Raw genomic sequence first — 92,313 nt, forward strand, 5'->3', positions numbered from 1 at the left:
TCACCTTTTATTGCTGTTTATCTATAAATACCGCCTAGAAAACAGGCATTAAAAAAGCCCGCATTGCTGCGGGCTCTATGTTGGAAGGCTAGTGCTGATTTTTTGTCTTAACCGAAGTTTGCGACTCAATTAGCTGTCATTGATCCGTCCAACTCATAGTAGCGTCTTTTGTTTTACGACCTACTGTAGTATCAATATAGCACTGTATTTTCTGCTGGCAAGAGGCTTTTACACTTCGGCACAATCACTCAAAATAAATACAATTGAAATTCTGAAGTATAAGGCGGATAATACATTCGCATTAATATTGCTTCGCACCAATCACCTTAAACAGCTGATTTTTCAATGTAAAAAAGCTGCTCAAAATATTCAAACCCTTAACCAGGGAAAATTCCTCTCTCTTTACGCGCTTTTAAAATGCGTTCGCACGCCAAAATATAAGCTGCGGTACGCAATGTGCAGCCATTGCTATTTGCGCACGTCCAAACATCTTCAACGGCCTGAACCATCAGCTTGTCTAAACGGTCATTAATTTCCGCCTCACTCCAGAAATAGCTCGCCATATCCTGCACCCATTCGAAATAGCTGACCGTCACACCGCCTGCATTGCAAATCACATCAGGGACAATCATGATGCCGCGTTCATTCAGGATGTCGTCGGCCTCAGGATAAGTCGGCCCATTTGCGCCTTCCAAAACCATTTTGGCTTTTAGACGGTGCGCGCGCGCTACTGTAATCTGCCCTTCTAAAGCAGCGGGGATAATAATATCTGTTTCCACATCCCAAAATGCTTCATTGTCAATTCGCTCTGCGCCTTCAAAACCGGCAACACCTTGATACTGCTCTATATAGGCATGCAGCGCATTCAGCTCAATGCCGCTTGCGTTAAAAATCGTTCCGGTATGGTCTTGAATGCATACAATCTTGGCATTGGACAAATAGAATAAATTGGCCGCTTCACTGCCCACATTGCCAAAGCCTTGAATGCTAACTTTGGCATTTTCAATATTCAGGCTGAGCTTTTCGGCAACTTGGCAGCCGGTAATGTAAACGCCTCGCCCTGTTGCTTTTACGCGCCCTAAAGAACCGCCCAAATGCACGGGCTTGCCAGTGACTACACCAGTGACTGTGTAGCCCTGTCCAGATGAATAAGTATCCATCATCCAGCCCATAACATTGGGGTTGGTGCCGACATCCGGTGCAGGAATGTCTTTTTGCGGGCCAATAATGTGCGCGATTTCACTGGTAAAACGGCGTGTTAAACGTTCGAGCTCACGTGCAGACAATTTGCGCGGATCTACACGCACACCGCCCTTTGCGCCCCCAAAAGGCAAATTTAATACGGCTGTTTTGATGGTCATCCAAGCCGCCAGCGCCATGACTTCATTTAACTCGACATCTGGATGGTAGCGGATACCGCCTTTGCCCGGCCCGCGTGAAAGGTTGTGCTGCACACGGTAACCTTCAAAATGCTGAATTGAACCGTCATCCATAATGATCGGAACATCCACAATCAGCGCGCGTTTCGGACGTTTCAAAGTATCGACATAGTCTGCCAGGTCTTCACTGAGATACGGCGCAACGCGGTCGACTTGCGCCAAAAACGTTTGCCATGCACCGTTGCCGCCATTGGCATAAGAGAGATTAGACATTTTAGGTCCTCTGATTATTGATTATTCTTTGGATAAAACATGTATTGATAGGCAATGAAAGCCGCCAGCCGCGCGGTAATATTGTCCTGATCAAAGTGAGGATTGCATTCAGCAATATCCAGCAGTTTGATCTTTCCGCTGTCGTGTATATGTTTCATTAAATGTTCAAAAATACGCAGATCAATGCCTTTGACTGCAGGCGCACTGACACCCGGCGCAATCGATGCTGCAAATACATCTAAATCAACCGTGACATACAGCACATCTACAGCATCAATAAAATGATCTAATTTATTTTTTAAAACCGCTAAATGGCCCATTTCTATTTCATCATCAAAAATATAATGGCAGCCCAGGCGGTCAGCAGTCTGAAACAGTTTTTGCGTATTCGAGTGTTTTGCTACGCCAATACATAGATAATGAAAGGCTTTGCCATGCTGCTCAGACAGTTTCGCTGCCTGTAGAAATGGTGTTCCTGAAGTGGCTTGCTCAGCTTCACGCAAATCGAAATGCGCATCAAAATTGATGATGCCAATTTTCTGACCAGGCTGGGTATTTTGCACATACTGAAAAATACCGCTGAAGCTGCCGAAAGCAATTTCATGGCCGCCGCCCAATACAATCGGCTGCATGCCCTGCTGCAAGGCCAATTCCACTTGATCCGCCAATTCAGCTTGCGCCTTTTCCAGCCCGCTGTCCACGCAGACCACTGTACCCATATCCTGAATGCGGATCGGCACATGTATAGGCAAATTTGCCAGCTGCTGACGGATTAGATTCGGCGCATTTGCCGCGCCAGTCCGGCCTCGGTTTCGGCGCACGCCTTCGTCAGAGCTGAAGCCCAGTATCGCAAAATCGGCACTATCAGACTGATTGACCAGATGAAAGATGCGCATATGTTCTGCGCCATCGCCATCATGCCTGCCCTGCCATTGAAATGACTGATCCATAATTCATCCTGTTATTCTTCAAACTCAATTTTTTGAAGAAAAAATTTAAAATTGAATTAATTTGCCTTTTTGAATGACTTGCTTCTTTAAATCACCGCCCAGCCAATAGGTAATTTCAGACGGATGCTGTATGTCCCAAGCTACAAAATCGGCAAATTTGCCGACGTCTAAGCTGCCATGCGTATCCTGCAGCCCCAAAGCCTGGGCAGCATGAATGGTCACGCCTGCCAATACCTGTTCAGGAGTTAAACGGAACAAGGTACTGCCCATATTCATCATTAAACGCAGGGATAAAACTGGTGACGTTCCGGGATTTAAATCGGTCGATAGGGCAATTTTTACCCCATGTGCAACTAAGCTTTCTATAGGCGGATACTGTGTTTCCCGCAGTAAATAAAACGCACCCGGTAAAAGCACCGCAACCGTATCCGATGCAGCCATGGCTTTTACGTCATCTTCAGTCATATATTCCAAGTGATCTGCCGATAAAGCCTGATACTTGGCCGCCAGGCTTGAACCGCCCAAGGCAGACAGCTGTTCTGCATGCAGCTTCACAGGCAAATTCAGCGACTGCGCCGTTTGGAAAACCCGCTCCACCTGGCTTGGAGAGAAAGCCAAATGCTCACAAAAGGCATCTACCGCATCGACTAAGTTTTCTGCATGCAGCTGCGGCAGCATTTCTGTGCAGATATAATCAATATAGTCATCACTGGCATCTTTAAACTCAGGCGGCAAAGCATGGGCAGCCAAGCAGGTACTGCGCACCGTCATTGGCAAAGCATCACCTAACTGCCGAATTACTTGCAGCATTTTGCGTTCAGTGACTAAATCCAGTCCATAACCCGATTTAATTTCAATCGTGGTTACACCGTCCTTAAGTAAGTTTAAAATTCGCTGCTGAGCTGAATGGAATAATTCTGCATGACTGGCTTCACGGGTTGCACGAACGGTACTGGCAATGCCGCCGCCATTTTTAGCAATTTCGGCATAGCTCACACCTTGCAGGCGCTGCTCAAATTCAACACTGCGGTTGCCGCCGAAAACGCTGTGCGTATGACAGTCAATCAAGCCCGGCGTCACCCAAGCCCCATGCAGATCGATTTGTTCAGTCAACGCTACAGCTGGACATTCAGCTTGCGGACCAATCCAGTGAATCCTTTCACCGTCTGTCAGCATCGCAGCATGTTCTATTATGCTGTATTGACCATGTTGCATAGTCGCAATATGACAATTCAACCAAAGCTTCATCGTTGTATTTCCTGTTCCGCCTCAGCACATGCCTTGGCGGAAACATTTAAGTATTAAGAATTAGATTCAAATTGTTGTGCTGTATTGCTGTTCGCATGATTCAAGTTCATCTTTGGGCGCACTTTCACAATATAGGCAATCCATAAAATCACCAGCCATGCAGCACCGACATAGATCGCAGGGCGAGAGTCTGGGAAATACGCAATGATGCCCAAAATAAACAGCATGAATGCCACAGCGAATGCAGGTGCATACGGCCAGCCCACGACTGGGAAATCCAAAGCTTTAATTTCAGCGGCAGACAGTTTACGGCGCATGCCAATCTGTGAAAGTAAAATCATCAGCCAGACCCATACCGTTGCAAAAGTTGCAATTGAGGCAATGATGATGAAAATATTTTTGGGAATCAGATAGTTCAGCACGACACCAATCAGCAATACACCCGCCATCACCACAACCGTCATCCAAGGCACACCATTTTTAGACAGCTTGGTGAACACTTTTGGCGCTTGGCCATCTTGCGCCATGCCGTAAAGCATGCGTCCTGCGCCAAACACATCACTGTTAATGGCAGAAACCGCCGCTGAAATCACCACGATATTTAAAATCGTAGCTGCTGAACCAATACCCAGATTTTCAAAAATCTGCACAAATGGGCTGCCTTGTGTACCAATCTGATTCCAAGGGAAAATCGCCATGAGGACAAAAATGGTCAAGACATAAAACAGTAAAATACGTACAGGTACTGCATTGATGGCTTTAGGAATCGACTTTTTCGGTTCTGCGGTTTCGCCAGCAGTAATGCCAATAATTTCAATACCGCCAAAAGCAAACACCACCACAGACAAACATGCAATCAATCCGCCAATACCATTTGGCATAAAACCGTCATGAATCCATAGGTTTTGCAAGCCCGCAGCAGCGGTACCGTGATCTGCATGGAAGCCGTACAGCATGAGGCCAAAACCGCCGACAATCATGGCAATAATAGCGGTCACTTTAATAATCGATAGCCAAAATTCCAGCTCGCCAAAGACTTTGACATGGATTAAATTGATGCCGCCGAGGAACATGATCAGCGAGAGAATCCAGATCCAGCGCGGCACATCAGGGTACCAAAAGCCCATGTAAATACCAAAAGCCGTGACATCCGCCAGCGCCACAATGATCATTTCAAAGACGTAGGTCCACCCTGTCGTAAAGCCTGCAAATGGACTAATGTACTGGCTGGCATAATGGCTGAATGAGCCGGAAACTGGGTTATGTACAGACATTTCGCCGAGGGCGCGCATAACGATATAAATCGCAATACCCGCAACAATATAGGCGATTAAAACGGATGGCCCTGCCATCTGAATGGCCGTTGCCGAACCGTAAAACAGGCCTGTGCCAATGGCTGAACCTAAAGCTAAAAACCGGATATGGCGGGTATTGAGTCCCCGCTGTAAAGTGGAACTTTGTGATGCTTCTTGTGACATTTCGATCTCCAATCCATGAGGAAATTTTTATTTGATCGAGCCGCATCATGCGGCCCTATTCTCAATCACAAACTTATTTTAGGCTTGGCAGCAAACCATCAAGGATCAACGCGTTTAAGCAGCCGCTGGCCAATAATTCACTCGCCTGTTCGATATCCGGCGCGAAGAAACGGTCTTCACTGTAATAAGGAACATGATCACGCAGCGCTTTACGCGCGCGTTCCAATTTCACAGAGCTTTTTAAGCCTTTACGGAAATCCAGGCCTTGGCATGCGCCCAGCCATTCAATCGCTAAAATGCCGCGTACATTGTCCGCCATATACCATAAGCGCTTGCCGGCATTTGGCGCCATCGACACATGGTCTTCCTGATTTGCCGATGTCGGCAGACTGTCCACACTTGCAGGATGCGCCAGCGCTTTGTTATCGCTTGCCAGTGCAGCCGCAGTCACCTGTGCAATCATAAAGCCCGAATTGACGCCGCCATTTTCCACCAAGAACGGCGGAAGCTGCGACATGTGGCGGTCCATCATCATCGAGATACGGCGTTCAGACAATGAGCCAACTTCCGCAATCGCCAAGGCAAGATTATCCGCAGCCATAGCGACAGGTTCTGCATGGAAATTGCCGCCCGAAATTACATCGCCTTCTTTGGCAAAGACCAATGGGTTATCTGAAACCGCATTGGCTTCAATTTCAAGGACTTCAGCAGCCTGACGGATTTGCGTTAAGCATGCGCCCATCACCTGCGGCTGACAGCGCAGTGAATATGGATCCTGCACTTTTTCACAGTCTTCGTGTGAATGACCGATTTCACTTTCTTCAGTTAATAAGTCACGGTATGCCGCTGCCACATCAATTTGACCGCGCTGGCCGCGCACTTCATGCACGCGCGCATCGAATGGAGAACGAGAACCGAGCATTGCTTCAACACTTAAGCCGCCGCAAACGGTCGCTGCAGCGAATAAATCTTCTGCTTCAAATAACCCGCGCAATGCATAAGCCGTTGATACTTGCGTACCATTCAACAGTGCTAGGCCTTCTTTGGCAGCCAAAGCAATCGGCTCTAAACCTGCAATTTTCAGCGCCTCAACGGCTGGCAGCCATTCACCTTTATAGCGCGCTTTGCTTTCACCCAGCAGCACCAAAGACATATGCGCCAGCGGCGCTAAATCGCCTGAGGCACCGACTGAACCTTTCAATGGAATATGCGGATAAACTTCAGCATTAATTAACGCCAACAGCGCTTCAATCACTTTTAAGCGGATGCCGGAAAAGCCGCGCGCCAAGCTGTTGGCCTTCAGCAGCATAATCAGGCGAACCATTGAATCATCTAACGCTTCGCCCACGCCAGCAGCGTGAGACAGCACCAGCGAGCGCTGCAATTGTTCTAAGTCTTCTTGCGCAATTTTAGTTGAGGCCAATAAGCCAAAACCTGTATTGATGCCGTATGCGGTACGGCCCTCACGGATAATCTGTTCTACACAATCTACACTGGCCTGAATCGCAGGAATCGCCTGCTCATCCAGTTTTACTTTGATTGGCTTTAAAAAGGCTTCGCGTAAATCTGCGAGATTCAGTTTGCCTGGTTGAATTAAAAGTTCCATGTATACAGCCCTATATCCTATTCTTTTATATGCTGCGGATTCATCATGAATGAGAGATGAAGATAAATCCGCAGCATTCCTTGCTTAGCTCAGCCTTAACCGGTAATCATCGGTAAATTTAAGCCTTGTTCCTTCGCGCAATCAATTGCAATATCATAACCCGCATCTGCATGGCGCATTACACCTGTCGCAGGGTCATTGGTCAATACTCGGGCAATACGCTCTGCAGCTTCATCTGTACCGTCACATACAATCACCACGCCCGAGTGCTGTGAAAAGCCCATGCCAACACCGCCGCCATGATGCAAAGACACCCATGTTGCGCCGCCCGCAGTATTCAGCAAAGCATTTAATAATGGCCAATCCGATACCGCATCTGAACCATCCTGCATCGATTCTGTTTCACGGTTTGGACTGGATACAGAGCCGGAATCCAAATGGTCACGGCCAATCACAACCGGCGCAGACAATTCACCCGAGCGCACCATTTCGTTGAATGCCAAGCCCAATTTTGCACGCAGGCCTAAACCTACCCAGCAAATACGCGCTGGCAAGCCTTGGAATGCAATGCGTTCACGCGCCATATCCAGCCAGTGATGCAAATGCTCATCATCAGGGATCAGCTCTTTCACTTTTGCATCAGTTTTGTAAATATCTTCAGGATCCCCCGAAAGCGCTGCCCAGCGGAATGGCCCAATGCCGCGGCAGAATAATGGGCGGATATATGCAGGTACAAAGCCCGGGAAGTCAAAAGCGTTTTCTACGCCTTCTTCTTTGGCCATTTGACGGATATTGTTGCCATAGTCAAAAGTCGGCACACCCATTTCCTGGAAGTCCAGCATCGCCTGTACATGCTGCGCCATCGACTGCTTGGCCGCTTTTACCACAGCGTCAGGTTCTGTTTGCGCGCGCTCACGGTATTCTTCCCAAGTCCATCCAACTGGCAAATAGCCATTCAATGGATCATGCGCACTCGTTTGGTCTGTCACCATATCTGGACGGATACCGCGGCGAACCAGCTCAGGTAAAATCTCTGCCGCATTGCCATGCAATGCAATAGAAATGGCTTTGCCCTCTTTGGTATAGCGGTCAATACGCGCAAGCGCATCATCCAAATCAGCCGCTTGCTCATCGACATAGCGGGTACGTAAACGGAAATCGATGCTGGCCTGCTGGCATTCAATATTTAAAGAGCAGGCGCCGGCTAAAGTTGCAGCCAATGGCTGTGCGCCACCCATGCCGCCTAAGCCCGCAGTCAGTACCCAGCGGCCTGTTAAATCGCCGTTATAGTGCTGACGGCCTGCTTCCACAAAAGTTTCGTATGTGCCTTGCACGATGCCTTGACTGCCAATGTAAATCCATGAGCCCGCTGTCATTTGGCCATACATTGCCAAACCTTTGGCATCCATTTCATTGAAATGCTTCCAGTTTGCCCAATGCGGCACAAGATTGGAATTTGCAATTAATACTCGCGGCGCATCTTTATGCGTTTTGAATACACCTACTGGCTTGCCTGATTGCACCAATAGCGTTTCGTAGTCTTCTAAATCTTTCAGCGTTTCAACAATTTTGTCATAGCATTCCCAGTTGCGCGCTGCACGGCCAATACCGCCGTACACCACTAACTCTTTCGGATTTTCTGCAACATCAGGATCTAAATTATTCATCAGCATGCGTAAAGGCGCTTCAGTCAGCCAGCTTTTTGCATTGAGGGTTGTACCGCGCGGCGCGCGGATTTCTACATCACGAAATTTAGTCATGGTCACAGTCGGACTCCTTCCTTTGAACTTACTGTAATTGTATTCTTTGCATCCAGTCAGCATTGATATAAACATGTGCTTACTTGTATATACATGTACATATAATATGCATGACTTTTAATCTTTGAAAAGACCCTTTTCTTTAAAAAGATGAAATTAGTAAATAAGCAAATGTTTTAATTGGTTTTAAAGTTTTTTAACTTTAGTTGTAGTGGGAATTTTTGTGCGATTTATTTGGCATTTTATCTTGAGCTGGAACATTCAAACAGCTCAATCAAACAGCAATCCTTGGCTGAATTTTGCAGCAACTGCAGCGTCAGCGCTTCATCCTGATTGGATATTTTCAGGCAATCAAAAGCCTCTAATGTATAACTTTGCGCTGCGACAGAAACTTGCATCACGTCTGCCATATTAAAAATAAGCATGTCCTGCGCCGCAGACAGGATGGTTTGACTATGGCTTCCTGTCAGCCACTGCATGCGCGGGAAAACTTTATCCGCACGATAAATCAAGTTTAAGTCGCGGATTGGCCCATTCAGCAACCGGCAATACACAGGCTGCTCACCATCAAAAGCAAATAAATTTCGAGAGCAAATATCAACATGCGGCTGATCTGCAATACTGAGCTGCATCCCTATGCCGCTCAGTGTGGAAATAATGCGCTTTTTACCTGAAAAATAAGAAAATTCACCATCATTTTTCACATCGGCCATAGACACACGCCAGTCAAAATCATCCGTTTCAGCTGACGGCTTTCGAGCAATCTCGAAGGTAAATCCTAGACCATTTTTCCACGGCATTTTTTGGAAATCATGCAGTTTGAGCAGATGAATCATTGCACAAATTTCCCTTCCAGATAGTAGCGGCTGCCCGGATAAGTCAACCGCGCGCTGGAAATCAAATGCTTATTTGACCATGTGCGGCGGCGGATGAGCAGGCAGGGTTCCTGTTTGGTAATTTTCAGCCATTTGCATTCTTGAGTATTCGCCAGTACCGCTTCTACGATATGTTCACCTTCGGTGACCGGAGCCTGCGCCATTAAATAAGCATTGGGGGTAATCTTGCTGAAATCCTGCTTTAAATAATCAGGAATGAGCGCCGCATTGACCAAACGGTCTTCAATTTGCACCGGCACTTCATTTTCATAATGAATAATAATGGAATGAAAAAGCGGCTCGCCTTCTTTCGTTTGCATAAATAAAGCTTGCTGCACATCCGCTTTAATTTTATCTAGCTTTATCACTTCTGCGCGGTGACTGTGATTGCGCGCCAGAATTTCATCCGCAATATTATTAATTTGAAATAATGCGGAATGGCCTTGCCCTTCAGCCACAAATGATCCCACCCCTTGTACGCGCACCAGCATTTTATCCGCAGTCAATTCGCGCAGCGCGCGGTTCACCGTCATCCGGCTGCAGCCTAAGAGTTTGACCAATTCACTTTCAGAAGGAATCTTGTCATTCACTTTCCATTCGCCGCTGTATATTTTGCTCTGAATAAACTGTTTCACCTGCGCATATAAAGGCGAAGGCGCTTCTAATCCTAAGGGTGTTTTATTTTCTTCTGTTGAAGTGCTGATGGGCATTTTTCATCTCTGCAAAGAACCGCTTTAAAATGGGATACCGATCTTCTAATGCCTGCACACAACGCGGCAAACCGGCAAGATCAATATCTGAATTTGATTATACTCAATTCGCCAAACTTGTATATACAAGTTGTATTTTTTAGCGGCTGTCAGAGATGAGCTGTATGGTCATCGAATTTTATAAAGATAAGCTAATGTAAATTAAATAAAAAAATCAAAGAAAACTGTCCATTTTGAAGATTCCAGCCAGCACTGCGGCTCCGATCCTATGCCACGCTTCATCAAAGGATGATGTGTCATTCTGACCATTATGCCTTCGAAGCACGCCAAGGAACCATTGAATCAGATGAAAATTGCTTCACTGGAATTCGTAAAGGAAAACAAAATCAAGGTGCAGCCGCAAAGATGATTTTTGGGCTGCTCAAATGCTATCGCACGGTTTATACAGTCAGCGCGTGAGCCCAGTTAAGCGCCGAATGGACTGCAACTGAATTCCAGATTTTTCTTTTAAATAGTGAGCTTAATTTAATGCATCCCATAAAAAACGCTGCAGAAATGTTCCTGCAGCGTTTCTATCTATGCATAATCCCTGATCAAGGCTTCAGCATAAATCTTTTTCAGCACTCTTTAATGCATTAAATATGATGCTGAACTACAGCTTAAAGCTGTCCATTAAGAAGCTTCACGTTCTTCAATTGATACCACTTTACGCAACTCAGGACCAGTATAATCCGCACTCGGACGGATAATGCGGTTGTCTGCACGCTGCTCCATCACATGTGCCGCCCAGCCGGTTACCCGGCTCATCACGAAGATGGGCGTGAACAGTTTGGTCGCAATGTCCATGAAGTGGTAAGCCGATGCATGGAAGAAGTCTGCATTGCAGAACAGTTTCTTCTCGCGCCACATCACTTCTTCACAGCGCACGGATACTGGATAAAGCACCGTATCGCCCACATCTTTGGCTAAGCGCTCTGACCAGATTTTGATGATGCCGTTGCGCGGATCATTGTCTTTATAGATCGCATGGCCAAAGCCCATGATCTTTTCTTTACGTTCCAGCTTGCCCAGCATTTCACGTTCTGCTTCTTCAGGCGACGTCCAGTTTTCAATCATTTCCATCGCCGCTTCATTCGCGCCGCCATGCAATGGACCGCGCAGTGAACCAATTGCACCGGTGATGCATGAATGCATATCGGATAAGGTGGATGCGCATACACGTGCGGTGAAGGTCGATGCGTTGAATTCATGCTCTGCATATAGAATCAGCGATACATTCATCACCTGCTCATGCAATTCATTTGGTTTTTCACCGCGTAGCAAATGCAGGAATTGCGCGCCGATAGAGTCATCATCGGTATTTTCTTCAATGCGCACGCCGTCATGGCTGAAGCGGTACCAGTAGCAGATGATCGCTGGCAGCGTTGCCAAAATGCGGTCTGCTGCGTCCTGCTGTTCTGCAAAGGATTGTTCTGTTTCTATGTTGCCGAGCATGGAAACGCCTGTGCGCATCACATCCATCGGGTGTGAATCCGCAGGAATGCGCTCTAACACTTCTTTGAGCGCTTGCGGCAATTGGCGCAGTGATTTCAGTTTTGCTTTATATGCAGCCAGCTGTTCTGCGGTTGGCAATTCACCAAAGAAAATCAGGTAAGCCACTTCTTCAAACTGGCAGTTCTCAGCCAAGTCTTGAACGTCATAGCCGCGGTACGTGAGGCCTGCACCGCTTTTGCCTACAGTTGAAAGTGCGGTTTTTCCTGCCACTTGTCCGCGCAGGCCAGCGCCTGTGAGTACTTTTCCTTCAGCCATTTTTCAATTCTCCTTTTTGAATGATTTATTTGAACAGTTTATCCAGCGTATTTTCAAAGGTGTGGTAATCGAGAAATTCATACAATTCTTTGCGCGGCTGCATTTTGTCCAGCACATTCACTTGCGTGCCGTCTTTGCGGATCGAATGCATCACTTCCAGCGCAGCTTTCTGCATGGCGCGTGTCGCAGAGAGCGGATACAGCACCATTGAAATGCCCTGTTCGCCCAGTTCATCTACCGTGTAATAAGGCGTGTCGCCAAACTCTGTGATGTTGGCCAAAACAGGCACGCCTACCGCATCGCAGACGGTTTTGTACATGGTGATGTCGGTCATGGCTTCAGCAAAAATGGCATCGGCGCCCGCTTCTACGCAGGCGCAGGCGCGGTCAATCACTGCCTGCAAGCCTTCTTTTTGCAGCGCATCGGTACGCGCCATCACCACAAAGTCTGAATCGGTTTTCGCATCTACCGCGGCTTTAATGCGGTCGACCATTTCCTGCTGCGTGACAATTTCTTTGTTGGGACGGTGGCCGCAGCGTTTCTGCGCCACTTGGTCTTCGATATGCACTGCCGCCGCGCCTGCAGCGATCATTTGCTTGACGCTGCGCGCGATATTGAATGCGCCGCCCCAGCCTGTATCGATATCAACTAAAAGCGGCGTGTCTACACGTTCGGTAATGCGGCGGACGTCTTCAAGCACATTGTCCAAACTGGTCATGCCAAGGTCAGGCAAGCCATAAGAATAGTTCGCAACACCGGCGCCCGAAACATAAATCGCCTTGTAGCCGGCCTGTTTGGCCATCATGGCTGCATAAGCGTTGACTGTGCCGATAATTTGTAATGGTTTTTCCACTTCCAGTGCTTGTCTAAATCTTAAGCCTGCAGACGTTTGTTGTGTCATATTCCTTTCCATGAATATCCGAGGTGAATGAAATAAAAAGTTAAGCAGGAACAGCAGCCAATAAAATTGAACCGTACGCTTCACGCAAATCTTTTTTCAGAATTTTTCCTGTACCGCCGACAGGAATTGCATCAACAAAAACCACTTTGTCTGGAATTTGCCATTTCGCAATTTTATTTGCATAGAAGTCTAAGATTTCGGCTTCGGATAAGCTGCTTGCAGCAGATTTTTTAGCAATCAGAATAGGTCTTTCATCCCATTTGGGATGTGTCGCAGCTATCACAGCAACCATATCCAGTTCTGGATGGGCAATGGCAATATTTTCCAGCTCAACCGATGAAATCCACTCACCGCCTGATTTGATCAGGTCTTTAGATCGGTCGCTGATTTGCATATAGCCGTCCTGATCTAAGGTTGCAATATCCCCCGTATCAAACCAGCCATCTTGCGTTAAAGCATGATTAAACTGATCAAAATAGGATTCAACAATCCAATGGCCTTTAATTTGTAAATGGCCCGGCAACTGTCCGTCACGCGCAGATTCAGCTGTGCCTTTTTCGTCTTGGCAGACACGCAGGCTGACGCCATAAGGCGGACGGCCCTGTGCAAATCGGAGTTTAAATTTTTCTGAATCATCCAGCGCGGCATGCTTTGCTTTCAGCTGATTGACTGCGCCTAAAGGACTGGTTTCGGTCATGCCCCACGCATGGATGGTTTCGCATTGAAAATCGTCTTTAAACGCTTTCAGCATATTCGGCGGACACGCTGCACCGCCCACCACGTTGCGGACTAAACTTTCAAGTTTGCTGCCGCATTGATAGGCTGCGTTTAATAAACCTTGCCAGATGGTCGGCACCCCCAATGCATTGGTGACTTCATACTCATCAATCAGCTGCACTAAACTTTCGCCATCCAGCATTGGCCCTGGCAGCACCATGCTGCAGCCGACCATTGCAGCGGAATACGGCGTTCCCCACGCATTGACATGAAACATGGGAACGACTGGCAATATGCGGTCTTGAGCTGAAAAATGGAATGAGTCCGGCAGACTGGCTGCATAGCTATGCAGTACCGTCGAGCGATGGCTGTATAAAACGCCTTTTGGATTCCCCGTTGTGCCCGAGGTGTAGCAGAGTGAGCTAGCCTTAGTCTCATCCAATTCAGGCCATTCAAAATGCTCACTGTGCTGCGCGATTAGGTCGTCATAGAACAGGACTTCAGGAAATGCCTGCAAAATGTCTTCATCATAGGCATCAAGGCAAATGAAATGCTCAACATACGGAATCGCCTCTTTAATAGACAGCACTAAATTCAAAAATGTTTTATCGAAAATCAGAACTTTGTCATTGGCATCATTCACCATATATTTATGCTGTTCAGGGAAAAGCCTTGGATTAATGGTATGACAGACTAAGCCGCTGCCTGAGATGCCATACCAGCTTTCTAAATGACGATGGTTATTCCACGCAATCGTAGCAACCCGGTCACTCACAGTTAAACCAAAAGACTGCAAAACATTGGCAAAACGCTTAGAATTTTGAGCAATTTGTCCCCAAGCCGTTTCGGTCATGGAGCCATCTGTATTTTTAGAGATAATCGCTGTATCTGCATGATACAGCGCAGCATGCTCAATAAGGCTGCTGATCAGCAGCGGCTGAAACATCATATTTCCGATCATCTGAAACATCCCTATTCACATTATTTAGACTAATTTATTCATATCCATCGACTGCTCTTCAGCTGTCATTTATTCTTAAATTACCCACTTTTATTTTTCTGTTTTTGTCATTTAGAGGATATTTTTTGTCATTTCGTCACATAAGGATGAAAAACTTTCACCAATTATCAATTTATTGTTTTTATTGATTTAATTAAAAAAATAACTCATTCGTATTTTATATTCCCCATAAAATGCGATTTAAAAACACAAAAATATAGAGTGATTTGACCGCAGATGTATTGAAATAAAAGCACGGCGCAAAAGCGGAAATATAAAATACCAGTCAATTTATGCCGCGATATAGGCGCGGCGCCAGCGTCCCGGAGTGATGCCATACCAGCGTTTAAAAGCTCGGGTAAAATTGGCTTGGTCGTCATAGCCGACTTGATTGGCCACATCAATAATCATCAGATTTTTATTTTTAAGCAGCTCCGCTGCAATTTTCTTACGCGTAGCTTCAAGCAAGGCGTCGAAACTGGTCTGATGTTTATTTAAATAACGGTACAAAGTAAAACGGTGAATTGAAAAATATTCAGCCACACGTTCGACATTACAGCTTCGGTGCGGCAATAATTCCTCAATAATTTTACAAATCTGACCAACCAGATCGACACGATCATGGCTTTGCAGTTCAGACAAATGCTGACGCAAAAATTGATCTAACTGATGGTCATGCCCTGCTCTTTTTTGATCGAGCTGTTCCTGCGGAAATAAAATTTCGTGCTGTGACTGGCTGAACCACACAGGACAGCCAAATGCTTTTTCGTACAGATGCGCGCACTTCGGCTTTGGATAAGAGATGCGCACCAATGCTGGACGCCAAGATTTACCCAAAATCAGCTCGATAATAGACACCATCGCAACCAAATACGCAGTTTGATATTGTTCTTTTCCAGGAATATCACCATCGATATGCATGCAAATACGCGCATAGCCATCATCTTCTTTCAAATCTAGCCTTTGCCCTCTGTACCACATACTGCCGTATTGAAAGAGGCTCTGCATGGCATCCCGCATGGTCGCGGCATTCAGCACCAGAAAACGCAATGGGCCAATATTTGAAAATTGGGCTTTTTTTCCAATGACTAAACCCAAATGATCACAGCCCGTTAATGCTTCAGCGGCTTGAAAAATACTGCCCTGTGTTTGCAGAGAAATCGGCAATAAATTGTTCTTTAAATCTTCGCGCTGAATCCCAAAATGCTCAAATACAGTACGTGCATCGAAACTGTGTTCTTCTAAATAGTTGGCAATCAGGTTTAAAATACCAATAGGATTGGATTGTGGCTGTCTTATTAAATCGATGCTGTGCATAGTTCCCTCTCTATATGGCAATATATTCAGCATATGATGGCCTGATATGCCTCTTCATTTTGAATCTTTAATCATTCAAATATGATTTCAAAATTCTAATTGCATTGCATTTAAATCCAGTGCCCATGCAACGAAATCATGGTCTGTTTAGACCATGCTTCAGATGAGCCAAATCTTCACTTGCAAACAAACATCCTATCTCTTTTTAAAAATTCACTTTGAATGCGAGCGAGGCAAAATCTCGGTCATCGATGGTACTGAAGTCATTTGAACCAAAGAAACTGGTATAAGCCATTTCTGCAGTATATCGTTGGCGGTATGTTGCAGACACCGCTGCGGCAACACTCATTTGACCTTCCTGAAAGTTTTGGCTAAAGCCATCGACATCATGACGGAACAACACACTCGGGGTAATCACAGTTGCAGGCAGCAAATCTTTATAGACTAAAGCGCCACGCAAACGATATCCGTATGACCATTCTGTAAAAAAGCCTTCAGTATTACAAAAGCGTTCATTTAAACGGTCAATTTCATCATTCGACAGATGTGCTGTTCCATAAGGAGTACATTGGTTGGCTTTGGTTTCTGGATCATACGCACCCGATGACAACTCGCTACGTCCAAAAGCACCGACACGACCAAAACGGTGATTTCCAATCTCACCAATATGATTTACCGCCAATTCGGCAGCCCAAGTAAAGGTATTGGCTCCGAGGACATTTATTAGACTATTCCCTGCACCGAGTGAAAACTGGGTCACGGGCGCACGCGCATAACCTTGCAAATATTGCCCAAACTGGGCCGATGTTCCCGCATCTGTCAGCGGCGTATTTTTGTCTAAGACTTGTGCATAAACAATATCTGTCCCATTAAACTGCAAAGGCTGATTGGGTTTATGAGTTAACTCACTAAACACTGAGGTTGTACCGACTTTGCCTGCCAAGCTGAGTCCATACATTTTGATGTCTTCAGGATAGATCGAGAAAAACTGTGCGGTACTAAAATTTGCTGGCCCTGCTGCAGTGACTGCTGTCCCGTCAAAATTCGCAGTTCGATTGTGATAATTTGCAAAATACAGCCCGAGCTCAGCATTGTTCAACTTGGGCAACGTTTGCTTTAAGGAAAAACCATACTGTCCGCTGTCTTTGGCATAACGGCTTTCACTACGTGGAATATAAGATTTGGTATCTAAAGCCGTATCGGTAAGTTTATCGCCCGGCATCACAGTAATGACGATCGGTCCGCAATTTTCTGGCACAAAGTCTGAAATGGCAAAGAATGTCCCACAGCCATCCACCACAGACGGTCTAAACTTAAACTGATAGAAACCTTCAAATTTTAAATGTTCATTGATTCCAGCTTCAAAGGAAAACATTTCGGTTGGAATCACGCGCTCTCTGGCATCACCACCGGGACGATTCATTGCAGCATAATCAAAAGCACTGACACTATTGAGTCCATTTTGGAAGAACTGTGATTTGCCCCACTGCAAGGTATGTTTGCCCAGTTTCATATTGACACTTTGCCCATTATCTAAAGCAAAGTTTTTCCAAACATAGGCATCCCACAGGTCGATGCCCTTAAATTTCGCTAGTCGTGGCCACGCCGAATCATCAAAAGCTTTTAAATCGCCTTCACCTGTTTCATAAGCATGGTCATACCAATACTTCGCGCTGACCACTGCACCCTGCTGTTTTCCTTTTAAATTCAGCTCGGTAAAACCTTTCACCACTTGTGAAATCACATTGCCTTTATTAAAGTTCACGTGACCATCATCACCATTGATATCAATGCTATGACCCTCTTTTCCAATATGGTTTGCATCGGGTTTATAGACCAGTGAACTAGACGCCTCTTGAGTACTCCAGTTTGTTCCAAAGCTGAGTGCGGTTTTGGTTTCAAGCTTCCATTCCTCATTTAGATCAAGACTCGCTGCTGAAACTTCCGAGATTGCCAAAGCTAGGCTTAAACAAAGAACCGTTTTTTTCATCAATGCAATATGATGATTTTGTCTGTTTAAAGACACAAATTGACCGACCATACCATCTCCATATCGATATGATTTATTTTTAAATACTGTGTTTTATTTCAATACAAGCGCTGAAGATTTCAGGCTATTACACCGCCACCTTCCACAAAGAGTGTTTCTTTAAACTCAACATTTTCTCTCCACATCTCTAATTATTCTGTAAAGCCATCCTTTGGCTCAGGACTTAAATTAACTGTTTTAAAATGTTTAAATTGGTCTTTAGATCATTTGCGTGGATTGATTTTTGAGATTGAAATTCCAAGATGAAATCTGTATCTCGACTATGAAACTTGCTCTATTTCCAAAGCATCCAACTGCAAAATCAACTGTTCCGCCTGAGGCCAATCGCCAAACCCTGCAGCTGGGTTCAAATGCCCTACAGCACCGGCATTAACTAACTGACCACCCCACGTCTCAGCCATCGCTTCAACGGCTTGATATTGCGCTAAATGATCATTGGTACTCGCCACCACAATGCTTGGAAATGGCAGTTTTTGAGTCGGTAAGGGACTCCAGCCTTCACTTCTAAGAATCTCAGGACTTGGATAATTTTCAGGCCAGCTTTCCGCCAAGTCCGGTGGTGTAACCAGCAATGCCCCTTGAATATCATGCTGATGCAACGCAGCCCAATGCACAGTCATCAACACGCCCGCGCTATGCGCCACCAAAATAACCGGCCCTTCAATTTTTTTCAGCTCTGCTTCAATGCGTGCGACACGGTTTGCGCAATTCAATTTGTCAGTTTCTGCTGGCGGGACAGCGCGAACTTTTACGAGTTTCGACTCAAGCAATGTTTGCCAGTGTGCAGCAACATGATCGCGCAAACCCGGAATAATGAGGACCGTTGCCTGTGTAAATATTTTTTCCATGGATACACCTATTTAAGCCTGATGCTTTTTAAGCAATGCAATGCATTGTTGTATTCAACATAGAGGGATGGTTGCCAATTCGATATACATAGGGCGACATTTGCTTTTCATTTGATGACAAATCATCAAATCTACAACATTTTCAAACACTCACCACAAACATTTCAAATATTTGATTTTAATAATATTAATTAAATTTTTAGTTTTATTTATTCAACATATTTCATGTTTTTCCTCAATTTTTGCCGATTGCTTAAAAAAATAACTGCCTCAATAATACGTTTGCGTTTCAGTAAGGATCCGCTGAAACCATAAAAAAAAATAGCAAATGAAAAGGAAATTAAAATGAGTCAAATCTGTAAAATAGTCGTGCCTTTTGCATGCCTATTATCAGTAAATTTTGCTTATGCGGATTCTACAAACTTTAAACGCTGGGCAGTCAGTGCAGGCTGGATGCATGTGATGCCTCAGGGGAAGGCCAACTCCACCCACGTGACAACTGCTGTTGAAGAAGGTGGCAGTTATGGTGTCGGATCGTTATGGGGTGCAGATCTTGGTAAATACGCATTAAATGGTGGAGATCTGAAAAGTTCTACGGGAAAATTGCTATTTAACGCTTTTGTCAAAAATGGTCAAAAAGATCCTGAATATAAAGTGCCTGCAAACCTAATGAATGGTGCCAGAGCCGATATCACGGGTATTTCGGACTATACTGCCGAAGGTGGTATGGAAGTTGATGATACTGACACACTGGGTCTGACTTTAAGCTATTTTGTTAATGACAATGTCTCTTTAGAGTTGGTGGGTGGTATTCCTCCTAAAGTTGATGTAAAAGGTGTGGGTGAAATTCGCGCAACGGCTTTATCCACGTCTAATTCATCTCATCTGCCTCCATTCACACCACCCACATATTTTGATGGTTTAGAACTGCTCAAAGACACTTTAATTACAGATCTTGGTGCGCATGGCACTGTGGCTGAAGTGACTGCGTGGACACCAGCAGTCACAGCAAAATACCACTTCGGCACTTCGGGTAAGAATAAGTTCCGCCCATTTGTTGGTGCAGGTGTTACATATGGTCATTTCAATAAATTAAAGCTCAATAGCGGTGTCGAAGAAGATCTGATCCAAGCAGGCTACATGATTGATAATATTTTGAATGGCCGCGCTGGTGAAGCACTGCATGGCGGTAAAGGCAGCTCTACCGCAACCCCTGAAGTAAAAGTCAAAACCAGTGATGCCTTAGCACCTGTGCTGACGGCAGGCTTTACCTATGACTTTACCGACCGTTGGTTTAGTACAGGTTCACTCAGCTATATGCCTAACTTCAATAATGTCGCAACGGTCACGGTCACCGATACGTCTACAGGCCGGCAATTAATCAAGTCCACCACCAAGATTGATCTCGACCCATTAGTGACTTATGTCGGGGTTGGCTATCGTTTCTAAGTGGTAGAGAATACTGAACATCTCAAATGAAACATCGCATTCAGATTTTTATCACCCCTGATTGGCCACCTTGCTCACCCAAGTAAATTTCTGAAAAATACTCTCGTTTGAGACTCAAGTCACCGCATTTTGTTTAAAGGCTAATTCTTATTTGATATAGGAATTAGTCATTTTTCAATCTGAACGGTTTCTTGATAAAATAAAGCCTATTTAAATCAAAAAACCGCACAACTTAAGTGTGAAAACTGATACTTTTATAGTACTGGATATTGCTTAGAAATAAGTTCAGTCAGGACGACTGAAGTAAAAATAGGGAGCTTAAAGTGATTCCACTTGCCCATACGGCTGTACTCAAAAATTATTTGAATGTTAGCCAGCAATTCAACTTCAATCCTTATTATTTGCTTTCTAATGCAGGACTTAATCCTGCGCAGCTCAATGACCCAAAACAACGTATCCCTGTCGACAAAGCCATCGCACTGTTAGAACAATCTGCTGAAATAAGCGGCTGCGAAGTATTCGGGCTGCTTATGGCGGAACAGCGTCAGATTGCCGACTTTGGTGAATTGAGCCTGCTCTTAAGTTATCAGCACACTTTACGTGACGCACTACAAACCATTGTTATGTATAGAAACTTCATTAACAATGCGCTTGAAATGTATATCGAAGAAGCTGGGAATACGGTGATTATTCATTTGGAGGTTGTTGGCGCATCGACCGAGTACAGCCGCCAAGCGATTGAATTGGCTTTGGGCGTTACCCATCGTTTTTGTGCCATGTTGCTTTCGCAAAAGTGGCGTCCTCTGGGTGTACATTTCACCCATAGCGCACCACAAAACTTGGCTATTCACCAGCGTGTTTTTGGTTGTGCTTTAGAGTTCGGCAGCGAATTTAATGGCATTGTCTGCACCACGGCCGAACTGGATAAAGCCAACCCACAAGCCAATACAGCCATGGCAGATCATGCGAAGCGCTATCTTGAGATTGATCTGCTGCAAAATGAAAATGAATCCTCCATCATTTTTGATATCCGTAAAAGTATCTATTTATTGCTGCCAATGGGGCGTGCCACGATTGATCAAGTAGCACATTTACATGGAATCAATGTCCGAACATTACAGCGCAAATTAGAAGCGTCTCAAACCAGTTTTAGTATTTTAATCAACGATGTGCGTCGGGCTTTAGTCTTCCGTTATCTGCAAAATATGAACTACTCTTTGGGACAAGTCTCAGACATTTTAGGCTATTCTATGCCAAGCTCATTTACCCGCTGGTTTATCAGCCAGTTTGGGATTTCTCCAACGGCTTGGCGGCAACAAGCATCTTAATGCCTGAAATGAATTGTACGCAAAAACAATAAGCATCTTGGACATCATGAACAGCGTTGACTATCCTGTAAAATAAAAGGCCTTTGTTGAACAAAGGCCTTTTGGCTAAATAAATCTAAAAAATGAAATCGAGCATTTTTAAAATAGCCAATGCATCACTGCTAACACCAGACAAACCAGAAAAATACTTTCGCCCAACATCAAGAGAATAGGTTTTATGCCTACAGTTGCCAGCTCTTTCAATTGAGTTTTCATTCCTAATGCACTGATGGAAATCACTAAACACCAGCGTGATAATTCATTGATGCCGCCTTGCACCATCACTGGCACCCAGCCTGTGCTGTTGATACAGGCCAGCAATAAAAAACCGACTGCAAACCAAGGCAGCAGCGGCGGACGTTTTCCGGTGCTTTCCACCCCCTTCATCCGGGTGATCATAGCAGCGCAAACAATGACCGGCAACAGCATCGCGACACGCATCAGCTTGACAACTGTGGCCGTGTCCCCTGTTTCCGTAGACATACTGTAGCCTGCGCCGACAACCTGCGCCACATCGTGAATGGTGGCGCCTAAAAAAATACCGGCGGCTTGCGGCGACAGCTCCAGCCATTTCGCAATCATCGGGTAAATGATCATCGCTAAAGTTGACAGTGCGGATACGCCAATCACGGTAAACAATGTGGCTTTTTCTTTTTGCGGGTGATTGGGTAAAGCCACTGACAAGGCTAGTGCCGCTGAAGCGCCGCAAATAGCTGTTGCGCCGCCCGTCAACATGCCGAATAAACGCTGAAAACCCATCAGTTTTGCTGCAATCACAGATACAGAAATGGTCACGATAATAAGTGTGATGACTAAAACAATCGGCTGCCAGCCTAAAGCGGTAATTTGCTCTAAAGTAATCCGCATCCCTAAAAAGGCGATGCCGATGCGCATAACGGTACGGGCGGTAAACTCAATACCCGCTTTACACGGCCCGTCCGTGGCTAAAAAGCTTAATCCCATCCCGAGCAGCAGTGCGAACAGCATTACCGGCGCAGTATAGTGCTCAGAAAGAAAGGTCGCTGCCGCGGCAACCACCAGGCTGACTGAAAAACCTGGAGCGAGTTCTCGAATACGCTGGCCTAAAGCCAAGGATGCGTTTAATTCAATCTGCTTAGAATTATTCATGCTTCGTTCCAGAATCCAGCACAATGCAAACCTGCTCACCCGCCTGTTCTACCTCATATGTGGCCACTTTCAGCAGCTTGGAATTCACCATGCAGCCATCCGCCAGATTAAAACGCAGGCCATGGGCACAGCACTGAATCATGCAGCCGTCCAATTTTCCGCTAAATAGCGATGCGCCCTGATGAGGACAGCTGTCATTAATCGCATACAGTTGATTTTCTACATTAAAGAGCGCAATCGATTGCTCACCGATCTGCAAAAAAGTTCGGCCGCCTGATGCAGGGATTTTCCCTTGGGGCACTTCAAAACGACTCTTCATACTTCAGCTCCTTGCGCCTCAAATGCTTCAAGCAGGGCCTGATAGAGCATCGCTGCAGGCTGTGCGCCAGCCAAAGCGAATGCCCCGTCAAACACAAAATAAGGAACGCCCTTTCCACCGGTATTTACAGAAATAAACGGGGTATTCGGCTCATCCAAAAGCGCTTTAATCGGCGCTTCTGCATAACCGCAATACGTTGCGATTTTCTGCAATACAGCAGGATCTGAGATGTTTTCAGAATGATGAAAATAAGCGGAAAAGATTCCTTCAAGCAGAAGGTCGTATTGGCTAGGAGCAGCCAACTGGAGTGCATTGCTGAGCAAGCTATGCGCCTTTGCTGTATTCGGCATGCGCGGAATCCGTTCAAAGTCGATGTCCACACCGACCGCTTTAGCCGCCTGGCGCACTTGCTCCTGCCGCATTCTCACTGCAGTGGTCGTACCTAAGCGCTGCAAATAAAATGCTTTAAACGGTATGCCATCCACAGGGATGGACGGCAGCAGCTGAACGCCGCGCCATTTTATCGCCACTTGTATCTGCGGATGGGTTTGCTTCAATTTCTCAATCGCAGCGTGCAGCTGACGCTTTCCAATCAAGCACCAAGGACAGATAAAATCAAAAAAAACTTCAACACTAATCTTGGCTTGCATCATTGGTCACCTGTTTTAGCCGGCTGATTCGGAAATGCATGCTGCTCTGCAGCCACTTGAAGATGAAAGCGCGCCACATCGCGTAAATAATGGCGTTTGGCGTAAAAGAATACCGCCGCCGCCACAATACTCATCGCAGGCATGATTTGAAATGCATTGTGCAAACCAATGGCATCTGAAAGCTTGCCCACCACTAAAGGCCCCAAAGCCAAACCTAAGAAGTTATTCGCCAATGTTAAGGTCGCAAATGCCGTACTGTGCACCGAATTATGCGTCAAATTCGCAACCATCGCGCTTGAAGGGCCATTCGTGCCAAGGACGATAAACATGCCTATAGCAATCATGATTAATTGCGCATGGCCCGCCGGCATAGCAAATGCAATCATCAATAACAGGCATCCAAGCAGGCAATATGCAATCGCCAGTGTGACCTTGCGATCCGGACGGTCTTTACCTAAACGGTCACATAACATGCCGCACAAAATAGTGCCTACCGCACTGCTTAAGATAATGACTGCCGCCATGACACCCGCTTTATCCGTCGCCATTCCGTAATAGCGGTTAAGATAGCTGGGGAACCAAACAATGACCGTACCGCCAACAAACAGCTGTAAGCCGCTGGCAATATAAGTTGCGACCACAGACCGGCTTGAATAGATCGTTCTGAGCGGATTGGCAGCAGATGGATCTTTTTGCTTTGCATTTAATATTTTCTGAGTTGAACCAATTTTTTTTTCTTTCACTAAAATTGGATATAAAAGTGCCAGTATCAGGCCAAATATTGCCATGCCGCCAAATGCCCAGCGCCATCCCAAATGCTCAGCCAGCACGCCGCCGAGCGCCATGCCTAAAAATGAGCCAAACACGCCGCCCGCCATAAATGAGCTGGCTAATGTTGCGCGCATATCCCGAGGGAAAACTGCAACCACCACGGCAATACCCACGCTGCCATAAGCCGCCTCACCTACACCAACTAAAAAACGGGCAAACAGCATATGTTCATAGCTCTCTGCAATTGCACAGCCTAAAGTGGCTAAACTCCACAACACGGCCATCAGCGTTAAGCTTTTTACTTTGCCGAAACGGTCTGCCAAAATTGATAAAGGCAATGTCAGTAAACCCACCATCAAGGCCACAATGCCGCTGAGTAAGCCCAGCTGGCTGTCCGTCAGCGCCCACTCATTTTTGATCAATGGAAAGACTGCATTCAGCACCTGACGGGACATATAGTCAGAAATCAGCAGGCCAAATGTCAGCGCAAAAACAATCCATGCATAACGGCGGGGAATGCCGATAGATGTATCTATGCCAGTCGCAGGAGCAGAATACTCATGTGCACCCATATAACCTCCTTGTATTTTTATTCTATCTTCTTGATTGAGCGGCGGAAGAATTACGCAGTCATCTGCAGCCTAATTCTTCCGTTCTCTGCTGACACAAGTTCAAAAATCCTTCTTGCTTAAGTCAGTTTGACTAGCGCTGCGGTACGCCCTTTTGGCCTGGTTTACGGTTTGGCGCCATGCCATTGGCCAGCAATGTTTCTTCAATGCTGCCGTACTGTACACCAATACGGTAAATTTCACGGGCTTCTTGACCATTGGCCACTTCACGGCCTAATTCATGGGCAATACGGACGGTTTGCTTGATTTGCTCAACAGAGGAAAAACGCTCACCTTTATGATCAATAATCGTGTCTTCATTCCCCACACGCGCATGCAGTCCCATTGCCATTGAAATGGTATTCAGCGGCAAAACATTCTTTAGCAGCGATTCAGAGGTCAAGGTGCAGCCATCGGGAACACGGTGAACGAAATTAAAGAAGTTGAACGGATTAGGGCCATCAAAACCGCCGCCAATACCAATCCAAGTAATATTCATTGGGCCTTTATATAAGCCTTTGCGCACCAGCCGCTCCAAGGTTTCCAGGCCATGCATGCCCGTCAGCTGGAAATGCGGCTGAATGCCATTTGCAGCTAAGCGCTTAAGATGCTCAATTAACCATTCAGGGCCTGCCGGCACCGTCATTTCTGCATAAGCGGCCTGAATTGCAGGATGCTCTAAAGATGTGCCTTTTAAATACTCAGGATACAGAAGTTCCATAATATTCATTTGCGTGGTATTGACGGCAACAGTCACTTGGTCAGGTTTCGGATCGAGTTCCGCCAATTTATGACGGGTGTCATCGCTTAGCCAAAGTGCAGCTTCACCGTCACTTTCAGGCGCAAAAGAAATTGAACCGCCCACCTGAATGATCATGTCAGGTACAGCTTTACGCACCCCTGCAATCAGCTCATTAAATTTTGATAAGCGTTTTGAGCCTTTGCCATCCAGTTCGCGCACATGCAAATGCAGCACAGAAGCCCCAGCGTCATAGCATTCCACGGCTTTTTGAATCTGCTCTTCCATTGTGACAGGAATATCTTCAGGAAAATCCTGTGGCATCCATTCCGGGCCATATGGCGCAACCGTAATCACCACTTTTTCCATATTTTCCGGGTGCAAAGAATCGTCAAAGAATTGCATATGCAGCTCCTAATGTTTTTTTCAATTGTGAAATTAATAAATGTGAGTTATTGCAAACTTAGTACGTCGCATCGCCGATAATGCCGGCACGCTCCATTTTGCGGTGGCATGCCGGATAGTCCATTACGGCATAATGCTGCGTGCTGCGGTTGTCCCAAATGGCAATACTGTTCGGCTTCCAGCGCCAGCGCACCTGATACTCTGGGATATACGCCTGAGTAATCAAATAGCGCAGCAGTTCCGATGCGCCGGGATTGGCATCCTGTCCATAGCGCACATGTTCTTTGGTATGAAAATTACTCAGATGTGTGGTGAAGGCATTCACATACAGAATTTTCTCGCCTGTTTCCGGATGGGTGCGAACAACCCGGTGTTCTGCATCGGGAAATTGCGCTTTTAAAGCCAGACGCTTTTCAATAGGCATGGCTGCGCCAAAACTTGCTTCAATGCTGTGATAAGCGCGCAGGTCAGCAATTTTTTCTTTAATATGCTCAGGCAAGTTTTCATATGCCATCACCATATTGGTCCACATGGTGTCGCCGCCGACAGTTGGGCATTCAATACAGCGCAAGACACACCCCATCGGCGGGACTTTGCGCCAGCTCGCATCGCTATGCCAGGCATTCTCATAACGGTCGATTGGGCTATCCGGGCTTTTATAAATCTGCACCAGCCCCGGATGTTCCGGATGGCTGCCTACAGCGGGATGGTCTTCCAGTTGTCCAAAACGTTCCGCAAATGCCACATGTTCTGCACGTGTAATATGCTGGTCTCTTAAAAACACAACACGGTGCTGCAATAAATTACTGCGGATTTCTGCAAATAAATCATCATCATGAATCGCATCTGCTAAATTTATGCCGCTTATTTCTGCCCCAATATGGCAGCTTAATTTTTCAACCTGCATATGAAAATCCTTTTCAAATTACAAAAATTGATGATCCTGTCGTTTTACGCGCTTCTAAATCGCGGTGTGCCTGAACTGCATCTTTGAGTGCATAACGCTGATTAATTTCAATCTTGATGCGCCCGCTGCTGACATGGCCGAATATCTCATCAGCCAGTGCCTGTTTTTCTGCTGGGTCTGCAATGTAGTCTGCTAAGGCAGGACGGGTAATAAAGAGTGACCCTTTTATGGCCAGCAAAACCGGATTGAAATCCGGGATTGGCCCAGAGGCTGTACCTACGCAAACCAATAAGCCGCGGCGTTTAAGAGAGTCAAGTGAAGACATAAAGGTATCTTTGCCGACACTGTCAAACACCACATTGACACCGACACCATTCGTCAATTCACGTACGCGTTCAGCCACATTTTCATGACTGTAATTAATCACATGATCACAGCCATGAGCGCGGGCAATCGCGGCTTTTTCTTCTGAAGACGTGGTGCCAATGACGGTTAATCCCAGCAGTTTTGCCCATTGAGAAACAATCAGCCCGACACCGCCAGCCGCGGCATGCAATAAAATCGTATCGCCCTTTTTAAAGTCATAAATGCGGCGCATCAAATAAGCTGAAGTTAAACCGCGCATGGTCATCGCCGCCGCAGTTTCACAGGAAATGCCTTCCGGCAATTTGATGAGTACATTGGCATCAACCAATCTTGCTGTACTGTATGCGCCAAGCGTATTGATAAAACCCGTATAGGTGACACGGTCGCCGACCTGAACATTGCTGACGCCTTCACCAACGGCATCGACAACTCCCGAAGCTTCTACCCCCATGCCATTCGGCAGCGTAATCTTGTAAGTGCCGTCACGGAAATAGGTATCTGCATAATTCAGTCCAACCGCAACATGGCGGACGCGAACCTGCCCCGCTGCCGGTTCACCGACTTCAATATTTTCCAGATACATCACATCTGGCGCGCCTGCTTCATTGAACCGTACTGCTTGATTTAAAGTCATCTTCTATCCCTGCTGATTTTTATTCAGTGCCAATAAGCTATTCAGCAAAACTACATCACTCAGAAGACAGACCACTTTACATATCACGACACCGGCTTAGCATTTTGCGACACAGCTATTTGCTAATTTCGTATATCTAATTACAAATTAAAGATTTAGCATTTTTCTTATTTAAATTTAATCACTCAGAAATTCACAGAGGATGCGCAACAGAGATGCATTTAGCTTTGGCGCAAGATGGGCTTCTTTCCCTTCTATTGCATAAAGCTGTATTGCTGCAGATAAAGGCCGTTCAGACCTAAGTGCACTGCTTGCGGAAATGACTGGCATCCGCGGCCTTAGAATTAAAAATAAAGCACTTTGCGTAAAAATTTGTCTTATCCCTATTTATAAAACATGCAAAATGCCTTAAAAAAGATGCCAATTTTTAATCTTTTCATTCTTTTATTTATGCACAATCTTGAACTGCTGAAAGCCTTGTTTTTAGGGCTTATTGAAGGTTTAACCGAATTCTTGCCTATTTCGAGTACAGGGCATCTGATCCTTTTTGGCCACCTTATCGATTTTCAATCGGATTCTGGGCGCGCTTTCGAAGTGATTATTCAGCTGGGCGCCATTCTTGCCGTGTGCTGGCTATATCGGCAAAAAATTGCAGATCTGCTTAAAGGCTTTTTCTCTGGCGATATGCATGCCAGACGCTTTTCCGTTAATGTCTTTTTGGCCTTTCTTCCTGCTGTTGTGATTGGGATCTTCGCTGTCGATTTTATTAAGCAGGTTTTATTTAGCCCGCTGGTCGTCGCTTGTGCGCTTATCATAGGCGGTCTGATTATTTTTGCAGTCGAAGCCAAAGAATTTAAACCTAAAACCATTGAAGCCACGGACATTACGTTCAAGCAAGCCATCCTTGTCGGCTTTGCCCAATGCCTGGCCATGATTCCAGGCACATCCCGTTCAGGCGCAACCATTATTGGCGGCATGCTTTCCGGTTTATCGCGCAAAGCGGCTACAGAATTTTCTTTTTTTCTGGCCATGCCGACCATGCTGGGCGCAGCCACCTATGATCTCATCCGAAATGCAAGTGTCTTATCCTCAGATAATATGATGAATATTGCGGCCGGTTTTGCCGCAGCCTTTATTGCGGCCTTGCTTGTCGTCAAAGCCTTGGTTAAATTTGTCGAAAAACATACCTTAAGAGTATTTGCTTGGTATCGGGTGATATTGGGTGTGGTTTTATTGATTGTATTTTTATAGCTGGGTTTTGAGTGGCTTCGCGGCACACATTTAAATGCCAGCTAACCGCTATTTAATATAAAAGCTGTTTAAAAAAGCAAAAGATAGCCGAACACCGGCTATCTCATTGCCTTACTCAATAATTCCGCTGAATCAGATAGACCTCATATAAAATAGTGCATGCGAATTGGGGATTGCTGTCAAGCGAGATGGCGATATTTCCACAGCTGCCCAAAATCCGATTATCAGATGGCCAGTTTTGTGCACGATAAATTTTAGGTATGGGTTATTCATTGGAGAATTATCGTGCTAAATAAGCCCCTGCAGAATGATTTGTGCAACAACGCTATATAAATCTAAAATGCCATCAATCTGCTTTGGTATCTGCAAACTGTATTCCAGTAATTCAGGATGCAGCAGCAAAGCTTTACCGTTTTGATTTTAATCAATTCATTTTAATTCCAAAATACAGTGACTTTTCTTGCTGCGGTAACAACTCTTTTAAAATTGCTCTGATTTTTGCAGCCCCATCATCTTCAATTTTATTATTACTACTGTCTGTAATATTCTGACCATTACTGCCCACAATTGGCAATATATTCGCAGATGCCCATTGCTTCGTATAAGCCGGATACATGTCATTAATAATGACGTTGCTTAAAGTTTCACTGCCTGAGTTTTTTACCATAATGCGGTAGATTAAACACTGACTTGGTTTCAAACTTTCATTTTGTACTGTATAGGTTGAATTAATAACCGACTGTGCATTGGCTATGATGCAGCTTGCAACTTTGAATTGTGATTTCAAAATTTGCAATTGGCTCGGGCTAACAGTAATCAGATCGGTATTGCTCAAATCTGCCAGAGTAACTGCCTTTCCGGTATTGTCTGGTTTCGCAATTAACCTGACTTGACTGCTCATTCCATTGGTTGCTGTTGCAGGCGCTTCGACCTTAATAAATAAAGTCACAGACTTGTTTGGTTCAATAATATTGCTTAATTCAGTTTCGGCCGCAGAAAGTAATGTGTCACTCGCATCGAGCGTATTATTGCCATTTTGATCTAAGAACAAGGTATATAAGAAGCCATTGTTATTTGTTGAACTTAGTCCTACTTTTACCTTCGTTTCATTTTCTACACCATAATTAGTTAAACGGTGTAAAAATACATAGCTTCCTCCAATACTCACTTGAGCAGTCTGATCATTGCTCAGTTCAAGTGAACGTTTTTGTGGCTGTGGAATAATAGCGTCTAAAATAATATCGCCCAATCCAGACTGCAGCGATTCAATGGCAAACCAGATATTGGTTTTTGCCACTGCCGATGAGTAAGCGGTAATGACTGCGCAGACTTGACCAGTCGTATTGGCCGCCACATTCAGCTGGGTAATTTGCTGGCTGCTGATGCCCGCTTTGCACTGTCCGATGTCGGCTTTATAAAATTCAACTTTCAGACCCGAAGTAAATGGTGTTATTCCGCTTTTGACCAATGTTGAATAATCGCCTGTACTTTGAGTTGGCACAATGGCTGTGCTTGAAGCATATAACTGATAATCCTGTGCCAAATTACTATAATTTTGAATATTCAATGGAAAATAGGCTTTTTGGCTGCTGTCTGCATTTTGAGTCAATAAAGGTGTAACACCTGTTCTGCCTTCCTTACTACTATAAAATAGACCCACACCTGTTTCTGTTACAGGAGCACCGGCCTTATTATTTGACAGGTCATTTTTAGCAGCCATCAATGTTTTGACAGTTGATATATCATTACCTGGGGCAAGATCATTCATCTTAGTTGTTTCAATAGTCGCGGTATTAACTACATAACCAGCATTTGCAGTATCTGTATCTGTAACCTTTAAGTTTTTTACTGTAAATCTATATTTCGCATTTGCAGGAATATTACCCAGACTTAAACCACTGCCTACAGTAGTCGTAAATAAGGAAGTTAATGCATTAGAATCAGTCCATGCAGCTGGACAAGCTTTACTTGTACCACTGGTTAAATCTTCACAAACTAATGCTGTTTGACCTGTTACTCTGAGTAGGTTTTTAAAATCATCCCTTAAAACAACTCCATCAGCCTGAACATTAGTGTTATTTGCAATATCTAAAGTATAAGATACAAGATTATCTTTTAAGACAACTGATTCAGCAGTTAAACTTTTGACTACACTTAAGTCGACATCATCTTCTTGGATTTTTAAATCAAAATTAACATCTGCTGTCACATTACCGCAAGCACTGAGAGATGTTGCAATCGCACCACTGTTCGCATCCAATGCAAAAGAAAAAGGCAAAGTAATATCAGCATTTGTTTGAGTATTGCCAAAAATTTTGATCACCAAATCATTTACTTGCACACCCTTACTATAATCCAAACTTGAGTTATATACTGGCGTATAATTAAACGTTACCTTATCAGGATTAGATATATTTAAACTATCCGAAGCAGAAGTTAATTCGACTAAATTACCCCCTACACGTTTATATAAACGGTAATTTGTACCATAAACAGCCTTTGTCTGTGCATAACCGGATGGATATTCAATTTTGAATTGCAATATTGGCAAAGCACTTTGACTTGCAATTTGTCCTACGATATTAAAAGGTACGGAATATTCTTTACCTGCTGCACCGCTGCCTCCTTCATAAAAACTACCCGAAGCCGCACTAAACTCAACAGCAGGTCTCAGATTCAATGTGATGTCATCAATAAAGTTCCCTAGAGTTGCATCAGTGCCAAATGCTGTTGCATCAAAAATAAACTGATAGATACCACTTGCAACATTTACTTTTGCTTTAGTTCCGTTAGGATTTGCATCTTTCCATTGAAATAGCTGTGTAACAGCTTGACTTGTACCAATAGTCTGATCTTGAGTAAAGCTAAAACGGTCTGTTGATACTTTACCAATATAAAAGGTCGTTTGTTCCTTGGTACTTGAACGTGCCGCGTGTCTAAAATTCCAAGCAAACTCTTCATCTTTAAATAAACAAACATTCTGATAAAGTGCTGATTTTGCGCTTGCATTTAGTTCAGCATATTGATTCGCCGTTGCAGAACTAAAGGCTCCTCCATTTGCATCTCTCCAAGCTTGAGTATCATTCGCACCTGAACCTCTCCAAACTTCTATTAACTTTGGATTTGGATGAGTCGTTTTCCACCCTTCCACATCTGCTTCAGGATGTTGTTTATAAGCAGAGGTCAATTTCGGATTATTAAAACTTAAATTGACAAAACTACGTTGAATTTTTACTTTGGTTGTATCTGCTGCCGTATCCGCCGCATAAACCTTAGCTGTACCAGCCAGCAAAAGCGAAGATGCTAAAACATGACCTAAAAATTGCTTCATCATTTTAGTTCACCTTCACTTTTTGCTGATCTGATTCTATCTGTAAATCTTGCCACTGCGGTTCTAATCTCACTTGAATCTGCTCACTGCTGCTGAGCTGCAAAACCACCCGGCGGCTTTTGGCGGATGCCAGCTTGGGGTCTGCATCGGCCTGTAAATCCGCTGCGCCTTTCGCTTCGGGCTGAATGCGCTCCGCTGCAATGCCTTGCGCTGCCAAATAATCCTGTACAGACTGAATACGGCGCTGCGCAAGCTCGAGATTGTATTTCTGAGTTGCCCGCTTATCGGTATAACCCAACAAGGTCACATCTATTTTTGGATACTTTTGCAAAACGTTCAGCAGTTGATCCAGCACAGCTTGGCTGGCTAAACTGAGTGCTGCACTATTTGACGCAAAATGTACAACATTCTGAACCTTATGCGCTGCATTCAACTCAGCGGCCTTATCCATCGGCCAAAATTCGGCAGTGACCCCACGGCAACCTTGACCATTAAGCTGTGCCATCGACGCCAGCTGATTCATCGCCCCGTTTATTGGTACAGGCTTAATCTCTGATAATTTAATCGCCTGATACAGAGCTTGCTCCGCAGCATGAAAATGTTCATTGGCATGGCGCCAGCCCAGCTCACAATATTCTGCAGCAGCCCAAACCAGCATAACTTCAGCATGCGCCAAACTTTCTGGTGCTTTATCAATTGCCCCAGACTGCTTTAAGTATTCAATTTGTTGCCATAAATCACGGCGCATGACCTGCGAAGCACTTAAAATAGGGGTGGTTAAGGATAAAGTTTGATGCTGCTGTAAGCCATTCGAAATCATTTTAGCCTGCTGCCAAGCTTCTAGCCCTGCTGAAGTCAGGCTGCCTTCAGACCGTTCATTTTGCGCATAGCTTAACCACATTTTCCCCTTATAAGCCTGATAGCGCGCTTGCCCCGCACTCTGCCGATACTGCTGTTCCAAAACAGTTGCCAATTCATCTATTTGCACAGCGCTCGGCCTTTGCTGCGAGGCAACGTCTGGCGCATGCTTGGCTGATACAGTACTTATGCAGCTTCCCAAAACGGCTAGGCATAATAATGTTGTTTTCATTATTTACTGCCCCTGCCCTGGTTCTAAAGAAAAATTGGTCTTGCTTGAGCGGCGGCTAAATAAATCTTCATCAAACTTAAATCTAAAACGTAAATATGCGCCTTGTCCCGTAGAACTGGTATTGGCCAGTTCATCATCCTGATAACCCAAAAAGTTATATCCTGCAGACAGCCATAAATTCGTTGTCACTAAATATCCAAATTCAGCGCCAAGCAAATAACGTGATCCCATACCTCGGTTTGCCCACAGCACGCCGGTTTGCAAACTTGCATCCCAACGTTCATTGATGTCATACAGCACACGGCCACCGACTAACTGAGTAAATGCCGAACTGCGTACATCATATTCATCTAAGACAGACCATTTCGCTGCGTATTGGCCGGACAAAGTCACTGGGCGCGAAGGATGCCAGTTAACATGCGTGGAGCTCACATAAGATGTCCGCTCAAATTCTGCTTCTAAGTCCGTCGCATTATTTTCATAGTAGTGTTCAACTTTAGAGAGCACGTCTAGTTTATTTTGATCAAAGTCACGCCATGCCATTCCTAACTGGAAACGGTTTCTAAAATGATCGCCTTGTTCAGCTGCCTTATTGTTGACAAAATTCAAAGTATTTTTCGTCAAAATTGTCATGCGCTCATTCAACTTGTGCGCATAGCCCAGAGTGCTGATTAAGGTATCTGATTGATCCGAACGGCGGCCTTCCAAACGTGTCATGGCTTTCCAGTCTTTTGGAGCTAAATATTCCAGCCCGAAGGTAGCGGCAGTTGAATCATTGCCATCATTTTCCGTGTTTTTAGAAAGTGTTTTCACTTGCTCAAAACTGGTGCTCAAATACACCTGAGGCATAATTTGCCAGCGATTACGCAACCCTAAAGCAGCCTCGGCTTCACGATTGCTTATACCATCAGCCACACGATATTCACTAAATGCAGAACCATCTTTCATGTAGCTACTGCTGATACCGAAAACCGTGCTATTAGTTTCTTCGGTAGTATTTAACGAATACAGACCATCAATGGAAGAAATCACTTCATGGCGTGCATACAAATCTGTATTCGGCAAAACTTTCACCGTTCCGCCTAAAGCCAAAACTTGTTTTTCTGAATCTTGAATATCTTGCTCATACTCGGCAAAAACACTTGCACCTTTCCATGGGAGTTTACCGGTAAATTTTACTCTGGCAGTCGTACCGTTATAAGCACCCATATTCTCTGTTGCTTTGGTTGCAGCATCCTGAGTTTCATCGTAGTGACGTAAACCTAGCTCTATGGCAAGCACTTTAAAGAAATTCCGCTCAATACTTGCCGCAATTCCTGTACGTGTGCCATGATTATTTTGGTCTTCTGTGCGGATCGCTTCTATACGTGCCAAGCCCACGCTGGCAATTGGCAGTGACGCTTTAATACCGCTTTCCATACGCCCGGCACTAATGGTTGCCGCATCGTTTTGGAAACCATCCTGGGCTTGCTGATGGTACACACGAAGGCTTCCAGCTCTTGGCGTATATTCAAACTCAACGCGCGCTGCTGTGCCGCTGTCTTTGCTGCCTGTCGGCTCGCTATTGATTTGGGGCATTTGGTCATCATCAGCATTGGTATTTTTCGATTGCGCAACTTCAGCAATCAGCTTTCCGTGCTGACCAATTTTAATGACGCTATTCACACTGGCGATTTGTTCTTCTTTTAAAGGATCATTGCTTTGCACAAAAGAACCGCCAAGCTTTAAATGGCTCTTTACTGCATAACTGAAGCTCACCCCGCCGACTTGATATTCTTCACCAATATCATCTGCTTCTACAGTAATGCGCACATAGTTCGGATTCAGGTCAGCATCTACACTGGCTACCGCCTCTTTTAAATAGATACTGTTGCTGTATGTATCTACGTCATAGTCAACAAAGCGTGTGAGCGTTTGACGTGAAATAATCAACCCGGGATTATTACGGTCACGTGTTAGAATTTCGACTTTTTCACTATTTTCAAGAATTTGGTCGTTACTGATTGCACCTAAACTGTAAGGACCAGAAATGCCGATAGCGCGATTTTCAGTCACCACCTGACGTGATTTAGTTTCAGCGCCAAATGCAGCAACTTCAAGCTTATCTCCGTCATGTCCCAGTTTTAGACCGGTTAATGAGCGGTTGTATTGCCCTAAAGAAAGCCCTTCATCTTTTTCAGTCCGGGTCACATAGTCCCCATACATGGCATAGGAACGGCCTTTATCTACACGTACGTAGAGTTTACTGGTCGACTGCGCTTCAAAACCTTTTGCAGCAGCATCACCATAAACCGGATAATATTCATCGGGTTGAATATCACGGAATAATCGCTGATTTGAGCTTTTATCTGAGTCATAGGCTAAGGTGAGCAGATAATCACCTTTCACTTTACCCTTCAGGAAAAGTGCCGCCCGTCCATTCAGGCTGGTCTCATTGCCCCAATCTGCAACTTCATTCAGTTGTTCTTCGAAGCCATCATTGCGGGTCACACTATGCAATTTATTGCCATCAAAGTTATTAAAATTAATTGCACCTTCAACTAAACCCACAGCAATCAATGGACGCAAATCTGCCAAGAACTGTATGTCCGTTTCTTGTTTCAATACACCGCTGCTCACACGCAACTTGCCACGTCCCGGCGCATTGGGTGCAAGTACAGGAATGATCATTTCCCCACCTTCAATAAAGGTTTGGATGCCCGGTTCATTTGGATTTAAATCCGGTAAATTGATGAGTCCAATATCACTTTCTAAAGTAATGCTGGTGCGTGTTGCAATTTTCACCCCATTTTTATCTTTAAGGCGGAGAATCAGCGCTAAAACATCTTTGCCATTCGCTGTGGCAGTCGCGCTACCATGCTCAAGCTGCAACTGATGCATTTCTCCAGGAACAACCACTTGCACCTGCTGGCTTTCACGAACATTGCCCATGAAATCCAATTGTTCAACACGGATTTCATTTTTACCGGTATTCAGTTCAACGCCAACAAACTCTTTGCCTTGCTTTTGTTGATCCGCCAAAACCGACAGTTTCCCCAGCCGTTTTTCAGATACAGCTTGACCATTAATGAGTACACGCTGATTGGCGCCTGCCATGCCCTGAACTTGAATCGTTGTCTGTGCAAAAGGCAGAATCTGGCCATCTTTTAAATTGAGGATGCTTAAAGCATTGCTATCGCTGCGCTTCAAAAGCTCCTCAAGATCGACCAATGCCGGCGGCTTGACCGGATCAATCGCCAACTGTTTATCTTGAGCAAAATCAGCATTGTTCTTATTTAAAATACACGTTTGATCATGATCATTGGCTAAGCAGCCACTGGTGTTGTCTGAACGGGTACTTTTTTCTATATAGCTTGGAGCATCAATAGAGAGTTGCTTATTGATGGCTTTTTCCAAGTTTAAATTATGGCTATTAATTTTTTCCTGACGCTGTTTGATCATATTGATCAGCGGTGCAGAACAGGCACCCGCTTGATCTGCCATGGCAAAGTCTGCGCGATGCAGTTCGCCACGCTTTACATCGATAAAACGACTTGCGGGATCACCTGCATTTCGATTGGATTGAGTCACCAATTCTACACCTGCAGGCAAGGTGGTACGGTCCAGTTTTAGTACATGCGTTTTTGCTGAAACGCCATAAAAGTCATATTTCCCTTCGCTGTCGGTAATGACATAGCTGCCATCTTCCATGTACAGACGCACACCCGGAACACCCAATTCACCTTTGTCTTGCATGCCGTTACGATTGCAGTCGGTATACACTTTCCCAATCACAAAAGCATCTGAACTGAATACACCCGGGCGCACTTTTACTTTGGCTTGCGCTTCGTTTGACGTCACACTTTTACTGACTGCACGCGCACGGTTAATACCATCACCATTCAGCGCATTCGGCCCAACCAGCACACGGTATTCAATTTTAGCTGTGGCATCCACAGCCAGATCCCCCAGGCCCAAAGTCAAATAAGGCCCTTTACCGCCTTCGGGATCTGCAACAGGCTTGCCATTAACTCGCATGGTATTCGGAACATAACTGAATCCGCGAGGCAAGTTATCTTGAACTTTGACATCCTGAGCCAGCTCATCCCCTTGATTACTCACGGTAATGCTGTAATTGGTGAAATCCCCCAATTCAACACTGCTGTCCAAAGCCACTTTTTTTACTGTTAAGCGCTGACTCGTACTTAACGGGTCAATAGGAATATCAATATTTAGTGCCGGACTGGTTAAATCCAGCTTAAAACTGCGTCCATATGAATAATCTGGATCAACTGCTGTAATACCAAAAGACTTAAAAGAACTGATAGGGTACGTATTTTGGTCACTGCTGAATTGATAGCTCTTCCCATTAATTGGAGATGAAGTATCCACCAAGAAAATGTATTCACCAGGCATCACAAATGGATAAATGAATTCACCATTGACATTGGTCTGTTGCTCAGCAGGAATTGTTCCTGCCATTTTTCCAGAAGCATCTTGACCAAAGGCAATGTTTGCTTTTACAGGTACGCCATTTTTATCGGCTAAAATGACCCGCGCATTGGCGACAGGTTGACCAGTTTTTGCATTAAATACAATCCCATAGGGATCTATCAGGATATTTGTAGAAATATTTGGATTTGGCGTATTGGTGCTGCTTCCATTCTGGTCCAGACAATCAATAATCGTTGCCGTCACTTGGTCACGGCGTAGCGTTTGCAAAATCTGATCTGCGGTATTTGGCGCTGTGCCGTCCCAGGCCGCCGTATTAATTTCAAAGTGGAAAATCCCGCTATTCGCTTCAGATTCTTTTCCGTTAACATATAAAAAGTCACCTGTTAACGTAGATTTAACCAAGACTTTCACTTGATCTTGCTGATGGGAAGCATTACAAATTGCAGCGTCGGCTTTTAAGTAAATCGGCTCATTCACCTTGCCTGTTTTAATGACATTATTATAATCTGGCGTCGTTCCATTTAGAGTCGCATCTGTCGCATTAATAATAGTTTGCACTAAATCAGAAGTAGTTTTTCTTGGCTGATTAGCTGCATTATTCCATGAAAATAAATAGGCCTGATTTTTTAAAATGCTATAGCTTAAATTTGCATTGGTTTTCACTTTTAACGTGATTTTACTTTCTTGTCCCGCTGCAAAATTTTTATAGCCGACAACAGCATGGCTAATTGCATTTTTATTTGCTGGCTGTGCTGAGCTATACACCCCTTCAGCCATTTTATAAAGTACACTCGCTCCGGCTGTATTGACTAAAACATCATCATATACCGTATTTCCAGGCAATGGATCTTCAACAATAATCCAGTCCCCTTGTGAGCCATCTACACTCACCGGCAGCGGTGCAATCGGTAGGTTGCCATTATTTTTAACGGTTAATGTATAGGTAATAGCTTCCTGAGCGCCTTGATATTGAATATTGGTTTTATCTACCGCTTTTCGGATATCCAGTTGAGGTACAACAATGTTAACAGGATCTTCAACTGTACTGCTTGGTTGTGATCCTTCCTGAATTTGTGCGGTAACAGGCATTTTAATCAGTGAGTTATTTGGCGTATCTTTAGAGGTTTCTGCCAGCACCCATAGATATACTTTTTCACCGGGTTTAAGCACAATACCAGCAGTGAGGAGCTGATCTAAATTTGTCTCAAACTGATTATCACCATTATCCAGATAAATACGAACATTAGATAAATAACTGGTATTTTCACTACTGAGCTTAAGCGTTGCTTGTGTATTGCTTAAATTCACCAGTTCATTGAACCAATACACCGTCGTGCCAGCTTCAACCACTTTTTGAACATCTGGAGACAGTTTCAGTGCATATAATTCTGAAATCTGAACTTCAACTTTATTTGATTGTGTTTCTTTTACATGGAGTAATCCATCACTCCCCATAATTTCATACTTTGCATAGGCAATATTGGGAATAATCGTGCCAGCATTTGGCATACTTGCAGTCGCGGCATGTCCATATTGAGCAAAAAATAAAGCAGACGCGAGTGCGGATAACGACAGTGCATCGACTTTTTTATTGATTGCCTTTTTCATTGACAAGCCCCAAAACAAAAATGAACCACAAATAATAAAAAAAATAAGCGTTCCCTCCCTTTCGAAAAAGGGAGGTGACAGATTTAAAAAGGATTATGGTGTCGTTGCTTTGTCAACCGTAACCGCAAACTTCAGTGTTGCTGAAGCGCCAGGGGTTAAAGTGCCAACGTTGTAATTGACATTGCCGCCAGCTTCAGTTGGCGCAGTGCCCTGAGTTACTGGATCACGTGCAATAGAACCGGTTTTGTATGTTGTATATGCCGGTACAGCATCGTTAATCACAACAGCCGTTGCGCCAGCATTACCTTGGTTTGTTGCTGTAACTTTGTAGAAAACGCACTGGCCCGGCTTGGCATTCTGAAGATTGATTGTATAGTCGGCATCTGCGGGGACTGCCGTACAATCTGCAGCAAACTGGAATTTTTCCAAGCGGACTGAACCCAGGTTAATAACCGTGCGGTCTGTAATTGACAGAATGCTGTTTGAACCTAATACGGCACCAGCTTCAGGCTGAATTTGCACTGTAGATGTATAAGACTGACCTGCAGTTGCAGTTGCAGCTGCTTCAACTTTTACATAGACAGTAACCGACTCGCCTTGCTGTAATCCTGCCAGTCCATTTTTATCGAATTTAGCATTTTGCAATATTTCATTTAGAGAATGACCTGTTGCAGTGCTAACAAGCTCCTCAGCATCCAGTACACCATCACCATCCGCGTCTACATAAACAGTAACGGTTTCACCAGCTGCCGGCGTTGGTAAAGCAAAGTTCAGTGTTTTGCCGCCCGCTGCTTCAGCCACGTTACCAATGTTGCTTAGGGTATGGCTATAAATAATGCTGCCGCCTGGCGCTAACTGACCTTGGCGGTCTGGTGTAAAGCTAATCGCACGCTGTTCTGCAATGGTCAGCTTAAACCCAATGCTGTCGTTGCTGCCGGTAGATGGTGAGCTGATCTTGACTGTAATGGTTTCTGGAATATTCGTTGCCGGCGTGCCGTTTGGCGCAGTAACGACCAGGCAGTAACTGCCAGTACCGCCATTAGCAATCGTGCCTGAATTGGTTACTTTCGTATTTGTGCAATTGCCTGATGCATCTTTTCCAAAAAGCTCTGCTGTCCAGCCAGTTGGAACGCCTTCAACTGCAATATTATAGTTATCTGGCGTACCGCCTGTATTTTTGATCGTAACATCCAGCGGTTTAGATGTGCCTGGTACTAAAGCTGTATCCGGAACGCCTGTGCTGCTATTCTGGCCATCACCGACATAATCAGGCAAAGCCGCGGTTCCTTTATTATGTACTAAATCCACAGCACTTTTGGTAAATGAATCAACAACTAAAGAAATAGTATCTTTATTGCTGCCATTGCTGACTGAGGCACTGGTCATGATCAGTTTAGTACCCGGAACGACTGTGCCGCTGGTTGGCAAAGTGACACGTACTACAAATTTTAAGCTGCCGCCAGCTTCAATCGGGCCTGTATTGTTGTCTGTTACCGGTGTTTTACCATCAGCTTTCAGAATTTCAATAATGCTTCCCGCCGGCAAAGATGAACCTGCCGCAGCAGCAACACTCAGATTATAACTGTCTGCAGTTGTGCCTGAGTTATGGACGTAAATAACATCGCCACCTGTCGCGTTATTGCCAAAGACAATCGCCTGGCCTTGCGCTGCCGCCGCATGAACTTGATCGTCAATGCCTGCAGCGCTGCCGGCTGGAACATTGTTGTCAGTCCAGGAGACAGATGCGTCATCGTTAATTGAGTGAGCCGTTGTACCCACCACAGTGACATTGTTCGGGTTCGATGGAACCAGAGTTGTATCTGTAGTTACCGGTGGAACAGATGGAACATTATCCGGTGTTAACGGCGTATTTGTGCCTGGTGTGAAGCCGTCAGTATCCGCATATGCAGTGTTCGTGATTTTTTCACCATTTGCCGCTGCATTTTTTACTTTAACAGTAAAAGACAATTTTCCTGTTGAACCTGCGGCAAGCTTTCCTGCATTAAAGGTAAAAGCTTCTTTTGCATCACTGCGCGTCTTAAAGTAGAAACCGTCCGCATCGGCATTGCCAGGATTAAGCGCAGTTGAACTGCCATTGTAATAAGCAACCAGCTTAGCATCAGGCACTGTAGATGTATCAAATGTTACATTGCTTGGCAGTACGTCATAAATAATGACATCTGAAGTAGCTGCAGCTGTGCCTTTATTCTGGAACGTCAAGGTATAGGTAATATAGCCATTTGCACCAATTGTGCTGACACTGGCTTCTTTTTTAATTTCAATGACTGCGCCGGTAATAATTGTCGCTTTGTCCGTATTTGACGCCGTATTTTTGCCAGCATCATATAAAGCTGTTGTTTTTGCTGTTGCAGTCAAAATCAAGCTGTCATTCTGGCCTGCCGTTGCTGCTAACGGCGTTTTAGCAACCACAACCAGACCGATAGATTCACCTGCAGCTAATTCAATCGCTGTTGTAGATGTTAAAGCAGCCGCACCATCATCCGCGATACCATCCTGATTACGGTCAATATAAACATTATAGCTGGCCCAATCGAAAGTACCGGCATCATTTGTAATGTTAAGCGTAAATGAGTCTGTGCCATTACCCGTATTGGTTAAAATATGCGGGAAGCTTACACTGCTGTTGGCTGCTGTTTGACGTTCGTTAGACTGTACAAGAGTAAAGCTGCCCACTTGTGCCACAAGGGTTTTAACCACGTTAGAAGTAACGACACGCTCAGTATTTGTATTATCAGTATACGTTGCAGTTGCTACGTTACTGATATTCTGTCCAGCTAGAGGCGTAGATGTTGCTGCCATTGCAGAACTGCCAAAGAAGGATACCCCACCGACAACTGCCAAGGCAGTCGCGATTTTACTTAATTGAAAACGTTGTTTCATAAGAAAACTCAACAATAAAGACGTTTAAACGACTAGAAATTTTTATTTAGAAGCATTGACACGCACTTGGGCTGAAACTGTAACTTTCTGTTTCGGTTTCAACTCGCTGATATTCCATTGCAATGCACGGTATTCACGCAGTGGAACATTGACTTTTTTGCCATTTTCAACACGAGTAAGCGGTGCTTTAGCAAAGCTTTTCCCGTCTAATGAGGCATAAGTATCTTTTGGCGCACTTTGACCGGTGTAAGTGACATACTCTGGAAGCGGTAGATTTAATTTCAAATTTTTTAGACTATTTGAAGAGACATTTGAGTAATCAACTCGATATTCCAAAACAGAGTTTGGTTTGACTTGATCAGTTGCTTTTAACTCTTTTTGTCCTTTTTGTTTTGCATCTACTTCAAATACCTTCATCTCCGCTACTAAAGGCTGGGTATTTGCTGCTGCGGCATGTGCAGCCCCCATGATTGATAGAGACGATAAAAAAAGTAAAATTGATTTGCTGCTACTGAACATTAAAATTTTCTTCTTAACATGAATATCACACAATATTACATAAAAAATTAAAAAAGATACACAAAATGTGACTTGGTTATTGTTTTTTGGATTTTAGTTGAATTGTCACTATTTAATTTTGGTTAAGAAAAGTGTCTTTTTAACACTTAAAGTAACAAATAATTGAAGAAAAACTTATCAATCAAGGGGGAAATAATATATGTTTGAATATATTTTTTTACAATTAAAATATAGCCATATTCTAAATACCAAAACAGCATCCATTTAAATGCATAAAAAACCCTATCAAAAGTGAAGAATACAGGTATAAAAATTAGCCACTATTCACCCATTTCGAACAATAACCTTGCAATCAACTTTGTTGCAAAAAATCACTTTTAAGAATTATTCAGCAGTAAAATTTCACAATGATCTTGTTAAAACAGTTAATCATTTAGGCTGAAGAATATTGAGAAAATGGCCGGCTTATCCTTATCACTGAAGTAAGTTTCGTTGAGTCAAAAATACACTGCAGCAAAATTATTAAATGGAAAATTAACAGCCTGAAATTTCCTGTGCCAAGTAAGTGAGATTTACAGAAATTGCTTTACTGAATAAAAATTTATACGTTAGGCAGGCTTTAGACCTGAGTTGTATCCTGCATTTGGATGGCATTGGATGAGCCTTGAAGGATTTAAGGCAGCTTCAAAATGAAGCTGTGATGTCTAAGATACTGGGAGTAATTCAGATTCAGGGAGCCTTGCTTACTTGCCTACATCTGCATGTGGTTTAGCCTATTTATCCAATATTAATGCTGACGATTTTTCAAGAATTGCAGAGCGCGAAGGCTTTGAAAAAGCTAAGCTCTTAGGAGCGAACTCGCCGAAGAACCTTGGACAACTGACACAGATGGCAGAGGCATCGCGTGAGCGAGGTTATGGTTTAATTTCAGATACCTATGAACTGGGTATGACTGCAATGGCAAAAACCATTATTAACCCACACACAAACAAACCATTCGGTACTGTCAGTATTGCAGGCCCTTCATTCCGACTCAATGAACAACGAGTTCAGGAACTCGCATCAAAATTAATTTCTACTGCACAGCAGTTAGGTGAAATTATTCATTTAGTGCAAATCTAAAAAGCCCCGCATTTCAGAATTTAAACATCGGCCCTGAAATGCTGGGACATGAAGATCAGTTCAACACAATAACTTTAATTCTCTAAACTGTACGCAACCACATAATCACCATGATCAGGCGACTGACGTGCCCCACCTGCGGAAATGACCACATATTGCTTGCCTGTTTTTGGAGAAATGTAGCTCATCGGTGTACCTTGGCTACCTACGGGTAAACGCGCTTTCCATAACTCTTCACCATTAGATGAATTGAAGGCACGTAAGTAGAAGTCTTGTGTTGCAGCAAAGAACACTAAACCACCTTGGGTCGCCATTGGGCCACCAATGGTTGGCATACCAATCGGCGCTTTTAAGCCCATTTTAATGCCCATTGGACCAGTATCTTCAACCGTACCTAAAGGCACCTGCCAAGCCACTTGACGGGTTTTCATATCAATCGCCGTCATGGTCCCGAAAGGCGGTTTTTGACATGGAATGCCTAGTACCGACATAAAGCGGTTTTTATTCACTTTATACGGTGTACCTTTCATTGGCACTGCGCCCATACCAGTGTTGACCTTCTCTCCGCCACTGGCTTCAAGTTTTAGGTCTTCAGGCGTTTGTTTAATCAGCTGAATCCACAGACCTAGGCGCATATCGTTGACAAACATATAACGATGCGTTGGGTCAAATGCGATACTGCCCCAGTTCATCCCACCCAGCGAACCCGGAAAACTTAAAGATATATCAGAACCCGGTGCTGTAAAGAGACCGTCATAACGCATGGATTTAAAGTTAATACGACACATCAACTGGTCAAATGGCGTTGCGCCCCACATGTCCGATTCAGTCAAAGTTTGATTACCAATCTGTGGCATTTCAACTGAACGTGGCTGAGTTGCACTGTATTGTTCATCAGGAATATCTGCAGCTTTTACAGGTTGCTCAACCACTTTGGTTAAAGGCTGACCCGTAATACGGTCGAGTACAAAGAACTGACCTGACTTGGTGCCAATGACAACAGCAGGTTTGGTTTGCCCATTTTGCATTGGAAAATCGACCAAGCTTGGCTGCATGGGTAAATCGAAGTCCCAGAGGTCATTGTGAACGGTTTGATAAACCCACTTTTCTTTACCTGTGGTTGCATCCAAAGCCAAAACGGAAGAATTGTACTTATGATCGACAGGTTGACGATTTCCGCCCCAGACATCGACTGACGAACTGCCCATCGGTAAAAATACCGTGTTCATTTGTGGGTCGTAGGACATTGCCGCCCAAGAGTTAGCTGAACTACGTTTATAGATTTCACCCGGTTTTAGGACATAGTTTGGATTTGGGTTACGTGGATCAAAAGCCCAACGCAGCTGCCCAGTAATCACGTCATAGGCACGAATCACACCACCCGGCATATCGGCTGCAAAGTTGTCAGCAATACGACTCCCGACAATGATGCTGGTTCCTGCAATGGTTGGCGCCGAGGTCACTTCAAAACGAGGCGCTTGCGTGCCCGCACCTAGACCTTCCAGTAAGTTCACCGTTCCATCGACACCAAAGTCTTTACAGCGTTCGCCTGTATCGGCATTGACTGCAATTAAACGACCATCAGGTGTATTGGTATAAACACGACGTGGACATGCGGTATTATTTGCCACCGCTGTAACCGCACTTGCACCAGCTAAAGTCGGTTGTACCAAGGCTTGAGTCGAGTCAAAGTAACCCACACCGCGGCAACGCTCCCAAGCATCGGCTTTAGAATTCACTTCAGCCTTCCAGATTTGTTTACCTGTGTCCGCATCTAAAGCAATAATGTTGTTATGCGGTGTACATAAAAAGACTTTATCACCGACCTGTAAAGGCGTGAGCTGGTCTTCTGCGCCATTACCCGTACCTGTGGTCATATCGCCTGTTTGAAAGCGCCATGCTTCCTTTAACTTAGATACATTATTTCGGTTGATCTGATCCAGTGCAGCAAAACGACTTCCACCAGCATCATTACCATAGTGCGACCAATTCACTTGTTGGGTTTGAGCTGTTACAGGCACTAGGGGTAGTTCTTCACCACTGGCTTTTACCGTTGGATGTGGAATAAACATGCCATACAAACCACCGAGCATACCTAACACTGTCAAACCACCTAAGGCATAAGCGGGTGCCGAAGGCGAAATTTGAAATTGGTACTTACGAATAGCAGGCAAGGTAAAACAGAGTGCGGCAAATAAACCCGCCGGAAACATTAACCGTGAATGGAGTGCCCAAAAATCCCAACCTGCATCAAACAGTGCCCAGACCACGGTTCCAAGAAAAACCAGTGCAAAAATCCAGACACCCAATGCTTTTTTTCTAAAAATAAATATTGCAGAAATAGTGGTTAATAAACCTGCAATGAAGAAGTACCATGAACCACCTAGACTAATCAGTTTTCCACCACCGATTAAATAAAATAAGCCAGTCAGCAATAAAGCTAAGCCTAATATAAAGCACCATATTTTAAATATGGGTTGAGATTGCGCTTCGGACATACTTTTTACTCCAAATGCTGTGTTTTAAATGATCTCTCCTACTTTTTTTTGAGCATCATTCACACCACATCCAAACTTTGAGCATCCACAATTAACTTGCTTCAACAATGAAAAAAGAGTGTTTAAATTCAGCAATAGTATTGCTTACATTTTAAACACTCTTTCACTTTAAAAACGATTAAAAATTCACCTTAACGCTAAGACCAGCCACCCAAGCATCATCCACTTCTTTCACGCCAGAGGGTTGATAGATATATTGTAGGTTGGGTCTGAGCATCACCGCAGGAGACCACTGATAGGTATAGTTCAACTCAACATTGAGTTCGTCATGTTGAATTGGGACGTAATCGCTGGCAAGCGCGTCATAACTGTAATAACCACGGCCTTCGTTAGTGGCGATTTGCTTGTCCGTCACACGGTCATTCACCACATAGTTGGCCAAACCAAAACCAATAGAATCATTTGGACGGCTATCAAAAGGGCCTTTGTACCAAAGTGCCAGTTGTTGTGTACTTCCTACAGCAGTCGTGTCTCGGTCATTGATGACCCCATTGAAACTGATATATAAACCGCGCTTCGGATCAGCCCCGTGTTGAGTCAGTTGTTGTTGAGCATTCAACCAAAAACTATATTTGCCATCGTGGATTTCTCCTGATGTACCCACATCTTTAGCTTCTGCTGTGGAATATAGTGCACCGAGTTTATATTCACCTGGTAAGCCATTAAATGTGGCAAGTTTTGGTTTCCAAGCCAGTTCAACTGGAATGGTCGCCCCTTCGACATTGTCCATATCGAAGTTGAAGCCATCACTGTCTGAGTCTGTTTTGACATTGTCTGGGTTGACTTCATAGACGCCAATGCCAAGTGACCAGTCTGGTGCAAATTGGTATTTAACATTGGTGCCCCATAAACTGACAGGCCAGTTATACCAAATCGAACCGATGGATTTTCCAAGCTGTCCGCCACACAAAAGTAAATTCTGAAATTCACATTGCGAACTATTAAAGTCATCCGACATGCCCATACGACCAATCTTAAATTGAACGCGGTTATCATCAAATCCAGTTTTGATCCAAGCCTGAGTTAAGCGCCAAATTTTGCCACGACCATAAATTTCTTGGCTGTTGCCCAAGGTACTGGCACGAGGGTCTTTAATTCGTTCAAGCGTTAGGGCGTTACCATCACGTTTGGTAATCATCAAGCCTGCTGTGGTATTTTCCCAACCTGCAATTTTGTTTAAATCAAAATTGGCACCTAAGGTCAACTGCGCGGCATTATCAAAACTTCGGTCATCGTTATAACCACCAGCCAAATTGGTCGCTGCTTGACTCATAATTGAAGCTGTAAATTTATAACCTTGATCTTCCAGTTGCTTCCGTTCACCGTTCCAATCACCGAATAACCATTGACGGTCTGCTGAATAAAATTCATTGGCTGAAGCCAATTGGCAAGTTAAAAGCGCCAAAGATAATGCGCCTAGCTTTAATAGTTGTTGCATCCCAAACATCCTTTTTTGTGAGGAAAGCTCAACGCAGGTGAGCTTTCCATGCGGTTTTTATTATTTAATGCGAACGGCTGGACTCAGTTCAGAAGTTGCACCCAAGTGGTCTGTGACATTGGCGGTCACATTCGCCGTCACACTTGCAGCACTATTCAATGCTTTCCACGTTGCTTGACCTTGACCTTGTGCATTCGTGGTCACCACTTGAGTACCTAAATACTGCTCTGCTTCTTGACTCTTCGCTTGATAATTGGCAAAGAATTCAACTTGGTAGCGTTGATTTGGCTGTGCTTGAACTGTCGCGGTAATCTGTCCTTTGCTATAGCTTAAACGTGGAGCTTGAATGTTTTGGTTTGGCATCGCATTACAGCCCTGCTCATTTGGCTGGGTACAGGTTTTTTGCAGTTTCGCCGCTTCAATGACCACGCCACCACCACGAGAACCCACAAAGCCAGCATGTTCAAGCGCAGGCACAGCAAACACAATTGCGCCTAAACGCTGATTAGGTACACACGAACCACCCGCTTCACAGCGTTTAATATCTTTGCCATTGCCCCAAATTAGGTTTTTGGTCAATGTCGTACGGGCATTGGCATCTTTTTCTGAACGAATGGCAATGCCAAGACGGTTACCATGAACTCTGTTACTGTCAAAAATGTTGCCATCACCAGTGAGGTTAAAGCCAATCGAGTTGTTGGTCAGTTCGTTATAAGCAATGTAATTGCGCTTACCCCAGTTGATTTGTAAACCATCCGAGTAGTTTTCAAATTTGTTGCCGACCACCGCATTGTCATTGCCCCACAAGATTTCGATACCTTGCGACGGTTCTGGGTTGGCTTTGGTTGAAGTAAATAGATTGTTGGCCACAAGGTTAAATGCCGCGCCACGCGTCAGCTCTAAACCATCGCCATTATCTACAAACAAGTTGTTCAAAACTTTGTTGTTATTGGTGGTGGTAGAGGTCGGATTGCCCTTACCGTCATCACCCGTCAACATCACGCCTGAACCACCGTAGTTATTACTGATACGGTTATGTTGAATCAAGTTGTTGCTTGAACGGTTCACCAAAACGCCAATACAAAAACGGTGAATATCCAGACCTTTTAAGGTCACACCATTCACGTCTTGAAGAACCAGACCCGGTAAAGTCGTGGTACGGACATTGGTGCCATACTGTTCAGGATTTGCCCCCGGGCAGGCTTTCGCACCTTCACCTTTAATATAGTTTGAACCATCAATCGCAATAAACTCGCCTGTTTTGTCCCATTGCGTCCCAATGATCTTTACTGAAGATTTAATTGGTGGTAAAGGCTGATTCAGTTTAATTGCATAGGGTGCTTTGTCCACAGCTTGGATTTGAATTTCATTTTCTTGCGTCGCATTGGCATTCGATTGTTCAATCGCCCAACGCAGTGAACCTTTTACACTATCATCCTGATAGCGATCCACAATATAAGTTTCTGCACTGGCAAAACCTGATGCCGCTAAACTCAAAACCAATGTGGTCAAACGTAAGGTTGATGGTTTCATATTTTAAATCCTTTTCTATCCTTGAAGATGAATAACACAGTGCATTAAGGGGTCGGTTGTACTGTTTTGAGCAACTGTTTGAGTTGAGTCACATCAATTTGACCCGGTGCAGAGGCTTCACCAATCATGCCGAAACTTAAGCTGCCGCCCATGTTGCCCGTAGCGACACGTGAAATGGTGCCCAACTGCCCCATTGACATAGTCAGTAAGGGTTTATGACTTTTTTGACTCACAGCCAACGTGGCATTCATGAGGGTAAAGACGTCTTGTTTTGACTTTGGCATTACCGCAATTTTCAGAATATCGGCACCCATCTGATCTTGTTTTAGCAAACGGTTTTCAATTTCTTGTTGTTCGGGGGTTTTGGCAAAATCATGATTTGACATGATCACCAACACGTTCTTTTCATGTGCCAATTTGGTTAATTTCGCCACACTGCCTGCATCACGGAACATTTCAATATCCAGCAATTGCATAAATGGCTTTTTCAGGTATTCACGATAAATCTTTTCATAGTCTTGGTCAGACACCGTCATTTTTCCACCTTCGTTATGAGTACGAATGGTCGCGATCAACGGTTTGTCTTTTAAAATTTGATTCAGCTGCTGACCCAATGCGATAACTTTTTTAGTGTCCGCAGAAAATTCCAATAAGTCGATGCGAAACTCAGCCACATCTGCGTTTGGGTTGCTGGCAATCATTTGCGCTTGGGCAATGGCTTGCTCAGCTGTCTTTGCGGTAATCGGCACAATAGTTTTGACAGGTAAGTCACCAATATTGAGGTTTTTCACCATATAGTGTTGTGTCGTAGGGGCAACTTCGGCTGAAAATGCCGTAGGCATTGCCGCTAAAACAGCACTGCTTAAGCAAAGTTGCATCGCAATTTTTTTGATTGTCATCATTACATTTCCTTGTATTTACAAACTATTGCCTGACTTCTGTTATCAATGGCAAATATACGTGGGATGAATGAAATGGGTCATACCATCACCACGTATAAACTTTTATCTATCGAGCCAGTGCAAAGTGTTCTGCACTGAACTTAATCAACTTAGATATCTAAAAAGACCGTTTCATCTTCACCTTGAATACGAATGTCAAAGCGATACACCACTTCACCATCACGCTCTTCACGTTTTGCGATGAGCGTTTGACGACGAGGTGCCCACTCAATGCCTTTCAGTACAGGATCTTGTGCATTGGCTTCCGCTTCATCATCAAAGTAAACACGCGTGTTTAAGCCAATGTTAATCCCGCGAGCAAAGATGATCAGTGCAATATGCGGTGCCTGAGTTGTACCTTTACGTCCCGGAACCGCACCTGGTTTAATGGTATTGAAACTCCAAAAACCAGTTTCGAAGTCTGCGCCTGTACGTCCCCAACCGAGAAAGTTTGGATCGACTGCTTTGCCTTGAATATCGGCCGCACTTGGATAGACACCATTGGCATCCGCCTGCCAGATTTCAATTAACACATCACGTAGCGGCAAGCCTAAACCGTCGAACACTTGACCTTCTAAGCGAATATGTTCGCCTAAAGTATTTTCTTTAACTAGCTGGTTGTTAAAGTTATTTTCAAAGACTTCAATGTTGGCTTGTTGTGGTAACAAACCAATGTGTACGTATGGTCCACCTGTTTGAGATGGAGTTTCATGCAATTCTTGAAAGTTCCAATGGTTCATGTTGTTCTCCCTGAATTAAGTCAAATCATTTTCGAAATAAGTCGCACGACGACCACGTAAAGTGATGTCAAAGCGGTAACAACGGCTGTCTGCTTCAATGAAGTTGCTTTTGTCTTCTAAAGCAATCAGCGCGCGACGTTGTTGTTCCGAAGGAATGGTTTTAATAATCGGACACGAATCAATCAGCGTATCACCCTCAAAATAAAACTGAGAAATCAGACGCTGCGCCCAACCATCTGCAAGTAAAGAGAAATGGATATGCGCTGGACGCCATTCGTTAATGCGGTTACGCCATGGGTAAGGACCCGGCTTAATAGTACGGAATACAAAATAACCGTTAGCATCAGTCATCATACGGCCACAGCCGCCAAAGTTCGGGTCCATCGCACCAATAAACTGATCATTTGGATGACGATAACGGCCAGAAGCATTGGCTTGCCACACTTCGAGCAAAGCATTTTTAACTGGACGTCCAAACTGATCACGGACATAACCATGCACAATAATGCGCTCACCAACTGGTAAACCTTCTTTGGCATAATTCAAAATCAAATCGTTATCTTTAGGCCCAAACTGTTCGGCACTAAACTGCGGTGAAGTCACTTCAGTTAAAGTTTCTGCAATTGAGATCAACGCATTTTTTGGCGAGCGTAATACACTGGTTTTATAGCCGGGTGCATATGCTGGCGGGTGATCTTCGGTATTGCGTTGTGCATAAGCACCTAAAATAAGTTGCGACATGTGACGTCCCTCTTAATCTTGTTCCATTACTCTTGATTGGTTTGTGCTTGGCTAAGTTGCTGTTCGCTCAGCTTTTGCGGGGCAATACCCAAATCTGCAAAAACCTCTTCTGCCATGTGCATGGCTGCATTGGCTGCGGGCAAACCGGCATACAGTGAACAGTGCAAAATCAACTCTTTTAAGTCGTCCTTGGTCACACCATTGTTAAAACAAGCACGTAAATGCATACGCAATTCGTCTTCACGGCCCAATGCCAATAACACGGCAATGGTGACTAAGCTACGGGTATGGCGCGGCATGCCTGGTCTAGACCAGACTTCGCCCCACGCAAAACGGCTAATAAAATTTTGAAAGTCGGCATTGAAATCATTCAAGTTCTCAAGTGAACGACCGACATGCTTTTCACCCAGCACTTCAGTGCGTACGGTAATTCCTTGTTCATAACGTTGTTCATCATTCATGGGAGAAACCTCAATTAGGTCGCATCGGTATGTGCGACCAATGATTTAACAAAAATAGCGACCGCTGCTGCTGTTGCTGGAATTAACAGCAGACTTAAAATGGCAGTAAATGACCAGTCATTACCCAGTAAAACTGCGCCGATCCATGCACCAAATACCGCACCAAAACGTCCAATCCCAGACATCCATGCCACACCTGTTGCACGGCATTGGGTTGGATAAAAACGAGCACTCAGTGCTGGCATTGCCGACTGCGCACCATTAATTGCAACACCTGCACAAAGCACTAAAATGGCAAGTAAGGTTGGATTTGCTAAGCTCTGACCTACAGCAAAGGCAAAGATCCCAGCCACAAAGTAGAAGCCTGCAATAATGCGGTTCGGGTTGAAACGGTCCATTGCCCAGCCAATAAATAAAGCACTGAGAACACCGCCAAACTGGAATAAACCACCGATAAATGCAGCGCGTTCCATGGTTGCGCCTGTTTCACGCATCAAGGTTGGCAACCAACTGGTGAGCAGATAAATCATCACCAAACCCATAAAATAGGTCAGCCACAATAAAACCGTGCCTTTGACATATTTCTGAGAGAACAGCATGCCAAACACACCTTTCTTCTCTCCACCTTCCGTTTTTTCTTCAGGTACATGAAACTCAGTAACACCATGTACTTGCGTCGGTGCAATACGCGTTAGAATTTTGCGAACTTTTTCGGGGTCACGACCTTTCACAATCAAGAAACGATAAGATTCTGGCAGGAAGAAAATCACCAAGATCATCAAAATCAGTGGCGACCAACCGCCCAGTAAAAATAAGCTGTGCCAACCAAAGGTTGGGATCAACCAACTGCTAATAAAACCACCTGTTGCCATACCCAAGTTGTAACCACAGAACATACAGGTCACGAGTAGCGAGCGAGAGCGCTGCGGGCAATATTCAGAAAATAACGTGGTTGCATTCGGCATCGCAGCACCCAAACCAATGCCGGTTAAAAAGCGCAGTATCACCAAGGTATTTAAGTCAGCTGCATATGCCGATGCCAAAGTAAAGCCACCAAAAATCAGCATCGAAACACTTAAAACAATCTTTCGCCCAAAGCGGTCAGCGGTTGGACCAGACACCAAAGCACCAATAATCATGCCGCCTAAAGCCGCACTCATGACTGGACCCAGTTGCGAGCGGTCTATTCCCCAGTCTTGTGCCAAGGCTGGAGCAATAAAACCCATTGCCGCAGTATCAATACCATCAACAAAAACAATGAGAAAACATACAATTGCGATCAACCACTGATATTTGCTAATCGGTGCATCATTAATCAGTGCTTGTGCGTCTATACTCGTTTTTTGAGTAGCGTATTCCTGAGACGCCATACCTGCCTCCTTGGGCTGAAAGTCCTTTTAAAAATCCTTAAACTATTGAATCGATCCAATGAACTGACTGAGGGTTTGGTTAAACAGCTCAGGTTGCTCAATATTGGAAAGATGCGATGCATCAATCACCGCTAATTCACACTTTTGAATCTGTTGTTGCATAAAGATGCCATCTGCCACGGTCGTAACTGGGTCAAATGCGCCTGCAATCACTAAAGTTGGAATCTGAATCTGTTGAATTTGAGTAGATAGATCTGCTTGCGCGAGCGCTCGGCAAGATTCTGCATAGCCAAGTGCTGGCGTAGTCGCTAAAGATTGAATTGTGCGCTGTGCCAAAGCATCGTGTTGATAATCAAACTGCTCACTAAACCAGCGTGTATGCGTAGTCGCGACCAAGTCTGCTAAGCCATTGGCTGTCACAGCATCTGCACGAGCATTCCAACCTTCTTCAGTCCAAATTTTGGCTGCTGAATTCGCCACAGTGATGCTATGAAAACGATCTGCATGGTGAATACCGAGCCACAAAGCTGTCATGCCGCCCATTGAAATCCCGCAAAAATGCGCTTTTTCAATGTTTAAACCGTTCAGAATATCAATCACATCTTCTGCAAGGTTTTGTACAGTGGTCTGCTCAATCACATCACTTTGCCCATGACCACGCGTGTCATAAGTCACCACTTTGAACTGCTGTTCAAATGCCACAACTTGCGGCTGCCACATGCCTTTATCTGTACCCAATGAGTTTGAAAATACAATCACAGGTGCATGATCTTGCCCACTGATTGCAACAGATAAAGTCTTGCCTTGACGATTGGTCATCGTGATATTCACTTTGCCTCTCCTTTTGCTTCTTGCAACACCGCATCAATCTGGTCTTGAATATTGCCGAGATATGACGCGGGTTTAAAAATTTCTGAAATCTGAGCAGCGCTAAACAAGTCTTTGACTTGATCCAATTCCGCAATCACATCTTTTAAGTGCACACCTTTTTCAACGGCTGTTTTACATGCTGCTTCCACCAAATGATGAGCCTGTAAGCGACCCATATGTGGTGCCAATGCCATCATTACAGCTTCTGCCATAATTAAACCTTGGGTACTACATTCCAAATTACGCTGCATGTTCTCAGCATTAACTTGCATGGCTTGTAACACGTCTAAAGTCCGCTCTAAAGCGCCTGCACACAGTTGGAAAATTTCAGGCAATGCCAACCATTCTGCATGCCATCCACCTAGACTACGCTCATGTTCCTGCACCATGCTTTGGTACAAACTCGACATCAGCACAGGCACACGATTGGCTGCTGCCAAAACGGATGCCGCAGCGACAGGATTACGCTTGTGTGGCATCGTCGATGACCCACCGCGCCCTTTCGCTGCTGGCTCAAATACTTCTGCAATTTCAGTTTGCATCATCAACGACCAGTCACGTGCCATTTTGCCCAAACTACCTGTCACCATTGCTAAGATGCTCGCGATTTCAACAATACGGTCGCGCTCACCATGCCAAGTACAGCTTGGAACAGAAAGTTGTAACTGCGCTGCAAATGCTTGAACTACCGCTGTTCCTTGAGATTGCAATGAAGCCAATGAACCAACGGCACCGCCTAATTGAGCAGTAAAAACACGTGCTTTCATGGCTTCAATACGTGCTAAATCACGATGAAATGCCGAGGCCCAACGCGCGAATTTATGCCCCAAAGTAATCGGCAACCCTTGCTGCAACCATGTGCGCCCAATCATCACTTGTGCACGATACTGTTCAGCTTGAGCCAATGCAGTGCGGTAACATTGGTGAATTAAAGCTTCAACATGCGTCATTGCAGCACGACATTGCAAAATACAAGCTGTATCTAAAATGTCTTGACTGGTTGCACCCCAATGCACATATCGAGCAGCATCTTCATCACTTTGTTTCACAATCGCAGTCAATTGCTTCACAAAAGGAATCGCGATATTGCCCGCCAAGCCTGTAGCAACCGCTAAAGCATCAAAGTCAATCTGATTGAGTGCAGTTGCTGCGATGTTTGAAATTGCTGTTGCCGCAGATTCTGGAATGACACCGACTTGAGCCTGTGCTTGTGCCAAGGCAACTTCAGCCTCAATCATGTATGACACCAACGCGCGATCACTGAAAATTTCAGTCACCTCGTTTTGGTAAAATAAGCTGGCATATAACTGGCTCATGATCGCTATCCTTAACTCTGCTTTAAACGCGCTGAATAATCATTGCAATGCCTTGACCGACACCAATACACATTGAACACAAGGCATAGGTTCCACCGGTTTGTTCTAACTGGTTTAAAGCCGTGGTGACTAAACGTGCACCTGAAGCCCCCAGTGGATGACCAATCGCAATTGCACCGCCATTTGGATTCACTTGTGTCGTATCGTCTGCCAGACCTAAATCACGGGTAACCGCCAGTGCTTGTGCTGCAAAGGCTTCATTCAGTTCAATCACATCCATCTGCTCGATTGTGAGATTGGCTTGTTTGAGTAACTTTTTGATGGCAGGTGCTGGTGCAAAGCCCATGATGCGCGGCTCTACACCCACTGCTGTTGAAGCAATGATTTTGGCACGCGGTTTAAGCTGGTACACTTGAATCGCTTGTTCTGAAGCAATCAGTACAGCAGCCGCACCGTCATTGATGCCTGATGCGTTTCCTGCAGTGACGGTGCCTTCTGCTGTCACGACTGGCTTCAGTTTTGCCAAAGCTTCCAAGGTGGTCGATGCACGTGGATGTTCATCCGTGTCGACCACAATCGGATCACCCTTACGCTGTGGAATATTCACAGGGATGATCTCATGTGTAAAAAAGCCTTGAGCTTGCGCGGTTGCGGTGCGCTGTTGACTCGCCAAGGCAAACTGGTCTTGATCTGCGCGATCAATATTAAATTGTTGTGCCACGTTCTCCGCGGTTTGCGGCATGGTGTCTACACCATACATCGCTTTGAGCTTAGGATTAATAAAACGCCAGCCCATGGTGGTGTCTTCAATCTTCTGGCTACGGCCATAAGCTGTTTCTGATTTACCCATCACAAAAGGTGCACGAGACATACTTTCGACGCCACCTGCGATGATTAAATCTGCTTCGCCGGCTTTAATTGCACGGGCTGCTATCGCAATGGCATCTAGGGATGAACCACATAAGCGATTCACTGTCGTGGCAGGAACTTCAACGGGTAAACCTGCAAGCAGTGCAGACATACGACCGACATTACGGTTGTCTTCACCTGCTTGGTTGGCGCAGCCGTAGATCACGTCATCGACTTGGGTCCAATCCACACTAGGGTTGCGTTGCATTAAGGCTTGAATCGGCACTGCACCCAAGTCATCGGCACGGATCGGAGCGAGTCCACCGGCATAACGTCCGAATGGGGTACGGATGGCATCGATAATATAAGCGTTTTTCATTTTTAATCTTGTCCTTTAAAACGGGACTCTGCTGATAGATCAACTGTATCTAGTCACGACGGAGTCTTACCGTGTTCAGTCAAATACCAGTAGCTCGTTCTTGTCACTTTTTTAAAAAAGTGACCAAAAACTTTGTCATCAACAAAACCTGTTCACTCGCAGCAATTTTCCACTGCTGTTGCAAAAACAATACTGTTAAAGCGCTCGACAGGTTGTTAATGACTGTAAGCTCTAGCAAATTTTTCTGAAATTTACAGTGTGGCATCCACCAACGGAGCACCCGTCATCGCCTGCAATTCTGCAAAGCTTAGACCGTCGACTTTTTCAATGACTTTTAAACCGTCTGCGGTGACGTCAATTACACACAGGTCGGTATAAATACGATCGACACATTTCAAACCTGTCGCGGGATAGCTCAGTTCAGCCACGATCTTTGGTTCACCTTGTTTAGTGGTATGGTCAGTGGTGATAAAGACTTTCTTTGCACCGACGGCTAAGTCCATCGCACCGCCCACAGCAGGAATCGCATCCGGCGCACCAGTATGCCAATTGGCCAAATCACCATTGGCTGCCACTTGAAAGGCACCAAGCACAGCAATATCTAAATGACCACCCCGCATCATGGCAAACGAATCGCCATGATGGAAAAAGGCACCACCTTGCAGCATGGTCACATATTCTTTACCCGCGTTGATCAGCTCAGGATCTTCTTGACCTGCGGCTGGCGGTGGACCAAAAGCCAATAAGCCATTTTCAGAATGTAAGAACACGTCTTTGTCTGACGGGAGGTAGCTGGCAATCTTGGTCGGTAAGCCAATACCTAAGTTGACATAAGCCCCATCGGGAATATCTTGTGCGACACGTTCTGCAATTTGGTTACGGCTGAGTTTTTGATAGCTCATGATGTTCTCCCGATTACACAGCAATAGGTTCAGGTTGAACCTGCACCACGTGTTGAACAAAAATACCTGCAGTGATGATGTGTTCAGGGTCTAAAGCTCCTAAGTCCACCACTTCAGAGACTTGCGCAATGGTTACACCTGCCGCCATGGCCATAATCGGGCCGAAGTTACGTGCCGATTTGCGGTAGACCAGATTGCCCCAACGGTCGCCTTGCTGCGCTTTAATCAAAGCAAAGTCGGCTTTGATTGGATATTCCAGTACATAATCTTTACCGTCGATGTGACGGGTTTCTTTGCCTTCGGCCAATAAAGTACCAAAGCCTGTAGGAGTAAAGACTGCACCGAGTCCCATGCCTGCGGCTTGAATACGACAGGCCAAATTGCCTTGTGGTACCAGCTCTAACTCAATTTTGCCTGCACGATAGAGTTCATCGAAGACCCAAGAGTCGGACTGACGTGGGAACGAACAGATGACTTTTTTCACGGCACCTGCTTTCAGCAGCTTGGCTAAACCATAGTCGCCATTGCCAGCATTGTTGCTGACGATGGTGAGGTCTTTAATGCCGAGTTGAATTAAGCCATCGATCAGTTCAGCCGGCTGTCCTGCTGTACCAAAACCACCAATCATGATGGTTGAGCCGTCGGTGATTTGGGAGAGCGCTTCCGTTAAGGTCGCTGCACTTTTATCTATCATTAGATAACTCCATTGTGCATCATGCAAAATTTGAAAAGGCGCGGAAACCTAACTTGTACTGGAGAGCAATTCAGCTAAAACCACATTCCCTAGTCTTTTAGTTCGATTTCCTTATCTGTTCATTTTTTATAATTTCTCCGCTTTGGGATAGATAGTGATCACAGGTTTTGTTCGATCATCGAACAAAATACTTAAATATCGAACAAAACCTGATTATTTCACTCTGATTTCACGTTATAGTAAAAATAATGAAGAAATAAAAATGCATAAAGGGAACACGATGGAAGAAACAACCGAGACAAGAGAAAAGTGTCTTCAACACAAAGACAATAAAAAAACCATTCGGCATGAAGATTTTGTCGCAGGGATCAGTAAAGGCATGGCCATTCTCGACAGCTTTGGTACTGACCGGCATCGTTTAAATATTACTATGGCAGCGGAACGCACAGGCATGACCCGTGCCGCAGCGCGGCGCCATTTACTCACCCTTGAATATTTAGGCTATTTAGAATCTGATGGTCATTATTTTTATTTAACCCCTAAAATTCTTAAGTTTTCAGGATCTTATTTAGGCGGAGCGCAACTTCCCAAAATTTCTCAGCCCCTGCTAAATTTGCTGACCAACCAAACCTCACTGATTTTTTCCGTTATGGTTTTAGATGGCTATGAAGCTATTACCATTGCACGCAGCGCCGCGCACCAGCAAACGGATCGCGTCAATCCTTATGGCCTGCATTTGGGAAATCGTTTACCTGCACATGCCACATCGGCAGGTAAAATTTTACTGGCCTATCTCGATGATCAGGAACAATGTGAATGGCTGAATCAGTATCCGCTGCAACGCCTTACTAAATATACGCATACCGATAATGAAACGTTTCTGGCTTTATTGCATGAAATTCGAGAGCAAGGTTGGTGCTATTCATGTGAGGAACATGAATTGGGGGTACATGCCTTAGCTGTTCCAATTTACGGACCAAAAGGAAATGTTGTCGCGGCATTGAATATTGTTTCTCCTACCATGCGCACAACCAAAGAGTATTTGATTCAACACATACTGCCATTACTACAAGAAACAGCAAGAGAGCTTAGGAATGTCATTTAAAAATACTGTGAGTGCATATTTTTTATGAATTAATTTAAATATTAAACCGAGCCTTTCTCCCCCTATTTCACGAGTTCTATGCATAACGATGATGCTCTTAATCAAATTTTACCTATTCTTTTCTGAGACTGTAAATAAATTGTGTAATTGCCTGAACTTACAGCGTATCTCGAACATGAAAAGAATTGCTCTGCATGCTGATGGCTCAGAATGAATATACGGAGTTCTGGCTGAATCTTCTGACTGAGCTTAAAAACCGAGGATTGCTAGAAATTCTTATTACTTATTAATTGTGTCGATGGGTTAAAGGGTTTTTATGATGCCGTTAACAGCGTAAACCCATATCCAACTGTGGCCCCGTATCCCAAACAAAAGACAGCCTCATTTTGAGGCTGCCTCACCTTAAATACTTCTGAGCTTATTCCATCGATTGCTAAACATTTGCAGCTCTATTTCCATCATTTTGAATTTTCCGGCGCCATCAGCCACTTTACACTCGCATCGAATAGTTTAACCCCATCTGAAGACAAGTCTGAAAAAGTGTCATTATGAAGAAAGAACATCAGCCGTTTAGCTGGCGCTAAAGATTCATAATCCATAGTTGCGCCTTTTTCATATCCCCAAATTGCTGCTTTTTCTGGTTCGCCGTAGACCGTTGCAATGATTGTAGCCCCTAATCCAGGTTTCCCCCAATTCATCATGGTTTGTTTTTTATAAACATTCAGCGTACCCGCAGGTAAATTCGCAGATAAACGGTGTGGCGCATTTACAAGCCATAAATATCGGGCTTTATCGACTTCACCAAAATCCTGACCTGAGCGTTTCCCCGTCATGGCTAAATCATCAATATAATCACTTTCCCACGTCATCAGTGGAATTTCTAACTGCCGCCATCCTGCTTTTAAATTTTTTGATCCAACTGTTGAAGATAAAATAATTGCATCAACTTGTTTCATTTGTTTTGGATCTTGGAGCTGGTCTAATATTTGAACGGTATATCCCAAGGCTTCCAAGTGCCCCTTTATGGCCAAATCATTTGCGTATGATGGCCCGTTTGTCTGAGAAATTAATGCGATATGCGTACTCACTTTAGCTGCAAATGCACTCATGGATGCTGTTAAAAAACCTAAGCTCAGTGCAGCAATCAACATTAAAAAAAGTTTTTTCACTGTGTGATACCTTAAAAGACATCGGAACTTTGATCGTTCAAATCAAAGTTCCTCAAAAATATATGGTTAAATTTAACTACAAAATGTTCAATGGACGAAAAACAAGAACTGATTAATATTTAAACTTCACATTAAAGAGAAAAGTGCGCGGGCTGCCAAAACTGAGCAACTGGGCATTGGGTGTTGTACCTTGAATATAATCTTTATCAAATAAATTTTTAATGCTTAAACCCATGCCCCAACGTTGAGCATCGTAACCAGCATTCACATCAAATAACGTATAACTTGGCATACGCACAAAATATGTTCCACGCTGTGCTGTTCGTTCCCCTTGAAGGCGTACTCCTGCCCCCATATTCCATCCCAGTTTATCTGGGCTAAAATAATATTGGCTAGACAATGATGCTGCATTTTTAGGGACATGATTAATGCGCTTCCCAATCTCACTGCTGGTTAAACTTTCAGTGACTTCAGCAGTTGGGATATAGCTATAGGCAGCGGATACATGCCATTGGTTCGACAAAGCTGCAGATAATTCTGCTTCGTAGCCTTTGGTTTGCTGCTCACCGGTTTGAATTGAATAGCCTAGAGTTGAATCATTTTCTGTAACATTGCGGCGCGTGAGATAATAGTAAGCGATATACCCTTGTAAACGCTGGTCAAGTCCCTGAAACTTCATACCAACTTCCGTCTGTTTACCTTCTTCGGGGTCAAGTAATGTACTATTCGCTCCAGTATCTGTTACAGGCATAAATGAAGTTGAATAGCTAATATAGGGCGCAAAGAAATCATTGATGCGATACATCAATGATGCACTGCCCGTAAATGCGTTATCCGAGTTTTGTACGGTTGTATTATTTATTTGGTTTTCAACACTCACTTGCGTCCAATCATGGCGTCCAGATAAGCCTAAAATCCATTGATCATCAATTTTAATGGTATTTCTTAAATAAAACCCGGTATATTGATTATAGGTCAAATTCCATGACGGCTTGCCTTGCGTCGTAGTGGTAATGCCATACTCTAAGTTATCAGCATCAATCGGGTTTACGTTATCAACACGCTGATAGTAGTCACTGCGCTCTTTCATCATATCAACTCCGGCTGTCACCTCGTAATCAATATGATCCGTTTTAAAACTCCGCTGCAGATAATTATCTAATGCAAAATTGGTATCTTGCTTATCCTGATAATTGACTTGCCGTTTCACAATTGGGAAAGTTGCGCCAGAAGCCGCAAAAACTGAGTTACTCCAGCTGCTATTTTTCGTCACAGCAAAATTCTGCTTAAAAATCCAATCATTATCAAAATAATGAGTGAAATTGCTGCCTACGCGATATACGTCCACATCATAATAGCGATCAGGCTCTCCAATAAAGAAGTTACGTCCATAATTTTGGTAGTTTTGCGGAATTCCCTGATTTCGGATATATTTTCTGTGCTGATAGCTCGCAATTACAGAAAGATCATTTTTATCATTTAAATCAAAATTATATGATGATGCTAAATACTGATTTTTAAAATATACATAATCTGTCGGATCATCTTGATCAGACACACGGCCAACGAAACGAAATGCCCCTTTTTCAGTTTGATCTGGCGCATAGTTAATATCAAATGTGCCTTCTTTAAGCCCATAACTGCCATAGCTCAAATTGGTACGATAAAACGTTTCCGCTTCAGGGCGCTTTGTCGTTAAATTCACCAAGCCGCCAGGCAGCGCTAAACCAAAACCCACAGAAGTAGGCCCTTTCACGACTTGAATAGAATCTAATCCACTTATATCTTCAGATCTTAAGACATTTGTTGAAGTTTGTACGCGCAATCCATCAACATAGGTTTGCGCACTCGAAATTTGACCACGAATGATAAAGTCATCCCAGCCACGGCGGCCATATGAACCCGATGCAACACCGGCAACACCTTCTAAAGCTTCGGCAACAGTTTTAAGCTGTTTTTCTTGAATTTGCTCGCTCGTTACGACACTAATAGATTGTGCCGTTTCAAATAAAGGATCATTCGAACGCAATACAGAGGATGCGGTTTTTGCTGCATACTCTTCATTTTCCTTTTGCTCGGCTGGCGCCTGAACTGTTATCGTCGGTAAACTTTGAGCCGTTTCAGTATCCGTTGCCTGAGCATGAGCCGACACATTAATGATTGCTAATATTGCTAAACTTAGCGGGGAGAATTTGTATGGCATTTGGCTACACAATGAATAAAAATAAACTGCGGCAGTATAAAAAAATAAAAATCTAATTGATAATGATTTTTATTTATCACCCATATTTATTGAGTCTATGAAGTATTTTTAAAGAAAATAGTCTGGCTATTCTCGGTTTGATGCTGCCCTAGGCCGAATATTTATTTTCTTACCCCCCCATAGTTTTGATGGTTTCATATCTAAGCCAATTAAAAAATAAAACTTAAACGGCGCCAAGCTCAGCAAATTGAAGGACCGCTTCAGGATCAGTGATGAGGTTAATTCATCAGGATTAAATAAAGGTTCGTACTGAGAATAAAAAGTATTTCCGCCCTGAATTTATGCATGGTATTCATGGGAATTTATAAATTTTTAGAGATTACCCCCCCTCCATCACCTTTATATATACTGAACAGCAGATCATCTCAGTGGATGAATGCAAGATAGGCTAAGGTTGAGAAATCAACTGCCTATCTGATCAGCATAATGGCATTCCTCACAAAGGGTTTTCCGAATGAATATTCGTTTTAAGATTGAAGGCACAGCAGAGCCTGCGTTTGTTCACTTAAAAGACTCACCTACTGCACAGGACTGTTTCAGGCAGCTTCCGATTAAATTAGATCTGACTGATTATGCGTCAACAGAAAAATGGCCGACTGCCAGAAAAACTGAGCTCACAGCATGTACTGCAATAAAAAATTAACTGATTAATACTTAATAGCTTTTAGCACTTAAAGCTGTCTTTGCATGTGACATAGGATGCATCTGCGATTCCTTATTGATTTAAAAAGATATAAAGCCAAGTAAATACTTCGTCACTGCAATCAGCGATGGGGCAAATAGCACCATAATAATTCCAGAAATAATCATCGAGAGACTGGCAATGACGCCTTCCACTTCATGCCGCTGTCTTGCCCGGGCTATGCCCATAGCATGTGCGGCATTACCCAGTGCTGCACCCGAAGCAAGGTGATTTTTATATTTCATCCAAAGCAAAAGGAGGTCTCCCAACAACATGCCGATCAGACCTGTAATTACGGTAAAGAGCGGGATCAGGCTGATAGAGCCCCCCACTTTTTCGGTGAGCACTAAAGCAAAGGGGATTGAAATGGAACGCGCCAACAGGCTATTTTTAACGATGTCATCAAAGTCCAATAGGCTCGCCAAAAACCAGCTGCTGAAAAGACCCACCAACATGGCAAGGCTGGAACTGAAGAGCAACACTTTAAAATGCTGCTGAATCATGCGGCGATAACGAAATACAGGAATCGCAAAAGCCACCGTAATTGGGCCGAGCATGGCCACCAAATATTGGGTATAAAAGTAATAGTCTTGAAACTGATGCCGTAACATAAAAATCAGCACGATGCTCAAAACAGGGACGACAATAATTGGCGATAAATAGATTTTTTGTGTTCGAACAAAAAGCTGCTTTGCCATGAAATAGCACAGCACGGTCCAAACCAAGTAAAAAAGCCCCCAGCATTCAGTCATACTGATCTTCCTGTTTGGGTTCTTGATTTAGCTCTGGCTGCTTTAACAGCAACCGCACGCTATATACAGAAACCATCATCACCAAAGCGGTACTGATTAAAATCACCAGCAGAATTTTCCAACCACTGGCAATCAATAAATCCTGATATTGAATCACGCCGACCACCGGCGGAATGAAAAACAGCAGCAGTTCCGCCAGTAACAGATCGGCACCGCGTTCAACGTGGGCTAATTTCAGCCACTTCATTTCAAGTAAGAACAGCAGCAGAAAAAAACCAAGTACTCCTGATGCCACAGGCAAATTCAACAGCTTTTGCAAGACGTAAGCACAGCTCCAAACGGCCAAAATAATGATGATTTGGCAGCTCGCGGTTTTTAGCTTCTTCAGCCGAGTCTGATCATGCAACATCTCAATTTATATCCGCATATGCCCGCTCTTTAAACGGCTGGATCGAGACACGTTTGTAGGTTTCTAAAAAAGATTCATGCTCCAAACGCAAATCCAGATAAGTATTTAGAATTTCTTCGAGCACATCAGGAATATCTTCTGCGGGAAATGATGGCCCTAAAATATCACCGAGGGATGCATCATGATCCGAATTACCGCCTAAGCTAATTTGGTAATATTCAGCGCCTTTTTTATCGACACCTAGAATGCCAATATTGCCGACATGGTGGTGTCCACACGCATTCATACAGCCTGAAATGTTTAGATCGACCTTGCCTAAATGATATAAAGCATCCAAATCATCAAAACGGCGAGCAATTGCTTCATACACCGGAATGGATTTGGCATTTGCCAAGGAGCAAAAATCGCCGCCCGGACAGCAAATCATGTCAGTCAGGAAGCCAATATGTGCACGGGCCAAATTGCCGTGATCCAAGACTTGCCACAGTTCAAACAGATCCTTTTGGCGCACGTCGGTTAAGGCAATATTTTGCTCATGCGTAGTTCGCAGCTCACCAAAGGTATATTGGTCAGCCAAATCTGCAATTAAACGCATTTCATCGGAGGTCATATCGCCCGGCGCCACACCTGCCCGCTTCAGGCTGATCGTGACGATGCGGTAGCCTGTTACTTTATGAGGGTGAGTATTGATATTGAACCAGTGTTTAAACTTCGGATACAGCTGGAACCAGGCCTCAAAATTTTCCGCTTCTAAAGGTTCATAGGCAAATGGCTGAAATACTGCATCCATTTGCGCCAAGACACTGGGCTGAACTTTAAGCAGTGTTTGAGTATGTGCAAATTCCGCTTCAACTTTTTCCGCAAAGCCGGCTGGAGTGAGGGCTTTTACTAAAATTTTAATGCGCGCTTTGTATTTATTATCACGGCGGCCATGCAAATTATAGACACGCATGATGGCATCTAAATAGGCAATTAAATCTTCACGGGCTAAAAATGGCTTAATGACATGCCCTGCTAATGGTGTACGCCCAAGCCCGCCGCCGACTTTAATTTGATAGCCCAACTCTCCAGTCTCATTTTCTACCAGATAAACCCCAACATCATGAAAGGTCGTAGCAGCGCGGTCTTGCTCAGGGTGTGCACAAACCGCTATTTTAAATTTACGCGGCAGGAATGAAAATTCTGGATGAAAGGTACTCCACTGGCGAATCAGTTCACAGGTAGGACGCGGGTCTGTGAGCTCCCCATCAACCACACCTGCATACTGGTCTGTGGTGGTGTTTCGAATACAGTTGCCACTGGTCTGGATAGAATGCATGTGTACCGCAGCGAGTTCCTGCAAAATATCAGGAACATCTTCAAGCTGCGGCCAATTCAATTGAATATTTTGACGCGTTGAAATATGCGCATAACCACGGTCATACTTCTGCGCAACCTCAGCCACTTTCCGCAGTTGCTTCGAATTCATTAAGCCATAAGGCACCGCCAAACGCAGCATGGGCGCATAGCGCTGAATGTACAAACCATTTTGCAATCGCAATGGACGGTATTCTTCTTCGGTCAGTTTCCCCTCTAAATAACGCTGGGTTTGGTCGCGGAATTGTGCGACACGTTCGTTTAATAAATTTTGATCAAAGTCTGTATATAAAAACATTTGAGCGGCCTATGTATATGCATCAATATGAAAGAAAAACTGTTTTAACTGCGAGATCAAAAACGTAAGTTAGGCAAAAAAAGTCACCTGATTTCGGGACCCGCCATGTTGTAGGCAGGTCTGCATATACTCGGCATAGACCGATAATTTTTCATAAATATGCTCTGCATAAAACATATCTTCCACCAGCTGCTTGGCTTGAGCCTGACTATAACGACCACTCACAGATAGCAACTGTGCATTGAGTTTTGAAAATTTTTCACATAAATCGATATATTGCTGATCTTTGTTTTTAAAGAATAATTTGCGCATATTGAGTTCAGTGCTGACCATAATTTTGTCTAACGGATCAGTATGAATAGAGTGAATCCTAATTTTAAAAAACTGTTCAATTTCAGCAATTTTTTGACTATCAAGCTTTAAGTGCGTAATTAAAAAAATCTGGGAAATATCAGCTCTGCATAAGGCATGCAGCAACGCATAATAAAAGAAATCAACATCATCCAAGTCGGTATCATGCAAGTCTAAATAAATATTTAAAGCTTCTAGCACATCATCAATTTTTAAGTGCTGCTTTTTCTCAGCCTGATAGTATCGGCTTAATAGATTCAGTACAGGAGCTGTTGCCTGGCTATGATAGATGGCTGTTTGATTTAAATTTCCCAGAATAAATGGCGCAAACAGGTAGGCTAAACTTGATTGCTCATTCTGAATCGCAGACTGCACAATATAATCTGCTTTCGCCTTGGAGAGTTCGCGCAGCACTTTTGCACGCAGCAGTGTTGCTTCTAAATTGACGAATTTCTGAGTCAATTTCTGTTTCAGTTTTTCAGATAAAATACCTTGTTCAATAATCTCAGGAATTTTATTCAGACTCTTTGTAACAAACATTTCAGCACCATCCAGATCCATTTATAGTTGTTATTTTTAATTCTTTTTCACATCGGCAGTAGCTACAGAATTGTGCTGTATAAATATAACAGAGCACCTTTATCTGCGTTTCCTGTTATATTTTATATGACACGTTTTTGTACCTACATCTTGAATTCTCTGTCCTGCAAAATCGGGATAATTATTCAAAGTAGGTAGTTTTGATGAAACGATCTATCATTTTTTACACCTCCTATCTAGTCAGCCTTGAGTTATCAGCGATTAGATGCCTCAGCCAGCAATGGAGGTTTCTATGAGCCTTGGATTGACTGCACTAGAACTCGCTCGAATTCAATTCGCCTTTACAGTTTCTTTTCACATCATCTTCCCTGCTACTTCGATTGGCTTAGCCTGCTTTCTGGCGCTGCTGGAATGGAAATGGCTGCGCACTCAAAACCCGATTTATAAAGATCTGTTCAAATACTGGATTAAAATTTTTGCCGTTGCCTTTGCCATGGGTGTGGTATCGGGCATTGTCATGGCGTATCAGTTCGGTACCAACTGGAGTGAATTTTCTCGCATTGCCGGTTCGGTCACTGGTCCATTACTGACTTATGAAGTGCTGAGCGCCTTTTTCCTTGAAGCCGGGTTTCTCGGCATCATGCTGTTCGGCTGGGGGCGTGTCGGGCCTAAGGCACATTTCTTTGCGACCTTGATGGTCGCCATTGGGACCTGTATTTCCATGTTCTGGATTTTATCGTCCAACAGCTGGATGCAGACCCCGCAAGGCTTTGCTATCGAAAATGGCATTATTGTCCCCTCTGACTGGTGGGCCATTGTGTTTAACCCATCCTTCCCCTACCGCTTTGCCCATATGGCAACCGCGGCTTTCCTTGTATCTTCCTTATTGGTTGTGGGGACAGCTGCATGGCATTTATTCAAAGGCCGCCGCGACGCGTTAGTCAAGAAGTCCTTCTCCATGGGACTTTGGATGGTGCTCGTCACGTCTTGCCTGCAAGTGGTGATTGGGGATCAGCACGGTTTGAATACCCTTGAGCATCAACCGGCTAAATTGGCAGCCATTGAAGGTCACTGGGAAACCAATCGTGATCATGGTATGCCTTTACTGCTATTTGCTTTGCCTGATATGGAGAATGAACGCAATAACCTAGAAGTCGGCATCCCGAACTTAGGCAGCTTAATTTTAACCCATTCCATGGATGGAAAAGTCACAGGCTTAAAAGACTTCGCCCCTGAAGATCGTCCGCCTGTTCCCATCGTGTTCTGGAGTTTCCGCGTGATGGTGGGACTCGGCATGCTGATGGTGTTGATGTCACTGACTGCTTTATGGCTGCGTAAACAAGACCGGTTATATGAAAGCCGCTGGTTTCATAAGTTTGCCACCGTTATGGGGCCTACAGGCTATATCGCCTTACTCGCAGGCTGGGTGACTACGGAGGTCGGCAGACAGCCTTGGGTGGTCTATGGCGTCATTCGCACCCAGCATGGTTTATCGCATACCGTGACTGCAGAACAAGTCGGGCTCAGTCTGATTATTTTTGTACTGGTCTATACCGTGGTTTTCGGCACAGGTATCTATTACATGCTGAAATTAATCAAGGCCGGTCCCGTACATATAGACAGCCTTGATCAGCAGCTTGCCGGTCCTGGGCATTTTAAAACGCCGATGCGGCCATTGAGTGCCGTCGATGAAGCAATTGATGGCTCAGCAAGCCAAACCCCTGCAAATAAGGAGCAGCATCATGATTGATCTTGCATTGGTCTGGGTCGGTATCATTGGCTTGGGCGTCTTAATTTACGTGGTGATGGATGGCTTTGATCTCGGGATTGGCATACTGTTCCCGTTTATTCAAGGGCAGCAAGAACGCGATGTTATGATGAATACCGTGGCGCCTGTCTGGGATGGCAACGAAACCTGGATGGTCTTGGGCGGTGCAGGTCTATTTGCCGCCTTTCCTCTGGTCTATTCCACCGTGTTATCTGCCTTGTATTTACCCATCATTTTTATGGTGGTGGCTTTGATTTTCCGAGGCGTAGCCTTTGAGTTCCGCTTTAAAGCCCATCGCAGCAAGCCGCTATGGGATCAGGCCTTTATTTGGGGTTCATTCTTTTCCAGCTTCTTCCAAGGCGTGATTCTCGGCGCGTACATTCAAGGGATTGAAACGCAAAATGGCATTTATAGTGGCGGCTCACTCGACTGGCTGACTCCATTCTCTTTGTTTGTGGGCTTAGGGGTGGTTATCATGTATAGCGCATTAGGCTGCGCATGGCTCATCATGAAAACCGAGGCAGATTTACAAGCGAAAATGTATGCGCTGATGCCTAAGCTCATTATTACCTTATTGATTGTCTTTGGCACCGTCAGTATCTATACACCTATCAGCCATCCCGAAATTGCGCAGCGCTGGTTTAGCTTACCGAATCTGTTCTATTTCAGCCCTGTGCCTGCGTTGGTGCTGATCTGTTCTGGGCTTATTTTGAAAGCATGCGCGCAGCGAAAAGATGCGCAGCCCTTTGTTTTAACGCTGGGTCTGGTATTTCTAGCCTTTACGGGTTTTGTGATCAGTTTATGGCCCAACATCATTCCGCCAGCTGTTTCCATCTGGCAAGCTGCTGCTCCTAAATCAAGTATGAGATTTGCACTGATCGGTGCGGTCATTCTAATCCCGATTATTCTGGTTTATACCTTTTTATCCTACTGGGTATTCCGTGACAAAGTGCGTATTGGTGATGAAGGCTATCATTAAGCAAGGTGACCCTGATGAAAAAAATACAAAATCGTTTGAATCCTGCTACATGGTTCATATTATTATGGTGTTTTGGTTTCCTGTCCCTAGGCTTAATTGCAGGAGTTTTTAGACTGCTGCTCAGCTTGGCCTATTAAAAGCATATTGGATAAAACCTTGGATAGCAGTGAAATCATTGCTATCCCTTTCTCATATGAGCATGTCACTTTATGTATAAATCAGAACAACTCGCCTTAAGCCTAAAACATCTGATTGAAACAGGGGCTTGGAAAGCGCATGAGAAACTTCCCTCTTTAAGGCAGCAGGTCGAAATTTCAGGGTTTAGCTTAATTACAGTCATGAATGCCTATCAGGAACTTGAAGCTCAAGGACTGATCTATTCAAAAGAAAAATTAGGTTACTTTGTTGCAGAGAATCCCTTACAGGCAGCACTCGCAAAAAAAGTCATTGTGAATGAAAAAATTGAGATTAACTCACTGGTATTCCGTTATTTAAAATCCATTCAATCTGAAAAAATTATTCCCTTGGGAAGCGCTTTTCCCGATAGCCAACTGCTTTATTCTCCGAAGCTGATGCAAACCTTGGCGCAACAGGCAAAATACCGAGTCGGCTATGAGCAAATGCCGAGCTTACCGCCGGGAAACTACGAGCTCAGAAAACTGATCGCTCAACGCTATTGCATGCAAGGCATTCCCACCGATCCCTCTGACATTGTGATTACCTCTGGCGGACTGGATGCTTTAAATTTGTCTTTAAGAGCCATGACCCAGGCAGGTGATTATATTCTGCTGCAAGAAACGATTTTCTATGGAGCTTGGCAAGCAGCTGAAAATCTGGGCTTAAAGGTCATTACTATTCCAGAACACCCAGAACATGGGCTGGATATAGAAGCCTTTAAAAAAGCCATTACAAGCTATCCAATTAAAGTCTGTTTAATGATGCTGAACAGCCATAATCCGATTGGATTTACAGTCAGTGACGAGATTAAATTTGAATTGGCTAAATTGCTGCATCAGCATGAAATTTATTTGATTGAAGATGATGTCTATGAAGAGCTTTATTATGATCAAAAACGGCCTCTATCCATGAAGTATTATGATCAACAAAACTTGGTCTTGCACTGCTCTTCTTTTTCCAAAACGTTGGGGGCTGGTTTCCGTGTTGGCTGGGTTTATGCGGGAAAATTTTCTGAACATATACAGCATCTGCAATTGATGAGCACCATCTCTGTAAACTCATTCATTCAAAATGCTTTAGTCGATTACCTCTCACACCGTCATTATGAAAAACATTTAAAAGGCCTGCGTACAACCTTAAAACGGCTTAAAAATCAATATTATCAATATCTCAGCAAGAATTTACCCGAAAATTGCACTGTGCATTATTATCCATCAGGCTATTTTCTGTGGGTGACACTGCCTGAAGAAGCAGATAGCAGCCGAATTTACGAAAGCATGATCCAAAACAATATTGGCATCGCGCCAAGTATTCTCTTTTATCGTGAAAATAAAAAACAGAACCACATCCGTATCAATTGTTCATTTGAAATGAATGAAACCATCATTCAAGCACTTGATCTAATGATCGTACAAATTTTAGAAATAGGATTGCGATCTTGACAGCCAATTTGTTTAAACAGATAGATCATCATACTTGCAGCTTTAAACTCTACTGCCATGCAGAGCATGCCAGATTTCATGGCAGTGTGTGAGCCTTTGATTTTTGCAAAGTTGAGGAAGCCCGCATCATCACCAATTACAGAGCCCATTTAGGCAGCGAGTTGAAACCAACTTTTACAACCGTACGCGCGTCATAAGAAATACGCTTGCCGCCGGTTTAAATGCCTTTGCATATCGAAAGGCTTGAGAGGCCTTACTCCTCATTCGCTTTGCTGACCCTATTTTTCTTTGCCGCTCATACAGTCACCATACTTCTAAAATTTGCGATGGTGCAATACTGTCTATTTGATAATTACCAATTGCAGCATATAACGTATCCCAAACAAAATTATTTCGACGCTGAGTACTTGGCTCGAACTCTTCTGTCTTGCGGTATTCATCTGCTATTAGTTTAAAACTGCATAAGTTCATCGTTACGTTACGTTTGAATTGCTGAATCAATATTTTGGGCAAGCAACTCTCTATAAAATGATAAAGAACAGACCTTTACCATCTGCGAGTTTGCTTTGAACCTTAACTGATAATTTTTTGTGTGAATTTAAAGCCAATCGTATTTACGTATCTGTAAGATTTAAAAAATTTGGCATTTCTACGGTAAACCCCTGCAGTAAATGTTTGATTACTGCAAAAAATACCGTAAAAACTAAGATAAACGAAAATATCGTCAGACAGCACCAGATAAAAGTACTGCGTAAGTTATTTATTTTTAATTTTATTAGATGGCTGAAACAGGAAAATGGTGCGCTCAGCGGACACTTTTGGTAATTTCGTGTTTTCTTATCTTTTCTCATTTTATCTAATTTTCTTCTTTATTATTATCATCTTAACAAGTCATTTTGAGGTAGCTAGTTACATGTTACCTCATTATTCCTTATTATTCCTTCTGAATTGATTACGCCAAAATTACGCCACGACATTTTAGAGAGAAAAATATGTAACTGAAAACATCAAAGGTCGAAGATGGAATTTAGCTTTAGTATCAAAATGGTTGAGTGAAAGACCTGAAGATTTGAAAAAAGCAGTAGGCAGACCCCGAAAAATATAGCGGGGTTTACTTTTGATTATATTGATTAAATATTATTTGAGTAGCTTGCTCACTATTGGTATCTGCAAAATAGTGCCCATTTACAAATTTAAAATCTTTCCATAAATCATGAAGCATTAAGGTATTATCTGTTTTGCAAATATCATCAAAAAGACAAACTTCATATTTAGAAGTAGTTTTCAAAACTGATTCGGCAACTCCAATAGTCCCTACAAATAGTATTAACCAAGTTAGTAATAATATTATTCCCGAGGCTATTGGGACACGACTTACAGAGTAACGCCCACTAATTAATGCTTTAGACACCTTATCAAAGAGTTCTGCTTCTTTTATGTTTTGACTTTTTTTATATGTTTGCTTCTTCACTTTAATTTCATACTTCTGTCTTTCACTTACATTCTCAAAATCAAATAAAGAAATAAAACTATCAGAATCACCCGTTAACTGTTCCATTTTTGCTTTTAACTTGTTTTCAATGTCGCTAGTTCTGACTTCCCACCATTCTTGCCAATATTTAGCACCTGCCGCCACCTTGATTTGATGCCAAGATATAAATACACCCATTAAACAAATAAAGAATTCGACATAAGGTTTACTAGCTTGGTTGCTAAAAACAGCAGCTAATACAACCCCTTGGAATAGCATAAAAAAATTATTTCGATGGATTAAATTTGTGATTTCAAAGTTTCTAGTCTCTATACTTAGCTTATAAACAGATTTAAGTTCGCTAATTTCGTTTTCAAGAATCTTCTTTTTGCTTTCATCAATAATTTTTTTTGGACTGGGTTTCTTATTCTCCTCAAATATAGAGGTGTTATCATTGAAGTTCTTTGCTTCATCAAATCGTTTTTTAAAAGATTGGTAAAATTTTAAAGGTAATTTCACAATGCTAAAGTAACTCAAGAATATCCCCTAATAATATGGATTACGCCAAAATTACGCCAAACTATGTATAAGTTATTGATTTTATAATAAGATATGGTGCGCTCAGCGGGACTCGAACCCACGCCACAGGCTTCGGAGACCTGTACTCTATCCAGTTGAGCTATGAGCGCGCGTGCACATCATATCAAAAAAATCAGTAAGGTAAAGCAACTATATCTAGGTTATGCATTTTTGTGCCTATACTTTGTACAATATCCCAAATTTGAAACGCAGTATTCCCTGTGAGTTACTTGGTTTATTGAGTCAATTCGCTCACAATAGCCCCATTATTCACCAGGTAATATTTTCATGACTGATGCATTGACGCTAAGGGATTTATCTAAAACCTATAAAAACGGTTTTCAAGCGCTGAAAGGAATCAATTTAACCGTTCCTGAAGGTGAGTTCTATGCGCTATTAGGTCCAAATGGTGCAGGTAAATCAACAACTATCAGCATCATCAGCTCCCTGACGAAAAAAACATCTGGCAGCGTGGAAATTTTCGGGCATAATTTAGACACTCACCCGTCTGAAGCGAAACAATGCCTAGGTGTCGTCCCGCAAGAATTCAATTTTGGGCAATTTGAAAAGACCTTTGATATTTTAGTGACGCAAGCCGGCTACTACGGCATTCCTAAGAAAATCGCCGAAAAGCGCGCCGAAGAATATTTAGAAAAGCTCGGTTTATGGGAAAAGCGCAATACCCAAGGCCGTATGCTGTCAGGCGGCATGAAACGCCGCCTGATGATCGCCCGCGCCATGATGCACGAGCCAAAATTGCTGATATTGGATGAACCGACTGCCGGTGTCGATATTGAACTGCGCCGCTCGATGTGGGAATTCCTGACCGAAATGAATGAAAAAGGCACGTCTATCATTCTAACAACGCACTATTTAGAAGAAGCGGAAATGCTGTGCCGCCGGATTGCCATCATTGACCGCGGCGTGATTAAAGAAGATACCAGTATGAAAGACTTCTTAAATCAGCTAAATGAAGAATCTTTTATTTTTGATTTGGCCGCGCCGATTGAACCGCTGCATGTCGATATTATTGGCGTGCGTTTTAATTTGATCGACCCCGTCACCCTAGAAGTAACGATGGACAAAGCGCATACATTAAATCAGCTGTTCCAATTGATGGAAGCACAGGGCATTCAAGTGCGCAGCATGCGCAACAAATCCAACCGTTTAGAGGAACTGTTTGTCAAAATGGTGGAAAAAAATCTTGATGGAGCCGCGCAATGAATTTAAGCCAGCTAAAAGTCGCACTCTATACGCTTGTACATAAAGAAATCCGGCGCTTTATGCGGATTTGGCCGCAGACACTGCTGCCGCCAGCGATTACCATGAGCCTGTATTTTGTGATTTTCGGCAATTTGGTCGGGTCACGCATTGGCACTATGGGCGGTTTCACTTATATGCAGTTTATTGTGCCCGGCTTAATTATGATGGCCGTGATTACCAACAGCTATGCCAACGTGTCTTCAAGTTTCTTCAGCGCCAAATTCCAAAAAAGCATTGAAGAACTGATTATGAGCCCCGTTCCGTTGCATGCCATTTTATGGGGCTATGTCTTGGGCGGCGTTTGCCGCGGCGTTTTAGTCGGCATTATCGTAACAGCCATGAGCCTGTTTTTTACTGACCTCTATATTACCAATTGGTTTGTGACTATATATACTGTATTGATTACGTCCTTCTTATTTTCATTGGGCGGCTTTATTAATGCCGTGTATGCAAAATCTTTTGATGATATTTCAATTATCCCAACCTTCGTACTGACACCGCTGACTTACTTAGGCGGAGTATTTTACGCCATTTCGGCGCTCAGCCCATTTTGGCAAAACTTATCCTTGATTAACCCCATTGTGTATATGGTCAACGCATTCCGCTACGGCATCTTGGGCCACAGCGATGTCAATGTTGGCATTTCACTTGGCGTTGTCACATTATGCTGTGCCGTACTCTACGGCATTGCTTACTATTTACTTTCTCGTGGTTCAGGAATGCGTGAATAATGAGTGTAGAACATTCTCTTTTAGGTAAAGACACCAACTATCCAACAGAATATCAGCCGGATATTCTGTTTCCCATCGCCCGTGCTCAGTCACGTGAAAACTATGCGCATGTAGAAGGCATCCAGCAAGGCAAAGACTGGTGGCATGTTTTTGAAATTTCATGGCTGAATCATGCCGGCATCCCCCAAGTCGCCATTGGCCGCTTGACCCTGCCTGCAGCCTCGCCGAATCTGATCGAGTCAAAATCGTTAAAGCTTTACTTTAACAGTATGAACTTCACCAAGTTTGACTCTAAAGATGCCTTTAAAGCCACTGTAGAAAAAGATTTATCCGCGGCTGCCGGAGCGCCCGTCACGATCGATTTATTTCATGCAGATGGTGTTGAGGTTTCTGAGCCGGAAGGTTTTTGCATCGATGAGCTGATTCCAGCTCAATTGGAAAACCATCCCAATGCTGCGCTTTTGGCTTTGGATGCGGCTCAGGATGAAAATATCGAAGTCCAGTTTTATTCACATTTACTCAGAAGTAACTGCCCAGTCACTGGACAACCCGACTGGGGCACGGTATTTATAAGATATCAAGGTAAAAAGCCGTCTTACGAGAGTATTTTGGCTTATATTATCTCGTACCGTCAGCATAACGGTTTCCACGAGCAATGCGTAGAACAGATTTATGCTGACATTTGGCAAAACCTGAAGCCTGAAAAGCTGATGGTATATGCCGCCTATACACGCCGCGGCGGTTTAGACATTAACCCTTGCCGTGTATCGGACTTAACATGGATGCCTCGCCCCATTCGATTGGCGCGACAATAAAATAAAGAACATTGAGGTTTATACGATGCCATTTTTTGGTTTTATTCCATCTGATTCGCTTTTAGACAGCATTGAGACTGGCCATAACAGCAAGAACTCAAGCGAGCCGCTGTACCCTTTACGGGATAAAACAGCCTTGCTGATCAATGATGAAATCATTGATGCCACAATTCTTGGCCCTGTTCGCCTTTTTCCTGCCAGTGACAAGCGCGATACGGCTGAAAAACTTGCAGGATATGTAAAGTCGACTGTTGCTGTGCTGCTGAAGCAGCTATTGAGCAAGGCAGATAATAATGTAGTCAAGCAATCCATTGAGTTTTCTGAAAGAAGCCTATTTACAGATGCTTCTGGCGCTAAACGCGTTGGGGAACCGCTAGACAGCAGCTTAGTTGCCAATTTAAAAGCATCTTATGCAGAGATTAAAGCCGGAAATGACATTAATAAGTCCGCATTTGCAGCCTTGTACAAACAATTTGCCGAAGCGACTGTGCGCCATTTCATGAATGACTTCAACAAAACACTGGATTTAGGCATGATTAAGCGCAAAGCGGCCGATATCGGTTCCTCTGCGGTCATTAAGGCAGTTCACATTGCCATTGATAAGATCTTCCCGAACTTAACCAAAGAAGAGCTTGGCGCACTTGCTGAAGCGCACGATCCGATGTTCAATCCATAAATTATTCTGCATGGTTTGATAATTCCCGAGCCGCACTTAAATTCAATTTAAGCGCGGCTTTTTACCGCGCGCTGTTTACCGTACTCTTCATGCAGACGCAGTCCCAAACAGCCTCTCCACCGATTGCGCACAATAGAATTTTTGATAAAAATTTAAACGAACGTTAAATTGATGCCTTTCATGACTATATACATGCGTTTATATAAAACGATTTGCCTGCAACGTTGAAGCGCAAGCGCATCTTCAGCTGATTTGATACAATCAGATTTCCTCCAAATCTCCAGATCCATCAGCAACCTAATCGCTCTTCGCAGCGCACGGCTTAAAGCAGAACATCAATTCAAAACCATGTTTATTCAGCATCACCTGTTCTTCGACTATATATACATACAAATTTGCAGAAATGACGGATGAAACTTTTCCTTTTGATCAATCCTTGTCTAGTTTTATAGAACTTTTTGTTAACTTGCAGCTCATGAGTGTTATCTTAAGATCATTAAGCAATACACCCTTTGAAATCAGCATTTTTTGATGCTTTTATCCCCTGCAGCGAGCAGCTGCTTTACGGTCATTTGATTCGTATTGATAATAATTTTGGAATACAGCCCAATATGTTTAAACAGCATTTTTATAAGAAGCTAAAAACCTTGGCGCTAGCAGCTGGCGCCCTGTCAATTACCAGTTTCTGCCAAGCCAATGATTTTCAAAACACGCCGCAATATTTTAATTTTAAGCAAAAAACTATGCAGACTTACGGCCTCAGCGCGGAACAAGTCGACTGGGCAATGAATGGCGCAAAAAATCTGCCCAATATTATCAATATTATGAACCGTCCAGGTGAAAGCAAGCCCTGGTATGAATATAAAACCAATTTTTTAGCCGAAAGCACGATTCAGCGCGGTGTTCGCTTTAAACAGCAGTATGCAGACACGCTCAACCGCGCAGAACAGCAGTTTGGCGTACCTCAATCCATCATTTTGGGTATTTTAGGGGTAGAGACAGGTTTTGGCGCAAACAAGGGCTCTTTTGTCACCCGTGACGCTTTAGCAACGCTTGGGTTTGGCTATGAACGCCGCGGCGCTTATTTTCAAGATGAATTAGGCGCTTTAATTGCATGGTCATATAAAGACGGCGTGCCGGCAAATTCAATTGTCGGATCTTATGCAGGGGCTGTGGGCTATCCGCAATTCATGCCGAGCAATATTCCTAAATTTGGCGTGGACTATGACGGCAATGGCCATGTTGATTTAAGAAATTCTGCCGTAGACGCCATTGGCTCAATTGCCAATTATCTGGCGCAGCATGGCTGGCAGCGCAATCAGCCGATTGCATTTCCCGCCCGCTATTCAGGCAGCAATCCCGCTTCTGTCATCTCGGCCGATTTAAATCAGCCTGCCCCTTATGGCGCAATCAAGACTCAGGGCATTAGCCCCTTGAATCCTATTATAAAAATTGATGACTTGGATTTGGTGAATGTCATACAGCTGCAAGAAAATTATGGGCCAATTTATTACATCACTTACCCGAATTTTCAAGTCATTACCACTTACAACAAAAGCCGCATGTATGCTACAGCACTGTGGCTTTTAGGGACTGAAATTGCCAGCCGTTAAGGCCGGCAATTTCCTTTGAAATAAAAAAGTCAATAAAAAAAATATTAAAAAAGATCACAAAACCCTCATTTTACACACCATGTTACAATATTGATTATTTTTTAATCAATATTTGTTTCTTTTGCGTTCTTTTTTTAACTATTTTAATTAAAGACTAGACAGCCTATTGACTGCATGAATATTATCCATTTCGTCAAATGTAGTTGCAAAAGTGAAATAACAGGCAACATTGCATAATTTTCAAACACTTGAAATTAGCTGCAAATATGCCCTTGGGAGATAAACAATGCAGTCATCACTTATTAAATATGTCTTAGCGGTTGCCACGACGGTTGCCCTAAGCCAATCACAAGCCGAGATGGTTCAGTCATCATTTACCAATGATAACGATAACTCTCGCCTTGCCGCGCGCGCCTTGAACAAAGAAGCGCAAAGCTTTAACTCAAATTTTAAAAACTTGAGCAGCCTTTCAATCACTGAGCGTTCTGGCGATAAAATCCGCCGCGAAACCATCGCTGCAAAAATTGAGATCCCTGAAGAAGAACCTTCAGTGATTGAAAAGTTGAATACCGTAGCTTCAAACACTGTGCGCCGTTTCAGCCAGAGTGGTACAGCTTCATGGTATGGCCGCCAATTCCATGGCCGTAAAACTGCCAGCGGCGATACATTCGATATGAATGGATTAACTGCAGCCCACCGCAGCCTGCCGCTAAACTGCTTTATTCGTGTAACGAATAAAAACAATGGCAAAAGCGTAGTCGTAAAGGTTAATGACCGCGGCCCATTCCATGGCAACCGTGTACTGGATTTGTCATATGGTGCGGCTAAGCAATTAGGCATTACCAATTCAGGTACAGCAAGTGTCAATATCGAACGGGTCGAAGGTCCGAACTCTTAAGGCTTTACTTACTGCATTTGACTGAAAAGCCGCCCTGCGGCTTTTTTCATTTCAACCTGTTTGAGAGTCTGATGCAAACCGCCCAGCTGCTCTGCATGACCTTTCACAAGGTCAAATAAATCCAATATCGCCTAACGCTCTTCATTTTCAAAACCGGAAAAATGCCCCAGCAGGCATCCTCAGCTTAAATCGCATTTTTTAGCGCAGCGCTTAAAGCCCGAGCCGTCATGCTGCTGATTTGAATCTTTTGACGGATCCTCTTTTCTTGATTATATTTTACTCAGAAATATAGATAAGAAGGGATGCCGCATGAAAACAGTCACCGAATGGCTTGATGAATACAGTGAAAGCCATCAGAACAAAACCAATAAGCTGATCCATTGGGTTTGCGTGCCTACCATTTATTTTTCGATTATCGGCATCCTCGCACATTTCAGTGTTTTACTTACGGCTCTGCTGGTTGTTTTAGCCATGGTGTTTTATATGCGCCTTGATATTGTTTTAGCCATTGCCATGGCTGCGCTGACACTGCTGATGGTTTGGCTGATTTTCATCCTGCCTGCAGGTGCAGGTCTGTACATCGCGCTGTTCACTGCAGCATGGATCGGGCAATTTTACGGCCATAAAGTGGAAGGGAAAAAACCATCTTTCTTTAAAGATCTTCAATTCCTCCTCATTGGCCCTCTATGGTGTGTAGACGCCTACCTAGGCAAAGTTAGCACTAAATGGAAAACCCGCCAAAAAACGCAAATGACGAGCATTTAGCGCACGGATTTTCCAGCTGGGATGAAAAAGGCTTTTTGTTTAGCTTTTTTCATCAAATCAGCCCTCTTATTTGAATTATTTTCATCTCATTTTTAAAAATCGAAAAAATAAATCATGACATAAAAAAATAGCAAACTCAGCGCAATGCTGATCAGCATTTTGCGTGTAATTGCAGTCACGAAAACAGCAAAAATAGCGCCATAAAAATAGCTGTTGCTGAGGATTCCTTTCCATTCACTGTGCTCAAAAAAGACAATCGGTGTAGAAATGGAAACCATCAGGCACGGCGCCGCATATTTCAGCATACGCAGGGTAAAATCTGGCAATTTAATTGCTGTTTTAGGCTCCAGAAAAAGGTAGCGGTTAAAAAAAGTCACCGCTGTCAGGCTGAATAGCAATATCCAACTCATCATCGGCTCCCTCTCCAATCCAGCCATGCTGCAGCCAGCATGCCGCACAGCCCTGCCAGCACAATGGCCGCTTCCAGTTTCAGCCAAGAAAACACGGTTGCTGAAAGCGCTGAAACACATACGCCAACAATGGCCAGCCTGTTATTCAGCAGCAAAACCGCCATCACCAAAAAGATGACAACAATCGAGAATTCCAAATGAAAGGCGCTCAAATCCGGAACCATTGCGGCCAGCCCAATCCCTGCAATGCTGAACCCCACCCAGCACAGATAAAAGCTCAGCCCAGCCCCCAATAGATACCGATAAGGCCGCTGATCAGTCAGCATAGCAGTGGCATATAACTCATCCGTCAGCAAAAAACCAAGGCAGAGCCGTTTTGCCAATGGCAATTTGACCGCTTCATCCCTCAAATGCAGTGCATAAATAAAATGCTGGCTGGTTAAGAAAAATATGGTGAGCACAATACTGACAGCAGATGCGCCTGCTGACAGCATGCTCAAACTGACCAGCTGCGCAGCGCCCGCAAATACAAAAGCAGACATGCCAATCGCCTGCATTAAGCTTAATCCCGCATTGACTGCTGCAGATCCGGCCAGAATCCCCCATGGAATGACGGCAATAGATAAGGGCAACATATCCTGCACACCCTGCCAAAAGCCTAAAGACGGAGTGCCTTTCGCTGAATAAGGCCATGTTTTCATCATTACGGATTCGTCCCAAGTTCCAATCTCTAAAAAGGATGAATCTAAATGCACTGAATTGATTGAATAAAATTGCGGTATGCAGAAACAATGCAAGAAAAGAAAATAAAAACCGTTTCGCATACCTGCTGTATTCGAAGATTGATGCATGCTAAAAAAAGCTATGCAAAATTTTTATGAAGTCTGTATTGCGCAGGCGTACAGCCCAGCGATTTTTTAAAATGCCGTGTAAAGTGGCTTTGATCAGAAAAACCGCACAACTGTGCAGTTAAAGCGATATCCTGGCCCTGTTTCAGCAGCTTCAGCGATTTCCGCAAGCGGCATTGCACCAGCCAGGCATGCGGCGGCAGCCCTGTATATTTCTTATATTGGCGCAATAAGTGCCACTGGCTTAAACCCACCATCTGCGCCAAATCGGCCAATTGATGCTCTTTTTCGGGTTCTGCGGCCAAGAACTCCTGTATAAGCTGAATTTTTTGCTGCGCCTCGGGTAACGATTTTAAACTTTGCTTTTCCCGCGCATGCTTAGTGAATAAATAGGCCAGTGTAGAAAGATACAAGCTTTGCTTAAATAATGCATTTTTAGGCTGCAGCAATAAATCGAACAGCATATGCAGCTGCTCCGCCAGCCCCTTATCATGCACCACTGCCTGCGGAAACCATGGGGCGGCGCCGGTTTCTCTGAAAAAGCCGACACTGATTTCTTCCATCATTTCTGGCGTCGGATAAATCGCCCGATAGCGCCAGCCGGTCTCAACGGCTGAAGAACCGGTATGCACTTCATCCGCATTCACCAGAATAATGTCCCCCTTGGGGGCAATATGCTGACTCCCCATGGTCAAAAACGACTGAGCCCCTTCATCAATTAAGCCAATGCAATAGCCTTCATGCGTATGTTTTGAGAACTGAGTCTGCTGATAGGATGCTTTCAGCAGCTCCAGTCCGCCCAGCTCCTGGACATGCCAATAATCTGCAAATTCAAGCGCTTTGTTCTCTTGCATGACCGCTCCTGTCTTATCAACATCTAACATAGCTATTTTTTAACGCATGCATAGAACAAAATTGCTTATTGAGCTTTATCCAATCATGGCATTATTACTGATAAATTTTCCCATCATGTTTTAACCAGCCATCTTCATGACGCTGATTGGGATCCAAATGCGTCCAATGAATCACCCCGCCTTGATTGGAATACTCATATTCTCCATAAAATTCGACGGTATCGCCTTTTTGCAGATTTTGAATCCTCGGCGATAAATCAATATTATGCGCAACTAGAACAGTCTGTCCATTGCTCAGTTTTAAAATAAATTTCTGGTGCTTTGAACCTTCCGCATCATCACGCAATACGGCCTTGACTTCGCCGCTTGCATGTACCTGTACATTGCTTTGCTGCTGTGCATATGCTTTTCCAATTAATGCAGTGTCATTCTGCATATCATCGGCAGCAGGCTGACGGTTTGCAGAATTTTCCGCATCCTGCGGGCCATTGTTCTCTGCTGGGCGTTGAACCTCGCTCACTTGCTGTGATGCAGGCTGTTCAGTTTTATTTTGCTGCAGATCAATGCCGAAATATGCAGCCGCCAGCAGCGCAATCACTGCGCCAATACTTAAATTTGTTTTATTTGCCATACATCATCTAATGTCAAAATTATTCTGCTTATATTAAATCAGAACAATTCACTGATTATTATAAATGCTGTGAATTTTGCTTTGACTTAAAAGTGTATAAGCCGATGCGGAAACATAAAAAAGCCCCAAAAATGGGGCTTTTTTATGCAAATAATTTGAGCCTAAAGGCTAAAATTATTGAGCAGCAGCAGCTTGAGCAGCAGCAACTTCATCAGCGAAGCTCATTTCTGCTTTCTTCTCAATGCCTTCGCCTACTTCAAAGCGAACGAATTGAGCAACAACAGTACCAGTCGCTTTCAATACGTCAGCAACTTTTTTGTCATTGTCGATTACGTACATTTGACGCTCAAGAACCACTTCGTTCAAGTATTTCTCTACTGAACCAGTGACCATTTTCTCAACGATGTTTGCTGGCTTGCCAGATTCGATCGCTTTCGCTTCAGCAATTTCTTTTTCTTTCGCGATAAGATCTGCAGAAACTTGGTCAGCTGTAACGGCAACTGGGTTGAATGCAGCAACATGCATTGCAATGCCTTTACCTGTATCAGCGTCGCCAGTGTAAGAAACAACAACACCGATTTTTAAACCGTGTTTGTAAACTGCAAGGTTTTCACCTTCAACAATTGACGCGCGGCGAACTTGGATGTTTTCACCGATTTTTTGAACAAGTGCAATACGCGCTTCTTCTACAGTGTGGCCATCTTCAAGTTTCAATTCAGCAATTTGAGCAGCATCAGTTACGCCAGCAGCAAGTGCAGCAGCAGCAACTTTTGCAGAGAAACCAGCAAAGTTTTCGTCTTTAGCAACGAAGTCAGTTTGGCAGTTTACTTCTAAAAGAATAGCTTTGTTGCCTTCTTGAGCAATCGTAATCGCGCCGTCAGCCGCAATGTTGCCTGCTTTTTTAGCAGCTTTTGCTTGACCAGATTTACGAAGGTTGTCAATCGCTAATTCGATGTCACCGCCCGCTTCTGTCAATGCTTTTTTACATTCCATCATTGCCAAACCAGTACGGTCGCGCAATTCTTTAACCATGCTTGCTGTAACTGCAGTCATGTCAATCTCCTAAATTCGGTAGAAAATGAATTCTTTTTAGAACAGAAACGGCCCAGAGGATTCTCATGGGCCGTCTGCATACATGACGCTTACATTGCCACCATCACATGTCGCAAAAATGACAAGCTTGCGTCAAACGCATTAAGCCTCTGGAGCTTCTTTAACGTCTTCAGCTTTTGCTTGCGCATTTGCTTGTGATTGAGCGTATTCTTTACCAGCAATAATCGCATCAGCCATAGCAGAAGCATAAAGAGTAACTGCACGGATCGCATCATCGTTACCCGGAATAACGTAGTCTACGTTGTCTGGGTTAGAGTTTGTATCAACGATACCGATTACAGGAATACCAAGGTTTTTAGCTTCTTTAATTGCAATTGCTTCGTGATCAACATCGATTACGAATAATGCATCAGGTAAACCACCCATGTTTTTAACGCCGCCTAAAGCGCGTTCAAGTTTTTCCATCTCACGAGTACGCTCTAAAGCTTCACGTTTAGTCAGCTTAGCGAAAGTGCCATCTTGAGATTGAGTTTGAAGGTCTTTAAGACGGTTGATTGACTGACGAAGAGTTTTCCAGTTAGTCAACATACCACCCAACCAGCGGTGATCAACGTATGGCTGACCTGCGCGTTGAGCTTGTTCACGGATGATGTTAGAAGCAGCACGTTTAGTACCAACGAACAAAACTTTGTTCTTTTTGCTAGCCAAGTTGTTAGCAAAGTTCAAAGCATCATTTAACGCAGGAACAGTGTGCTCAAGGTTAATGATGTGAATTTTGTTGCGCGCGCCGAAGATGTATTCGCGCATTTTTGGATTCCAAAAACGTGTTTGGTGACCGAAGTGAGCGCCTGCTTGAAGAAGGTCGCGCATGCTTACGTTGTAATCTGCCATTTTCTTTACCTTAAAGTTTGGGTTAGGCCTCCATATATCCGCATTCTCCACCCCAAAGGGCACCCAGAGAAATGTGTCGATATATGTGCGGATTTTATTGCCCCATCGCACAAAGCCCGTGAAATTTATTCACGAAAAAGCATTTGATAAAATGGGCGGCTATTTATACCATAGTCACATACAAATTTCCAAAAGTTTTTAGAGATCATGAACCGTACTTACGAAGCTCCCCGCCGTTTAATAAAAACTCCAGACGAAATTGAAAAAATGCGTGTCGCTGGACGGCTGGCGGCAGAAGTTTTGGATATGATCAAACCGCATATTGTTCCCGGTGTGACTACCCTCGAACTTGATACGATTTGTCATGACTATATTGTCAATAAACAAGAGGCGATTCCAGCATGTTTAGGTTACGGCGCTGCGCCTGGCCGCCCTGCGTTCCAGCATGTAATCTGCACATCTGTAAACCATGTCGTTTGCCACGGCATTCCGTCTGACAGTAAAGTTTTGAAAAAAGGCGACATCTTGAATATTGATGTCACCGTCATTAAAGATGGCTATCACGGCGATACCAACATGATGTACATCGTAGGCGGTGAAACGTCAATCCTGGCAAACCGTTTATGCAAAGTGGCTCAAGAAGCCATGTACCGCGGCATGGAAGTGGTTAAACCAGGTGCAACCATTGGCGATATTGGCCATGCCATTCAACAATATGTCGAATCAGAACGTTTTGGCGTAGTCCGCGAATATTGCGGCCACGGCATTGGCACGGTATTTCATGATGAACCGCAAGTGCTTCACTACGGCCAGCCTGATACCGGCATGATTTTAGAAGAAGGCATGACCTTTACCATTGAGCCCATGGTTAATGGCGGCGACTGGAAAACTAAATTATTGGGCGATAAATGGACTGTGGTGACGAAAGACCATAGCCTGTCTGCGCAGTATGAACATACGCTGCTGGTCACCAAAAACGGGGTTGAAGTATTAACTGCGCGCCCTGAAGAAGATTTATCACGCTTTCAAAAATAAGCTGAAATAGGCGATAAAAAAGGCCAGCGCTATGCGGCCTTTTTTATCTTTTAATTTTCGGCCGGCTTTCAATCAAGAATACTAAATTTATAAATAATGCCTTTTATATCAAAAGAATAAATTCCTCCTGCTGCTCATTCAAACTAAAGCTTTGTATTTGTAAGGACACTCAAATGTATTTGAAAATATTTTTGCAGAGTTTTTTTCATAATGGTGCAATTCATACTCCCCTTTATGCGCCATTTTAGGCTAAGATAATGTGCTTTTTAATTTTTAATCCCTATAAGAAGGAATACTGCCGTGGACGTACGTCTCTCTGATCGTGTAAATGCCATCAAACCGTCCCCAACTCTTGCGGTAACGAACAAAGCAGCTGAATTGAAAGCTGCGGGTAAAAACGTTATTGGTTTGGGCGCTGGCGAACCTGATTTCGACACACCACAACACATCAAAGACGCAGCAATTGCAGCGATTAACAACGGCTTTACCAAATATACAGCTGTTGACGGTACTCCAGGCCTTAAAAAAGCAATTATTGCTAAATTAAAACGCGACAATAATCTTGACTATGCAGCGAACCAAATCTTGGTTTCTTGCGGCGGCAAACAATCATTCTTTAACTTGGCGCTTGCTTTGTTAAATAAAGGCGATGAAGTGATCATCCCTGCGCCATTCTGGGTAAGCTACCCTGACATGGTAATCATCGCTGAAGGCGTGCCTGTCATTGTGAAATGCGGTGAAGAACAGCGTTTCAAAATCACTCCAGCTCAATTAGAAGCGGCAATCACTGACAAAACTCGTTTAGTGGTTCTAAACAGCCCTTCAAACCCAACTGGCATGATCTACACGAAAGAAGAATTACTTGCTTTAGCTGAAGTTCTTCGCAAATACCCAGAAGTTCTAGTTGCTTCTGACGATATGTACGAACCAATCCGCTGGGAAGATGAATTCTACAACATCGCAACTGTTGCCCCAGACCTTTACGACCGCGTAATCGTTCTAAATGGTGTATCTAAAGCGTATGCTATGACTGGCTGGCGCATCGGCTATGCAGCGGGCCCTGCTAAATTGATTGGCGCGATGAAAAAAATCCAGTCTCAATCAACTTCTAATCCAACGTCTATTTCGCAAGTTGCTGCAGAAGCTGCATTGAATGGCCCTCAAGACGTTCTTGAGCCAATGATTGAAGCGTTCAAACGCCGTCATGACTTAGTGGTAAAAGGCTTGAATGACATCAACGGCATCACTTGCCTTCCTGCTGACGGCGCATTCTATGCATACGCCAACATCCGCCCATTGATTCGTGCAAAAGGCTTAAAATCTTGCACGGAATTCTCTGCATGGTTATTGGAAGAAACTGGCGTTGCAGTTGTTCCTGGCGATGCATTCGGTCTAGGCGGCTACATGCGTATTTCTTATGCAACTGCTGACGAAGTGCTTGTAGATGCGCTTGCGCGTATCAAGAAAGCGGCTGATTCAATCGAAGGCGTAGACGCTGCGATTGCTTCTATTGCTGCTGAAAAATAATTTGATTTAAATATCAAATTTAAAAAACCCGCGAATTTCGCGGGTTTTTTTATGGTTTAAATTTCACGGCTTAAATCTTTAAAGACTCAATAATTCGGTGTTTAAATCTCATGCAGCCCCCAATAGACTTCAGTTTTAGGCGTACAAAAGAATCCTTCGAAAGGATAATTTTCAAGAATTTTGTCAATATTTGATTTAGATGAACATAGAAACGAAAAATGACTATCCCAATGCGTTGCGAAAAGTAATTTATGATCTTCTGTATAATTACAATTATGTGTTTGCTGTGTAAGCAATAACTCATCTATATCATGCAAGCTGGGCTGCTGATAAGAAAACTCATCTACAAGCCAAAGTTTAGAGTATCCTAAAAGTTTTACACTTTTTAGCATCGCATCTGACAAAAAAGGGGAAATTATTCCACAGCTATCATCTGGAATCGCTATTTTTGTTTTCTCATACAGTCCAGCCAATTCAGAAATGCAGGAACACTCAATACCATTACCCTCACCGCTATTCAATTTATTCCATGCCTTATGTATTTGAGAATAATTCTCAAATTTTGTTAATGCAATAACATCTTTCCACAGCACTATTTTACAGCCATTTCTCAGTTGATCATCATCAAACCAAAATTCATCATTCTCCTGATCTAAATTTAGAGTTATTCCTTTATAAAATGGATGCAAAACGATATACACCGATTCAAAAACGCCCTGATAATATTCTAAAATCTTTCCATCATAAGGGTAAGAGGCGTAAATTTCAGGAATCAATACATTATTTTCTTTCATGATTTATATCTTCAAATTTTCAATTTCTTTTATATTACCCTTCTTTGCCGAAGCCCAAATCACCAAGCCAATCCCTGCTAAAACAATGACTGCCGACAAAATAATACGCAAGCTCAAAGGTTCACCAATAAACAATGCACCGCCGATAATCGCCAAGCATGGCACAGACAGCTGCACACTGCTGGCCGTCACACGGTCAATCTGCTTCACAATGGCGTACCACAGCACGTAAGCGCCGCTGGATGCTAAACCGCCCGACACTATCGCAAGAATCACCCCTCTAGGCTGCACAAAGCTCTGACTGTAAAAAACCAGATAAACCAATCCAACAAAAGGAACAGCCAGCACAAAATTGGCAAGGCTGCTCGCCAATGGATTTTGCATATTTTTGCCTGCGATGCTGTACATCGCCCAACCTAGGCCTGAAAGCACCATCATCGCGGCATAGCCCAAATGAGGCGCTGATGCACCAGGCAGCAACAAGATGAAAATGCCTAGAATGGCAATCGCCAGCCCGATACCGCGGCGCAGATTGATTTTTTCACCATGGCACAGCCCATAAGCCACCATACTGATCTGAACGGTGCCAAACAGCAGCAACGCCCCCACACCCGCATCGATATGCACATAAGCCAATGAAAAAGCCACAATATATAAGGAAAGAAAAAATCCGTTTTTTACACTCCACTCTATTTGGGCTTTGTGTGCAGAACACATATACAGTAAAAACAGCGCCACTGCCCCACTGCACACACGGATTAGGCTGAAACTCATGGGATCAATCTGTTGCTGGGCTAAAGCCAAACGGCACAAAATCGAATTTGCCGCAAATGCCAGCATGGCGATGCAAATTTTAAACAGCATGGTTGAGCATCCTTATTCAACGGCATGCTCTAGGTATATCGAATTCTGCTTATGAAATCTACTATGCTTTTCTACTCACCCTTATTCAAATTACTCATTAGCTTACTTTGCCTGCTATTCGGCCATAAACAGTTCAGCAGCGTATCAATCACTTGAAATCACACTGATTCTGCATATTGCCAAAGTCTATGCTCTGAGCTTTTTGATACATTTATCTATTTAATTGCTTTGCAAAAAAAATGCTTTAAGCTCTAAAATAGCCACGATAAAGCTTATAGAGGTTTTTACCTGCTCATGCGCTATAAAATTATTGATGTTTATCAAAAAGAAAACTTAAAACACTATATTGCAAAAAGCCTAAAGCCGCGCTCTCCTCAATTTATTATCATTCAAAGTCAGCAAACCCTCTGTCTGAATTTAGACATCATTGATGTCCATCCGCAAACAGCGGTTACGACGTGGGCGACCGGCGAAGAGATTGCCATGAAAATTCTGCGGCAATTTGACTGTTTTGATAAAGCCTATCTCTCCTAACACAGACCAATAAATGTACTGATGAATTCAAATCTGCGCATTGACGCCCGCGGATGAATTTTGTTTAATCAATATCAAGTTCCAAAAAGGAACTAGATATTAAAGAAAGGAAGAACAGAATGCATCCAAAAGAAATGACAGGATTACAGCTGCTGCAGGCCATGTGTGACGGCAAAATCCCTCCCGCAAGCATCAGTGAAACGATTCCTATGCAGCCTTTTGAAGTTGCTGAGGGAAGCATCAGCTTTAAAGCTAAAGCCGATCACCGCCACTTAAATCCGCTGGGCGGCGTGCATGGCGGTTTTGCCGCGACGGTGCTGGATTCAGTCACCGGCTGCGCAGTGCATACGATGCTTGAAGCTGGCGTAGGCTATGGCACCATCGATCTGAATATTAAAATGTGCCGCCCCATCCCGCAAAACAAAGAACTTTTGGCTGTCGGCACACTGATCAATATCAGTAAAAATTTAGGCATTTCAGAAGGGAAAATTATTGATGAAGACGGCAAGCTGTATGCCCATGCCACTGCAACCTGCATGATCATCCGCCCTTAAGCATTGATTGGCGTTATAGCGCTTTGTTTTAAAACCCCTGAACCGAATGTGCAATGCTGGCTGGAATCGTTAATTGGCTGGTTTCAGCGCTGAGCATCCCAGCCAATGGCGGCAAGCGCCTTAAACCGGCTGCTGCAATGATTTTGCTTGAGGTTTGGGGCGGTTTAAGCTTTTAAAGATGCAGTAAAACTGAAATAAACTCCCCACATTCAATGTTTCGCACTGTGATGCGTGAATTGACCAAGCCTGAGCAACGTGCCGGCCAGTAAATAAATTTCCTTCAAGCTTAAATAGATAACGGTCAAATTCAGTGACGGGCTTATTTTTATCGCGCAAAATGGTATTGATCAGCGGCGATTTTTCCGTGTTCACAATCCACTTATCACTCAGCCACAGCTGCAGCAAGTCCCCCAGATAGAGCGGCTGTCTTGCAGCGGGCCATACGTGAATATAGGCATCTTCTACGGGCGTAAAGTACTGTTCTGCGTTCTGCAGAATCGAAAGATACTGAGCTTGATAAGATTGAAGATTTGAAAATAGATGAGAAATAGTCAGCGCATTCATTCGCTTTCTCCTGTTTAGCCATTTTAGTGCTGGCAAGTTGGTTTAAATCCACACCGTCTAAGCTTGCGCTTAAACTCTCTGTTGTTAAATTCAGACTAACAAGTGGATTTTCCTATTGCAAGGCTTTCTGGCTGTAAATTTTAAAAGCAAACCCTTTTGTTTAAATAAAAAGCATATAGTTAAAAAATGCCATAAAGATGACAGTTTTCGCTTGACCCTCGGGAAAATCTCCTTATAATCGCATGCAGATTCTCCAATAGCTCAGTCGGTAGAGCGACGGACTGTTAATCCGCAGGTCCCTGGTTCGAGCCCAGGTTGGAGAGCCAAATTCTAAAAGCCC

74 protein-coding genes, 2 tRNA genes and 3 pseudogenes are annotated in these 92,313 nt (G+C 43.9%); 22 read left to right on the forward strand and 57 right to left on the reverse strand.

Going from position 1 to position 92,313, the window contains the following annotated elements; translation table 11 throughout:
• Nucleotides 1–377 precede the first annotated feature (377 nt).
• The 14 genes from F941_RS10750 to F941_RS10815 all read right to left on the reverse strand — a co-directional run bounded on the left by F941_RS10750 (nt 378) and on the right by F941_RS10815 (nt 18,921).
• Complete coding sequence (locus tag F941_RS10750; protein ID WP_005011087.1) at nt 378–1,652, reverse strand: Glu/Leu/Phe/Val family dehydrogenase; 1,275 nt, start codon at nt 1,650–1,652, stop codon at nt 378–380.
• Nucleotides 1,653–1,666: 14 nt separating this feature from the next.
• Nucleotides 1,667–2,602, reverse strand: coding sequence for a formimidoylglutamase (hutG, locus tag F941_RS10755; RefSeq protein WP_005011089.1), 936 nt, complete (start codon nt 2,600–2,602; stop codon nt 1,667–1,669).
• 45 nt (nt 2,603–2,647) lie between these two features.
• Nucleotides 2,648–3,850 carry an imidazolonepropionase gene (hutI, locus tag F941_RS10760; RefSeq protein ID WP_005011091.1) on the reverse strand — a complete coding sequence of 401 codons (1,203 nt, stop codon included), beginning with the start codon at nt 3,848–3,850 and terminating at the stop codon, nt 2,648–2,650.
• Nucleotides 3,851–3,903: 53 nt separating this feature from the next.
• Nucleotides 3,904–5,328, reverse strand: coding sequence for an amino acid permease (locus F941_RS10765; RefSeq protein WP_005011093.1), 1,425 nt, complete (start codon nt 5,326–5,328; stop codon nt 3,904–3,906).
• Nucleotides 5,329–5,401: 73 nt separating this feature from the next.
• Nucleotides 5,402–6,934: a histidine ammonia-lyase gene (gene hutH / locus F941_RS10770; RefSeq protein WP_005011094.1), complete on the reverse strand. Its 1,533-nt coding sequence runs from the start codon at nt 6,932–6,934 to the stop codon at nt 5,402–5,404.
• 95 nt (nt 6,935–7,029) lie between these two features.
• Nucleotides 7,030–8,694, reverse strand: coding sequence for a urocanate hydratase (gene hutU / locus F941_RS10775; protein ID WP_018572613.1), 1,665 nt, complete (start codon nt 8,692–8,694; stop codon nt 7,030–7,032).
• A 242-nt stretch (nt 8,695–8,936) separates the two neighbouring features.
• Nucleotides 8,937–9,530, reverse strand: a complete 594-nt coding sequence (locus F941_RS10780) for a HutD/Ves family protein (protein WP_005011096.1) — start codon at nt 9,528–9,530, stop codon at nt 8,937–8,939.
• The gene (gene hutC, locus F941_RS10785; protein WP_005011098.1) at nt 9,527–10,279 is read right to left on the reverse strand and encodes a histidine utilization repressor; all 753 of its coding nucleotides are present in this window, start codon (nt 10,277–10,279) and stop codon (nt 9,527–9,529) included. The genes F941_RS10780 and hutC overlap by 4 nt, the downstream gene beginning before the upstream one ends.
• Nucleotides 10,280–10,951: 672 nt before the next feature.
• Nucleotides 10,952–12,088 carry a bifunctional 2-methylcitrate synthase/citrate synthase gene (gene prpC / locus F941_RS10790; protein WP_005011100.1) on the reverse strand — a complete coding sequence of 379 codons (1,137 nt, stop codon included), beginning with the start codon at nt 12,086–12,088 and terminating at the stop codon, nt 10,952–10,954.
• A 25-nt stretch (nt 12,089–12,113) separates the two neighbouring features.
• Nucleotides 12,114–12,989, reverse strand: a complete 876-nt coding sequence (gene prpB, locus F941_RS10795; protein ID WP_005011101.1) for a methylisocitrate lyase — start codon at nt 12,987–12,989, stop codon at nt 12,114–12,116.
• A gap of 40 nt (nt 12,990–13,029) precedes the next feature.
• Nucleotides 13,030–14,667: a long-chain-fatty-acid--CoA ligase gene (locus F941_RS10800; protein WP_005011103.1), complete on the reverse strand. Its 1,638-nt coding sequence runs from the start codon at nt 14,665–14,667 to the stop codon at nt 13,030–13,032.
• 330 nt (nt 14,668–14,997) lie between these two features.
• Nucleotides 14,998–16,023, reverse strand: a complete 1,026-nt coding sequence (locus F941_RS10805) for an AraC family transcriptional regulator (RefSeq protein ID WP_005011104.1) — start codon at nt 16,021–16,023, stop codon at nt 14,998–15,000.
• 205 nt (nt 16,024–16,228) lie between these two features.
• Nucleotides 16,229–18,064, reverse strand: a complete 1,836-nt coding sequence (locus F941_RS10810) for a DUF1302 domain-containing protein (RefSeq protein WP_005011105.1) — start codon at nt 18,062–18,064, stop codon at nt 16,229–16,231.
• 269 nt (nt 18,065–18,333) lie between these two features.
• Nucleotides 18,334–18,921, reverse strand: coding sequence for an RBBP9/YdeN family alpha/beta hydrolase (locus F941_RS10815; RefSeq protein WP_005011106.1), 588 nt, complete (start codon nt 18,919–18,921; stop codon nt 18,334–18,336).
• 345 nt (nt 18,922–19,266) lie between these two features.
• On the opposite strand from F941_RS10815, the gene F941_RS10820 reads away from it, so the two are divergent.
• Nucleotides 19,267–20,370 carry an OmpW/AlkL family protein gene (locus tag F941_RS10820; protein ID WP_005011108.1) on the forward strand — a complete coding sequence of 368 codons (1,104 nt, stop codon included), beginning with the start codon at nt 19,267–19,269 and terminating at the stop codon, nt 20,368–20,370.
• Between the two features lie 323 nt (nt 20,371–20,693).
• The gene (locus F941_RS10825; RefSeq protein WP_005011110.1) at nt 20,694–21,698 is read left to right on the forward strand and encodes an AraC family transcriptional regulator; all 1,005 of its coding nucleotides are present in this window, start codon (nt 20,694–20,696) and stop codon (nt 21,696–21,698) included.
• 138 nt (nt 21,699–21,836) lie between these two features.
• On the opposite strand, the gene F941_RS10830 is transcribed toward F941_RS10825, so the two are convergent.
• The 7 genes from F941_RS10830 to F941_RS10860 form a co-directional block, all read right to left on the reverse strand.
• Nucleotides 21,837–22,865, reverse strand: coding sequence for a YeiH family protein (locus tag F941_RS10830; RefSeq protein ID WP_005011111.1), 1,029 nt, complete (start codon nt 22,863–22,865; stop codon nt 21,837–21,839).
• Nucleotides 22,858–23,184 (reverse strand): Rieske (2Fe-2S) protein, encoded by a 327-nt coding sequence (locus tag F941_RS10835; protein WP_005011112.1) that lies wholly within the window; start codon nt 23,182–23,184, stop codon nt 22,858–22,860. The genes F941_RS10830 and F941_RS10835 overlap by 8 nt, the downstream gene beginning before the upstream one ends.
• Nucleotides 23,181–23,837: a DsbA family oxidoreductase gene (locus F941_RS10840; RefSeq protein WP_005011115.1), complete on the reverse strand. Its 657-nt coding sequence runs from the start codon at nt 23,835–23,837 to the stop codon at nt 23,181–23,183. Before F941_RS10840 ends, F941_RS10835 begins: the two co-directional genes overlap by 4 nt.
• Nucleotides 23,834–25,177: an MFS transporter gene (locus tag F941_RS10845; RefSeq protein ID WP_005011119.1), complete on the reverse strand. Its 1,344-nt coding sequence runs from the start codon at nt 25,175–25,177 to the stop codon at nt 23,834–23,836. Before F941_RS10845 ends, F941_RS10840 begins: the two co-directional genes overlap by 4 nt.
• 130 nt (nt 25,178–25,307) lie before the next feature.
• Nucleotides 25,308–26,357 carry a beta-keto acid cleavage family enzyme gene (locus F941_RS10850; protein ID WP_005011125.1) on the reverse strand — a complete coding sequence of 350 codons (1,050 nt, stop codon included), beginning with the start codon at nt 26,355–26,357 and terminating at the stop codon, nt 25,308–25,310.
• A gap of 58 nt (nt 26,358–26,415) precedes the next feature.
• A complete protein-coding gene (locus F941_RS10855; RefSeq protein ID WP_005011126.1) occupies nt 26,416–27,264 on the reverse strand; it encodes a TauD/TfdA dioxygenase family protein in 849 nt (282 codons plus the stop codon).
• A 13-nt stretch (nt 27,265–27,277) separates the two neighbouring features.
• Nucleotides 27,278–28,264, reverse strand: coding sequence for a quinone oxidoreductase family protein (locus F941_RS10860; RefSeq protein ID WP_005011128.1), 987 nt, complete (start codon nt 28,262–28,264; stop codon nt 27,278–27,280).
• Between the two features lie 450 nt (nt 28,265–28,714).
• Between F941_RS10860 and F941_RS10865 the strand changes: the two genes are divergently transcribed.
• Nucleotides 28,715–29,515, forward strand: a complete 801-nt coding sequence (locus tag F941_RS10865) for an undecaprenyl-diphosphate phosphatase (protein WP_026253346.1) — start codon at nt 28,715–28,717, stop codon at nt 29,513–29,515.
• Nucleotides 29,516–29,939: 424 nt separating this feature from the next.
• Here F941_RS10865 and F941_RS10870 read toward each other — a convergent pair whose 3' ends face one another.
• The 5 genes from F941_RS10870 to F941_RS10890 all read right to left on the reverse strand — a co-directional run bounded on the left by F941_RS10870 (nt 29,940) and on the right by F941_RS10890 (nt 43,398).
• Entirely contained in the window at nt 29,940–32,849 is a 2,910-nt protein-coding gene (locus tag F941_RS10870) for a DUF11 domain-containing protein (protein ID WP_005011130.1), read from the reverse strand.
• 1 nt (nt 32,850) lies between these two features.
• On the reverse strand, nt 32,851–33,936 hold the full coding sequence (locus tag F941_RS10875; protein ID WP_005011132.1) for an OmpA family protein: 1,086 nt from the start codon (nt 33,934–33,936) through the stop codon (nt 32,851–32,853).
• Nucleotides 33,937–33,939: 3 nt separating this feature from the next.
• Complete coding sequence (locus tag F941_RS10880) at nt 33,940–39,978, reverse strand: SdrD B-like domain-containing protein (RefSeq protein ID WP_005011133.1); 6,039 nt, start codon at nt 39,976–39,978, stop codon at nt 33,940–33,942.
• A gap of 93 nt (nt 39,979–40,071) precedes the next feature.
• On the reverse strand, nt 40,072–42,879 hold the full coding sequence (locus F941_RS10885) for a beta strand repeat-containing protein (protein WP_005011134.1): 2,808 nt from the start codon (nt 42,877–42,879) through the stop codon (nt 40,072–40,074).
• A gap of 42 nt (nt 42,880–42,921) precedes the next feature.
• Entirely contained in the window at nt 42,922–43,398 is a 477-nt protein-coding gene (locus F941_RS10890; protein WP_005011136.1) for a hypothetical protein, read from the reverse strand.
• Between the two features lie 741 nt (nt 43,399–44,139).
• On the opposite strand from F941_RS10890, the pseudogene F941_RS10895 reads away from it, so the two are divergent.
• A pseudogene (locus tag F941_RS10895) lies at nt 44,140–44,520 on the forward strand (IclR family transcriptional regulator domain-containing protein); the annotation flags it as partial.
• 74 nt (nt 44,521–44,594) lie between these two features.
• Here F941_RS10895 and F941_RS10900 read toward each other — a convergent pair.
• The 13 genes from F941_RS10900 to F941_RS10960 all read right to left on the reverse strand — a co-directional run bounded on the left by F941_RS10900 (nt 44,595) and on the right by F941_RS10960 (nt 59,312).
• Nucleotides 44,595–47,018: a glucose/quinate/shikimate family membrane-bound PQQ-dependent dehydrogenase gene (locus tag F941_RS10900; RefSeq protein WP_005011138.1), complete on the reverse strand. Its 2,424-nt coding sequence runs from the start codon at nt 47,016–47,018 to the stop codon at nt 44,595–44,597.
• 178 nt (nt 47,019–47,196) lie between these two features.
• Complete coding sequence (locus F941_RS10905; RefSeq protein WP_005011140.1) at nt 47,197–48,516, reverse strand: carbohydrate porin; 1,320 nt, start codon at nt 48,514–48,516, stop codon at nt 47,197–47,199.
• A 60-nt stretch (nt 48,517–48,576) separates the two neighbouring features.
• The gene (locus F941_RS10910) at nt 48,577–50,049 is read right to left on the reverse strand and encodes a right-handed parallel beta-helix repeat-containing protein (RefSeq protein ID WP_005011145.1); all 1,473 of its coding nucleotides are present in this window, start codon (nt 50,047–50,049) and stop codon (nt 48,577–48,579) included.
• A 44-nt stretch (nt 50,050–50,093) separates the two neighbouring features.
• On the reverse strand, nt 50,094–50,951 hold the full coding sequence (gene aroD, locus F941_RS10915; RefSeq protein WP_005011147.1) for a type I 3-dehydroquinate dehydratase: 858 nt from the start codon (nt 50,949–50,951) through the stop codon (nt 50,094–50,096).
• Between the two features lie 149 nt (nt 50,952–51,100).
• Nucleotides 51,101–51,730, reverse strand: coding sequence for a protocatechuate 3,4-dioxygenase subunit alpha (gene pcaG / locus F941_RS10920; RefSeq protein WP_005011151.1), 630 nt, complete (start codon nt 51,728–51,730; stop codon nt 51,101–51,103).
• Between the two features lie 15 nt (nt 51,731–51,745).
• Nucleotides 51,746–52,471, reverse strand: a complete 726-nt coding sequence (gene pcaH, locus F941_RS10925) for a protocatechuate 3,4-dioxygenase subunit beta (protein ID WP_005011153.1) — start codon at nt 52,469–52,471, stop codon at nt 51,746–51,748.
• A 26-nt stretch (nt 52,472–52,497) separates the two neighbouring features.
• Nucleotides 52,498–52,932, reverse strand: coding sequence for a 4-carboxymuconolactone decarboxylase (pcaC, locus tag F941_RS10930; protein WP_004694728.1), 435 nt, complete (start codon nt 52,930–52,932; stop codon nt 52,498–52,500).
• Between the two features lie 14 nt (nt 52,933–52,946).
• A complete protein-coding gene (locus F941_RS10935) occupies nt 52,947–54,302 on the reverse strand; it encodes a 4-hydroxybenzoate transporter PcaK (RefSeq protein ID WP_005011160.1) in 1,356 nt (451 codons plus the stop codon).
• A 42-nt stretch (nt 54,303–54,344) separates the two neighbouring features.
• A complete protein-coding gene (pcaD, locus tag F941_RS10940) occupies nt 54,345–55,121 on the reverse strand; it encodes a 3-oxoadipate enol-lactonase (protein ID WP_018572556.1) in 777 nt (258 codons plus the stop codon).
• A gap of 8 nt (nt 55,122–55,129) precedes the next feature.
• Nucleotides 55,130–56,488, reverse strand: coding sequence for a 3-carboxy-cis,cis-muconate cycloisomerase (gene pcaB / locus F941_RS10945; protein WP_005011164.1), 1,359 nt, complete (start codon nt 56,486–56,488; stop codon nt 55,130–55,132).
• 22 nt (nt 56,489–56,510) lie between these two features.
• Nucleotides 56,511–57,716: a 3-oxoadipyl-CoA thiolase gene (gene pcaF / locus F941_RS10950; protein WP_005011167.1), complete on the reverse strand. Its 1,206-nt coding sequence runs from the start codon at nt 57,714–57,716 to the stop codon at nt 56,511–56,513.
• A 251-nt stretch (nt 57,717–57,967) separates the two neighbouring features.
• A complete protein-coding gene (locus F941_RS10955) occupies nt 57,968–58,618 on the reverse strand; it encodes a 3-oxoacid CoA-transferase subunit B (RefSeq protein WP_005011170.1) in 651 nt (216 codons plus the stop codon).
• A 13-nt stretch (nt 58,619–58,631) separates the two neighbouring features.
• Entirely contained in the window at nt 58,632–59,312 is a 681-nt protein-coding gene (locus F941_RS10960; RefSeq protein ID WP_005011171.1) for a 3-oxoacid CoA-transferase subunit A, read from the reverse strand.
• 280 nt (nt 59,313–59,592) lie between these two features.
• On the opposite strand from F941_RS10960, the gene pcaU reads away from it, so the two are divergent.
• A complete protein-coding gene (pcaU, locus tag F941_RS10965) occupies nt 59,593–60,417 on the forward strand; it encodes an IclR family transcriptional regulator PcaU (protein WP_005011172.1) in 825 nt (274 codons plus the stop codon).
• Between the two features lie 179 nt (nt 60,418–60,596).
• A pseudogene (locus F941_RS16560) lies at nt 60,597–60,701 on the forward strand (transposase); the annotation flags it as partial.
• Nucleotides 60,702–60,875: 174 nt separating this feature from the next.
• Here F941_RS16560 and F941_RS10970 read toward each other — a convergent pair.
• Together F941_RS10970 and F941_RS10975 are read right to left on the reverse strand one after the other, a co-directional pair.
• Nucleotides 60,876–61,586, reverse strand: a complete 711-nt coding sequence (locus F941_RS10970; RefSeq protein WP_005011173.1) for a hypothetical protein — start codon at nt 61,584–61,586, stop codon at nt 60,876–60,878.
• A 112-nt stretch (nt 61,587–61,698) separates the two neighbouring features.
• Nucleotides 61,699–63,789 (reverse strand): TonB-dependent siderophore receptor, encoded by a 2,091-nt coding sequence (locus F941_RS10975; RefSeq protein WP_005011175.1) that lies wholly within the window; start codon nt 63,787–63,789, stop codon nt 61,699–61,701.
• 514 nt (nt 63,790–64,303) lie between these two features.
• Here F941_RS10975 and F941_RS10980 point away from each other — a divergent pair.
• Nucleotides 64,304–64,492, forward strand: coding sequence for a cyclophilin-like fold protein (locus F941_RS10980; RefSeq protein WP_005011177.1), 189 nt, complete (start codon nt 64,304–64,306; stop codon nt 64,490–64,492).
• Between the two features lie 80 nt (nt 64,493–64,572).
• Here the strand turns inward: F941_RS10980 and F941_RS10985 are convergent, their stop codons facing one another.
• The 4 genes from F941_RS10985 to F941_RS11000 all read right to left on the reverse strand — a co-directional run bounded on the left by F941_RS10985 (nt 64,573) and on the right by F941_RS11000 (nt 68,237).
• The gene (locus F941_RS10985; protein WP_005011179.1) at nt 64,573–65,283 is read right to left on the reverse strand and encodes an LrgB family protein; all 711 of its coding nucleotides are present in this window, start codon (nt 65,281–65,283) and stop codon (nt 64,573–64,575) included.
• Entirely contained in the window at nt 65,276–65,692 is a 417-nt protein-coding gene (locus F941_RS10990; RefSeq protein ID WP_005011181.1) for a CidA/LrgA family protein, read from the reverse strand. Before F941_RS10990 ends, F941_RS10985 begins: the two co-directional genes overlap by 8 nt.
• Before the next feature lies 1 nt (nt 65,693).
• Nucleotides 65,694–67,346, reverse strand: coding sequence for a nitrite/sulfite reductase (locus tag F941_RS10995; RefSeq protein ID WP_005011183.1), 1,653 nt, complete (start codon nt 67,344–67,346; stop codon nt 65,694–65,696).
• 69 nt (nt 67,347–67,415) lie between these two features.
• Nucleotides 67,416–68,237: a hypothetical protein gene (locus F941_RS11000; RefSeq protein WP_005011185.1), complete on the reverse strand. Its 822-nt coding sequence runs from the start codon at nt 68,235–68,237 to the stop codon at nt 67,416–67,418.
• A 292-nt stretch (nt 68,238–68,529) separates the two neighbouring features.
• Between F941_RS11000 and F941_RS11005 the strand changes: the two genes are divergently transcribed.
• The 3 genes from F941_RS11005 (at nt 68,530) to F941_RS11015 (ending at nt 72,603) form a co-directional block, all read left to right on the forward strand.
• A complete protein-coding gene (locus F941_RS11005; protein ID WP_005011186.1) occupies nt 68,530–69,987 on the forward strand; it encodes a cytochrome ubiquinol oxidase subunit I in 1,458 nt (485 codons plus the stop codon).
• Nucleotides 69,980–70,984, forward strand: coding sequence for a cytochrome d ubiquinol oxidase subunit II (gene cydB / locus F941_RS11010; RefSeq protein ID WP_005011187.1), 1,005 nt, complete (start codon nt 69,980–69,982; stop codon nt 70,982–70,984). Before F941_RS11005 ends, cydB begins: the two co-directional genes overlap by 8 nt.
• A gap of 209 nt (nt 70,985–71,193) precedes the next feature.
• Complete coding sequence (locus F941_RS11015) at nt 71,194–72,603, forward strand: aminotransferase-like domain-containing protein (RefSeq protein WP_005011188.1); 1,410 nt, start codon at nt 71,194–71,196, stop codon at nt 72,601–72,603.
• 38 nt (nt 72,604–72,641) lie between these two features.
• Here F941_RS11015 and F941_RS16760 read toward each other — a convergent pair.
• From F941_RS16760 to F941_RS11025, 3 genes and pseudogenes are all read right to left on the reverse strand, one after another.
• Nucleotides 72,642–72,817: pseudogene (locus tag F941_RS16760) on the reverse strand (NAD(P)/FAD-dependent oxidoreductase); the annotation flags it as partial.
• An 897-nt stretch (nt 72,818–73,714) separates the two neighbouring features.
• Complete coding sequence (locus F941_RS16665; protein ID WP_005011189.1) at nt 73,715–74,611, reverse strand: RipA family octameric membrane protein; 897 nt, start codon at nt 74,609–74,611, stop codon at nt 73,715–73,717.
• A gap of 76 nt (nt 74,612–74,687) precedes the next feature.
• Nucleotides 74,688–74,763: transfer RNA gene (locus F941_RS11025), tRNA-Arg, on the reverse strand.
• Between the two features lie 178 nt (nt 74,764–74,941).
• Between F941_RS11025 and F941_RS11030 the strand changes: the two genes are divergently transcribed.
• The 7 genes from F941_RS11030 (at nt 74,942) to F941_RS11060 (ending at nt 81,414) form a co-directional block, all read left to right on the forward strand.
• Complete coding sequence (locus F941_RS11030; RefSeq protein WP_005011190.1) at nt 74,942–75,877, forward strand: ABC transporter ATP-binding protein; 936 nt, start codon at nt 74,942–74,944, stop codon at nt 75,875–75,877.
• Entirely contained in the window at nt 75,874–76,647 is a 774-nt protein-coding gene (locus F941_RS11035; protein WP_005011191.1) for an ABC transporter permease, read from the forward strand. Before F941_RS11030 ends, F941_RS11035 begins: the two co-directional genes overlap by 4 nt.
• Entirely contained in the window at nt 76,647–77,462 is an 816-nt protein-coding gene (queF, locus tag F941_RS11040; protein ID WP_005011192.1) for an NADPH-dependent 7-cyano-7-deazaguanine reductase QueF, read from the forward strand. Before F941_RS11035 ends, queF begins: the two co-directional genes overlap by 1 nt.
• A gap of 25 nt (nt 77,463–77,487) precedes the next feature.
• On the forward strand, nt 77,488–78,138 hold the full coding sequence (locus F941_RS11045) for a hypothetical protein (protein ID WP_005011193.1): 651 nt from the start codon (nt 77,488–77,490) through the stop codon (nt 78,136–78,138).
• 611 nt (nt 78,139–78,749) lie between these two features.
• Complete coding sequence (gene mltB / locus F941_RS11050) at nt 78,750–79,751, forward strand: lytic murein transglycosylase B (protein ID WP_005011196.1); 1,002 nt, start codon at nt 78,750–78,752, stop codon at nt 79,749–79,751.
• Nucleotides 79,752–80,037: 286 nt separating this feature from the next.
• Nucleotides 80,038–80,649, forward strand: a complete 612-nt coding sequence (locus F941_RS11055) for a septal ring lytic transglycosylase RlpA family protein (RefSeq protein ID WP_005011197.1) — start codon at nt 80,038–80,040, stop codon at nt 80,647–80,649.
• A 309-nt stretch (nt 80,650–80,958) separates the two neighbouring features.
• Nucleotides 80,959–81,414 (forward strand): Mpo1 family 2-hydroxy fatty acid dioxygenase, encoded by a 456-nt coding sequence (locus F941_RS11060; RefSeq protein ID WP_005011198.1) that lies wholly within the window; start codon nt 80,959–80,961, stop codon nt 81,412–81,414.
• Between the two features lie 92 nt (nt 81,415–81,506).
• Here F941_RS11060 and F941_RS11065 read toward each other — a convergent pair whose 3' ends face one another.
• The 6 genes from F941_RS11065 to rpsB all read right to left on the reverse strand — a co-directional run bounded on the left by F941_RS11065 (nt 81,507) and on the right by rpsB (nt 86,101).
• Complete coding sequence (locus tag F941_RS11065; protein ID WP_026253348.1) at nt 81,507–81,824, reverse strand: AzlD domain-containing protein; 318 nt, start codon at nt 81,822–81,824, stop codon at nt 81,507–81,509.
• Nucleotides 81,824–82,528: an AzlC family ABC transporter permease gene (locus tag F941_RS11070; RefSeq protein ID WP_005011203.1), complete on the reverse strand. Its 705-nt coding sequence runs from the start codon at nt 82,526–82,528 to the stop codon at nt 81,824–81,826. The genes F941_RS11065 and F941_RS11070 overlap by 1 nt, the downstream gene beginning before the upstream one ends.
• Before the next feature lie 158 nt (nt 82,529–82,686).
• Complete coding sequence (locus F941_RS11075) at nt 82,687–83,526, reverse strand: AraC family transcriptional regulator (RefSeq protein WP_005011205.1); 840 nt, start codon at nt 83,524–83,526, stop codon at nt 82,687–82,689.
• A 94-nt stretch (nt 83,527–83,620) separates the two neighbouring features.
• A complete protein-coding gene (locus tag F941_RS11080; protein WP_005011212.1) occupies nt 83,621–84,157 on the reverse strand; it encodes a DUF3465 domain-containing protein in 537 nt (178 codons plus the stop codon).
• A gap of 174 nt (nt 84,158–84,331) precedes the next feature.
• Nucleotides 84,332–85,210: a translation elongation factor Ts gene (gene tsf, locus F941_RS11085; RefSeq protein WP_005011218.1), complete on the reverse strand. Its 879-nt coding sequence runs from the start codon at nt 85,208–85,210 to the stop codon at nt 84,332–84,334.
• A gap of 141 nt (nt 85,211–85,351) precedes the next feature.
• Nucleotides 85,352–86,101 carry a 30S ribosomal protein S2 gene (gene rpsB / locus F941_RS11090; protein ID WP_005011220.1) on the reverse strand — a complete coding sequence of 250 codons (750 nt, stop codon included), beginning with the start codon at nt 86,099–86,101 and terminating at the stop codon, nt 85,352–85,354.
• 207 nt (nt 86,102–86,308) lie between these two features.
• On the opposite strand from rpsB, the gene map reads away from it, so the two are divergent.
• Together map and F941_RS11100 are read left to right on the forward strand one after the other, a co-directional pair.
• A complete protein-coding gene (gene map, locus F941_RS11095; RefSeq protein WP_005011221.1) occupies nt 86,309–87,136 on the forward strand; it encodes a type I methionyl aminopeptidase in 828 nt (275 codons plus the stop codon).
• 300 nt (nt 87,137–87,436) lie between these two features.
• Nucleotides 87,437–88,663, forward strand: a complete 1,227-nt coding sequence (locus F941_RS11100; RefSeq protein WP_005011222.1) for a pyridoxal phosphate-dependent aminotransferase — start codon at nt 87,437–87,439, stop codon at nt 88,661–88,663.
• 101 nt (nt 88,664–88,764) lie between these two features.
• On the opposite strand, the gene F941_RS11105 is transcribed toward F941_RS11100, so the two are convergent.
• Both F941_RS11105 and F941_RS11110 read right to left on the reverse strand, forming a co-directional pair.
• Nucleotides 88,765–89,457 carry a DUF2711 family protein gene (locus tag F941_RS11105; protein ID WP_005011225.1) on the reverse strand — a complete coding sequence of 231 codons (693 nt, stop codon included), beginning with the start codon at nt 89,455–89,457 and terminating at the stop codon, nt 88,765–88,767.
• A gap of 3 nt (nt 89,458–89,460) precedes the next feature.
• Nucleotides 89,461–90,321, reverse strand: a complete 861-nt coding sequence (locus F941_RS11110; protein WP_005011228.1) for a DMT family transporter — start codon at nt 90,319–90,321, stop codon at nt 89,461–89,463.
• 294 nt (nt 90,322–90,615) lie between these two features.
• On the opposite strand from F941_RS11110, the gene F941_RS11115 reads away from it, so the two are divergent.
• Entirely contained in the window at nt 90,616–90,855 is a 240-nt protein-coding gene (locus tag F941_RS11115) for a hypothetical protein (RefSeq protein ID WP_005011230.1), read from the forward strand.
• Nucleotides 90,856–90,974: 119 nt separating this feature from the next.
• Nucleotides 90,975–91,409 carry a PaaI family thioesterase gene (locus F941_RS11120; RefSeq protein ID WP_005011231.1) on the forward strand — a complete coding sequence of 145 codons (435 nt, stop codon included), beginning with the start codon at nt 90,975–90,977 and terminating at the stop codon, nt 91,407–91,409.
• Between the two features lie 120 nt (nt 91,410–91,529).
• Here F941_RS11120 and F941_RS11125 read toward each other — a convergent pair whose 3' ends face one another.
• Nucleotides 91,530–91,973, reverse strand: a complete 444-nt coding sequence (locus F941_RS11125; protein WP_005011232.1) for a hypothetical protein — start codon at nt 91,971–91,973, stop codon at nt 91,530–91,532.
• A 250-nt stretch (nt 91,974–92,223) separates the two neighbouring features.
• Here F941_RS11125 and F941_RS11130 point away from each other — a divergent pair.
• Nucleotides 92,224–92,299, forward strand: a tRNA-Asn gene (locus F941_RS11130).
• Nucleotides 92,300–92,313 lie beyond the last annotated feature (14 nt).

Origin of the sequence: Acinetobacter bouvetii DSM 14964 = CIP 107468, assembly GCF_000368865.1 — a bacterium.
GTDB lineage: Bacteria > Pseudomonadota > Gammaproteobacteria > Pseudomonadales > Moraxellaceae > Acinetobacter > Acinetobacter bouvetii.

Excerpts from the sequence above, each read along its gene's own strand:
- pcaD (WP_018572556.1), bottom strand. The coding sequence starts at position 55,121 with ATGACCAATCGTCAAGGCAAGACTTTATCTGTTGCAATCAGTGGGCAA.
- F941_RS10845 (WP_005011119.1), bottom strand. The coding sequence starts at position 25,177 with ATGGGTGCACATGAGTATTCTGCTCCTGCGACTGGCATAGATACATCT.
- F941_RS10800 (WP_005011103.1), bottom strand. The coding sequence starts at position 14,667 with ATGATCGGAAATATGATGTTTCAGCCGCTGCTGATCAGCAGCCTTATT.
- prpB (WP_005011101.1), bottom strand. The coding sequence starts at position 12,989 with ATGACACAACAAACGTCTGCAGGCTTAAGATTTAGACAAGCACTGGAA.
- F941_RS10820 (WP_005011108.1), top strand. The coding sequence starts at position 19,267 with ATGAGTCAAATCTGTAAAATAGTCGTGCCTTTTGCATGCCTATTATCA.
- F941_RS11110 (WP_005011228.1), bottom strand. The coding sequence starts at position 90,321 with ATGCTGTTTAAAATTTGCATCGCCATGCTGGCATTTGCGGCAAATTCG.
- F941_RS11115 (WP_005011230.1), top strand. The coding sequence starts at position 90,616 with ATGCGCTATAAAATTATTGATGTTTATCAAAAAGAAAACTTAAAACAC.
- tsf (WP_005011218.1), bottom strand. The coding sequence starts at position 85,210 with ATGACTGCAGTTACAGCAAGCATGGTTAAAGAATTGCGCGACCGTACT.
- F941_RS11045 (WP_005011193.1), top strand. The coding sequence starts at position 77,488 with ATGCCATTTTTTGGTTTTATTCCATCTGATTCGCTTTTAGACAGCATT.
- mltB (WP_005011196.1), top strand. The coding sequence starts at position 78,750 with ATGTTTAAACAGCATTTTTATAAGAAGCTAAAAACCTTGGCGCTAGCA.
- F941_RS10955 (WP_005011170.1), bottom strand. The coding sequence starts at position 58,618 with ATGAGCTATCAAAAACTCAGCCGTAACCAAATTGCAGAACGTGTCGCA.
- F941_RS10985 (WP_005011179.1), bottom strand. The coding sequence starts at position 65,283 with ATGACTGAATGCTGGGGGCTTTTTTACTTGGTTTGGACCGTGCTGTGC.
- hutH (WP_005011094.1), bottom strand. The coding sequence starts at position 6,934 with ATGGAACTTTTAATTCAACCAGGCAAACTGAATCTCGCAGATTTACGC.
- F941_RS10980 (WP_005011177.1), top strand. The coding sequence starts at position 64,304 with ATGAATATTCGTTTTAAGATTGAAGGCACAGCAGAGCCTGCGTTTGTT.
- F941_RS10960 (WP_005011171.1), bottom strand. The coding sequence starts at position 59,312 with ATGATAGATAAAAGTGCAGCGACCTTAACGGAAGCGCTCTCCCAAATC.
- F941_RS11055 (WP_005011197.1), top strand. The coding sequence starts at position 80,038 with ATGCAGTCATCACTTATTAAATATGTCTTAGCGGTTGCCACGACGGTT.
- hutI (WP_005011091.1), bottom strand. The coding sequence starts at position 3,850 with ATGAAGCTTTGGTTGAATTGTCATATTGCGACTATGCAACATGGTCAA.
- F941_RS10765 (WP_005011093.1), bottom strand. The coding sequence starts at position 5,328 with ATGTCACAAGAAGCATCACAAAGTTCCACTTTACAGCGGGGACTCAAT.
- F941_RS10885 (WP_005011134.1), bottom strand. The coding sequence starts at position 42,879 with ATGAAACAACGTTTTCAATTAAGTAAAATCGCGACTGCCTTGGCAGTT.
- cydB (WP_005011187.1), top strand. The coding sequence starts at position 69,980 with ATGATTGATCTTGCATTGGTCTGGGTCGGTATCATTGGCTTGGGCGTC.
- F941_RS11065 (WP_026253348.1), bottom strand. The coding sequence starts at position 81,824 with ATGAGTTGGATATTGCTATTCAGCCTGACAGCGGTGACTTTTTTTAAC.
- F941_RS10860 (WP_005011128.1), bottom strand. The coding sequence starts at position 28,264 with ATGACTTTAAATCAAGCAGTACGGTTCAATGAAGCAGGCGCGCCAGAT.
- F941_RS11125 (WP_005011232.1), bottom strand. The coding sequence starts at position 91,973 with ATGAATGCGCTGACTATTTCTCATCTATTTTCAAATCTTCAATCTTAT.
- F941_RS10900 (WP_005011138.1), bottom strand. The coding sequence starts at position 47,018 with ATGTCCGAAGCGCAATCTCAACCCATATTTAAAATATGGTGCTTTATA.
- F941_RS10865 (WP_026253346.1), top strand. The coding sequence starts at position 28,715 with ATGCACAATCTTGAACTGCTGAAAGCCTTGTTTTTAGGGCTTATTGAA.
- F941_RS11080 (WP_005011212.1), bottom strand. The coding sequence starts at position 84,157 with ATGGCAAATAAAACAAATTTAAGTATTGGCGCAGTGATTGCGCTGCTG.
- aroD (WP_005011147.1), bottom strand. The coding sequence starts at position 50,951 with ATGATGACAATCAAAAAAATTGCGATGCAACTTTGCTTAAGCAGTGCT.
- hutC (WP_005011098.1), bottom strand. The coding sequence starts at position 10,279 with ATGCCCATCAGCACTTCAACAGAAGAAAATAAAACACCCTTAGGATTA.
- F941_RS11030 (WP_005011190.1), top strand. The coding sequence starts at position 74,942 with ATGACTGATGCATTGACGCTAAGGGATTTATCTAAAACCTATAAAAAC.
- F941_RS10815 (WP_005011106.1), bottom strand. The coding sequence starts at position 18,921 with ATGGAAAAAATATTTACACAGGCAACGGTCCTCATTATTCCGGGTTTG.
- F941_RS10850 (WP_005011125.1), bottom strand. The coding sequence starts at position 26,357 with ATGCAATTCTTTGACGATTCTTTGCACCCGGAAAATATGGAAAAAGTG.
- map (WP_005011221.1), top strand. The coding sequence starts at position 86,309 with ATGAACCGTACTTACGAAGCTCCCCGCCGTTTAATAAAAACTCCAGAC.
- hutU (WP_018572613.1), bottom strand. The coding sequence starts at position 8,694 with ATGACTAAATTTCGTGATGTAGAAATCCGCGCGCCGCGCGGTACAACC.
- F941_RS11060 (WP_005011198.1), top strand. The coding sequence starts at position 80,959 with ATGAAAACAGTCACCGAATGGCTTGATGAATACAGTGAAAGCCATCAG.
- F941_RS11120 (WP_005011231.1), top strand. The coding sequence starts at position 90,975 with ATGCATCCAAAAGAAATGACAGGATTACAGCTGCTGCAGGCCATGTGT.
- F941_RS10880 (WP_005011133.1), bottom strand. The coding sequence starts at position 39,978 with ATGAAAAAGGCAATCAATAAAAAAGTCGATGCACTGTCGTTATCCGCA.
- rpsB (WP_005011220.1), bottom strand. The coding sequence starts at position 86,101 with ATGGCAGATTACAACGTAAGCATGCGCGACCTTCTTCAAGCAGGCGCT.
- F941_RS10910 (WP_005011145.1), bottom strand. The coding sequence starts at position 50,049 with ATGAAACCATCAACCTTACGTTTGACCACATTGGTTTTGAGTTTAGCG.
- F941_RS11000 (WP_005011185.1), bottom strand. The coding sequence starts at position 68,237 with ATGTTTGTTACAAAGAGTCTGAATAAAATTCCTGAGATTATTGAACAA.
- F941_RS10975 (WP_005011175.1), bottom strand. The coding sequence starts at position 63,789 with ATGCCATACAAATTCTCCCCGCTAAGTTTAGCAATATTAGCAATCATT.
- pcaH (WP_005011153.1), bottom strand. The coding sequence starts at position 52,471 with ATGTCGCAACTTATTTTAGGTGCTTATGCACAACGCAATACCGAAGAT.
- F941_RS11070 (WP_005011203.1), bottom strand. The coding sequence starts at position 82,528 with ATGATGAAAACATGGCCTTATTCAGCGAAAGGCACTCCGTCTTTAGGC.
- F941_RS11015 (WP_005011188.1), top strand. The coding sequence starts at position 71,194 with ATGTATAAATCAGAACAACTCGCCTTAAGCCTAAAACATCTGATTGAA.
- F941_RS11075 (WP_005011205.1), bottom strand. The coding sequence starts at position 83,526 with ATGCAAGAGAACAAAGCGCTTGAATTTGCAGATTATTGGCATGTCCAG.
- F941_RS10855 (WP_005011126.1), bottom strand. The coding sequence starts at position 27,264 with ATGCAGGTTGAAAAATTAAGCTGCCATATTGGGGCAGAAATAAGCGGC.
- F941_RS10990 (WP_005011181.1), bottom strand. The coding sequence starts at position 65,692 with ATGTTGCATGATCAGACTCGGCTGAAGAAGCTAAAAACCGCGAGCTGC.
- F941_RS10830 (WP_005011111.1), bottom strand. The coding sequence starts at position 22,865 with ATGAATAATTCTAAGCAGATTGAATTAAACGCATCCTTGGCTTTAGGC.
- F941_RS10805 (WP_005011104.1), bottom strand. The coding sequence starts at position 16,023 with ATGCACAGCATCGATTTAATAAGACAGCCACAATCCAATCCTATTGGT.
- F941_RS10875 (WP_005011132.1), bottom strand. The coding sequence starts at position 33,936 with ATGAAAACAACATTATTATGCCTAGCCGTTTTGGGAAGCTGCATAAGT.
- F941_RS10840 (WP_005011115.1), bottom strand. The coding sequence starts at position 23,837 with ATGATGCAAGCCAAGATTAGTGTTGAAGTTTTTTTTGATTTTATCTGT.
- pcaC (WP_004694728.1), bottom strand. The coding sequence starts at position 52,932 with ATGAATGATGAACAACGTTATGAACAAGGAATTACCGTACGCACTGAA.
- F941_RS10870 (WP_005011130.1), bottom strand. The coding sequence starts at position 32,849 with ATGATGAAGCAATTTTTAGGTCATGTTTTAGCATCTTCGCTTTTGCTG.
- F941_RS10810 (WP_005011105.1), bottom strand. The coding sequence starts at position 18,064 with ATGGTCGGTCAATTTGTGTCTTTAAACAGACAAAATCATCATATTGCA.
- prpC (WP_005011100.1), bottom strand. The coding sequence starts at position 12,088 with ATGGCTGAAGGAAAAGTACTCACAGGCGCTGGCCTGCGCGGACAAGTG.
- F941_RS10780 (WP_005011096.1), bottom strand. The coding sequence starts at position 9,530 with ATGATTCATCTGCTCAAACTGCATGATTTCCAAAAAATGCCGTGGAAA.
- F941_RS11105 (WP_005011225.1), bottom strand. The coding sequence starts at position 89,457 with ATGAAAGAAAATAATGTATTGATTCCTGAAATTTACGCCTCTTACCCT.
- F941_RS10890 (WP_005011136.1), bottom strand. The coding sequence starts at position 43,398 with ATGTTCAGTAGCAGCAAATCAATTTTACTTTTTTTATCGTCTCTATCA.
- queF (WP_005011192.1), top strand. The coding sequence starts at position 76,647 with ATGAGTGTAGAACATTCTCTTTTAGGTAAAGACACCAACTATCCAACA.
- pcaB (WP_005011164.1), bottom strand. The coding sequence starts at position 56,488 with ATGAGCCAGTTATATGCCAGCTTATTTTACCAAAACGAGGTGACTGAA.
- F941_RS10995 (WP_005011183.1), bottom strand. The coding sequence starts at position 67,346 with ATGTTTTTATATACAGACTTTGATCAAAATTTATTAAACGAACGTGTC.
- hutG (WP_005011089.1), bottom strand. The coding sequence starts at position 2,602 with ATGGATCAGTCATTTCAATGGCAGGGCAGGCATGATGGCGATGGCGCA.
- F941_RS10935 (WP_005011160.1), bottom strand. The coding sequence starts at position 54,302 with ATGGCGTCTCAGGAATACGCTACTCAAAAAACGAGTATAGACGCACAA.
- F941_RS10750 (WP_005011087.1), bottom strand. The coding sequence starts at position 1,652 with ATGTCTAATCTCTCTTATGCCAATGGCGGCAACGGTGCATGGCAAACG.
- pcaU (WP_005011172.1), top strand. The coding sequence starts at position 59,593 with ATGGAAGAAACAACCGAGACAAGAGAAAAGTGTCTTCAACACAAAGAC.
- F941_RS10835 (WP_005011112.1), bottom strand. The coding sequence starts at position 23,184 with ATGAAGAGTCGTTTTGAAGTGCCCCAAGGGAAAATCCCTGCATCAGGC.
- F941_RS10905 (WP_005011140.1), bottom strand. The coding sequence starts at position 48,516 with ATGCAACAACTATTAAAGCTAGGCGCATTATCTTTGGCGCTTTTAACT.
- pcaF (WP_005011167.1), bottom strand. The coding sequence starts at position 57,716 with ATGAAAAACGCTTATATTATCGATGCCATCCGTACCCCATTCGGACGT.
- F941_RS11035 (WP_005011191.1), top strand. The coding sequence starts at position 75,874 with ATGAATTTAAGCCAGCTAAAAGTCGCACTCTATACGCTTGTACATAAA.
- pcaG (WP_005011151.1), bottom strand. The coding sequence starts at position 51,730 with ATGAACCATTGGAACTTTCAAGAATTGCATGAAACTCCATCTCAAACA.
- F941_RS11005 (WP_005011186.1), top strand. The coding sequence starts at position 68,530 with ATGAGCCTTGGATTGACTGCACTAGAACTCGCTCGAATTCAATTCGCC.